Here is a 112,494-nt window from a genome sequence, read left to right as displayed (position 1 = left end):
GATAGAGGATGTCGGTGACGTTCTGCAGCGAACCCTTGCCCATGATCGGCAGGATCCGCAGGTCGTCGCCCTTGTCGAGGACCGCGGACATGTCGGCGCCGATCCGGAAGGCCGTGTCCTCGATGCTGCCGGTGACGATGCGCACCGTGTTGGCGTTGACCTTCTTTCTCAGCTGGAAGTAGCTTTCCGCCTGTGCACTTGTGGCCGCCACAACGACCGCGGCGCAGAGCAGGAACGTATTCCTAAACGATCCTCCTGGCCTCAACATGCTCAATCGCCTCCTTTTTTCAGAAGCTCGGGTCGGAGATCACCACCCCTGCGTGAAGATCCAGGGATATATCTAGTGGGGTATGGTCTTCTCCATAGACAAAAAAAGCAATGGAGTTGCCAGCTCGTGTGACCTGAGTTTCAGGATAAAGCACAGCAGCGCCTCAAGCAACAACCCCAAATTGATTTGGATCCGCCGAAGCTGCGGAAAGACTATGGCTTTTATCAATCTCTTGTGTCTTTTTTGTGGACCGGGTCTTTTGCATCGCCACCGTGCCCGGAGATCACGTATATCCTTCGGCAATCATGGAAACCGACACTTGGGACCCGAAAGGTTGGGGTCGCTCGAACGGCAAGTCGACGCAGAGCCGCCGACCTATCCGCTTGCGCGAGAAGGCTTGAGCTGCAAAATCGGATCGGTTGCAGGTGCGCGCGCCCACCGTCCCAGGATTGAGCGTCAGCCATGGCCGCTAGGGATCGGGCCAAAGTCGGTGCTGGCTTCGTCACCAGGAGGAGAAGTATGGCGAAAGCAGGGTCACGCGGAAGTCTGGTTTTGGGAATCTGCCTTGCCGCGGTCCTCGCGCTGGGCTTCGCGACAAGCGACGCGACGGCGCAGAGCTGGGAACCACGCAAGCCGGTCGAGCTGGTCATCATGGCCGGCAAGGGCGGCGGCGCCGACAAGATGGCCCGGCGCTTCAAGCGGATCATCGAGGACGAGGAGCTTTCGCCGGTGCCCTTCGTCCCGATCAACAAGCCCGAGGGTTCGGGCGCCGAGGCCTTGAGCTACATGGCCAAGAACAGGGGCAACCCGCACGTCGTCATGGTGACCCTGAACAGCTTCTATACCACGCCGCTGCGCCGGCCCGAGTTGAAGATCGACATCGACACCTTCACGCCGATCGGCCGCATGGCCGAGGACACCTTCGTGCTCTGGGTCCACGCCGACACCAACATCACCTCGCTCGACGAGTTCATCGCCGCCGCCAAGGCCAAGGGCGACAAGTGGATCATGGCCGGGACCGGCAAGTCCTCCGAGGACAACCTGCTGACCGACTCCCTCAACGCCACCTACGGCCTCAGGATGAAGTACGTGCCCTTCAAGGGCGGCGGCCGGGTCGCCAAGGAGCTGGTCGAGAAGCGCGCCGACTCGACGGTCAACAACCCGGCGGAGCAGGAGGACTACTACCTCGATGGCAAGACCCGTCCCCTGGCCGTGTTCACCCCGGAACGCCTCGACATGTTCACCGACGTCCCGACCTTCAAGGAGAAGGGACGCGAGATCGTCTACTTCATGCAGCGCAGCATCGTCGGCCCGCCGGGGATGAGCCAGGAAGCCGCCGCCTTCTACCAGGACCTCTTCCGCGAGGTCTACGAGTCCAAGGACTGGCAGGACTACATGAACCAGGCCAGCCTGCGCGGCACCTTCCTGACCGGCAAGGACCTCAAGAGCTACTGGCTCCAGGAGCGCGACATCCACCGCAGCCTCCTGGCCAAGATGGGCGAGATCAACTAACGCCCGATCCTTCGTCCAGGCCGAGGCTCAAAACGGCCCGCCGCCTCTCCGGCGGCGGGCCCTCGATCTTTCTGGGTCGCGGCGGGGTTAGCGCGAGTAGTACTCGGTCACCAGGTTCGGCTCCATCTGCACCGGGTAGGGCACGTCGGCGAGCTTGGGCCCGCGGACGAACTGGGCCTTCATCTGGTTGTAATCGACCGAGAGATAGTCCGGCACGTCGCGCTCGCTCGACTGGACGGCGTCCAGCACCAGCGGCAGCTCCCGGCTCTTGGCCTTGATCTGGACCACGTCGCCGTCGCGCAGCTGGTAGGAGGGGATGGTCACCCGCTTGCCGTTGACCTGGATGTGGCCGTGGTTGACGAACTGCCGCGCGGCGAAGACGGTCGGCACCAGCTTGGCGCGGTAGATCATCGCATCCAGGCGGCGTTCCAGGATCTCGACCAGGTTCTCGCCGGTGTCGCCGCGCCGACGAACCGCCTCGGCGTAATAGCGCCGAAATTGCTTCTCGCCGATGTTGCCGTAGTAGCCCTTGAGCTTCTGCTTGGCCATCAGCTGGGTGCCGAAGTCCGAAGGCTTGCGGCGGCGCTGGCCGTGCTGGCCGGGGCCGTACTCGCGCTTGTTGACCGGGCTCTTGGGCCGGCCCCAAAGGTTGACGCCCAGGCGGCGGTTGATCTTGTACTTGGAGGTCTCGCGTTTCGACATTTGCGGTCGGTTCCTTCTGTTTTTGTCCCGGTAGTCCCGGCCCCGCGATCGCAGAGGATCTTCTCGGGGCGGGCGGGGTCTGGGCCTCAGGCGCCCAGCCCACGTTCCCGGAAATTGGCGGCCGGACTATAGGGCCGCCGCCGGATTTGTCAAACCGTGGCGTCGGGGTGCTTTTCGGCACGGACTGCGCCACTCCCCTCACCCAGCTCCGGCTAAGGCTCCACAACCCTCTCCCACCGGGAGAGGGTGGGAGCGGCGCAAGCCGCGAGCGGGTGAGGGGAAGGCCCCGGCGCTTTAACGTCCCTCGCCCTTGCGCAGGGCGCTGAGGATGCCGTGGAGGGTCTGGACCTCCTGGGCGGTCAGCTCGGCCCGGGTGAAGAGGTTGCGAATGTTGCGGACCATCACCGGGCGCTTCTCGACCGGGTGGAGGAAGCCGGTCTCGTCCAGGGCCTGCTCCAGACGGCCGAAGAAGTTGACCAGCTCGGCCTTGCTGGCCGGCGCGGCGCCGGTCCGGGTCAGGCGCCCGGGCGGCGCCTCGGCGCTAGCCTGGAACCACTCGTAGCCGATCAGCAGGACGGACTGCGCCAGGTTGAGCGAGGAGAAGGCCGGGTTGAGCGGCACCGTGATCGCGACGTCGGCCAGGGCGACGTCGTCGTTGACCAGGCCGGCGCGCTCCGGCCCGAAGAGCAGGCCCGCCCGCGCCCCGGCGTCCGCCGCGGCCCTGAGCTCGGCCGCCGCCTCGCGCGGGGTCAGGAGGGGCTTCTCCATGTCGCGCAGCCGCGCCGTGGTGGCGAAGACCCGCTGCTGGTCGGCCACCGCCGCCGCGGTGTCGTCGAAGAGCCGGGCCTCGGCCAGGATCCGGTCGGCGCCCGAGGCGGCCGAGACCGCGGCCTCGCTGGGCCAGCCGTCGCGCGGCCGGACCAGGCGCAGCTCGGTCAGGCCGCAGTTCAGCATGGCCCGGGCGCACATGCCGATGTTCTCGCCGAGCTGCGGGTCGACCAGGATCACGACCGGGCCGCCTTCGGCCGCCGCTTTGGTCTTGTCGGTGCCGGCCAAGTCCCTAAGCCTTCCCGCCCCTCGCCTACTTGGCCGCGGCCCGGCCGTTGAGGGACCGGGCGCCGTCGCGGTAGAGCTTCCAGGTGTAGGCGTCGTGGAGGGCGTTGAAGGAGGCGTCGATGATGTCGGTCGAGACCCCGACCGTGGTCCAGCGCCGGCCCGTGGAATCGGCGCTCTCGATCATCACCCGGGTGATCGCCCGGGTGCCGTCGGAGGGGGTCAGGATGCGCACCTTGTAGTCCACCAGGTGCAGGTCCTCGAGGCCCGGGTAACTGGCGATCAGGGCCTTGCGCAGGGCGATGTCGAGAGCGTTGACCGGGCCGTTGCCGTTGGCCACCTCGTGGCGCTCCTCGCCGTCGACCACCAGGTTCACCGTGGCCTCGGACTCGGTCACCAGCTCGCCGCGGGCGCTCCAGCGCCGGTTGTCCATGATCCGGAAGCGGCTGAGGGTGAAGTAGTCGACGATCCGGCCCAGGGCGCGGCCGGCCAGGAGCTCGAAGCTGGCCTCGGCGCCGTCGTAGGCGTAGCCCTGGAACTCCCGCTCCTTGACCGTGTCGACCAGGGCCGCGACCTTGGAATCCTTGGGGTCAACCTCGAAGCCGGCCTCGCGGAAGCGGGCCAGGATGTTGGAGCGCCCGGACTGGTCCGAGACCACGATGTGCCGCTGGTTGCCGACCAGGCCGGGCTCGATGTGCTCGTAGGTCTTGGGGTCTTTCTCGACCGCCGAGACGTGCAGGCCGCCCTTGTGGGCGAAGGCGCTCTCGCCGACGTAGGCGGCGTTGCGCGCCGGCGCCCGGTTGAGCCGCTCGTCCAGCAGCCGCGAGACCGAGGTCAGCTGCCTGAGCTGCGCCTCGGACATCCCGACCTCGTAGTCGGTCTTGAGCATGAGGGAGGGAATCAGCGAGACCAGGTTGGCGTTGCCGCAGCGCTCGCCCAGGCCGTTCAGGGTGCCCTGGACCTGGCGCGCGCCGGCCTTGACCGCGGCCAGGGAGTTGGCGACCGCGTTCTCGGTGTCGTTGTGGCAATGGATGCCCAGGCGCTCGCCCGGGATCGTGCCGACCACCTCGCCGACGATGCGCTCGACCTCGGCCGGCAGGGTGCCGCCGTTGGTGTCGCAGAGCACGATCCAGCGGGCCCCGGCCTCGAGCGCCGCCTTGAGGCAGTCCAGGGCGTAGCCGGGGTTGGCCTTGTAGCCGTCGAAGAAGTGCTCGGCGTCGAACATGACCTCCTCGGCCTTGGACCCCGCGTAGGCCAGGCTGTCGGCGATCATCTCGACGTTCTCGCTCAAGGGGACTCCCAGGGCGACCTCGACGTGGAAGTCCCAGGCCTTGCCGACCAGGCAGACCGCCGGCGCGCCGGCGCGCAGGACCTGCGACAGGCCGGGATCGTTGGCGCAGGAGCGGCCGGGCCGCCGGGTCATGCCGAAGGCGACCAGGCGCGCCGAGCCCAGGGCCGGCGGCGCGCCGAAGAAGGCGTCGTCGGTCGGGTTGGCGCCGGGCCAGCCGCCCTCGACGTAGTCGATACCCAGGCCGTCCAGAGCCTCGGCGATTGCGACCTTGTCGGGCACGGTGAAGTCGACGCCCTGGGTCTGGGCGCCGTCGCGCAACGTCGAATCGAAGAGATAGACCCGCTTGTCCTCGGCCATGTCCCGCCTCCCGCCAGGCCGGCTATTCAGCCCCAGGGCGCCCGGGCGGTCAACTTGAGCGGCGTTAACCCTGGAGGCCCAGGGACCGCGGGTCCCGGCTCAGAAGATGTGCAGGCCGCCGTTGACCGAGAGCACCTGGCCGGTGACGTAGGCGGCCCGGTCCGAGGCCAGGTAGAGGCAGGCCTCGGCGATGTCCTCGGAGCGGCCGAGGCGGCCCAGCGGCACGGTCTCGGCGATCCGCGCCTTGTCCTCAGGAGTCATCCGGCCCTTGGTGAAGTCGTTGTCGATGACCCCCGGCGCGATGGCGTTTGAGCGGATGCCCTCGGGCGCAAGCTCGCGGGCCAGGGCCTTGGCCAGGCCGAAGATCCCGGACTTGGCGGCGGCGTAGTGGGAGCGGCCGAAGAGGCCGCCGCCGACCTGCCCGGCGATGGAGGAGACGAAGACCAGGCTGCCGCCGCCGCGCGCCTCCATGTGCGGGACCACGGCCTGGGCCATCTGGAAGTTGCCCCGCAGGTTGACGTCCATCACCAGGTCGTACTCGGCAGGAGCGATCTCCGCCAGCGGGGTGCCGAAGACCACGCCGGCGTTGCCGATCAGGATATCGATGCCGCCGAGGCGCGCGGCGATGGCCGCCACGGCGTCGAGGCAGGCCTCACGGTCGCGGACGTCGCAGACCGCGCCGTAGTGCGCCTCGCCCAGTTCCGCGGCCGCGGCTTCGGGTTCCTCCTCCGCCAGGTCGAGGATCGCGACCCGGGCGCCCTCGGCCGCGAAGAGCTGCGCGGTGGCCCGGCCGATCCCGGCCCGCGACGCGCCGCCGGTGATGACGGCGACCTTGTCCTTCAAGAGCATGACCTGCCTCCCGCGCATCGTGTCCCCTAGAGCGGGATGATTTGAAGTCGATTGGACTTCAAATCATCCCGCTCTATTTCAACAGTTTAGAGCACGATTCAGATATGAGGTTGGTTCAACCTCATATCATCGTGCTCTAGGGCACCTTACCGCACCACCCGCTCCTGCTGGCATCTGCTGGCCAGATCCACGGCCTTTCAGTTTCAGCTCGAACGGCGCCAACAAAGGCCTCCTCCCCCTTGATGGGGGAGGATACAGGAGGGGGTGGCGGCCGAAGGCCGCACGGATTGCCTCGATGTCGGCTTGTCGCTTCGTGATACCCCCCACCCTGGCCCTCCCCCACAAGGGGGGAGGGGATTAATTGTGGGACTACCTTCGCTTCCAGGTCGTCCCGGCGGGGCCGTCTTCCAGGAGGATACCCTGGGCCGCAAGGTCGTCGCGGATGCGGTCGGCTTCTGCGAAGTCCTTGGCCTTGCGGGCCTGCTTGCGGGCCTCGATTTGGGCCTCGATCTTCTCGGCGGAGAGCGCCCCGCTGCCGCCGTGGAACCAGACTTCCGGGTCGGCCTCCAGCAGGCCCAGGAGGGCGCCGCCGGCCAGGAGCCGGCCCTTGAGGCGGGCCTTTTCCTCGGTCTTGGCCGCCTTGTTCAGGGCGCCGGCGATCTCGTGGAGCTCGGCCAGGGCCTGGGGGGTGTTGAGGTCGTCGGCGAGAGCCGCCAGGATCGCCTCCGGGACCTCGGCAGGGCCGGCCTCCCCCGCGTGACGCAGCGCGCCGTAGAGGCGGTCGAGCTGGGCCTTGGCCTCCTCGATCTTCTCCCGCGTGACGTCGAGCGGCTGGCGGTAGTGGCCGGAGAGCAGGCTCAGGCGGATCGCCTCGCCCGGGTGGCCCTCCTCCAGCAGCGCGCGCACGGTGAAGAAGTTGCCCAGGGACTTGGACATCTTCTTGCCGCCGACCACGACGTAGCCGTTGTGCATCCAGACCTTGGCCATGAGCGCCGTGCCGTGGGCACAGCGGCTCTGGGCGAGCTCGTTCTCGTGGTGCGGAAAGACCAGGTCCTGGCCGCCGCCGTGGATGTCGAAAACCCGGCCCAGATGGGCCTCGGACATGGCCGAGCATTCGATGTGCCAGCCCGGCCGGCCGCGGCCCCAAGGGCTGTCCCAGCCCGGCTGCTCAGGCGTGCTCGGCTTCCAGAGGACGAAGTCGGCCGGGTCCTTCTTGTAGGGTGCGACCTCGACCCGGGCGCCGGCGATCATCTCCTCGCGGTCGCGGCCGGAGAGCTGGCCGTAGTCGGCCATGGAGGGCACGTTGAAGAGCACGTGGCCCTCGGCCGCGTAGGCGTGGCCCTTGGCGATCAGCACCTCGATCATGGCGATCATCTGCGGGACGTGATCGGTGGCCCGCGGCTCGACGCTGGGCGGCAGGGCACCCAGGGCCGCCATGTCCTGGTGGTAGGCCTCGGTCGTGCGCGCGGTCAGGGTGTCGATGGCCTCGCCGTTCTCCTGGGCCGCCTTGATGATCTTGTCCTCGACGTCGGTGATGTTGCGGGCATAGGTCACCCGCTCGGCGCCGTAGATCTGCTTCAGCAGCCGGAAAAGGACGTCGAAGACCACCACGGGCCGGGCGTTGCCGATGTGGGCGAAGTCGTAGACCGTCGGGCCGCAGACGTAGAGGCGCACGTTCTCGGGGTCGAGAGGCGCGAAGGCCTCCTTGCGGCGGGTCAAGGTGTTGTGAAGCTGTAGGGTCATGGGTCCGTCCCGGTCAGGGGCTGAGATGTTCTCGCGCGAAGGCGGCCGGGCGCGGGTGGGCGCCGGCAATCAGGCCTGGGAACATCGCTGCGTCGGAACGGACATGCCTGCGGTTCTAGGGCGAAGACGAAGGAGGGTCAAGTGAGGCGGTGGCCGGACTTTGCCGAGAGAAAAGCGAAAAAGGGGGTTAGCGGCCCTTGGCCTGGATCTTGCCCCAGGTGTCGCGGAGCGCGACCGTGCGGTTGAAGACCGGCCTATCCGGCTTGCCCTCGGGGTCGGCGCAGAAGTAGCCCAGGCGCTCGAACTGCACCGCCTCGCCGACCGCGGCCGCAGCCAGGGCCGGCTCCAGGTAGCAGCTCTCCAGGACCTCTAGGGACTCCGGGTTGAGGTCGTCCAGGACGTCGCCCTTGACCCCCGGCAGCTCCTCGGTGAAGAGCCGGTTGTAGAGCCGGACCTCGGCCTCCAGGGCGGTCTCGGCGGCGACCCAATGCAGGGTGCCCTTGACCTTGCGGCCGTCGGGGGCGTCGCCGCCGCGGGTCGCCGGGTCGTAGGTGCAGCGCAGCTCCGCCACCTCCCCCGCGGCGTCCTTGACCGCCTCGCGGCAGGTCACGAAGTAGGCGTAGCGCAGCCGGACCTCGCGGCCCGGGGCCAGGCGGAAGAATTTCTTCGGCGGGTCCTCCATGAAGTCGTCGCGCTCGATGTAGAGCTCGCGCGCGAAGGGCACTTTGCGGCTGCCGGCGGCCGGATCCTCCGGGTTGTTGATCGCCTCAAGCTCCTCGACCTGGCCCTCGGGGTAGTTCTCGATGACAAGCTTGAGGGGCCGCAGGACGGCCATGCGCCGGGCGGCGGTCTTGTTCAGCAACTCGCGCACGCAGTGCTCCAGCATGGCCAGCTCGACCAGGTTGGCGGCCTTGGCGACCCCGACCCGGCCAATGAAGTCGCGGATCGCCGCCGGCGGGATGCCGCGGCGGCGCAGGCCGGCCAGGGTCGGCATGCGGGGGTCGTCCCAGCCGCGCACGTAGCGCTCCTCGACCAACTGGATGAGCCGGCGCTTGGACAGCACCGTGTGGGAGAGGTTGAGCCGGGCGAACTCGTACTGGCGCGGCCGCGAGGGCACCGGCAGGTTCTCGATCAGCCAGTCGTAGAGCGGCCGGTGGTCCTCGAACTCCAGGGTGCAGATCGAATGGGTGACGCCCTCGATGGCGTCGGACTCGCCGTGGGCGAAGTCGTAGGTCGGGTAGATGCACCAGGCATCGCCGGTGCGCGGATGGGCCGCGTGCAGGATCCGGTAGAGCACCGGATCGCGCAGGTTGATGTTGCCCGAGGCCATGTCGATCTTGGCCCGCAGCACGCGGCTGCCGTCCGGGAACTCGCCGGCCCGCATGCGCCGGAAGAGGTCGAGGTTCTCCGCGACGCCGCGGTCGCGGAAGGGGCTGTTGCGGCCGGGCTCGGTCAGGGTGCCGCGGTACTCGCGGATGTCCTCGGGCGAGAGGTCGTCGACGTAGGCCTTGCCGCTCCCGATCAGATGCTCGGCCCAGTCGTAGAGCTGCTCGAAGTAGTCGGAGGCGAAGTAGAGGTGCTCGCCCCAGTCGAAGCCGAGCCAGGCGACGTCGGCCTTGATCGCCTCGATGTATTCCAGCTCCTCCTTCACCGGGTTGGTGTCGTCGAAGCGCAGGTTGCAGCGGCCGCCGAACTCCTGGGCCACGCCGAAGTTGAGGCAGATCGACTTGGCGTGGCCGATATGCAGGTAGCCGTTGGGCTCTGGCGGGAAGCGGGTGATCACGGCCTGGGTCCGGCCGGCGGCCAGGTCGTCCCGGATGATGGTCCGGATGAAATCGCTGCGCTCCGCCGTATCCACTGCGCTGTCGCTGCTGGTCATGCTGTCACGCCTGCTGTCTCTGCGGGCCGTTCGGGACCCCGCCGTTTCGGCGCCTTGTCTGCCAGAAAGCATCGGCCGCGCCAAGCCGCGCGGCGCCCCCGGGAGCCGGAGCCCGGCTAGCGCGGGCCCTTGAAGGCGTTAGTGATGGGATAGCGGCGGTCGCGGCCGAAGGAGCGGCTGGTGATCTTGACCCCGGGCGGGGCCTGGCGGCGCTTGTACTCGGCGTTCTCCAGCATTCGCCAGACCCGGTTGACCGTGGCCCGGTCGTGGCCCTTGGCGACGATCTCCTCAACCCCCAGCTCGCCCTCGATCAGGCCTTCCAGGATCTCGTCCAGGGCATCGTAGGGCGGCAGGCTGTCCTGGTCGGTCTGGTCCGGCTTGAGCTCGGCCGAGGGCGGCTTGGTGATGATCCGCTCCGGGATGACCCGTCCGGCCGGCCCGAGGGCGCCCCTGGGCAGGGCCTGGTTGCGCCAGCGAGACAGGGCGAAGACCGTGGTCTTGTAAACGTCCTTCAGGACGTTGAAGCCGCCGCACATGTCGCCGTAGAGGGTGGCGTAGCCGACCGACATCTCCGACTTGTTGCCGGTCGAGAGCACCATGTGGCCGAACTTGTTGGAGATCGCCATCAGGGTCAGGCCGCGGGAGCGGGCCTGGATGTTCTCCTCGGTGATGTCGGCCTCGCGGCCGTCGAAGAGCGGCTTCAGCATGCCCTCGAAGGCCCGCATGGCCGGCTCGATGCCGATCTCGTCCAGCCGGACGCCGAGCAGGCGGGCGGCCTCGGCGGCGTCCTCCAGGCTCTCGGCGCTGGTGTAGGGCGAGGGCATCATGACGCAGCGGACCTGCGCCGCACCCAGGGCGTCGACGGCGACCGCCGCCGAAAGCGCCGAGTCGATGCCGCCCGAAAGGCCGATCACCACGCCGGGGAAGCGGTTCTTCCCGACGTAGTCGCGCAGGCCGAGGACCAGCGCGCGGTAGGTCGCTTCCAGGCCCTCTTCGGGCGGAACGCAGTCGGCCTCGGCGCAGCTCCAGACCTCGTCGGCGCCGCGGGTCCACTCGGTCAGGACCAGGGCCTCCTCGAAGACCGGCAGCTGGGCGCGCAGCCGGCAGTCGGCGTCCAGGACGAAGGAGCCACCCTCGAAGACCAGCTCGTCCTGGCCGCCGACCTGGTTGACGTAGACCATCGGCAGGCCGGTCTCGGTCACCCGCCGGACCGCGAGCTGATGCCGGTACTCGATCTTGTCCTGCTCGAAGGGCGAGCCGTTGATCACGACCAGGATCTCGGCGCCGGACTCCGCCAGGCATTCCGGGACCTCCGGGGTCCAGATGTCCTCGCAGACCGGCAGGCCCAGGCGCAGGCCGCGGAAGTTCACCGGGCCGGGCGGCGGTCCCGGCTTGAACAAGCGCTTCTCGTCGAAGACCGAATAGTTGGGCAGGTCGGCCTTGGCGCGCAGGGTCTGGACCTTTCCGCCATCGAGCAGCGCCGCCGCGTTGTAGAGGTGGTGGCGCAGCGGCTGTCCGGGCGTCCAGCCCTCGGCGCGCCAGGGCACGCCGACGACCAGGCCGGGGCCGCCGTCGGCGGTCTCGGCGGCCAGGGCCTCCAAGGCCGCCCAGGCCTCGTCCAGGAACTGCGGCTTGAGGATCAGATCCTCGGGCGGATAGCCGACCAGGCAGAGCTCGGTCGCGACCATGAGGTCGGCGCCCAGGGCCGCGGCCCGCGCCCGGACGTCCCGCAGCTTGGCCAGATTGCCCTCGATGTCGCCGACCGTCGGGTTGATCTGCGCCAGGGCGATTTTCACGGCATCGGGCATGGGCCTTACTTACGACCCGGGCGCGGCCTCTGCAAGCCGGGCCAGGGCCGGGCTCAAGGGGGTCATGGCGCCCTGAAGCGGCCAGCCACGGGTCCGCGCGGTCTCGGCGATGGCGTCGATCCGCTCCTGGGTCAGGGGATGGGTGCTGAGCAGCTCCGGCGGCTGCGGCAGATCGCGCACCGACTCGAAGAAGGTCGCGGCCTCGGCGACGTGGCCGTAGAGCCCGGCGACGGCCGCCAGCGCCGCGGCGTCGGCCTCGCGCTCGACGTCGCGGGAGAAGCTGGTGAGCAGCAGGGCGTTGGGGCCGACCAGGAGCTCGGCGGGAAGCTCCTGCCCCGAGGAGGAAACAAGGGCGAAGAGGGCCTGGAGCAGGACCATGCCGCCGAGGGCCGCGGCCGGGTCCCGGTGGGCGATGTGGGCGGCCTCGTGGGCCACCACCATGGCCAGGGCGTTCTCGTGCGGCATGCGCTCGATCAGGCCGCGGGCGATGAAGATGTGCCCGCCGACCGTGGCGAAGGCGTTGATCTGGTCGCTGTCCAGGTAGTGGGCCTTGACCGTCAGGCCGGCGGGCAATGCGATCTGCGCCGACAGGCGGTCGGCCAGGGCCTGCAGCTCGTCGCGCAGGGGGCCGGCCTCGGCCGCCGAGCCCTTCGCTTCCTCGGCAAGGCGGCCGCCGACAACCAGCCCGGCGACGGCGTTCTCCCAGGCCACCGGGGCGTGGCGGCCGAGCAGGCTGCCCAGGAAGAGCGAGGCGAAGCCCAGCGCCGCGAAGAGCAGCAGCGCGCCAAGGCTGAGCAGGAAGAACTCGTAGAGCGGGCTGTGCCGGCTGACGTTGATCCCCTCGGGGACCTGGGGGTTCCTGAACTCCACCGCGGCCGCCCCCGGCCCGGTCAGGGCAGGATCGCGGTGCCGTAGGCCAGCACCTCGACGCAGCCCACGCTCTGGCGCCGGCCCTTTGAGATCGAGGAGGTCTCGAAGCGGGTGTTGAAGATCATGGTCGCGCCCAGCTTGCGGGCCTCGGCCTGCATGCGCAACAGGGCTTCGCGCCGGCCGCGGTCGATCAGGCTCTCGTAGGTGTGGACCCGGCCGCCGAAGATCATCCGCAGGTGGGCGACGAAGCGCTTGAAGTAGTCGACCGAGACCACGACGCTGCCGCGCACCATCTGGCTGCCGTTTGTGGGCAGGCTCTCCGGCACCGTCTTGCAGCAGACGATGATCAGGTCGTTGAACTCCTCCTCGCGCCGCAGGATCGAGCGGTAGTGCCGGGCCTCGGCCAGGCGCCCGAAGCCGTAGCCCAGGACCAGGAAGAGGACGACGAAGATCAGGCCGGAGAACTCGGCGAAGGCTTCCATGGCCCCTACTCCGCGACCACGGCGCTGCCGTAGGCCAGGATCTCCGAAGCGCCCTGGGCGACCGAGGAGGTCGTGAATCGGACGTTGAGCACCGCGTTGGCGCCCTTGGCCTCGGCCTGCCGGATCATCCGCTGGAAGGCCTCCTCGCGGGCCTCGCTCAAGAGCTCGCTGTAGCCCTTGAGCTCGCCGCCGACGATGTTCTTCAGGCTGGCGGCGATGTCCCGGCCCAGGTGCTTGGCCCGCACCGTGCTGCCCTGGACGATGCCGAGGTGGGACTTGATGTTGCGCCCGGGAAGGTATTCGAGGGTCGAGGTGATCATCTGCTGTTCCGTTCCGCTTCCGTCATCGGCCGCCATGGTCTTAGCGAAAGGTGTGCGGTCCGTTAAGGAAATATGCGGCTGCCGCGGCTTCGACCAAGCGGCCACACGGGTCCTGAAAACCGCTTGGGCTCATCGTAGCAGGACAAGCCATCGTCAGCGCGCGTCTGCTCCTCGTGCTTCTCGCATGTCACAGAGACCTCTATCCTGCTCTCGAAGCAAGGGCTTGGGCCGGGTATTCGGGAGACGGGGGATGAACGAAAGCGACGATTGGGGCGAAAAGCGAAAGGCGCTGTGCGACCTCCTCGAACCGGTCATTGCAGAGATCGCCGGCTCCGACTGGAACGAGGCCCTGGCGGTCCGGCTGAATGCGCGTTTTCACCCCGACGGCGACGTGTTCCGAGGGCTCGAGGCCTGCTGCGACGAGGGCATCGAGAGCGGTTGGATGGGCTTGCGGGGCGAGGAGGTGCGCAAAGGCGCCCGCGTGATCGAACCCTGCACCGAGACCCGCGGCATGAGCGTCGACCTAGTCCAGCTGATCGACTTCACCGGCCCGCACCACCGCCATCCGAACGGCGAGGTCTGCGCCGTGATGACGGGTTCACCCGGCGGCCGCTTCGACGGCCATCCCCGCGGCTGGGCTGTCTACGCGCCTGGTTCCGAGCACTGGCCCGCCGGCACCGGCGGCCGGGTCCGCATCCTCTTCCTTCTTCCGAACGGTGCGATCGAATACACCGACCGGGAGGCCTCGCTCGGATCAGGCGCCAAAGGCGGCCTTGGCTGACACCGGCACCGGCTGCCAGATGACTAAGCTCCACGAAGGGTCGCGCGTCTGATCGCAGTCCTCAGTACGGTCCCGGGACGATCTCGCTGCCGTCGGCGAAGCGGGTCGGGCGGAAGCGGGTCAGGTCGTGGCCGGGGGGGCGGCCCTCCATCACGTCGGCCATGATCCGGCCGACGGCGGGGCCGATGCCGAAGCCGTGGCCGCTGAGGCCGGTGGCGATGTAGAAGCCCCGGATCCCTTCGTCCTCGCCGAGGGTCGGCACCGCGTCGGGGGTGACGTCGATCATGCCGGCCCAGGCCTCGGCGAGCTTGACGCCCTTCAGCGCCGGGAAGCGGCCCGGCAAGCGCTCTTCGATCTGGCGGACCACGGCCGCGGAGGGCGCCGGGTTCAGGACCCGCCGGCGCTCGAAGGGGCTCTCCTCCTCCGCGGTCCAGCGGCGCGGCCGGCCCCAGGCGCCGGGATCGCCGGCCGGCGCTGCCGGGCGCAGGCGCAGGTCCCGGGCCGAGACCTTGAGCAGCTTGAGGAACTTGGTGAAGTAGCGGAAGGAGGCCGGCGAGAGGTAGTGCTCGGCGGTGTCGCCGGTCGCGACCGTGTAGCCGCCGTCGGCGCGCCGCCGGATCGCCAGGCCCGGGGTCGAGACGTTGCCCTCGTAGGGCGCGCCCGGCGCCGCCTCGGTGCGGGCCGCGGTCGAGCGCACCGCAAGCTGCGGCAGATCGACCCCGGCGTTGGCGGCGAAGGCGTTGGACCAGGCGCCGGCGGCCAGCAGCACCCGATCGCAGCGCACCCGGCCGCGCTCGGTCACCACCCCGGCGACCCGACCGGCCTCGAGGTCGAGGCAGCGCACGGCGCAACCCTCGATCACGCTCGCGCCCAGGGCGCGGGCGGCCCGGGCCAGCGCCGGCACCGCGACGAAGGGCTCGGCGCGGCCGTCGCTCTCGGTGACCATGCCGCCGACCCAGCGGCCCTGCAGTCCGGGCAGACGGGCCGCGACCTCGGCCGCCGTCAGCATCCGGGTGTCGAGCTGGTGACGCCCGGCCAGGTCGTGCCAGGCCTCGTACCTGGCCAGGCCGGCGGCGCTGTCGGCGAGGTAGAGGCAGCCCGAAGGCGTGAAGGCGAGGTCGGCCTCGCCGGTCTTCTCGGCCAGGCCGCGCCAGATCCGGTTGGCCTCCATCATGATCGGCAGCTCGGCCCAGTCGCGGCCCTGCTGGCGCACCCAGCCCCAGTTGCGGCTCGACTGCTCACCGGCAACCCGGCCCTTCTCGCAGAGCAGCACCTTGACGCCCCTCTCGGCGAGGAAATAGGCGCTCGCGGTCCCGGCGACGCCGGCGCCGATGACCACGACGTCGACCTGCGCGGGCAGCGGATCGTCGAAGGCGATCGGCGAGTCCTCGGTGATCATCGGCATCGGCGGGTCCGGCTCGGCTGTGCAGCGAAGATCCTGTGTCGGTCGGTGGCTGGACGTCAATCGCCGAACCGCCGTCATCACATCTCCGGGACCCGCCGACATGGCGACGGCAGCGCGCGCGAAATTCTGCTACACTAAGGAGATCGGCGGCCTGTTCTCAACGGCGCCTCCCAGAGTCATGTAGACGCGCACCATGGGCTTGCCGCCCCCTCGCGGGACGGCGAAGCGCCCGAGCGAGTCGAAGCAGGCCGCCAAGGGCCCCGGCACAGGAACGGGACCGGCAAAATGCGACAAGGGTTCGGGAAACACAGAACCCAATCGGGAGGAGAGATATGGTTTCGCTCACCGTCAACGGCGTCGAACGGCAGTTCGACGGCGATCCCCAAACGCCCTTGCTGTGGTACGTCCGCGACGAGCTTGGCCTGGCCGGCACGAAGTACGGTTGCGGCACCGGGCTCTGCGGCTCCTGCACCCTGCACGTCGACGGCCAAGCGGTGCAGGGCTGTCTGGCCACGGTCGGCGAGGCCGCAGGCAAGTCGGTGGTCACCATCGAGGGCCTGAGCCCCGACGGCAACCATCCGGTCCAGCAGGCTTGGCGCGATGCGAACGTGCCGCAATGCGGCTTCTGCCAGACCGGGCAGATCATGCAGGCGGCCGCTCTGCTGGCCGCCAAGCCGAATCCCAGCGACCAGGAGATCCTGGAGGGAATGCAAGGCAACATCTGCCGCTGCGGCTGCTACCAGCGCATCGTCGCCGCCGTCCGCAACGCCGCCACGGGAGCCTAGAGCCATGCTGCACTACATGAAGGAATACGCATCGCCGGCGCCCCTGCCCGAGGCCGGGACGGCGGTCATCCAGAACGTCAGCCGCCGTGCGCTGCTCAAGGGCGCGGCAGGCCTGGTCGTCGCCCTGCAGGTCCTGCCCCTGGGCCAGGCCAAGGCCTTCGAAGCCTATCCCCACGGCGGCCAAGGAATGCCCAACGGCGTGGTCAGCGATCCCCACGTCTTCGTCGCGATCGACCGCGACGGCTCGGTCACCATCGTCGCCCACCGCTCGGAGATGGGCACGGGCTCGCGGACCAGCCCGCCGATGATCATCGCCGACGAAATGGAGGCCGACTGGAGCCGGATCAAGATCGTCCAGGCGCCGGGCGACGAGAAGATCTACGGCAACCAGGACACCGACGGCTCGCGCAGCCTGCGCCACCACATCCAACCGGCCCGCGAGATCGGCGCCGCCGTGCGCTGGATGCTCGAGGAGGCTGCGGCCCAGCGCTGGGGCGCGGCGCACGACGACGTCGAGGCGATCGACCACCAGGTCGTGCACAAGTCGCTGGGCAGCCGCCTCGGCTATGGCGAGCTTGCCAAGGCGGCCATGGGCCTGCCCGTGCCGGCGCGCGAGCAACTGAACTTCAAGGACGAGCGCGCCTTCCGCTACATCGGCAAGGGCCGCGTGCAGATCGCCGACCTGCACGATATCACCACCGGCAAGGCGGTCTACGGCGCCGACGTCAGCCTGCCGGGCATGAAGATCGCCGTGATCGCCAGGCCGCCGGTGGTCGGCGGCAAGGTCAAGTCGGTCGATTCCTCGGCCGCCGAGGCGGTGCCCGGCGTGGAAGCGATCGAGCAGATCCCGGGCAGCATCCCACCGGCCAAGTTCGCCCCTCTGGGCGGCGTCGCGGTCATCGCGAAGAACACCTGGGCCGCGCTGAAGGGCCGGGATGCCCTGAAGATCGAGTGGGACGACGGCCCCCATGGCGGCTTCAACACGGCGGACTACCGCAAGGAGCTGAGCGCCTCGGCGCAGGCCCCGGGAAAGGTCGTGCGCAACCAGGGCGATCCGGAGGGAGCGCTCGCCGGCGCCGCCCGGGTCTTCGCCCGCGAGTACTACCAGCCGCACATGCCCCATGCGCCGATGGAGCCGCCGGTGGCCATCGCCAAGGTCGCCGACGGCAGGGCCGAGGTCTGGGCGCCGCTCCAGAGCCCCTACGGTGCGCGCCTGGACATCGCCGAAGCGCTCGGCCTCAAGGAGGAGGACGTGACCGTCCACGTCACCCTGCTGGGCGGCGGCTTCGGCCGCAAGTCCAAGTGCGACTACGCGATCGAGGCGGCGCTGCTGTCCCGGAAGATCGGCGCGCCGGTGCGGGTGCAATGGACCCGCGAGGACGACATCCGCCACAGCTTCTACCACACCACCTCGGTGGAGCGGATCGAGATCGGCCTCGACGCCGGGAACAAGCCGGTCGCCTGGCGGCACCGCAGCGCGGCGCCCTCCTTCCTGTCGACCTTCGCGCCGGACAGCGGCGAGATGCATCCGGTCGAGGTCGGGATGGGCCTGGCCGACATGCCCTTCGAGATCCCCAACGTCCGCTGCGAGGACTGCAAGGCCCTGGCCCACACCCGGGTCGGCTGGTACCGCTCGGTGTCGAACATCCCGCGGGCCTTCGCGGTGCAGTCCATCGCCGCAGAGCTGGCCCACGAGCTGGGCGTGGACCAGAAGAACTTCCTGCTTGAGCTGATCGGCGCGCCGCGGGTCATCGACCCCAAGGCGGCCGGACTGCCGGAGGACTTCTGGAACTACGGCGAGCCCTACGAGGAGTTCCCCAACGACACGGGGCGCCTGCGCCACGTCGTCGAGCTGGCGGCCGAAAAGGCCGGCTGGGGCAGGTCCCTGCCTGCGGGCGAAGGCCTGGGCATCGCCGTGCACCGCAGTTTCGTCAGCTACGTGGCGATCGCCGTCCACGCCAAAGTCGAGAGCGGCGGCAGGCTGCAGGTGCCGGAGGTGCACGTCGCGCTCGACTGCGGCTACGTGGTCAACCCGGAGCGGGTGCGCTCGCAGATGCAGGGCGCCTGCGTCTTCGGCATGTCCGCGGCGCTGCACGGCGCGGTCACCTTCGACAAGGGCCGCGTGGTGGAGAGCAACTTCCACGACTACCAGATGGTGCGCGCCAACAACTTCGCGGAGGTCGTGCACACCCACCTCGTGCCGCACAGGTTCGAGACCCATGCGACCGGCGTGGGCGAGCCGGGGGTGCCGCCCTTCCTCCCGGCCCTGACCAACGCGATCTTCAACGCGACGGGCAAGCGCATCCGCGACCTGCCCATCGGCGATCAGCTGCAGGCCTGAGGTCGCGCTGCAAGGTTCGGCGGAGAACGCCCTCCCCCTTGTGGGGGAGGGTTCGGGTGGGGGGTGAAAGCCGGCTCAAGGACTCATCTCGGGGCGTGAGTGTGCGGCCTTACGGCCGCCACCCCCTCCTCTATCCTCCCCCATCAAGGGGGAGGAAGAGCTCGGCCGACGCGGTCGCAACCTCTACCGGATAGAGCGACCGCAATCCGCTGCACGCTTGAGCGCGCTACTTCCTGAGCAGGAACTCGCGGCCGACCTTGACGCGGGGGACGCCGTCGTAGGCGACGATGTCGGCGGTGGCGTAGGTCTCGGACCAGCGCTCCGGCAGGTAGGAGCCGCTGCCGATGACGTCGATGGGCGCCTGGGCCTCGGCCATGAGGCGGCACTTTGCCGGGCCGAAGCCCGAGGAGGCGACGATCTTCACCTTGTCGAAGCCGGCCTTGTCCAGGGCCTCGCGCAGGAACCAGATCGCCGCCGCCGAGACGCCGGGGCCGATCAGGAAGCGCAGCTCGGCGTCGTTGCGATAGCCGCGGATCGCCTCCGGGGCGTGGCGCTCCAGCACGGCGTAGGACTCCGGCGGGTCCAGGCCCTCCAGGAAGCGGCCGCCGGGGGTGTCGATGCGCACCGCGAGCTGCCCGGCCGCCGCGCGCTCCGGAAAGCGCCGGCAGACCGCGAGGGAGTCGGTCACCTCCTGGGCGAAGTAGTCGACCAGGACGGTCATCGGGCCGTCGGGGAAGGTCTCGTCGAACATCTCGGCCGCGCGCAGGGTCGAGCCGGCGTAGCCGATCAGGGCGTGGGGCATGGTGCCCTTGCCGCTGTCCTGGCCGAAGAAGTGGGCGGTGGCGTCGGTGGCGTTGCCGATGAAGCCGAGGGCGCCGACCTTGCGCTTGGCCCGCGCCGAGCCGACCGAGGCGGCGTAGGCCATGAGCTCGGCCATCTCGGTGCCGGCGCAGTGCCGGGCGTCCATGGCCAGGAAGGCGACCTTCGGCAGGTCGGCGCACATGGAATAGGCGTTGTAGGCGGCGACGCAGGGCGGCCCGAGCTTCATCAGCAGCAGGGTCTCCAGATCGACCAGGTGATAGAAGGGCCCGGTCACGTAGGCCAGGGGCTCGCCGGCGCCGACCCACTTGCCCTCGGGGTAGCGCAGGTCGACCTCGACCTTGACGTTGCGCTGGGCGGTCACCGCCGTCAGCCAGTCGAGGGCGAGCCGCGGCGCCGAGACCACCGGCCGGCGCAGGAAGAGCGCGTAGGTGACCCTGGCATCGCCGAAGCGGCCGATGGTCTCCTTGCTGCGCTTGAAATAGGTGTCGGTCCAGGCCGGCACCCGCCCCTCGTCGGGCCAGGCCTGGCCGTTGGCGGGTCCGGGTTTGCTTCCGTTGCGGGCCATGGCTGACCTCCGGCCGGGACGGGGTCGGACCGCGCCCAGCGCTAAAGGGCGGCCACCGCCCGGCCGGCGGCGCCGTCGCGCTCTTCCTTCAGGCGGGTGGCGATCAGGAAGGCGAGCTCCAGCGCCTGGCTGGCGTTGAGCCGCGGGTCGCAGTGCGTGTGGTAGCGGTCGGCGAGGCGCTCGTCGTTGATCGCCTGGGCGCCGCCGGTGCACTCGGTCACCTCCTGGCCGGTCATCTCGATATGGATGCCGCCGGCGTGGGTGCCCTCGGCCCGGTGCACGGCGAAGAAGCCCTCGACCTCGGCCAGGATCCGGTCGAAGGGCCGGGTCTTGAAGCCGGTCGAGGACTTGATGGTGTTGCCGTGCATGGGATCGCAGGACCAGACCACGCTGAAGCCGGCGCGCTGCACCGCGCGGACCAGGGGCGGCAGCTTGGCCTCAACCTGATCGGCACTCATCCGCGAGATCAGGGTCAGGCGGCCCGGCTCATTGTCGGGGTTGAGAGTCTCGATCAGGCGCAGCAGGTCGTCCGGATCCAGGCTGGGCCCGCACTTCATGCCGATCGGGTTCTCGACCCCGCGCAGGAACTCGACGTGGGCGCCGTCGAGCTGGCGGGTCCGGTCGCCGATCCACAGGAAGTGCGCCGAGCAGTCGTACCATTGGCCCGTCAGGCTATCGATGCGGGTGAGGGCCTGCTCGTAGGGCAGCAGCAGCGCCTCGTGACAGGTGTAGAAGTCGGTCTCGCTGACCTGGGGCACCTTCTCGGCGTTGATGCCGCAGGCATTCATGAAGGCCAGGGCCTCGTCGATGCGGGTCGCCAGCTCCTCGTAGCGGCTGCCCAGGGGGCTGCCGGCGACGAACTCCAGGTTCCAGCGATGCACCTTGTGCAGGTCGGCGAAGCCGCCCTGGGCGAAGGCGCGCAGCAGGTTGAGGGTCGCCGCCGCCTGGTTGTAAGCGCGCAGCAGGCGCTCCGGATCGGGCATCCGCCGCTCGGCCTCGAACTCGATGCCGTTGACGATGTCGCCGCGGTAGGAGGGCAGCTCGACCCCGCCCTGGGCCTCGGTCGGCGCCGAGCGGGGCTTGGCGAACTGGCCGGCCATGCGGCCAACCTTGAGCACCGGGCAGGCGGCGCCGAAGGTCATGACCACGGCCATCTGGAGCAAGACCCGGAAGGTGTCGCGGATGTTGTCGGGATGGAACTCGGCGAAGGATTCCGCGCAGTCACCGCCCTGGAGCAGAAAAGCCTCGCCCGCCGCCACCTTGGCCAGGTGGCCGCGCAGCCGGCGCGCCTCGCCGGCGAAGACCAGCGGCGGATAGTTCTCAAGGATCGCCTCGACCCGCGCCAGACCGGCGGGATCGGGATATTCGGGTACCTGCTGGATCGGCCTGTCGCGCCAGGATCCCGGCGACCATTTGGCAGCCATGGGACTTCCCCCTCCTCCTCCACAGCGGGACCTGCCGTTGTACCGGCCTTTCCCACCCTTTGCCACCCGATTCTGCGCTGCAGCAGGAGCCGGGGACAAGGCCCGGTCCCTCGTGTAACACAGTGACGACACTAAACTCTAGGCTGTACTCTACACACAGTCTTTCCACATTTGCTACACAATCTGCTCATAGATCTTGTCTATCGGAAGCTTTCGACCCGGCTCCTTCGGCGGCACCTGGGAACCTCCGGCACGATGCAAGTCCTGCCCCTGATCGCCTGGCGTGACGTGGCTTCGGGCCTCAGGGCCACGGTCCTGCGCTTTCCGCTTCCCGTGGCGCTGGCCACGGTACAAGTGGGCCTGGCCATCGCCAGAATTCACGACTTCAACGTCTTCGAGCGGGAGGACGAGCACTTTCGGGCCTTCGCCTTCCTGCTGCTCGCCGTCTTCGCGGCGCTGGGCGCCAAGCTGCTGGCCGAAAGCCGGAAATGGTCGTGGCCCAAGGGTCTGGCCTTCTCGCTGGCCCTGGTGCTGCTCCTGGCCCTGCGGGCCTTCACCCTGCCCGCCAACTACGACGCCGTCTGGGCCGGCCTCCTGCTGCCGCTCCTGCCCGCCGGCTTGCTCTTCCTGGCCTGCGCACCCTTTGTGACCCGGCTCGACGCCGGCGACGCCTTCTGGGACTACAACCGCGGGCTATGGTTGAGCGCCGCCTTCGGCCTCCTGGTCGGGCTGATCTTCGCGGGCGGCCTGCACGCCCTTTACGCCGCACTGGAAGCGCTCTTCGAGGTGGACATCGACGACGATGTCTACAGTGACACTTGGGCCCTCGGGCTGGGGTTCGTATGGCCGCTGCAGGCGATGTCGGGCGTGCCGAAAGACTTCGCAGAGCCCGAAGCCGACTATTGCCCGACCTGGGCCCGCTACCTGACCGGCTTCTTCCTGGTGCCCTTCATCATCGCCTACTTGCTGCTGCTCTATGCCTACGCCGCCAAGACCCTGATCACCTGGGACCTGCCGCACGGCGAGCTGGGATACCTCGTCGCCGGCTACGCCGCCTTCGGCGTAGCGACCTACCTCTTCGCCCACCCCCTGAGGGAAAGCGGAAACCTGGCAGTTCGCCAGTTCTGCCGCTTCTTCCACCCGGCCCTGCTGGTTCCGGCCGGACTGCTGCTGCTCGCCATCGCGGTGCGGATCGAGGCCTATGGCGTCACCGAGCAGCGCTACGCCGTGGCGGTCTTCGGCCTCTGGCTGCTGGGCATCGCGCTGGTCTTTACGTTCCGGCGCCGGTCCGGGCCTGTGCTGCTGCCTCTGTCCTTGGCCCTCCTGCTCGCCTTGGGGAGCTTCGGCCCCTGGGGCGGCGTCGGATTGGCGACCGACAGCCAGATCACGCGCCTGAAGGAAATCCTCGCCCGCAACAGCCTGCTTGCCGAGGGCAAGGCTCTCCGCTCCGGCAGACCTATAAGCCGGGACGACGAAGCGGAAGTCTCGGCCATCGCGATCTACCTCGATCGCATGGGTAAGCAGCCGGCGCTGGCGCCTCTCTTCGACACCATGGACCTGGACCTCCAGGCCCGGCCCAGCGCGTCGGACATCGTCACAGCGCTCGGCCTGAGCCTCGTCTGGCCCGGCCAGGATCCAGGCATAGAGCATTACCAAGCCGCCAGGGTGACCCGCTTGGACGTGGCGCCCTTCCAGATCTATCAGGATCTCTCGCTCTGGACCCCGGACAACAGAGAGCTGACCGTGGATAGTAACTTCGGCCGCTATCTGGTGCAGCTGGACAGCGGGGTTGGCCACCTTCGCGTGACGGAAGAGAACGGCCCGACTCTCGATTTCGATCTCGCAACCCTTCGGAAGCGCCTCAAGCACAATGCCGAGAGCGACGGCGGCACAACACAGGGGACCGTGAGCCAGGATCAGATGACCCTGGAGAACCGCCAGGACGGGCTGCATTTGCGCCTGATCCTTCAAGGCTTCTACCTCGAACGGGGCGTCCTGGGGCCGAAGGTGGTTCGGCTTCACGGCATCCTGCTCATCGGCCAAAACCAAGACTAATCGCTAAAGGCAGTCGAGCAGGGGCCTTGAACTCGGGCCACTAAGTGCATATACACATAATCATGACCGAGAACTCCGATGACCTCCGCGAGGCGGCCCGGGCGGCGACGCGCTGTGCCAACTTCAACCTGCGCCGGGCGAGCCGGGCCCTGGGCCAGGTCTACGACGCGGCGCTGCGGCCCGTCGGCTTGAAGGGCACACAGTTCAGTCTGCTGACCGCCCTCGCCCTGCTCGGCCGGGTGCCGCTGTCGGAGCTGGCCCGGGAGCTGGGCATGGACCGGACCAGCCTGACCCGCAACCTGCGGCCGCTGCTCAGGGAGGGCTACGTCCGCGAAGACCGCGGCGAGGACCGGCGCCAGCGGCTACTCGCGCTGACCGAGGCCGGCCGGCGGACCTACCGGGAGGCCCTGCCGCTGTGGCAGGCGGTGCAGGATCGGATCGAGGACCGCCTCGGAAGCGAGCGCTTGGAGCGCCTGCTGTCGGACCTTGCCGCCGCCAGAAGGCCCTGAATCTTCATTTCTGAAATTAAGTGTAAATACACTTACTTGAAGGAGAAGACCATGACCCAGACCCCCGCCTCCGGCCTGAAGCTGCCGCCGCTCGCGGCCCTGGTCCTGATCGCCTGGTTCGCCGTCGTCGCCTGGCTGGCCGCCGGCGACGCCTTCGTCGCGGGGCCCGGCGAGCTGCCCTGGAAGCTGACCCTGGCTCTGCTGCTGCCCCAGGTCCTTTTCGCCCTTGCCTACCGGGCCTTTGCGGGGCTGCGGGACTTCGTCCTTTCCCTCAGCCTGCCGCTGATCACCGGGCTGCAGTCCTGGCGGATGCTGGGGATGGGCTTCCTGATGCTCTATTTCTGGGACGTGCTGCCGCCGCTCTTCGCCTATCCGGCCGGGCTCGGCGACGCCGCGGTGGCACTGGCGGCGCCCTTCCTGGTCGCCGCCATGTTCACCGCGCGGGGCGTCTCGCGGCGCGGGCTGATCTTCTGGAACTGGCTGGGGGTCGCCGATTTCCTGATGGCCTTTTCGGTCGGCTTCCTGGCCTCGGGCTCGGCCGCCGGCCTGCTCGCCGGCAGCGTGACCAGCGACCCGATGCTGCGCCTGCCCATGGTCCTGGTGCCGGCCTTCGGGGTGCCCTTCTTCACCCTCTTGCACGTCATCTCCTTCCTGCAGCTCTACCGCGCGCGGCAGGAGACCATTGCGCTGACCGCGGCCGCCGCCTGACGGCAGGCACGCCAGCAGGGGCCGGGACCGGCCGGCCCCTCAGCCCTGCTCGGCCTTGGGCAGACGGAGGATCGCCCGCAGCCCGCCCTCGGCGCGGTTCTCCAGGGTCACGTCGCCGCCGTGGCCGCGGGCGATGGAGCGGGCGATGGCCAGGCCCAGGCCGACGCCGCCGGTCTCCCGGCTGCGCGACTCCTCGAGACGGACGAAGGGCTCGAAGACCGCCGCCATCCGCTCGGGCGGAATGCCCGGGCCGTCGTCGTCGATGACGATGGCGAGCTCCGTCGCGCCGTCCTGCAGCGCGACCCGCGCCCGCTCGCCATAGGTGGTTGCGTTCTCGATCAGGTTGGCGAGGGCCCGCTTTAGCGCCACCGGGCGGCAGATTAGCGGGGTCCGGCCGGCGCCGGCGAAGGCGACGTCACGGCCGGCATCGGTGAGGTCGTCGCAGAGGCTCTGGACCAAGGCGGCGAGGTCGACCTGGCGGCTGTCCTCGCGCGCCGCGTCCTCGCGCAGGAAGGCCAGGGTCGCCTCGGTCATCTGCTGCATCTCGTCGAGGGTCTCAAGGATCTTGTCTCGGGTCTCCGGATCCTCGATGAACTCGGCGCGCAGGCGCAGGGTGGTGATCGGCGTGCGCAGGTCGTGGCTGATGGCGGCCAGCATACCCGTCCGGTCGGCGACGAAGCGGCGCAGCCGGTCCTGCATCTCGTTGAAGGCGTGGATCGTGCGGCGGACCTCCTCGGGTCCGGCCTCGGCCAGGGGCGTGCCTTCCTGGCCGCGGCCGAAGCTGTCCGCCGCCGCCGCCAGGGTCCGCAGCGGCCGGGTGATGCGCCGCACCGAGAGCACCACGATCACCAGGATCGCCAGCGCCATGAGCCCCATGGAGAGCAGCGAGGGCCAGGCCCAGGCCGGGGCGTTGAAGGGCACCAGGGTCGCCGCGTTGAGCCAGCGCCCGTCGGCGAGGCGAACCGAGATGGTCAGGCTGAGCGGCAGGCGGTGCCGGCGCTTCTCCCAGTAGTCGCGCTTGCGCCACTCGGCCCGGTGATAGTCGCCGTGATCGTCCTCGTCGTCGTCCTCCAGGCGGGCCTGCCGCCGCGCCTTGCGCCAGGCGAGGAAGCGCTCGGAGTCCTCCAGGCGGACCAGGACACGGCCGCTGCTCGTGCCCTCGAGCAGGCCGCGGAGGCGGCGCTGCAGGGGACGGTCGAGGGCCTCGGGGTCGCCGGGGTCGACCGCGCTCTCCGCGGCCAGCCAGAAGCCCAGGCGCGGGCCGCTGGCGGTCCGAGTGATGCGCTCGCTCAGCTCCGGCGGCGTATCGTCGAGGAGACGCACGACCGAGACCAGGCGCGAGGCGACCTGCGCCCGCTCGGCCGCACGCACCGCGTGGCGCCGCTCGTCCAGGTAGATCGCCAGGGTGACGCCCTGGGCGGCGACCAGGGCCAGCAGGAGCAGGGCGACCATCTGCCCCGCCAGGCTCTGCGGCAGCAGGGCCTTGAGCCGCTGCCGGATCATGACGGCTCGACCTCGGCGGCAAGTGTGTAGCCGCCGCCCCAGACCGTCTTGATCAGGGCCGGGTTCTTGGGATCGGCCTCGATCTTTCGGCGCAGGCGGCTGACCTGGTTGTCGATGCTGCGGTCGAAGACCTTCGCCGCCCGGCCCTGGGTCAGGTCGAGCAGCTGGTCGCGCGACAGCACCCGCTTGGGATGCGCCAGAAAAGCGCCGAGCAGCTGGAACTCGGCGGTCGAGAGCGGCACCGCGGTGCCCTCGGCGTCGAGCAGCTCGCGCCGGGCCGGGTCGAAGGTCCAGGGCCCGAAGCGCAGGCGGCCGGAGGGCGCCGCGCCGCGCTGCGGCGGCAGGCTCCGGGCCCGGCGCAGCACCGCCTTGATCCGGGCCAGCAGCTCGCGCGGGTTGAAGGGCTTGGTCACGTAGTCGTCGGCGCCGATCTCCAGGCCGATCACCCGGTCGGTCTCCTCGGCCAGGGCGGTCAGGAGGATCACCGGCAGGTCTGTGGTCTCGCGCAGGTGGCGGCAGAGGCTGAGCCCGTCCTCCCCCGGCATCATGACGTCGAGCACCACCAGGTCGACCGCGCTGTCCTTGAGCCGCCGCCTCATGGCCGCGCCGCCCTCGGCGGTGCTGACCCGCAGGCCGTGCTTGGTCAGGTACCTGGCGACCAGGTCGCGGATATCGTGGTGATCGTCGACGACCAGGATGTGCGGGCTGGAGTCCATGCCGGGGCGGCCTCGCTTCTGCTTGACTGGAATATGAGCCCGGCGGCCCCGCGCGGCGCCAGGAAAATTGTATCGAGATGTGTCAGCCGCCGGACCTGCCAGAACCTGCGACAAATCGGGGGCTCCGGCGACAAACATTTGCGACAGGGCGGCCCCATCTTCCAGGCATCGAGGACAGCGATCCCTGAAAGGAACCCCCATGAAGACCAGCACCAAGACCCTCATCGCGGCCGGCGTGGCCGTCGCCGTCGGCGCCATCGCCCTGACCGGCGTCACCCAGGCCAGCGGCTCGAAGGAAGGCCGGGGCTACGGCGGCCACCACTACGCCATGCACGGCGGGCATGGCCACAAGGGCGGCCATCACGGCCGCCACAGCGAGCGGCGTTTCGAGCGCCTGCTCGAGAGCTACGACAGCAACGAGGACGGCAAGCTGACCCAGGCCGAGATCGACGCCGTGCGCGCCGAGCGCCTGGCCAAGTTCGACAGCGACGGCGACGGCAGCCTGACCCTGCAGGAGTACGAGGCGCTCTGGCTGGACGCCATGCGCGAGCGCATGGTCGACCGTTTCCAGAGCCACGACGACGACGGCGACGGCCGGGTCACCGCCGAGGAGTTCGGCGAGCGCTTCTCCAAGCTGGTCGCCCGCCGCGACCGGGACGGCGACGGCGAGATCACCCGGGAGGACTTCCGCCACGGCAAGCGGGGGCGCGACGACGACGATTGACCGGGCCTCCCCTCTCGGTCTTGGATCCCGTCCCGCCGCGTCAGCCGCCTTCCCCCGGCCCGCGGCGGGCGCGCCCCAGCTAGGAGGCTTTGACTCTCGACGACACCGGGGCTATCCAGGGCTCATGAGAAGGCGCTTCGCAGCTTTGCAGACCACGACCACGACGACCCGCGACGGCGGGCCGCCGTGTTTCCTGCTGCGCTGAGCATAGCCGCAGCGCGCGAAGCAAGGGCCCCGCCGGAAACGGACGGGGCCTTTTCGATTCCGCGCCTCCGTCCGCCGGCCAAGAGCGAACGGAGACGAAAGATGGACGCCGACGACCACCGCGCGATCGCCAACCGCCTGGACCTCTTCCACCAGCAGGAGGAAGGCCCCGGCATGGTGTTCTGGCACCCGCGCGGCTTCACCCTCTACCGCATCGTCGAGGACTACATCCGCCGCGAGATGCGCCGCGGCGGCTTCCGCGAGGTGCGCACCCCGCAGCTGCTGTCGCGCGCGCTTTGGGAGCGCAGCGGTCACTGGGAGAAGTTCCGCGACAACATGTTCACCCTGGAGGCCGAGGACCAGGCCCTGGCGCTCAAGCCCATGAGCTGTCCGGGCCACGTCCAGATCTTCAAGAAGCGGCTGCGCTCCTTCCGCGACCTGCCCTTACGCTTCTGCGAGTTCGGCGCCTGCCACCGCGACGAGCCCTCGGGCGCGGTCAAGGGCCTGGTGCGCACCCGCGCCTTCGTCCAGGACGACGCCCACGTATTCTGCCGCGACGACCAGATCGAGGCCGAGGTGGCGCGCTTCTCCCGCCGGCTCCACGCCGTCTACGCCGACTTCGGCTTCCAGGACGTGCGGGTCGCCTTCTCGACCCGGCCGGCGCAGAGGGCCGGCAGCGACGCGCTCTGGGACCGCGCCGAGGCGGCGCTGGAGGCCGCCGCCCGGGCGACCGGGCTCGACCACCGCGTCGACCCCGGCGAGGGCGCCTTCTACGGCCCCAAGCTCGACTTCTTCCTGCGCGACCGCGGCGGCCGGGAGATCCAGTGCGGGACCGTGCAGCTCGACTATGTCCTGCCCGAGCGCCTCGACGCCCACTACGTCGACGCCGAGAACCGCAAGGTCCGGCCAGTGATGATCCACCACGCCATCCTCGGCAGCCTGGAGCGCTTCATCGGCATCCTGCTTGAGCACCACCGGGGCAACCTGCCGCTCTGGCTGGCCCCGGAGCAGATCGTCGTTGCCAGCATCGGCGCCGCGCAGGCGGACTATGCCGAACGCGTCGCCGCCGCCCTGGAGGCCGAGGGCTTCCGCGCCCTCGCCGACACCCGGCCCGAACGGCTGTCGCGCAAGATCGTCGACGCCCGCGAAGCCGGCATCCCGCTGCTGATGGCCGTCGGCCGGCGGGAGGAAGCGGACGGCACGGTCGCCCTGCGCCAGCGCGACGGCAGGCAAGACGTATTGGCGATCGAAGCGGCGGTGCGGAACCTGCAGGGGGAGGCCTTCCGGTGAGGTTTGGGAATCGGGCTTTGGCTCCTTGAAAAGCCCCCTCACCCTCCTGTCGCTGACGCGCCGGGCCCCTCCCTCTCCCCGCGGGAGAGGGATGTGGAGGATTGGCGCGGCCGAAGGCCGAGCCTTAGCCGGAGCTGGGTGAGGGGATGACCCTATTCCGCCGCCTGCTTCTCCGGCTCCGGGACCGGCTCGCGCATGGTGACGAACTCCTCGGCGGCGGTGGGGTGGATGCCGACCGTGGCGTCGAAGTCCTCCTTGGTCGCCCCCATCTTCACCGCGATGGCGACGCCCTGGATGATCTCGGCGGCATCGGGGCCGACCATGTGGGCGCCCAGGATCCGCCGGGTCCGGGCGTCGACCACCAGCTTCATCATGGCTTTCTCGTCCCGGCCGGAGAGGGTGTGCTTCAGCGGCCTGAAGCTCGAGCGGTAGATCTCGATCCGATCGAGCCGGGCGCGGGCCTCGTCCTCGGTCAGGCCGACCGTCGCCACCGGCGGCTGGCTGAACACGGCCGAGGCGACGGTCTCGTGGTTCATGGCCCGCGGCACGCCCTTGAAGACCGTGTCGACGAAGGCCATGGCCTCGGCCAACGCGACCGGGGTCAGGTTGATCCGGTCGGTGACGTCGCCGACCGCGTAGATGTTCTCCCGGCTGGTCCTGGAATAGGCATCGACCGCGACGGCGCCCTTCTCGCCGAGCGCGACGCCCGCCTCCTCCAGGCCCAGGCCCGCGGTGTTGGGCCGCCGGCCGATGGCCAGCATCAGGCAGTCGACCTCCAGGGTCGCGCCGTCGGTCAGGGCCACCTCGAGCACCCCGTCGGCGCGCCTGGCCACGTGGTCGATGACCGTGTTGTACTTGAAGGCGACGCCCTTCTTGGCCATCTCGGCGTCGACCCTGGCGCGGATGTCCTCGTCGAAGCCGCGCAGCACCCGGGGGCCGCGGTAGACCTGCGTCACCTCGGCGCCCAGGCCGTTGAAGATCCCGGCGAACTCGACCGCGATGTAGCCGCCGCCGGCGACCATCACCCGGCGCGGCAGCTCGGAGAGGTGGAAGGCCTCGTTGGAGGTGATGGCGTGCTCGATGCCGGGGTGGTCGGGGATGAAGGGATGGCCGCCGGTCGCGATCAGGATGATCCCCGCGGTCATGCGCCGGCCGCCGACCTCCACCGTGTGGGGGTCGACCATGACCGCCCGGCCGTCGTGCATCTCGACCCCGGCGTTGTCGAGCAGCCGGCGGTAGACGCCCTCCAGGCGGGCGATCTCCCGGTCCTTGCTGGCGATCAGGCGGGCCCAGTCGAAACCGGCCTCTGGCACCTCCCAGCCGAAGCCCGCAGCGTCCTCGAAGTCCTCGTGGAAGTGCGAGGCGTAGACCAGGAGCTTCTTGGGGATGCAGCCGCGGATGACGCAGGTCCCGCCGTAGCGGTACTCCTCGGCGATGCCGACCCGGGCGCCGGTCGCCGCGGCCATGCGCGCGCCGCGCACGCCGCCGGAGCCGGCGCCGATGACGAAGAGGTCGTAGTCGTACTTGGCCATGGCCTGTCCCCTCGCTGTTTTGACATCCGCTATCTGGGCGCGGCGGCCCCTGTTTTGTAGCGCCCGGGGCGCCGGGCAGCTACACGGCTTCGTGAGCCAGCGACCTGTCGATATCGGACTGGAAGCGCCGCCAGCGGCCGGCGAGCAGGACGGCCAGCAACGCTACCTGTGGCAAGGGTCCCAGGGCGATGAGCCAGGGCACCTGCGCGAGATCGGTGAACATGAAGCCGGGCGGCTGTACCGGTGCCGCGCCAAGGAAGAAGACCTGGAGCGGCAGGGCCGGGATCTGGGCGAAGGGCGACACCAGGCCGACCAGACCCCCAATACCCAAGGCGATCATGAGAGCCGGTACCAGAAGGTGAAGGACCAAAAGGTAGACCAGGGCCGCAGCGTGCGGTCGGCCGCCGCGCAGGTTGAGCAACAGGATGATCACCAGATCGCGCAGCAAAAAGCCCAACAGGCCGACGGTCATCAGAATGCTGGCCTGTTGGAAGCCCATGCCCAGCAGGACCTCGTCCAGGCCCCGAAGATCGTCCAGCAGGAGAACGCAGACGAGATAGGCCAGCGCGGCCAGCGCCGTGATGACGGTAACGATCAGCCACTGCGGGAGCAGGCGCAGCGTCCGCCGGGTGTCGCCACCCTTGAGCGCCAAGAGCAAGCCGCGCCAGGAAATGGGATCCTTCTCGAAGAGAAAACAGGTGGCGTAGGCCAGCGCCAGCGCGACCCCGAGGGCCAGCAGGAGACGTGCCGTCAGCAGCCCGGTCGTGCCCAGCTGCTCCAGGCGCAGGGTCGGCAGGCCGCTAAGATAGACCATCAGGAAGATCACGAAGGTTGCCCAGGCCCAGGGCCGCTGCCGGACCTGCAGCTCGGCCTGCATCAGGCGGTAGACGGCGAGCAGGGACCAGGCGAGGAAGACCGCGAGGCTGACCAGGACGAAGCGGTCGAGATCGAAGGTCATGCCGTGCCAGGCCAGGGCGGCGAAGCCGTCGGCACCGGCGTCGAGGGCGGCCGAAGCCTCGTAGTAGGTGTATCCGCCCGCCACGAAGCCGAGCACCTGGGGCAGGGGCACCACCGAGCGCCGATCGAGGTCACGCCGGCGCAGCCACAGCAGGCTGGTCGCCAGGCTGACCGCATGGGCCAGGACCGCGACGGCCAGGACGAGAAAGACCCTCCGCGGAAGCTCTGCGCCCTGTCCGCTCAGGAGCAGCTCGAGGGCGAAGACGCCGAGGCAGATCAAGGCACCGAACCAAACGAAAACCGTGGAGCCGAAGAGCTTGCCCCAGGTCATCTGCCAGGGCCGCACGGCCGACATGCGCTGCCAATCCCAGGTCCTGGCGCGGACCTCGGAGACCACGGCGGAGGCGGCCAGGCGCGTGCCCCAGAGCAGGACCAGCAGCAGGTAGATGCCGAGGCTCCAGTCGCCGAAGGCCGCCGTATCGCGACCGCTGAGCCAGAGAAGCAGGAAAATCGCCCCCAGGATCGCCGGCATCGCGATCAGTCGCTGCGGACTCATTTCGAGCCAGAGGTAGCGGCGAAACTCGGGGTTAAGCTGCACCGCCGGCCTCCTTGACCTGCGCCATGTAGGCATCCTGCAGGTCGCTCCGCTCGACCTTGAAGCCGCAGACCGGCAGACCGGCCTCGACCAGGTGCCGCAGCAGAGCTTCGCGCGTGGCCGGCGCTTCCGCCAGCAGGACTCGGGCGCTGGTCTCGCTGCAGCTCAGAACCGTCACCCCCGCGCCGGCGGCCAGCAGCTCCGCGAAGCGTGGCGCGGGCGCCGAGAGATCGATCACCACCGCCACACGAGCGTCCGCCTCGGCCTCGCCGGCGACCGGGCCGTGATGCACCAGGCGGCCGTCGCGCAGGATCAGCATGTGGCTGGAGTAGTCTCGCAGCTCGGCCAGGATGTGCGAGGAGACGATCAGGGTCATGCCCTCGTCGCGCAGCTTGAGCAGCAGCTCCGAGAGCCGCTGCCGCGCCTCGGGATCCAGCCCCGAGGCCGGCTCGTCGAGCAGGAGGAATCGCGGTTCGTGGAGGATCGCCTGGGCGATCGCCAGGCGCTGGCGCAGGCCGCGCGACAGGGCGCCGGCCGGCTGCCTCAGACGGTCGTCGAGGTCCGTGCGCTGTGCCGCCCGCGCGACCAGTTCGGCCCGGCGCCCGGACGCGACGCCCTGGGCGGCCGCCCGATGGCGCAGGCACTGCTGCACGGTCAGGTGGTCGTAGAGGCCGAAGAAGTCCGAGAGGTAGCCCATGGCCTTGTGGCTCTCGCGCGGCTCCTCGTGAACGTCCTGCCCTTCCAGGAGCACGCGGCCGGCGATCGGCTCGGCCAGGGCCGCCATGCAGCGCAAGAGGGTGGTCTTGCCGGCGCCGTTGGGGCCGACCAGGGCGGTGATGCTCTGCGGCGTCAGACCGAAGGACACGTCCTGCAGCGCGCGGGTGCCGGGGTAGTCGTAGGAGAGGTGCTCGACCGAAAGCATGCGCGCGAAGGGCTAACCCTCGGAAAGTGTCGGGTCGGCGGCGACCTGGACGATCATCTTGCCGAGGTTTTGGCCGGAAAGAAGGCGCAGAAGCGCCGAAGCCGCGTTCTCCAGGCCCTGCACCCTGTCCTCCCGATAACCGAGCTTTCCGTCCCGGACCCAGGCGACCAGCTCGGCCGGCAGGCGGTCCAGGCTGGCCAGGTGGTCGAGCACCAGGAAGCCCTCCATCCGCGCCCGCCTGATCAGCAGCTGGCGGTTGGGCCGCGGGCCCAGGGGCGGCGGATCGTCCGGCCCGCCGTCCGGGATGCCCATGGTGCCGCAGACGATGATGCGGGCGCCGACGTTGATCCGCTCCAGCACGGCGTCGGAGATCGGGCCGCCGACGTTGTCGAAATAGACGTCGATGCCGTCGGGACAGGCCGCAGCGATCGCGGCCTCGAGGTCGGCCGCCGTCTTGTAGTTGATCGCCGCGTCGTAGCCGAAGTCGGTGCGGCAGCGCGCCACCTTCTCGTCCGATCCGGTCAGGCCCACGCTGCGACAGCCCTTGAGCTTCGCGATCTGCCCGACCATGGAGCCGACCGCGCCGGCCGCGGTCGAGACCATAACCGTTTCCCCGGCCGCCGGCCGGCCGACCTCGGTCAGCCCGAGATAGGCGGTGAGACCAGTGTGCCCCAGAACGTGAAGCGCGGTCGAGATCGGCGCCTCGGCCGGATCGAGCTTGCGGTGGACGTCGCTGCCGTCCGAGACCGCCCATTCCCGCCAGCCCTGGCGGCCCAGGACGACATCGCCCACGGCGTAGTCGGGATGCCGGGAGGCCGCCACCTCGCCCACGGTGAAGCCGGTCATGACCGAGCCCAAGGGCAGCGCCTCACGGTAGTTCGGCGCCTCGGAGATCCAGCCCCGCATGGCCGGGTCGAGCGAGAGGTAAATCACCCGGACCAGCAGCTGCCCCGGCCCGGGCTCGGGCCGTGGCGCAGCCTCCAGTCGGAAGCAGTCCTCCCGCACCCCGCCCTCCGGGCGTGCGACCAGCAGGACCTGATGGTTGGTGTTCTCCGACATGCCTACGGACCGGTTTGTACCAGGAATGACGACACCGCGATTCTCCAATCTAGACACCCGGAAGCGACATGTCGCTAGCCTCTGCTCGAAGCAAGAACGGCGGAACGACTAGAAGACCCGGGCCCGCTCCAGTTCGCCGGAGGGATAGCAGACCACCTCGCCCGGCACGCCCAGGTCCGGCCGCGCATACAACTGCCGAACGGCATCGAAGTCGATCGGGTCCGCCGCCAGCGCCGCGGCGATCTCGTCGAGGAGCGGCTCCAGGCCCTCAGGCACCTCATGGCGTTCCGAGATCGCGAGCGTATGCGACCAGTAGTCCCAGGGCTCCAGCTCCACTTTGTTGAGGGCCGCCAGGTCGCGGAACAGGCTGCTCGCCACGAACCAGGCCCCCTCGATCCCGACGAAGGAGACGCCGAAGCGCTTTGCCTCCCTGTCTCCCGTGCGCAGAGACTGCCACGCCGCCCCCGCGGTGAGGAAGGCATCGCGAGGCACGTCCAAAGGATCGAAAGCCACCTGGAAACGCCGCCGGTCTTCCGGGCCAAGCTGAGCGTCAAGAAGCCGCCAGCGCCCTTGATTCGAGTCCCAGGCCTCACAGAGCCAGTGGTCCTCGAAACGCGGCGCATTGAAGTAGCCGGCGAAGCCGACCCGGAGCCGGGCCGGAACCGCCTGATGCCGAAGCAGGCTGCAGGTCAGCAGGGCAAAGTCTCGGCAGGTCCCGGAGAAGCGCTGCTGCGGCGCCCGCGGCCTTCCGAGGTCTCCAGGGCCTGCGTCGCCGATTCGCTCCAGGATCTCCGAGACGCGGCGGGCCCGGCGATCCTGCTGCCGTTCGGCCGGCAGGGGCGGATCCAGCTCGCTGGCATCGTAGATGTGGAAGACGAGGTTTTGCACCCATCGGCAGAGACCGGCCCAATCGGCGGGCGCGGCGGCGATGAGCCGGGCAAAGTCTTGCGGGTCGGAGTGAGCGGACTGAGTGGCGTAGAAAGCTAGGGTCGGGTCGGTCATGGCAGGCTCCCGGGTGGTGCAGGGAGCAGGACTATGACCGCAAATTTTTATCCATTGTCAAGTGCTTGCGCCGGACCTCCCACTCAAGACAGGCAGGAGACCCGGCGCATTGCTCGGCAGAAGCTTCAGCAGGCGTCAGACGTCCAGGGCGTTCAGCCAGGCGTCGTGCTTGTTGCAAAAGCTGAGCGCATAGACGCGGCCGCCGTGGCCCGAGATGTCGTGGCGCGAGACCGGCGCGTCGGTGGCCGGATTGAACATCTTCTCGGCGATCAGCTTGAAGTCCCGGTCGAAGACCTGATGCTTGACGATGTAGTGCTCGAAGCCGTTCATCTCGTGACCGGTAGCGACTTCGATGATGTTCCCCTCGCGCTCGAAGCGCGGCAGGTGACCGTTCACCTTCTTGCTCCAGCGGCCTGGCGCGTCCTCGGTGTAGTAGAGAGCGCCGGCTATGGGCGCGCGCAGGGGATTGAAAGCGGTGGAACCGGCCAAGACGCCACGCGGCGCGATGATGCCGACGGCGGCCCCGGCAACGGTGAAGCGCAGAAGGCTGCGACGATCCATAATCTGCTCCTGAAGGCTTGTTCGCTGGCTTTAAGACGGGTCCCGAAAATAACCGACAAATATTAATGAGCCGTAGAGACCGCAACTTCCAAAATTCACCTTAAGGTATCAGGACTTTATCGTCGTAACTCCTTTTGGTTTGTTTCACCGCGGGTTGGTTTATGGAATCTTGATCACGATCTTGCCGAAGTGGCCGCCGCTCCGCATGTGGTGGTAGGCGGCGCGGGCCTCCTCGAAGCCGAAGCCGCGGTCGATGACCGGCCTCAGGCCGCCGGCGGCGATCGCCCGGTTCATGGCCTCGAACATCTCCCGGCTGCCGACGTAGATGCCCTGCAGGCGGATCGACTTGCGCATCACGCTGGTCGGGTCGATCCGGCCGCCGGTCAAGACCCCGACCAGGCCGATGCGGCCGCCAACCCGGACCGCCTGGATCGACTTCTCCAGGGTGCCGGCGCCGCCGACCTCGACCACGACGTCGGCGCCGCGGCCCCTGGTCAGCTCCAGGACCGCCCGCTCCCAGTCCGGAGTGCTCCGGTAATTGACGGTCTGCCAGGCGCCCAGCTCGCGCGCGCGGGCCAGCTTGTCGTCGCTGCTGGAGGTCACGATGACCCGGGCGCCCTGCTGGACGGCGAACTGAAGGGCGAAGATCGAGACCCCGCCGGTGCCCAGGGTCAGCACCGTGTCGCCGGCCTTGATCCGGCCCATCTCGACCAGGATGTGCCAGGCGGTCAGGGCGGCGCAGGGCAGGGTCGCGGCCTCCTCGAAGGACAGGTGCTCGGGGATGGCGACCGCCCCGTCCTCTTCCAGGACCGCGGTTTCCGCCAGCAGGCCGTCGACCGGCCCGCCCAGGGCGCTGGCCATGGCCTCCGGCGTGATGCCGCCGGCCGGCCAGCGCTGGAAGAAGCAGCCGGCGACCCGGTCGCCGGTCCGGAAGCGGGTCACCCCCGGCCCGACCTCGAGCACCTCGCCGGCGCCGTCGGAGTTGGGGATTCGGGGGTAGTCGATGCCCCGCGCCGGCGGATCGAGGACGTTGAGCAGGTCGCGATAGTTGATCGAGGAGGCGCGCAGCCGGACCAGGATCTGCCCGGGACCGGGCTCGGACTGCGGACGCTCCTGCAGGGCCAGGGCATCGATGCCTTCCGGCGAGACGATCTCGTAGGCCTTCATTCCTCTTGCTCCCTAAAGCCCTGCGGCGCCACAAGCCGAGGCGTTTGCCACCGACCCGGCCCGGATGATAGGACAGGGACGGCGCGGCGGTAAGGGCCGCGCCTCCAAGATCCCAGCTGCGTACAGGGACCCTCCGCCATGAGTCCGGCCGAAGCGGCAAAGCATCGGCGCCGCAACGTCTTTCTGCTGGCCCTGTGCCAGGCGGCCGGCATGAGCAGCGCCACCCTGATGCTGAGCTTCACCGCGCTGGTCGGGGCCAAGCTGGCCCCGGACGTCCGCCTGGCGACGCTGCCTCTGGCGTTGCAGTGGGTGTCGGTCATGCTGCTGGCGATGCCGGCCGCCTACCTGATGAAGCAGCGCGGCCGGCGCCTGGGCCTGAGCCTCAGCGCCGGCCTCGGGATCCTCGCCGGACTGCTCGGCGCCTGGGCGATCTCGGCCGAAAGCTTCCTGCTCTTCTGTCTGACCTCGCTCCCCTTCGGCGCGTCGGCCGTGGGAGTCATGTTCTATCGCTTCGCGGCCGCCGACGTCGCCGACGAGGCCTTCAGGAGCCGGGCGATTTCCCTGGTCCTGGCCGGCGGCGTGATCGCCGCGATCCTCGGGCCGGAGCTCGCCAAGCGCTCCAAGGACCTTCTGGAGGCGCCTTTCGCCGGGGGCTACCTGATGATCGCCCTGCTGTCCCTGGTGATCCTGCTGCTTCTGCAATTCACGACCATCCCGAAGCCGGGTGACACGGAACGCAGCCGGGGCGGACGGCCGATCCTGGAGCTGGCACGCCAGCCGGTCTTCATCGTCGCCGTGCTTTGCGCCCTGATCGGCTACGGCACCATGAACCTGGTGATGACGGTGACGCCGCCGGCCATGATCGGCCAGGGCCATCCCTTCGACAGCGCGGCCCTGGTGATCCAATGGCACGTGCTCGGCATGTACGCCCCCTCCTTCTTCACCGGCCACGTGATCGCGCGCTTCGGCGTGCTGCGGGTGCTGATCACCGGCGCCGTCCTGATGCTCGGCTGCACGGCGGTGAACCTCCTGGGCGCCGGCGACGTCTGGACCTTCGCCGCAGCTCTGGTCCTGCTCGGGGTCGGCTGGAACTTCCTCTTCGTCGGCGGCACGACCTTGCTGACCGAGAGCTATCGGCCCGAGGAGAAGGCCAAGGTCCAGGCGATGAACGAGTTCCTGGTCTGGGGCACCGTGGCCTGCACCGCGCTTTCCGCCGGCGCGCTGCACAACACCGCGGGCTGGGGCGCGATCAATCTCGCCGCGACCCTGCCCCTGGCGGCCGTGCTCCTGGCCCTCGCCCTCTTCGCTCGTCACCGGCGGCGGGCGGCGGCGCGGGCCTCGACGGCCGGCGCCTGAGCCGAGCGGAAGACCGCCGCTTCAAAGCGCCTTGTACATGATCGTGGTCGGATCGAGCCGGTCTTCGATGGTGTCGCGGCAGAAATCCGGGATGATCCCCGCCGTCTTGTAGTCCAGCGAGGCGTAGAGCGGCTCGGCCGCATCGCCGGTGCGGGTGTCCAGGGTGATCAGGCGCCGCCCCATCCGGAACGCAAGACGCTCGAGCTCGACCATCAAGGCCCTGGCCAGGCCCTGGCGGCGGAAGCCGGGATGGACCATGAGCTTGCGGACCTCGGCCCGATGGGGCTGGTTGGGCGGCGTATCGTGGTCCAGCTGGACGGAGCCCGCGATGACGCCGTCCTGGCGCGCGACCAGGAGCAGGAGACCGCCGCCGCGGACCGCCGGCAGCACCTTCCGTCGCCAGAAGGCCTCGGCCTCCTCCGTCGTGAAGGGCAGCACGAAGCTGATGCTGGCCCCGTCCTGCACACAGTCCTGGAGGAGCGCGCCGAGCTCGCGGACGTGGCGCACGATGTCGTCGGCCGTGAAGGTCGAGATTTCGGGTTCCGGATGTCTGGCCATAGCGCCTCACACGATGAAGAGGGTGTACCTGGCGCCGCTCTCCGCGGGGGTGGCGAAAGCGCTGGGGCCGAAGAGCTGGTAGCGCAGGCAGTCGCCGGGCCGCAGGTCGTGGCGCCGCCCGTCGACGGTCACCTCCAGCCGGCCCTCGACCAGGTGCAGGTGGTGCTCCAGCCCCGGCCGCGGCGGGCGCTCGTAGGCGATGTGGCGGCCCGCCTCGAGTTCGCACGCCAGGGCCTCGCCGGCCAGGCTCTGCGCGGGCGGGGAGAGCGATCGCCGCCGAAAGCCGCTCTCCCGGTCCGTCCAGACCGGCTGCGCCTCCCGACGGACCAGCGGCGCGAAGCCGTCCTCGACCAAGTACATCAGCCGCGAGAGGCTCAGACCGTAGGCGGCGCAAAGCCTGCCCAGCACGCTTGCGGTCGGGCTCACCTCCCCGTTCTCGAGCCGCGACAGGCTGGCCCGGCTGACCGCGCTGCGCCGCGCCAGCTCGTCCAGGGACCAGCCGCGTTCGGCCCGCAGGCCCTTCAGCCGTTGGGCGATTCGCCGGTCGACGGAGGCGTCATCTGCGGACAGGACTTCCATATAAGAGAAAATATCTCGAATATGGAATCTCGGCAAGGCCCCAGAGCGCCCTTCCGCTCAAGGCCGATCTTTTGTCGAGGGCATCGGTCCACCGGACCGAGTGCATTCCGGCAGGAACCACCATGGAAGCAGACTTGAACTCAGAGCGTCCGATGCCGGTGCCAGACCGGACGAGCGTGCGAGGCCGCTGGGTGGTCCGCTTTAGGCACAAGCTGCCGTTTGCACGCCGCGCCGGCAGACCAATGCGTGAAGTGCGTCGGCGTGCTAAGCCTGCCTCACCGACACTGATTGCGCGGAGCACGACATGACAACGGATGGGCCGCTGTTGCGGGTTTTTGAGGTTCGAACCAAACAGGGATGTGCCGATAGGCTATTGGAGAATTTTGCTACGACATCGGCAGATGTCGTCCGAGACAAGCCTGGCAACTTAGGGCATTTTTTCGGTCGATGCGTCCAGGGCGGTGAAAATGTTGTCGTATTCGTGTCGATGTGGACGAATCTGGACGCTGTAAGGGCCCGATTTGGGCAGGATTGGCAAAGCTCATTCCTACCCGCGGGTTATGAGGACCTGATCGACGAATGCTCGGTTCGCCATTTTGATGTGAGTTCGGGCTGGCACGTGCAGGATTTGTCACGCAGTAGAACCGAATAGTTCGGTCTACGGAATGGCATCTTGGGATCGAACCGAGAAATCCGGGTTGCGCGGCGCGGCGGCCGCATTTGGGAGACTCTCGGACAGGCTGGTACCCGAAAGCGTGCACGCGCGGTTGTACGGTCGAGACTCCAATGGAGAGCCTCGAGCACGCAGTCAGGCTACGGTCAGTACTGAGGAGCCGAGCTCCTAAACCCCGCCCATGCAGAGGTATTTGACCTCCAGGAACTCGTCCATGCCGTAGTGGGAGCCCTCGCGGCCGACGCCGGATTCCTTGACCCCGCCGAAGGGCGCGACCTCGGTCGAGATGATGCCGGTGTTGATGCCGACGATGCCGCTCTCCAGGGCCTCGCCGACCCGCCAGACCCGGCCCAGGTCGCGGGCGTAGAAGTAGGCGGCCAGGCCGAACTCGGTGTCGTTGGCCATGGCGACTGCCTCCTCCTCGGTCTTGAAGCGGAACAGCGGCGCCACCGGGCCGAAGGTCTCCTCTTTGGTGACCTTCATCTCGGTCGTAACCTCGGCCAGGATGGTCGGCTCGTAGAAGGTGCCGCCCAGGGCGTGGCGCTGTCCGCCCGAGACCACCCGGGCGCCCTTCTCCGTGGCATCGGCGACGTGCTCCTCAACCTTCTCGAGCGCCGCCAGGTCGATCAGCGGGCCCTGGCTGATGCCGGCCTCCAGGCCGTTGCCGACCTTGAGCTTGGCGACCGCCGCCGCCAGCTTCTCGGCGAAGGCGTCGTAAACGGACTCCTGGACCAGGATACGGTTGGCGCAGACGCAGGTCTGGCCGGTGTTGCGGAACTTGCAGAGGATGGCGCCCTCGACCGCGGCGTCCAGGTCGGCGTCGTCGAAGACGATGAAGGGCGCGTTGCCGCCCAGCTCCATCGAGACCTTCTTCACCGTGGCCGCGCTCTGCTGCATCAGGAGCTTGCCGATCTCGGTGGAGCCGGTGAAGGAGAGCTTGCGCACGATCGGGTTCGAGGTCATCTCCTCGCCGATCGCCGAGGCCGAGCCGGTGACGACGTTGAGGACGCCCTTGGGCAGGCCCGCCCGCTCGGCCAGCTCCGCCAGGGCCAGCGCCGAATAGGGCGTCTGGCTGGCCGGCTTGACCACCACCGGGCAGCCGGCCGCCAGGGCCGGGCCGCACTTGCGGGTGATCATGGCGTTGGGGAAGTTCCACGGCGTAATGGTGGCGACCACGCCGACCGGCTGCTTGATCACCACGATGCGCTTGTCGGGCTGGTGCTGGGGGATGGTGTCGCCGTAGATCCGCTTGCCTTCCTCGGCGAACCATTCGATGAAGCTGGCGCCGTAGGCGATCTCGCCCTTGGCCTCGGCGAGCGGCTTGCCCTGCTCCATGGTCATCAGGACCGCCAGGTCGTCCTGGTTCTCCGTCATCAGCTCGTACCAGCGGCGCAGCACCGCGGCGCGCTCCTTGGCGGTCTTGGCCCGCCAGGCCGGCCAGGCGCGCTCGGCCGCCTCGATGGCGCGCCGGGTCTCCTCGGCGCCCATCTTGGGCACCGTCCCCATGACGTCGCCGCTGGCCGGGTTGTTGACCTCCTGGGTCTCGCCGGACTCGGCGCCGACCCACTGGCCGTCGATGTAGCAGAGCTCCCGGAAGAGATCCGGGTCCGTCAGGGCCGGCGCCCCGCTTTCGATTCTGGCATGGGCTTCTGACGGCATGGTCCACCTCCCCAGGGGTCGCGCATTGGCATGTCGGGCTCGGGCGGCAGTATACCGCCGCCGCGCGGGACTTTGAAAGCGGCGCGGCGCCCGAATCCCGCCATGAAAGCGGCCTGCCTTCACCGCCGTCCCGCCCGCTTGTGTCGGCAGGCTGTGGTCTGCAAGGCCGGGGCAAGGAGCGAGAGGGACCATGCGGCGCTACGACCTGACCATCGTGGGCGGCGGCTTCGCCGGGCTGGTCTGCGCCCGGGTCGCCGCCCAGCGCGGCCTCCGGGTCGCGGTCCTGGAGGCCAAGCCGGACGCCGGGGCGCGGCCCCACACGACCGGGATCATGGTCAAGGAGGCCGCCGACGAGGTCGACATCCCGGCGCGCCTGACCCGCCGGATCCGGGGCGTGCGCCTCTACGCGCCCTCGGGCCGCCACCTCGACCTCTTCGCGCCCGGCTACTACTTCCTGGCCAGCGACACCCCCGGCCTGCTGCGCTGGCTGGCCGCGGAGGCCCAGCGTGCCGGGGCCGAGGTCTTCTACGACCTGCGCTTCGAGGGCGCCGCGCCCTGCGGCGCCGGCTGGCGCCTGGCCGCGCCGCCGATCGAGACCCGCTTCCTGATCGGCGCCGACGGCGCCCGCTCCCGGGTGGCGGAGACGCTCGGGCTCGGCCGCAACCGGCACTTCCTCACGGGTCTCGAGGCCGAGCTCCCCGAGGCGCCGGCGGTCGCCCCGGCGTTCCTGCATTGCTTCCTCGACAGCCGCCTGGCGCCGGGCTATCTCGCCTGGATCGTCGCCGGGGTCGGCATCACCCAGGTCGGCCTGGCGGCGACCGCCGGCCGCAAGCCGGACCTCGGCGGCTTCCTCGCCCGCCACGGCCCGCGCTTCGGCCTGGAGGGCCGGACGCCCCTGGCCCGCCGGGCCGGGGTGATCCCGGCCGGCGGCCCGGTCCGACCCCTCTGGCGTCCCGGCGCGCTGCTGGTCGGCGACGCCGCCGGGCTGGCCTCGCCCATGACCGGCGGCGGCATCCAGCTCGCCTACCGCTTCGGCCGGCGCGCGGCGCAGGTCGTCTCGGACCACCTGCTGGACGGCGGTGGCGAGCCCGGCCGCGTGCTGGCCGCCGAACTGCCCCGCTTCCGGCTCAAACGCCGGCTACGGCGCGCCCTGGACCTGGCGCCGCCGAACCTCCTGGTCGAGGCCGCGCTGCGCCTCGGCGTCACCCGCCGGCTCGCCCAGCAGATCTTCTTCCACCGCCGCGGCAGCAGCGATCCCGAAGCCTATCGGCGCTTTCTGGAGAGCCAGGCCCATGACCCGGTGCTGCAGGAGGCCGGCGCCCGGCCGGCCACCGACGGCTAGCGGCAGCGCAGCACCCCGCTATATCGGTCTTGCAAAAGCCCCAAGGAAAGCCAGCGGGGCCAAACCCGCCCCGGCGCGGCGGCTCAGGTCGCGATGCCGGGCGGCGGCGGCGGGCCGTAGCGGTTGGGTTCCGGATCGCCGGGCATAACGAAGAAGTAGAGCAACACGAAGGCTCCGACGACCGGCACCAGTTGGATCAGGATCCATGCGCCGGATCGGCCGGTGTCGTGGAGGCGGCGGACCGAGAGGGCGAGCGACGGCAGGAAGGTGACCGCCGAAAAGGCGAGCAGAAAGATCTTTAAGGGCGTCTCGAGGCCGCCGGTCTTTTCGGTGAAGGCGCGCCCGAAAGCCGCCGCCGACATGTCGAGGGCCCCGAAGCCCTCGACCAGGGCGACGCTGAAGCTCATCGTCCAGAGCAGGCAGAAACCGAAGAGCATCCAGAGCCAGAACTCGGCACGCCCGGAGCGTCCCCAGAAATTGCCGAAGTTCCTGAACGCCGAGTCGAGCGAAAAGAAGAAGATCATCCGCCGCTATCCCTCCCAAGTCACAACGGGGACGGCGGGAATCTACTCCACGGTCACCGACTTGGCGAGGTTGCGGGGCTGGTCGACGTCGGTGCCCTTGACCACGGCGGTGTGGTAGGCCAGCAGCTGGACCGGCACGGCGTAGAGGATGGGCGCGACGAAGGGATCGACCCTGGGCAGGGCGATCGTGTGCCTGGCGCCGTCGCCGAAGCGCGCGATGCCCTCGGCGTCGGAGATGAAGATCACCCGGCCGCCGCGGGCGATGACTTCCTGGGCGTTGGAGGCGGTCTTGTCGAAGAGCGGGCCCGAGGGCGCGCAGACGATCACCGGCACGCCGTCGTCGATCAGCGCGATGGGGCCGTGCTTCATCTCGCCGGCGGCGTAGCCCTCGGCGTGGATGTAGCTGATCTCCTTCAGCTTGAGCGCGCCTTCCAGGGCCAGGGGATAGAGGCTGCCGCGGCCGAGGAAGAGCACGTCGCGGGCTTCGGCCAGCTCCTGCGCCAGGCGGCGGATCGCCCGGTCGTGGTTGAGGATCTCGGCGGCCCGGGCCGGGACCTCGGTCAGGGCGCTCGAGAGCTCGGCCTCGCGCGTCGCATCGATGGCGCCGCGGGCCCGTGCCGTGACCAGCACCAGGCAGGCCAAGGCCGTGAGCTGGGTCGTGAAGGCCTTGGTCGAGGCGACGCCGATCTCCGGCCCGGCCAGGGTCATCAGGGTTGCGTCCGAGGCCCGCTCGATGGCGCTCTCCGGCACGTTGACGATGGATAGGATCTGCTGCCCCTGGGACTTGGCGTAGTGCAGGGCGGCCAGGGTGTCGATGGTCTCGCCGGACTGGGAGATGAAGAGGCTGAGCCCGCCCTCGGGCATCGGCGCCTCGCGGTAGCGGAACTCCGAGGCGATGTCGATCTCGACCGGCTGGCGGGCGATCTGCTCGAACCAGTACTTGGCGACCATGCCGGCCAGGAAGGCGGTGCCGCAGGCCGAGATGGTGATCCGCGGCAACGCCGCCAGGTCGAAGGGCAGCGCCGGCAGGCCGACCTCGCGGAACAGCGGGTTGACGAAGGTCTGCAGGGTGTCGCCGATCACCGCCGGCTGCTCGAAGATCTCCTTCTGCATGAAGTGGCGGTACTGGCCCTTGCCGATGGCGGCCCCGGAGAGTGCGGTCTGGACCACCTTGCGCTCGACCACCGCGCCGCTCTCGTCGTGCACCACGGCGCCGTCGGGGCCGACCTCGACCCAGTCGCCCTCCTCGAGATAGCAGATCCGGTCGGTCAGCGGCGCCAGCCCCAGGGCATCGGAGCCGAGGAACATCTCGCCCTCGCCGTAACCGACCGCCAGCGGGCTGCCGCGCCGCGCGCCGATCATCAGATCGTGGCGCCCGGCAAAAACGATGGCCAGGGCGAAGGCGCCATCCAGGCGTTTGAGGGCGCCGGCGACCGCTTCCTGCGGGGTCTTCTGCTGGTTGAGGCCCTCGGTGATCAAGTGGACCATGACCTCGGTGTCGGTCTCGGTCTCGAAGGCGTGGCCCTGGCCTTCCAGCTCGGCCCGCAGCTCGCGGAAGTTCTCGATGATGCCGTTGTGGACCACCGCGACGCGCTCGTTGGCGTGGGGGTGGGCGTTGGTCTCGTTGGGCACGCCGTGGGTCGCCCAGCGGGTGTGGCCGATGCCGGTGGTTCCGTCCAGGGGCTCGGCCTCCAGGCGCTGCGCCAGGTTGACCAGCTTGCCCTCGGCCCGCCGGCGCTCGATCTTGCCGTTGACCAGGGTCGCCACGCCAGCCGAGTCGTAGCCGCGGTACTCCAGGCGCTTGAGCGCGTCGAGCAGAAGCGCCGCTGCCGGCGCCTTGCCAAGGATTCCGATGATGCCGCACATGAGGTCAGCCGCCCTCGCTCTTAGGTGCCCTCGCCGCCTTCCCCGTCTTCTGCTTGAGCTCCCGGTAGCGCTTGGCCCGACCCTGCCGGTTCCGCTGTTCGTTGCGCTCGACCGCCAGGGCGTCCTCCGGCACGTCGCGGGTGATCGTGCTGCCGGCGCCGACGATCGCCCCGGCGCCGACCGTGACCGGGGCGATCAGCGCCGTGTTGGAGCCGATGAAGGCGCCGGCGCCGATCTCGGTGCGCGACTTGGCGAAGCCGTCGTAGTTGCAGGTGATGGTGCCGGCGCCGACGTTGGCCCCCGCACCGACCTCGGCGTCGCCCAGGTAGGACAGGTGGTTGGCCTTGGCGCCCTCGCCGAGCCGGGCGTTCTTGACCTCGACGAAGTTGCCGACCTTTGCCCCTTCGGCCAGTTCGGTGCCGGCCCGCAGGCGCGCATAGGGCCCGACCGTGGCGCCGGCGGCGACGCGGGCGCCCTCCAGGTGGCTGAAGGCGCGGACCCGTGCGCCTTCGCCGACCGTGACGCCGGGTCCAAAGACCACGTTGGGCTCGACCAGGACGCCCGGCGCCAGGGCAGTGTCGTGGCTGAACCAGACCGCGGCCGGATCGACCAGGGTCACCCCGGCGGCCATGGCGGCGGCGCGCAGGCGGGTCTGCATCTCGGCCTCAACCACCGCGAGCTCGGCCTGGGTGTTGACGCCCTGGACCTCGGCCTCGCCCGCCTCGACCACGACGCCGTGCAGGCCGGCCTGATAGGCCAGGCGGTAGACGTCGGGCAGGTAGTACTCGCCCTTGGCGTTGTCTTTGCCGACCTTGGCCAGCAGATCGAAGAGGCAATTGCGCTCGGCCAGCATGACCCCGGCGTTGCAGAGGTCGATGCGGCGCTGGGCGGCGTCGGCGTCGACCGCCTCGACGACCCCGGTCAGGCGGCCGGAGCCGTCCAGCAGCATGCGGCCGTAGGGGGCCGGGTCGGCGGCCCGGAAGGCGAGCGCCACCAGCGCCGGGGCCGGCTGGGCGGCCCGCGCCGCGACCAGGCGCCTGAGGGTCGCGACCGTGATCAGGGGCGTGTCGCCGAAGACCACCAGGACGTTGCCGTCCGCGCCGATGTCCGCGAGCGCCTCGGCCGCGGTCAGCACGGCGTGCCCGGTGCCGAGCTGCTCGCCCTGCACGACGCAGGGGTGCGGCCTGGCCGCCGCGGCCGTCTCCGGCATGTCCGGCCCGACGACCACGACGATGCGGGCCGGGTCCAGGGCCTCGAGGCTTTCCAGGACGTGGCCCAGCATGGCGCGGCCGGCGACCTCGTGCAGCACCTTGGGGCGCCGGGACTTCATCCGGGTGCCCTTTCCGGCGGCTAGCACGACGCAGACGAGGTTCTGGGAGGCCATGTGAGTGTTGCGGGCGGATGCTTGCGGGCGTTCGAGGAACCGCGCCTTGCCAGCGGGACTCGGCGCTGGCAAAAGACCCGGGCCTGCCGAGCACTTGCCACAAGGGGCAGGCGGACCGCAAGTCATCATTGCTTTGGGGCGGATTTATGACCGCAGCGCGACCCGGGCGCCGATCGGCCCTGCTCTTCGACCTGGACGGCACCCTGGTCCACAGCCTGCCGGACATGGCCGGCGCCCTGAACAGCCTGCTCGAAGAGCTGGCCCTGCCCGCCCTGAAGATCGAGGAGGTCCGGCAGATGATCGGCGACGGCATCCCGGCCCTGGTCCACCGCGCCCTGGAGGCCGAGGGCCGGGCCGCCGCGCAGCTGGCGCTGGAGGAAGCCGAGATCGTCCGGCGCTTCCGGGCCCACTACCGCGCCCGCCTGACCCGCGAGACCCGGCCCTACCCCGGCGTGGTCGAGACCCTGAGCCGGCTCCGCGACGGCGGCTGGTCCATGGCGGTCTGCACCAACAAGGCCGAGACCCCGGCGCGGGAGATCCTGGACGACCTGGGCCTCGCCCGCTTTTTCGACGGCCTCGCCGGCGGCGACACCTACGCCGCGGCCAAGCCCGCGGCCGACCCCTTGCTGGGCCTGGCCGAGGTCCTGGGCCGTCCGCGCCGGGAGACGGTCATGGTCGGCGACAGCCCGGCCGACGTCGGCGCGGCCCGCAACGCCGGCATGGCGGTGGTCGCGGTGTCCTACGGCTATCGCAAGGTCCCGGCCGAGGCCCTGGGCGCCGACGTCCTGATCGACCGCTTCGACGACCTGCCCGCCGCGCTCGACGGACTGATGGAAAGTGTCTGGTGACTTAAGCGCCCTGTGACCCGAGCCCGGACGGACCTCAGAAGTCCACGCCAGCGGGCTGCACGCCGTCGCTGAGCCTGGCGTCGACCATGTGAATGATGATCGAGAAGTAGTCGTTCTTGGCGACCAAACGCACCGGCAGCGGCGGAACGTTATCGAGGATCGGCGCCAGGAAGATCCGCAGCTCGTCGTAGTTGTGCTCCTTGGCCTTCCTGGTGTTCCAGAAGCCGCTGATCCGCTTCATGCCGGCACGGCACTCGACCGCCGGGCCGGCGTAGGGCGAATAGCTGGACTCCGCAACCTCGGCCGGGCCGACATGGCGAACCACCATGTCGTAGCGGCGGCGGCCGTCGAAGACCTGGACCTCGCCCTGGCAGCGGCCCTCGGCCGCGGTCTGCTCGAGCAGGACCAGGACCGCGCTCATCGGATCGATGGTACCGGCGATCTGCTCCTGCGGCACGGGATCGCGGTTGTCGTCTTCGGCGGGCGGCTCGACCTTGACCACGGGCCTGGTCCCGTCCTCGTAGCGGATGGCCACGACACGGTCCTGGTCGCGCCATGTGGAGCGGACGTCGTAGACATCGGGCCGCAGGCCCTCGCCGCCTCCGGCCTTGGTCTTGCCCTGGCTGCGCGCGCTCAGCTTGAAGGGAAACATTCGGCCGATCATGCCGGCGGACTCGAGCTTGATATCGACCTGGTAGCGATCCTGGCCGCGAAGCATCCGGGTCTCCAGGCTCATGGCCTGAAGGCCACCGGTCCAGATCTGATAGTCCAGCTCGACCGCTTTCGGTTCCGCCGCCCCGGCATAAGGCGCCAGCAGCAACGCAACCACACCGGCAGAAAAGCCCGCCAGGGACAACCGTGTTTGGATCATGGCCAAAAGGTAGCAGGCTTTGTGCCGCACGTCTCCAACTAGATTGCCTTTATGCGGCATTTTTCGCAGCCGGCGCGCGCGACCGCCCCTTGCTTGACAGGGTCATAGCGCTCGCCTACATCGGGAAGTCCATCCGAGCGGCGGCAAGGGCGCATAGCTCAGCGGGAGAGCGCCTCGTTCACACCGAGGAGGTCCCTGGTTCAATCCCAGGTGCGCCCACCATTCTTCCCGATCGGCGACGATTTCTGACCCTCTGAAAACAAAAATGGCGAGGCCGACCGAGCCAGGCCAGGTCTCTGCAAGGGGCCGCCGACGTGTCAGCGGTGGTAGCTGTGCGAGCACAACACGTCGGCGGCCGTGGGCAGACGTCCTGTCGCTCACGGCCCTAAAACGGGCGAGCGCGACACCTATTCCATCATCCGGGTCCCGGGCCCCAGGCCGTGATCCGAACCGTCCCCCGACAGCGGCGCGGATTTCAGGGCACCAGCCCCTGCGCCCGCAGCCAGGCGTGGCTGTCTTCGATCATGGTGCGGAGCGGGACGGTCTCGTAGCCCAGCTCCTCCTCCGCCCGGGTCGAGACCACCCGGGCGTCCAGGCTCACCATCTCGACGCCCTCCGGGGTGATCTCCGGCTCGTAGCCCAGGACCGCGGCCAGGGCCACGTTGATCCGGGCGACCGCCTTGAAGGCGAAGGCGGGAACGCTGCGGATCGGGACCCGGCAGCTGGCGACCTCGCCGATGATCCGGAAGACCTCGAGCAGCGTGGCGTGCTCGCCGCCTAGCAGGTAGTTCCGGCCGGTTCGGCCGCGCTCGGCAGCGGCGATCTGGGCCCGGGCGACCGCCACGCCGTGGCAGAAGCAGCCGGCCCCGGGCGGCGCGGCCGGGATCCAGCGGTTGCAGAGGTCGATGATGATCCGCGCCCAACTGTGCCGGTCGTAGCGGCCCATGATATGGCAGGGGTTGAGGATCACCGCGTCCAGGCCGCGCGCCACGGCGGCGCGCACCGCCTCCTCGGCCTGAAACTTGGTCCGGTTGTAGTTGATCCAGGAGGCGCCGCCGAGCTGCGGCAGATCCTCGTGGAGCGCGCCCTGCTCCAGTCCGTAGGTGTTCCAGGTCGAGGTGTGGATGAAGCGCCGCGCCTTGGCCGCGAGGGCAGCGTCCAGCATGTTCCGCGTGCCCTCGACGTTGACCCGGGTCTGGCGCGCGTCGTTGCGCGACCAGACCGAGGTGTCGGCGGCGACGTGAAAGACCGCATCGAGGCCCTGCGGCAGCGCCCGCGTCAGGGCGGCCGGGTCGAGCAGGTCGCCTTCGACCGTCTCGACCGCGAAGGCGCGCAGCGGCGCCAGCTCCGAGGTCGGCCGGTGCAGCGCGACCACGGACCATCCGGCCGCCGAGAGCTGCTCGACCAGGTTCAGCCCCAGGAATCCGGTCGCACCGGTGACGAAAGCTGTCCTCGCGGCCATGGCCCTTCTCTCCCGCGCGCGCGACTCCGGTCTGCGACGCCCTCCCCTGAAGGACACCGTCGCCCGCGGAGTCTTCCCTGGGCGCGGTCCTGCCCCGAACTAAGGCTTGCGCGCGGTGGCCAGCACCGCCGGCATGGCGAGCTCGATCAGGTCGCCCTCGCGGTGGCTTTCGGCAGCCTCGAGGATCGCTGCCTCGATCCGCGCCCGCGCGTCAGCGGTCTGGGCCCGCAGGACCATCGCCGTGCGCACGCCACCCTTGTAGACCGCCTCGAGGACCGCCCGTGCCGAGCGGTCGCGCCAGACCAGGGGCAGGTCCTGGAAATCCGGCTCGACGAAGCCGGCCGCGGTCAGGATCGCCGATGCCACCGCCGGATCGGCCAGGCGGTCGGCCGGAGGGCCCGACGGCAGGCCGACGTCGCTGCAGCCCTGCGCCTCGATCGCGCCGCGGGTCAGGGCGAAGAACTCGCAGCCGTCCTCAGGGCCGCGCCAGACCGTGAAGGCGTAGCGGCCGCCCGGGCGCAGCACCCGAAGGGCCTCCGCGACCGCGGCCTCAGGATCGCTGAGATGCAGGAGGGCGAAGGAACAGGCGACCGCATCGAAGCCGGCATCGCCGAAATCCAGGGCCTCGGCGTCGCCCTGGCGGAAGGCGACGCCGGGATAGTTGGACCGCGCCCGCGCGACCATGGTCTCCGCGAAGTCGACGCCGAGCACCTCGGCGCCGCGCCGACCCGCCGCCGCAGCCAGGTGGCCGGTGCCGCAGCCGACGTCGAGCAAGCGCCGGCCGTCGAGCGGGCCGAGGCCGTCGAGAATCGGGTCGATGGCCGCGCCGGTGATCTCCGCGAAGTGATCGTCGAAGGTCGTCGCCCGCGCCGTCCAGCCCTCGTACTCGAGCTGCTTGAAGCTCTTGTCCACCTTGTCGCCTCCCAACCGCCTCGCGATCGAGCATAGCATGCCGTGGGTGGTGTCCCGGCGAAGCGCCTCGCTACGCCGGCGCAGTCCGCCGGCCGAAAAAGGCCGGCCGGCCCTCGCCTGGACAGCGAAGGCCGGCCGCAACGGGTCGGAGTCGGCTTCTCGGTGTTCAGTCCTCGCCGAAGCCGTCACTCTCCGCGAACTCCCGGAAGCCGCCGAAGAGCCGGAAGCTGGCGACGACGGGGTCGTGATCGCTCGCCTGGTCCGAGAACTCGCTGTTCACGTGGACCACGTCGACCTGGCCCAGGAAGCCGAGCAGCCGGCTGACCAGGATGTTGTCGAGGGCCTGCGAGTTGCCGTCGAAGATGAAGGTATAGCGGTCGGTCGCCGGCAGGCGGCTGACCAGGTCCTTCAGCACCGGCCGCTTGCGCGGGAACTTGCGCCCCTTTTCGTCGTCGCCGTCGACCGTCGCGGTGCCCCGCAGCACGTCGAGCGGCGGCGAGAAGGGGAAGTCGTTGACGTCGCCCAGGACGATCACCTTGGCCCAGCGGTCCTCGGCCAGGATCGCGTCGACGAAGTCGTTGACCACCTGCGCCTGCTGCTTGCGTTGGGCCTCCGAGATCAGTGTCGGCCGCTGCGAGGGCCCGAAGAGAGGCTGGTCGCCGCCCTTGGAGTTGAAGTGGTTGGCGACGATGAAGAGTCGGTTGCGGCCGAAGCGGAACTCGGCGGCCAGCGGCTTGCGGCTGGACGCGAAGGCGTCGCCGTCGCCGAGATCCGGGTCCAGGACCCGTCCGGGGTTGAAGGACAGGCTCGGTCCGGGCAGCACCGCGGTGTTACTGGTCGCGTCGCCGGGATCCCCAGGCGCCAGACTGGTGCGGTCCTGGCGGAACAGGAAGCCGACCCGGATGTTGCCGCCGGGCTGGCCGCCGTCCCGGCCGTCCTCGGGATCGATCTGGGCGAAGCCGTAGACGCCGGCCAGGGCGGGGTCGGCGGTCTCGATCGCCGCGATCAGCTGGCCGAAGGTCTGGTCCGCCGAGACGGTGCCGTCATCGGTCGGCCCGCTGTCGTCCTGGACCTCCTGCAGCGCCAGGATGTCCGGCGCCTTGAGGTTCTCGACGATGATCGCGGCCAGCTCGTCGAAGCGCGCGCCGTCGCCGGGATCCAGGTTCTCGACGTTCAGGGTGGCGACGGTGAGCCGGGTCCGCGCCCCTTTCAGTTCGGTGATCTCCCGGGTCAGGTCGTCGGAGAGCACCGCCAGCGGCGCCAGGGTGTCGATCTCGAAGTTCTCGAAGTCGTAGCGCAGCACCCCGACCACCGGCTCGAGCCGGGCGCCGACGTCGAGGTCCACCGGCACGGCGCCGCCGACGATGCCGTCGTCGATCTGGATCCGCTCGGGATTGAAGTCCTTTTCGCGAAGGGTGATGCCGCCGCGCGGGTTGATGCCGCTGGCCCCCGCGCCGCCGTCGGCGACCACCCAGACTTCGCCGAAGCGGCTGGGCGGCGAGATCACCTGGGGCGCGGAGACCTCGAGCAGCATGCCTTCGAGGCTCTCGTAGAAGTCGAGCCCATCGGAAAGCTCCAGAGCGGCGGCGTCCTCGATGAAGCCCTCGAAGCTGGAGATCGTCCTGTCCGGCGGCAGCAGGCCGGCCTGGCCAAGAATTGTCGGCGGAATGACGGCCGCGCCGCCGAGCAGCCTGACCTGGGTCGCGGGGTCGGCGTTGGCCCGGATCCGTGTCGTCGTGAGGTTCTCGACATTGGCCGCCGGACGCTCTTCCTCGACGACGCCGTCGACCTCGACCAGGCTGTCGACCGCGACCCCGAGCGCGCCCGGATCGGTGCTCCCGGTCAGCACGAAGACGCCTTCGGAGCTGCGCGGGTCGTCGTCAGGATCGGCCTCCTGCAGGTAGAAGCCGCGGGCGAAGCTCGGGCTGGTGTCGATTGCCGTGACCACGCCGTCGAGGCCGGCGACCGCCTGGCCTTCGAAGGCCGAGCGATGGGCGATGCCCTGGACGTCGTGGATGCGCAGGCCGGCCGGCGCCTCCCCGCCGCCGCTGGCGTAGTTGCGGGCGTTGGGATCGGCCGGGGTGTTGAGCGCCTCGACCGCCGGATCCAGCTCGCCGTTGAAGCCGGGGATGCCCTCGGCGAAGAAGTCGTTGCGCACCCAAAGGCCGGCCAGGAGGGAGGCGCCGCCGACGGTGAACTGGCCGCCGTCGAAGTCCGGCGCCAGGACCAGGTCCGCGTAGGTCACATCATCGGCGCCGCCGTCGCTGACCGCGATGGAATCGAGGAGCTCGTCCCAGAAGGTCGCGGTGATCTTCCCGCTGCCGCCGGGATCGACGTTGTCGCCGACCGCGCCGGAGAAGTTGCTGACCAGCAGCAGAGTGTTGGTCCCGTTCTCGAAGCGGTTGGTCTGGTAGCGGGTGGTGACCAGGCCCCTGGCATCCGAGGTTCCGAAGCGCTGGGCGGCATCGATGCGGCCCTGCGGCGCGTTGCTGTCGCCCTCGATGGAGAGCACCCAGACGTCGAAGTAGTCGCTGTTCGGCAGACCCAGGATCTCGACGTACTCGTTGAAGTCGGTCCCGGTGTGGTTGAGCACGAACTCGTTGAGGCGCGGCGCCGTCTCCCCGGCGGCGCCAAGGGCACCGCTCGAAGCGAGGGCCAGCGCACCGGCGACGGCCAGCAGGCCGCGGCGCCATGGCTGCGCAGGTTTCATTTTCGAACTCCTTTTCATTTCGAGGGACAGGCGGAGGAAACAGCGAAGGCAGGAAGGAAGATGCGCCACCGCGAATCGACCCGTGGTTGAACGTTAACCCGGGCGCTCTAGCCTCGCTATGTGACTTGGCGATAACGGTTGCTTGAGACTTGGATGACAGCGTCCTTACCTTCGGACCGGCCGCACCACGCCGGGCTGGCGGTCCGGACGATGTCAGGCTATGAGCTTCTGACCTCGATCCGGCTGGGCGCGGCGCCCGGGCCGCCGGAATGCCTCGAACAAGGGACCGACGCCTTGAGCTCCTTGGACCTCTCGATCATCGGCAACGGCAACTTCAGCGCCCTCATCGGCCCGCGAGGCAAGATAGTCTGGAGCTGTCTGCCGCGCTTCGACAGCGACCCGCGCTTCTGTGCCCTCCTGAACGATCATCAGAACGGCGACAAGGGCTTCTACGAGGTCGAGTTGCTGGACATCGTCGAGGCCGAGCAGGCCTATCGCGGCAATTCGGCCGTGGTCGAAACCCGCCTCAAGGACCGCAACGGCGGCCTGATCCAGATCACCGACTTCGCGCCGCGCTTCAATCAGTTCGGGCGCATGTTCCGGCCGAACATGCTGATCCGGCAGGTGAAGCCGCTGGCCGGCACCCCGAGGATCCGGATCCGGGTCCGGCCGGCCTTCGGCTATGGCCAGGGGACGCCGGAGCGGACCAGAGGATCGAACCACATCCGCTACGTCATGCCGGACCTGATCCTGCGGCTGACGACCGATGCCTCGGTGACCTACATCTGGGACGAGGTGCCCTTCGTCCTCGAGCGGCCGATCTCGCTCCTGCTAGGACCCGACGAGAGCTTCACCCAGCCGGTCGCGGAGACCTCCCGCGAGTTCCTCGAGAAGACCGACGATTATTGGCGGAGCTGGTCGCGCAGCCTGTCCCTGCCTTTCGAATGGCAGGATGCGGTGATCCGTGCCGCGATCACGCTCAAGCTCTGCAGCTTCGAAGAGACCGGCGCCATCGTGGCGGCACCGACGACGTCGATTCCCGAGGCGCCGGACAGTAGACGCAACTGGGACTACCGATTCTGCTGGCTGCGCGACTCCTACTTCGTGGTGCACGCCCTGAACGCCCTCGGCGCGACCCGGACCATGGAGGAGTACCTGAGCTACATCACCAACATCGTCGCCGCCTCGGAGGACGGTTATCTGCAGCCGGTCTTCGGGATCATCCTGGAACGGCAGCTGGACGAGACCGAGGTCGACAGCCTGACCGGATACCGCGGCATGGCGCCGGTTCGGATCGGCAACGACGCCTACAAGCAGGTCCAGAACGACGGCTACGGCGCCGTGGTCCTGTCCTCCGCGCAGGCCTTCTTCGACCGCCGGCTCGAGCACCCCGGCGACATCACGCTGTTCCACCGGCTGGAGCGGCTCGGGGAGCAAGCGGCGAAGCGATGGAACCAGCCCGATGCCGGGATCTGGGAGTACCGGGGCCGGGAGTCGGTGCATACCTATTCGAGCGTGATGTGCTGGGCCGCCTGCGACCGCCTGAACAAGATCGCCCAGCACCTGGGCGTCGAGGACCGGGCCGCCTATTGGGAGACGAAGGCCAAGGCGATCCGCACGGCGATCCTGAAGCGGGCCTGGAACCCGAAGCTGAAGACCTTCGTATCGACCTTCGACGGCGAGGCCGTGGACGCCGTGCTCCTGCTCCTGCCGCAGCTCGGCTTCCTGGCCGTCGACGACGAGCGCTACGTCAGGACGGTCGAGAGGATCGAAAAGGACCTGCGACGCGGCGACCATATCTTCCGCTACGCCGAAGCCGACGACTTCGGGGTCCCCGCGACCGCCTTCAACGTCTGCAGCTTCTGGTTCATCGAGGCGCTGGCCTCGCTGGGCCGCGAGGCGGAGGCGCGCGCGCTTTTCGAGAAGATGCTGGAGGCCCGCAATCCGGTCGGCCTGCTGTCGGAAGACCTCGATCCGGCGAGCGGCGAACTTTGGGGCAATTTCCCACAGACCTATTCGATGGTCGGTCTGATACACTGTGCCATGAGACTGTCCAAGCCCTGGGAGGAAGCCTTTTGAGCCGACTGGTCGTGGTCTCCAACAGAGTGGCCCCGGTCCGCCGCGGCGGCACCGGCGCAGAGGGCGGCCTGGCGGTGGCCATGCAGGGCGCGATGAAGGACCGGGGCGGCGTCTGGTTCGGCTGGAGCGGCAACACCGTGCCGCACGATGCCAATGAGGCAAAGGTGATCGAGACCGGCCGGATCTCCTACGCCACCCTCGACCTGACCCAGCGGGACTACGACGAGTACTACACCGGCTTCGCCAACTCGGTGCTCTGGCCGCTGTTCCACTACCGACTCGACCTGACCGACTTCAGCCGCCGCGACATGGCGGGCTACCACCGGGTCAATGCGATGTTCGCCAGCCGCCTGCTGCCGCTACTGAAGGACGGCGACGTGATCTGGGCGCACGACTACCATTTCATTCCCCTCGGCGCCTACCTGCGGCAGGCGGGCAGCCGGCAGAAGCTGGGATTCTTCCTGCACATCCCCTGGCCGCCGATGGAGCTGCTGCTGACTCTGCCGAACCACGAGGCCCTGGTCCGCGACCTCTGCGCCTACGACCTGATCGGCTTCCAGACCCAGACCGACCTCTACGCCTTCGAGCAGTACATCCGCGAAGAGGCTGGCGGGGAGGTCCTCTCCGGCGGCCGGATCAGGGCCTTCGGGCGCAGCACCGTGGCGAAGGCCTTTCCGATCAGCATCGACGCCGCCGAGGTCGCGGAGCTGTCCCGCAAGGCCGAACCCAGCCAGCAGACCCGACGGCTCAAGGAGAGCCTGGGCGGCCGACAGCTGATCACCGGGGTCGACCGGCTCGACTACACCAAGGGCCTGCCCGAGCGGCTGGAGGCCTACCAGTATCTCCTGGCCAGCTATCCGGCCTACCGCGGCCAGGTCACCCTGCTTCAGATCGCGCCGCCGTCGCGCAGCGACCTCGCCGATTACCGGCAGATGCGCCAGCGGGTGGAGTCGATCGCCGGGCGCATCAACGGCGGCTTCGCCGAATTCGACTGGTCGCCGGTCCGCTACCTCAATCGGGGCTTCAAGCGCCAGACGCTGATGGGCTTCCTGAGGATCAGCGACGTCGGCCTCGTAACCCCCTTGCGCGACGGCATGAACCTCGTCGCCAAGGAGTTCGTCGCGGCGCAGGCCCCAGAGGACCCCGGCGTCCTGGTACTTTCCCGCTTCGCCGGCGCGGCGCGTGAGCTCGACGGCGCGATCATCGTGAACCCCTACGACATCGAAGGGGTCGGCGATTCCCTGGCCCGCGCCCTGTCGATGACCCTGACCGAGCGGCACGAGCGCTGGGAGGCGATGTTCAAACGGCTGAACCGCCATGACCTGGCGGCTTGGCGGGATGCCTTCATGACGAGCCTGGACGCAGCCCCCTGCGCCGCCGCCGCTGCCTGACGCGATGCACCAAGACCCCGTCCTCCTGGGCGACATCGGCGGCACCAACGCCCGCTTCGCATTGGCCCATGACGGCACGATCGAGATGCTCGAGAGCCTGCGGGTTGCGGAGCATCCGACGGCGGGGGCGGCGCTGGCCGAGGTGCTGCGGAGGCTGCCGGGCATCCAACCGCGCCGTGCAGTCTTCGCCTGCGCCGGCCCGGTCGAGGCCGGTGCCATCGCCCTGACCAACTGCGCCTGGCGCCTCGAGGAGCGCGAGCTCGAAGCCCGCTTCGCCTTCGAGCGGGTCCTTCTGGTCAACGATTTCGCCGCCGTCGCCTGGGCGTTGCCACATCTGGAAGCCGGGCAACTTCTGCAGATCGGCCCCGGCGAGGACAGGCCCGGGCGGCCGCGCGTCGTGCTCGGCCCCGGCACCGGCCTCGGCGTCGCCGCCTTCCTGCCGGCCCCGCTGGGCCCGCAGGTGATCACCGGCGAGGGCGGCCACGTCACCCTGCCCGCCGCCGACGACCGCGAGGCCGAGGTCCTGCGGCGCCTGCGCGCCAAGCTGGGCCACGTCTCGGCGGAGCGCCTGCTGTCCGGCAGCGGCCTGGTCCGGCTCTACGAGACTCTTGCCGGCATCGACGGCCTGAGCGCGCCGCCGCGCAGCGCGCCGGAGATCACCGCCGCCGCGGCCGCCGGCGACTGCGCCGCAAGCCGGACGGCTCTCGAGATGTTCTGCGCCATGCTGGGTGGCTTCGCCGGCAACCTGGCGCTGACCTGGGGCGCCCAGGGCGGCATCTACGTCGCCGGCGGCATCGCGCCGCGGATCGCCGAAGACCTGGCGGCCTCCGCGTTCCGCCAGCGCTTCGAGGCCAAGGGCCGCTTCCAGCCCTATCTGGAGGAAATCCCGACCCGGATCGTCCTGCATCCCGAGCCCGCCTTCCTCGGCCTGTCGCGGATTCCGAGCGTCCCGGCCTGATACGCCGAGGCAGATCGCGCCCGCCCGGCCGATTGTGCTAGTCTCCGCGCGATAGGCCGAGAAGCGCAGGTGAAACCTGCCAGACAGGGACGGTGGAGGCCCCTTGTTCAAGCTGAAGAAGCACACCGCGGTGCTGGCGGTCGCGGCCGTGGTTCTCTTGCCGCTGCTGCTCTGGCAGACCGCAGTCTGGACCGAGCGCATGGGCCTGCGCCGGGTGGCCGACCAGGCCGCCTCGACCCTCGCGCTCTACGCCACGGGCTTGCAGGAGTCGGTCGGCAAATACGAGGCCCTGCCCCGCCTGCTGGCCCGCGACCCGAAGCTTGCCAACCTGCTGCGCGATCCCGAGAACCCGGCCCTCCGCGACCAGCTCAACCGCGCCCTGGAGGAGGTCAACGCGATCGCCGGCACGGCCGACACCTACCTGCTGGACCGTGACGGCCTGACCCTGGCCGCCAGCAACTGGAACGGCCCGACGCCCTTCGTCGGCCGCAACTACAGCTATCGCCCCTACTTCCAACAGGCGATAGAGGGCCGCCTCGGCCGCTACGTCGCCCTGGGCACGGCCTCCGGCAAGCGGGGCTACTACTTCGCCTATCCGGTTCGCGAAGCCGGCGGCGGGATCCTGGGCGCGATCACGGTCAAGGTCCTGCTCGAGCCCCTCGAGGCCGCCTGGCCCGGCACCTTGGACCGGGTGATCGTCACCGATTCGGTCGGGGTGATCCTGATGAGCAGCCGGGACGACTGGCGCTACCGGACCCTGGCACCGCTGAGCGCGGCCGAGCTGAGCCGGATCCAGGCCCAGCAGCAGTACACCGGCGCCTCCCTCGCGCCGCTGCCGATCGCCGCCCGAGAGCCTTTCGGCGCCGCGGCGGAGCGGGTCGAGCTGAGCGAGGAGGCCGAAGCCGGCGGCGAGGCCTTCCTGCTCCAGTCCTTTCCGCTGCAGGGGATCGGCCTCACGGTGTGGTCCCTGTCCCCGGTCGGCCAGGTCCGCGGCGCGGTCACGCAAGCCATGGTCCTGGCCGCCTTCGGTGTCCTGATCGTCATCGGCCTCACCTGGATCTGGCTGCAGCGCCGCCAGGCGATCCGCGAGCGCTTCGAGACCGACCGCAAGCACAAGGCGGAGCTGGAGGGCAAGGTCGCGACGCGCACCCGGGCGCTCGAGACGGTCAACGCCGAGTTGCGCGCCGAGGTCGCGGAGCGCCAGAGAACCGAGCGCGAGCTGCGCGACACCCAGGCCGAGCTGGTGCAGGCGGCCAAGATGGCGGCCCTGGGGCAGCTCTCGGCCGGCATCGGCCACGAGTTGAATCAACCCCTTGGCGCAATCCGTTCCTACGCCGACAACGCCAAGATCCTGCTCGAGCGCGACCGCCTGCCCGAGGTCGAGGCCAACCTGACCCAGATTTCCGGGATCACCGGACGCATGGCCGAGATCGTGCGCCGCCTCAAGACCTTCGCCCGCAAGCCCGGCCACAAGGCCGAGGCGGTCTGCCTGCGCGGCGCCCTGGACGACGCCCTGGCGCTGATGGAGTCCCGGATCGACGGCGAGCGCATCGAGATCGAGGTGCCGGCCGAGGACACGGGGGTGCTGGCCGACCCGGTGCGCCTGCAGCAGACCCTGGTCAACCTGATCGGCAACGCGCTCGACGCCATGGCCGGATCCGAAGCGCCCTGTCTGCGCTTCGTCGCCGAGCCGCGGGGCGCCCAGGTGGCGCTGCAGGTCATCGACAGCGGCCCCGGGATCGCGGAGGAGGCCCTGGACCACGTCTTCGATCCCTTCTACACGACCAAGGAGCCCGGCCAGGGCCTGGGACTTGGCCTGTCGATCTCCTACAACATCCTGCGCGACCTCGGCGGCTCGCTGACCGCGCGCAACCGGCCCGAAGGCGGCGCCTGCTTTACGCTGACGCTGCCGCGAGCCCAGCCCGAGCGGGCCGCGACAGCCCTGAGCGAGCCTGCGGACTTGGCGCTCCCCAGGGAGGCGGCCCGGTGAACGCAGAGCACACGGCGGGCCGCGTTCTGCTGGTCGACGACGACGGCCACCTGCGCAGCGCCTGCAAGCAGTCGCTGGAGCTCGCAGGCTACGAGGTGCGCTGCTTTGCCCGGGCCGAAGGCGTGATCGCGCAACTGGCCCGCGACCAGGCCCTGGTCCTGGTCACCGACATCAAGATGCCGGGGCCGGACGGCCTGGACCTGCTGCGCCAGGCGACCGAGATCGATCCCGAGCTTTCGGTGGTGCTGATCACCGGCCACGGCGACATCCCGATGGCGGTCGAGGCCATGCGCGCCGGCGCCTACGACTTCATCGAGAAGCCCTTCGCTCCGGACCTGCTGATCGGAGTCGTCGGCCGGGCCATGGAGCGCCGCCGGCTGCTGCTGCAGAACCGGGCCCTGCAGCGCGCCCTGGACGACGCCGGCCCCCTGGAAGCGCACCTGCTGGGCCGCAGTCCCGAAGTCGAGCGCCTGCGTGGCCGTATCGAGGCCCTGGCCGCCGCCGAGGTCGATGTCCTGGTGGAAGGCGAGACCGGCAGCGGCAAGGGCCTCTGCGCGCGGCTGATCCATCAGCTCAGCGAGCGGGCCAAGGCGCCCTTCGTCACCATCAACTGCGGCGCCCTGCCGGAATCGATCATTGAGAGCGAGCTCTTCGGCCACGAGGCCGGTGCCTTCACCGGCGCGACCAAGCCGCGGATCGGCAAGTTCGAGCATGCCAGCGGCGGCACGCTGTTCCTCGACGAGATCGAGAGCATGCCGCTGGACTCCCAGGTCCGGCTGCTGCGGGTGCTGGAAGAGCGGGTCGTCGAGCGGCTCGGCTCCAACGAGTCGCGGCCGCTCGACCTGCGCGTGATCGCCGCGACCAAGGTCGACCTCAAGGCCGCGGTCGAGGCGCGGCGCTTCCGTTCGGACCTCTATTTCCGGCTCAACGTCGTGACCCAGCGGATCCCGAACCTGCGCGAGCGGGCGGGCGACATCCCGCTGCTCTTCGAGCATTTCCGGCAGCGGGCGGCGCGGCGCCTCGGACGCACGGCCCCGGCCAGCGAGCCGGACCTGCTGCACGAGCTCCTGGCCCACGACTGGCCGGGCAACGTGCGCGAGCTGCAGAACGCGGCGGAGCGCCACCTGCTCGGCTTCGGCCTCGGTCTGGCCGAACCCGCCGCGGCGCCGCCGCCCGGCGCGGCGAGCCTGCGCAGCCGGGTCGACGACTTCGAGAAGTCGCTGATCCTCGCCGAGCTGGAGCGCCGGGGCGGTAACGTCACGGCGGCCTGCCAGAGCCTCAAGGTGCCGCGCAAGACGCTTTATGAGAAATTGCACAAGCACGGTATCATCCGTGACGCCGGGGCCTGACCATGCCCGGCCGAACGCGGGAGCCGTGTGGCGAGGGTGACAGTCGAAGCCGCCGGACCGTGTGGAATCCCGCACGCTTCGGGCGCCGCCAACGCCCCGAGGGCTGTGTCAAGGACGGGGGCCATCCGCGCCAGGCGGCGTTTTCCGCAGAATTTGGCCGGGGAACGACTCACACCCTTGTTCTTGGCACATCTTTTGCTCACAAGATCGAGGATAGAAAAGGTATTAGATGTACTACTCCGGCGAGTAGCCGGGGCCGTGCCAACACTTCACCAGCCGTCTTAAGGGAGGCAGAGCGAATGCAGAAGCTACTCCGCACCACCAGGGTCCTGACCTGCGCCTCGGTGCTCGCCCTGGGCGCTACCCTGGCCCTCGGTGCCGGGCCCGCCCAAGCCAAGTGCGATTCCGGCGAGATCGTCATCAAGTTCAGCCACGTCACCAACACCGACAAGCATCCCAAGGGCCTCGCGGCCTCGCTCCTCGAGAAGCGGGTCAACGAGGAGATGAACGGCAAGGCCTGCATGGAGGTCTTCCCGAACTCCCAGCTCTACGACGACAACAAGGTGCTGGAGGCCATGCTGCTGGGCGACGTCCAGATGGCCGCGCCCTCGTTGTCCAAGTTCGAGAAGTACACCAAGAAGTTCCGCATCTTCGACCTGCCCTTCATGTTCAAGGACATCGAGGCGGTCGAGCGCTTCCAGGCCTCCGAGGCCGGGCAGGAGCTGCTCAGGTCGATGCGCAAGAAGGGCCTGCTGGGCCTGGCCTACTGGCACAACGGCATGAAGCAGCTTTCGGCCAACAAGCCGCTGCTCGAGCCGGCCGACGCCGAGGGCCTGAAGTTCCGCATCCAGGCCTCCGACGTGCTCCAGGCGCAGTTCGAGGCGATCGGCGGCAACCCGCAGAAGATGGCCTTTTCCGAGGTCTACGGCGGCTTGCAGACCGGGGTCATCGACGGCCAGGAGAACACCTGGTCCAACATCTACGGCAAGAAGTTCTTCGAGGTCCAGGACGGCATCACCGAGTCCAACCACGGCATCATCGACTACCTTGTGGTCACATCCCGGGAGTGGTGGGACGGCCTTGACGACGGCGTCCGCGATCAGCTGGCGACCATCCTTGCCGAGGTCACGGCCGAGCGGAACGCCAAGTCGACCGCCATCAACGAAGAGAACAAGCAGCTGATCATCAAGGCCGGATCCGAGGTGCGCCAGCTCACGCCCGAGCAGCGCGCCAAGTGGGTCGAGGCCATGAGGCCGGTTTGGAAGAAGTTCGAAGACGACGTCGGCGCCGATCTCATCGAGGCCGCCCAAGCCATCAACTAAGACCCTTACGACAAGACCATAACGAGGCGGCGGCTCGCGATTGCGGGCCGCCGCGCCTGGAAACTGTGTATAAGATTCCGGGGGCAGGCCGCGGCGGCAAGGCTTCGGCCTGAGCGGCGGCAGCGCCGAAGCGCTAGAACAAGGCGCGCGAGCAGGGGGAGAACAAGATGCAGGGTCTCGGCAGGGCCGTGAACCAGATCGAGGAGACGCTGATCGCCGCGATCCTCGGCCTGATGACGGTCATCACCTTCGCGAACGTGGTCGCGCGCCAGGTCTTCGCGGACAACATCCTCTGGGCCCTCGAGGCAACGGTCTTCCTCTTCGCCTGGCTGGTCCTGCTGGGGGTGTCCTACTGCGTCAAGATCACGGCGCACCTCGGCGTCGACGTCGTCGTCAGCGCGGTCAACCCGAAGACCCGCAAGGTCCTGACCCTGATCTCCGTGGTCTGCTGCCTGGCCTTCAGCCTGCTGCTGCTGCTCGGCGGCTGGAACTATTGGTGGAAGTTCGCCACCTCGGCCTCCTTCCTGGAGGTCAATGACATTCCCATGCCCGATTTCCTCCAGTTCCTGGCGGACTCGATGAACGAGGGCGAGCCCTACGAGAAGATCCCCCGCTTCATTCCCTACTTCGTCCTACCGCTCAGCATGGTGCTCCTGACCTTCCGCTTCCTCCAGGCCGGCTGGCGGGTGCTGCTCGGCCGCCAGGAGATGCTGATCGCCAGCCACGAGGCCGAGGAGCTGATCGACGAGGCGGGCGCCGAGCGCGCCGTGGGACGGAAGGGCTGATCCCATGGAAGCCTTCCTGCTGTTCCTGCTGGTCATCGGCCTGCTGCTGATCGGCGTGCCCATCGCGGTGGCCCTGGGGCTGTCCAGCGTGATCTTCCTGCTCGCCTATTCCGACGCTTCCCTGGCCTCGATCGCCCAGACCCTGTTTTCGGCCTTCGATGGCCACTACACCCTGCTGGCCATCCCCTTCTTCATCCTGGCCTCGGCCTTCATGTCGACCGGCGGCGTCGCCCAGCGGATCATCCGCTTTGCCATCGCCTGCGTCGGCCACTTCCAGGGCGGCCTGGCCATCGCCGGCGTCTTCGCCTGCATGCTCTTCGCCGCACTCAGCGGTTCCTCGCCGGCGACGGTGGTCGCCATCGGCACCATCGTCATCGCCGGCATGCGCCAGGTCGGCTACACCAAGGAGTTCGCCGCCGGCGTGATCTGCAACGCCGGCACCCTGGGCATCCTGATCCCGCCGTCGATCGTCATGGTGGTCTACGCCGCCGCGGTCGACGTCTCGGTCGGCCGCATGTTCCTGGCCGGGGTCATCCCCGGCCTGCTGGCCGGGCTGATGCTGATGATCGGCATCTACGTCGCGGCCAAGATCAAGGACCTGCCGGCGCAGCCCTGGGCGGGGCTGAAGGAGATCTTCGAGTCCGCCCGCGACGCGGCCTGGGGCCTGTTCCTGATCGTGATCATCCTCGGCGGCATCTACGGCGGCATCTTCACGCCGACCGAGGCGGCCGCGGTGGCCGCGATCTACGCCTTCTTCATCGCCAACTTCATCTACCGCGACATGGGCCCCTTCAGCCGCGAGGGCGGCGGCAGAAGCCTGGCGATGATCCCCTGGCTGGCGCTGACCACCCTCTGGCATCCGGACACCAAGAAGACCCTGCTGGAAGCCGGCAAGCTGACCATCATGCTGATGTTCATCATCGCCAATGCGCTGATCCTGAAGCATGTCCTGACCGAGGAGCAGATCCCGCAGTCAATCGCCGCGGCCATGCTGGACGCCGGCTTCGGGCCGGTGATGTTCCTGGTGATCGTCAACGTGATCCTCCTGATCGGCGGCCAGTTCATGGAGCCGTCGGGGCTGATCGTGATCGTCGCGCCTCTGGTCTTTCCGATCGCGATCGAGCTGGGCATCGACCCGATCCACCTGGGCATCATCATGGTGGTCAACATGGAGATCGGCATGATCACGCCGCCGGTCGGCCTGAACCTCTTCGTCACCTCGGGCGTGGCGCAGATGCCGATGATGAGCGTGGTCAAGGCGGCCTCGCCCTGGCTGGCAATCCTCTTCGTCTTTCTGATCATGGTGACCTACATACCAGGGCTCTCGACACTGATCCCCAATGCCCTGATGGGGCCGGAGATCATCACGCGCTGAGCTGGCGGTGGCGGCGCTCACCCGATCGTGCGCGTCGCACGACGTCGAGGGCGTTGATGGTGGCCCCTGCCTGTTCTAATCCTGGGGTGGGCACGGTCGATCATGGCCGCGGCCGACACAGCAAGGGCCTGGGAGCGTGACGTGAAGAGACTCCTGACGGCTGCCGCCGTCCTCGGCGCAGGCTTCCTCAGCCTGCCGGTCTCCGCGGAGACCGACGACCATCCCTGTTCGGTCATCGCCAAGCAGCGCCTGGCCGAACTTGGCATCGACACGGGCGACGTCAAGAACATCCGTGTCGACGGCCGCTTCCAATCCAGAGGCCAGGGCAGCCGCCTGGTCGGCTTCGATGCCTGGGTCGCGCTCGGATCCTGCTCCCAAGGGCAGCTGGTGATCGTCATGAGCGCGCGCTGCCGCCAGATGACGGAGTTCACCACGGGAAGCTGCAAGGTGCCTGGCGTCGAGGGGCAATGCTAAGGCGTTGTCCGATCGAACGCGAACGCGTCTGATCGGGAAGTGCGCTAAGCCACCTCCCAATCGGACGCGGCCGGCCGGGAGCCCTGCGATAACGCTCCGGGCCACAACCCGCCGGCTCATCGCCAGGCGCCCGCTTCGTCCGCCCTCGCGGCCGCGCCACAGAAATGTCACGACAGTCGGGTCCGCGGCCGCTCGGATCCTAAACGGCCAAGTCTCCGGGCCGCAGCCTCGGATGGCAGAGAGCGTTCCCCGCGCCCGCCCCGTCACTGCCCGCGATGCGCGGTTCGGCCTGGTCCCGCGCCCGGAGCGCCGGTCCGAAAGATCAAGCAATTATTCAAGTATTAATCAATAAATACTATGTAAACCATAATCATTTCTGCCTAAATACTGACACAGGCCATTTAAATGACACTGTCAATTCTATGATTGATCTCGTTCAATAGGCGCTCCTTGAGGCCGCAGAACGCAGCCGTCAAGCCCCGCTTCGGAACGCAGCTCCGCGGGAAGCGGTGAGTCTGTGGAAAAGGACAAGGAGTAGCCGCCATGAGGCCCAAGCCCGTCTCTCGCCGACTCAAGCAGCTTCGCAGCTATGCCGCCGACGAAGGTGGATCTGCGGTCGTGATCCTCGCGACCGCCATGTTGGTCCTCGTCGGCGCGGCCGGGCTCGCCTTCGATGCCGGCCGCGGCTACATGGTCAACGCCCGCCTCAGCCAAGCCGTCGACGCGGCGGCGCTGGCCGGCGGCCGCTCGCTGACGATCGGCGGCGGCGGCGACTATGCGGCGCAGATTACCAAGTACTTCGACGCCAATTTCCCGCAAGGCTACATGGGCGCCGATGTCTCCGAGCCCAACATCACGGTGAACACCGAAGGCGACGAGATCACGGTGGTGGCCTCGGCGAGCATTCCGACGACCCTGATGCGGGTCCTGAGCATCCAGAACGTCGAGGTTTCGGCCCGCGCCACCGTCAACCGCACGATCAAGGGCCTGGAAGTTGCGATGGTGCTAGACAACTCCGGCTCCATGAAGGGCAGCAAGCTGGGCGACCTGAAGGAGTCCTCCAAGCTGCTGCTGGACATCCTCTATGGCGACAACGATACGGTCGAAGACCTCTACGTCGCGCTGGTGCCCTTCACGGCCCGTTCCAACGTCACCGGCTTCCCGAGCGTGCACCCGGTCTCGCCGCTCGACCCGGACTACGTCTGCCTGAACCCGCGCCCGGCGCCCCATAACACCGGCGACAGCTCCCCGATCGAGGCGCCCTTCAGCCACTACTCCGGCGCCCATGCGCCGCCGGCCTCGGAGTACAGGAGCAAGATCTGTCCGAAGGCGCCCGTGCTGCCGCTGGTCGAGAGCAAGTCCGCGGTCAAGTCGGCGATCGACGCCATGGCCGCCAAGGGCTGCACGCGCTACGACGTCGGCTCGGTCTGGGGCTGGCGCACGCTCTCGCCCAACTGGCGAACCTTCTGGGAGAACAACACCCTGCCGCTGGACTACGGCGAGGCGCTGATGGACAAGGCGATCATCATCATGACCGACGGCGCCAACACGCCGAACTGCGCCGACGACCCGCTGAGCGTGGCGGCGACCGAGGCCATGTTCGCCCAGCAGTGCCAGGCGATGAAGACTCAGGGCGTGATCATCTACACCATCACCTTCCAGCTGAACGATCCCGACACCAACGCGCTCTTCGAGAGCTGCGCCTCCGGCGCCGAGCGCTACTTCAAGTCCCCAAGCGGTGAGCAGCTGGAGCTTGCCTTCACCACGATCGCCAACGACCTGAGCACCTTGAGACTGACCCAGTAAGCGGAAGGAAAGAGGGGCGACTCCGGCGACGGCGCGGCAGGTAGCCGCGCCGTCGTTCCTTTGCCCGCGGCCAGCTTCGGCGGGGCCCTGCGCCGGCGTCACAGCGGCAAGAAGCGGGCCGCCTCCCTGGTCCGTCGGCCGAAGTCGGATTCGGGAAAACCCTCCAGGGTCTCCGGCAGCGGGGCCGAGACCGTGACCGAGTCCGCCTCCGAGGCTTCGATGCGGCCATCCAGTTGCGCCAGGATCGCCAGCGCCGGCGCGTTACCGGCGTGAACCTGGCCGGAAAAGCGCTGCAGGCCCTGGGCCCGCGCCAGACGCCACAGCAGGGCGACGAAGAGGATCCCGAGGCCCCGCCGCTGATGGGCGTCGACCACGGCGAGGGCGATCTCCGCGGTGCCCGGCCGGTCCTCAAGGTGGACGTAGCGGGCCACCCCGATCCCCTGGCGCTGGGGCACGCTCAGATCGGTCGCGCCCCAGGCGACGTGTCGGCAATGGTCGACATCGGTGAGGTAGCGCAGTTCCTGGGTGGAAAACCGCGAAACCGGCCGTCCGAAGCGCCGGTATTGAGAAAGGGGGGAGAGGCGCTGCAGCCCGGCCTGCAATGCGGGGGCATCTTCCGAAGAAAGCGGATGCAGACGGACCTCTCCCCCGTCGGCCAGCGTGGCGTGAAAGGCGGCCCTGGCTGTGATCATGGGGCCGCCCCGGCGCCGGCCGCTCCGGAACCCTCGACCTCGAGGCTCATCGCCTTGCCGATCCAGGCCTCGAAGCCGCGGCAAAGGCACGCAAGGTCAAAATGGATGACGGCGGGCATCTGTCGAGAATCCCTCTGCGGCCTTACCATCAAACGGAACGTCGGCTCGGTGGAAAATTCGTTTCTAAATGAAACTTATCCGTTTGGAGATTGCAAGACGAAAGTTGCAAGACAAAACTTTCTTTCCTAGACTCTAGATCGATGCGAAAGCGCTTCGACCATATGAACTGCTCGGTTGCCCGCGCCCTCGATCTCCTGGGTGAGTGGTGGACGATCCTGATCGTCCGCGAGGCCTTCGCGGGGACACGTCGCTTCGAGGACTTCCAGCAGCGCCTGGGAATTGCCCGGAACATCCTGACTTCGCGTCTTCGCAAGCTCACCGACCACGGAATCCTGGAGCGGGTGGCTGCCCAGGCGGGCGGCCGCCGCAAGGTCTATCGCCTGACACGCAAGGGACGGGAACTGCTGCCGGTCCTGGTCGCGCTGATGCAATGGGGCGATCGCTGGATCAGCGGGCCGGGCCGGGAGCCCCTGCGGCTGGTCGAGCGTGTCAGCGGCCTGGGCATCGCCCGCATGACGGTGCAGAACCTGCACGGCCGGACGCTCGACCTCGGCGACCTGAAGGCGCTGCCAGGGCCCGGCTTCAGCGGCGGCGAGGCAGAGCCTGGGGTCCGGACCGAAGCCGGGGATGAGGAGGGCGCCGCGGACTTAGGCCTTCGGCCGGCGCCGATTACCGAGAGTTAACGCTACCTGTGGACTATGACCTCCGGCCGGACGCCCGGCGGCTTTCGCCGGAACGTCCGAGCGTCTCCGAGAAACCCTCATCGGCGCGGGCGAGCGAATGACAGCAGACAAGGCCAGAGACGGGGCCCGGGCGGAGTCCGTCGGCTTCGAGCACAAGCTCTTCTCCTCTATGGAAAACCCGCATTTCCGCCTTTCCGCGCAGAACCCCGGCCAGCCGGTGATGATGGTTAGCTTCGGCGAGAACGAGATCGCCTTGCCCTTCGACGGCATTCGCAAGGAGTTCGGCATCGACGCGGGGTCCGCCGACGACCACATGCTGAAGCTGGTCGCCGAGGGCCTCAACTTCGTCGTGCTGCTGCGCCCCGGCGATCCGATACCGGCCGAGCTCCTGACCGGCGCGCCCTCGGCGGAGATCTCCCCGGACCATCGCCAGATCGCCTTCCAGCGCCTGACGATGCAGCTGGCGACCTGGGTCGCCGGGGACGAATCCGTGGTCACGGATCGCGCGCAGCTGGCGCAGATCGCCGAGGACCCGGCAACCAAATCCCGGATCAACGACGCCCTGGGCGAAGCGGCGGCGCGGCTCGGGCTCGAGCGGCGCGACAAGGACAAGGTGCTGCAGCTGATCGAGCGCCTGGCCGACGACCTCGCCGCCATCGAGGCGCTGCGCGACCGTTTCGGCGGCATCACGGCCATGGCGGAGAAGCTCCAGGCGCTGCGCGCGGTGGTGAAAAGCCAGCAGATCGCCCTGGAGTTGATCGACCCGGTCGCCCGCCTCATGACCGCCGCCGTCAGGAAGCTCGCCGGGGACTTCGAGGAGATCGATGCCCAGACCGGCGAGATCATCGCGCTGCTCAGGAACATCGAGCCCCAGGTCCGCTACATCCGCGAGCGGCGCAACGAGCTGCACCAGCGCCTGCTGGCCTGGACCGAGATGCTCGAAGCCTGGAACCGGACCAGGGTCGAGGACAATGAGGCCAACGTCCGCTTGCTGCGTGAGACCTACCGCTTCCTGGCACCGCGCTTCATGCCGGTCGACGAATGGGCGCTGCGCAGCAAGCTGTTGGCGCCCGAGGGCTCAGAGGTCGACCCGCGCCGCAGCGAGACCAACCACGGCCTCGCCAAGACCGAGGTCATCTGGTAGCGGGGATCACGCCCGGCAGGGCGCGCTGCGCTCGACCGCCAGGCCGAAGGCCGGCCGCAGCCGGGTCCCAAGATAGCTGCCGACCAGGGCGGCCAGGAACCAGAGCCAGCCGTGCAGGCTGCCCGAGGCGATGCCGCTGAAGTAGGCCCCGACGTTGCAGCCGAAGGCGAGGCGCGCGCCGTAGCCCATCAGCAGGCCGCCGACGGCCGCAGCCAGCAGCGAGCGCCAGGGGATCCGCCGCTCGGGCGCGAAGCGCCCGGCCAGGCCCGCCGCCAGGAAGGCGCCGACGATGATCCCGAAGTTCATCACCGAGGTCGTGTTGGCGAAGACCGAGGCCTCCAGCAACCTTTGCCGGCCGGGCGTCGACCAGTAGGTCCAGCTGCCGAGATCAAGGCCCAGGGCCGAGGCCGCCTTGGCGCCCCAGATCGTGTAGCCGAAGCTGACCCCCCAGGGATGGCCGGCCAGGGCCAGAGTCGCCAGGTTGAGCGCGGCAAGCAGGACCGCGCCGGCGAGCAGCGGCCAGGGCCCCTGCAGCAGGCGGCTCCGGCCCTTGGTCGTGCGGAGAATCGGCTCCAGGCGGCCGTGGCGCCGCCGCTCGACCACGACGGTGGCGAGCAGGATGGCGCCGAAGACCGCCCACTGCAGGGCGATGGCCCCGAAGGCGCCGAACTCGCGGCCGAGCGAGATGCTGCCCAGACTGTACTGATTCAGCCACCAGGGCAGATGGGCCGTGCCGACGACCGAGCCGACGCAGAAGAACACCAGGGTGACCAGCATCCGGCTCCGCCCGCCGCCCACGGTGAAGAGCGTGCCCGAGGCGCAGCCGCCGCCCAACTGCATGCCCAGGCCGAAGAGGAAGGCGCCGACCGTCACCGAAACCCCGACCGGGGCGATGAAGCCGCCGGCCGGCCGACCGAAGAGGCTGCCGGCGGCGATGATCGGCAGGAAGAAGGCGGTGGTCAGGGCCAGCATGACCATCTGGGCGCGCAGCCCGGCCCCGCGGCCGTCGGCGATGAAGACCCGCCAGGCGCCGGTGAAGCCGAAGCTGGCGTGGTAGAGCACCAGGCCGAAGGCGCCGCCGAGCAGGTAGAGCCAGGGCTGCCGGCCGTCGAAGCCCTGGCCCAGTGCCAGGGCGCCGCCGAGCAACAGGACCAGCCCCAGGCCGGTCACCCAGGGATCGGGGCTGCGCGGCTTGCGCTCCGGCGCGCCCAGCGCGGCGTCGGCGGCCGTCATCGCTGCTCCGGCATCGCTGTCATGGACTGACTATGGACAGCCTCCGGCCGGCCTGTCGAGCCGGCCCACGCAGATGTGAAGCGCCCGGTACCGGCCACGAATTAAGGAGCCACCCCCTCCCCCATCGAGGGGGAGGGAGAAGGCTGCGGTCGCCGTTCGGCTAAGCCCTCCCCCTTGATGGGGGAGGGATGGGTGGGGGTGACTCTCCGAGCTGCGCAGGTGATTGCTACAGCAGCCTAAGCTGGGCGGCCGGTTTGGGGTCCGCGGCAGGCTCCTCCTGGGACGCGGCCGGCACGATCAGCGAGGGATCGTCGTTGCGGACCGCGTTGACCCGGGTCGAGACCGGCGTGGCGGCGAAGGCCTCTTCCGGCGCCGGGCTCAGCAGCGACTGCAGCGCATCGATCCCCGAATCGGGATCGAGCCAGACCGCGTAGCCGGCCGGCGCCAGGATCACCGGCATGCGCGGGTGGATGGCCGCAAGCCGCCGGTTGGCCTCGGTGGTGACGATGGTGAAGCTTTCGACGACCTGGCCGCCGGCCTTGTCCTCCCAACGCTCCCAGAGGCCGGCGAAGGCGAAGGGCCCGCCCGTCACAGGGGCGATGTGGTAGGGCTGCTTGGGCCCGGGGGGCCGGGCCTGCCATTCGTAGAAGCCGTCGGCGGGGATCAGGCAGCGGCGCCGGCGGAAGGCGGTCCGGTATGCCGGCTTCTCGGCGACGCTCTCGGCTCGGGCGTTGATCATGCGGCTGCCGATCGAGGCCTCCTTGGCCCAGGACGGGATCAGGCCCCAGCGCAGCAGGGCCAGATGCCGCTTGCCGTCCTCCGGCCCGAGCCGGACGGCGGGCACCTCCTGGGTCGGCGCGATGTTGTAGCGCGCCGCGAGATTAAGGGATTCCTCGAAGAGGAAGACCGCCCGCAGGCCCTCGAGCGGCGTGGTCAGGGTGTAGCGCCCGCACATGCATCCCATGCTGGCCCGAAGCCGGCGGCAAGGCAAAGCAGAACCTGATGGCAAGGAGCCTTTCGTGCGAATCCCCACTGACGGCGCCTCGGCGTGCCACGACTCTCGCCGTCATCGGGAAGACTCTGAGGGTCTCTTTCTGCTAAGGCGAGAGGGCGCCTTGCGATCACGCGACGACCGGGGGAGGACGCATGGCTTTGACCCGAACCCTGAAGCTGACGCGTCCCTTCCTGCGCGGCGAGGACGTCGAGCGGGTCCAGGAACGGCTCCTGGAACTGGGCTTCGAGGAGGTCGGCCGCGCCGACGGGGTTTTCGGCCCTGATACCGACAGCGCCCTGCGCCTGTTCCAGCGCGCGCGCGGGCTCGGGGTCGACGGGATCTTCGGCGAGATCACCCGGGCGGCACTCTTCGACGCCCGGCCTCCCGAAACGCCGAGCGGCACGCCGGGCCCCTGGATCGACCTGCTGCCGCCGCTGACCGTGAACCACGGCATCTTCGGCAGCGTCGAATGGCGGCTGGCGGCCGACGGCCTGCGAATCGAGGACGCCGCACCCGAGGTCACCCCAGGGCGGCCGCTGACCGTGCGGCGGGTCTGGGACGCCCTCGGCCGATCGATCTCGCAGTGGTGCGACGTCTTCGACGTTCCGGTCGAGCTGGTCCTGGCGACCATCTGCACGGAATCCCGGGGCAATCCCGAGGCCTTGCGCATCGAGCCGGGCTACGTCAGCGACGAGGCGACGCCGCACCGGATCTCGGCGGGACTCATGCAGACTTTGATCTCGACCGCGCGCGAGGCCCTGGACGACCCGAGCATCGACCGGGACTGGCTCCTCATCGCCGACAACTCGATCCAGGCCGGGACCGCCTACATCGGCCGGCAGAGGCGCAAGACCGACCTCGACCCGCCCAAGGTCGCCTGCGCCTACAACGCCGGCAGCGTGATCCGCAACGACAGCCCCGGGAACCGCTGGAAAATGCGCCAGTTCCCGATCGGAACCGGCCACCACGCCGACCGCTTCGTCGCCTGGTTCAACGACGCCTTCCGGGTCTTCGAGACCCTGGACGTCCCGCCGGATAACGCCTTCTGGCGCGCCCTGCGCTAGGCGAAACCGCTCGACGGATTCTCGACCAGCGGTCGCTTGCGATCGGCGGCGCTCTTCGTTAACCTGAATGTTCCTGTTTTGTTCCCGATGACAGGACGGTGACGGTCTTCTAGATTTGGGGGTCTGGGGCTAGCGACACCCTATATCTTGTAGATTTGCACAATTCATCCCATCCACAGCTGTGGAAAACGACGCCCAGCGCGGTGGATCGAACGAGGGGGAGACACCATGGACCGAGCGGCCAGCCTGGAGGAGCGAAGGGACAACGGAGCCACGGTGCTTGTGGAAAACACAAATAGCGCTGTGGACGAGTCCCTCGAAGCCTCCCCGGGCGACTCGGCCGCCGACGATGCCCTTCTCGGCGAGGAGATCCTGGGCAACGGCCAGATCCGCGACGTCTTCCAGAACGGCCGCGGGATCACGGTGCGAATCGCGCGCGAGCGCGACGCCCTGCTGACCGAGTTCGGCAAGGCGACCCTGACCGACCGCTACCTCATGCCCGGCGAGAGCTACCAGGACCTCTTCGCCCGGGTCGCCGCCCACTTCGCCGACGACTCGGCCCACGCCCAGCGGATCTACGACTACATCTCGCGGCTCTGGTTCATGCCGGCAACCCCGGTCCTGTCCAACGGCGGCACCGGCCGCGGCCTGCCGATCTCCTGTTTCCTGAACGAGTCCCAGGACAGCCTGGACGGCATCGTCGGCCTGTGGAACGAGAACGTCTGGCTGGCGGCGCGCGGCGGCGGCATCGGCAGCTACTGGGGCAACCTGCGCTCGATCGGCGAGAGGGTCGGCCACAACGGCAAGACCTCCGGCGTGGTGCCCTTCATCCGGGTCATGGATTCCCTGACCCTGGCGATCAGCCAGGGCTCGCTGCGCCGCGGCTCGGCCGCCGTCTACCTGCCGGTCAGCCATCCCGAGATCGAGGAGTTCATCGAGCTGCGCCGGCCGACCGGCGGCGACCCCAACCGCAAGGCGCTGAACCTGCACCACGGCGTGGTCATCCCCGACGCCTTCATGCGCGCGGTCGAGAACGACGAGGACTGGGCCCTGACCAGCCCCAAGGACCACGCGGTGATCAAGAAGATCAAGGCGCGCAGCCTGTGGATCCGGATCCTGACCGCGCGGATCGAGACCGGCGAGCCCTACCTGATCTACGTCGACCACGTGAACCGCGCGGTGCCCGAGCACCACAAGCTGGCCGGCCTCAACGTCAAGATGTCGAACCTCTGCAGCGAGATCACCCTGCCGACCGGGATCGACCACCTGGGCGAGGACCGCACCGCGGTCTGCTGTCTCTCTTCGCTCAACCTCGAGACCTACTTCGAGTGGCAGGACGAGGCCGGCTTCATCGAGGACGTCCTGCGCTTCCTCGACAACGTGCTGACCGACTTCATCGAGAACGCCCCGGATTCCATGTCCCGGGCGCGCTATTCGGCGCTGCGCGAGCGCTCGGTCGGCCTGGGGGTCATGGGCTTCCATTCCTTCCTGCAGCAGAACGGGATTCCCCTAGAAGGGGTCATGGCCAAGGTCTGGAACCGGCGCATCTTCCAGCAGATCCGGGAGGCCGCCGACGCCGCCTCGGCGGTGCTGGCCGAAGAGCGCGGTGCCTGCCTCGACGCCGAGGAGTTCGGCATCGCCGAGCGCTTCTCCAACAAGATGGCGATCGCGCCCACGGCCTCGATTTCGATCATCTGCGGCGGCGCCTCGCCCGGGATCGAGCCCGCCGCGGCCAACAGCTTCACCCACAAGACGCTGTCCGGCTCCTTCAACGTGCGCAACAAGTATCTGACCCGCCTGCTCGAGGAGAAAGGGCGGAACAGCGAGGAGGTCTGGAGCTCGATCACGGTCCACGAGGGCTCTGTCCAGCACCTGGACTTCCTGAGCGACGAGGAGAAGGACGTCTTCAAGACCGCCTTCGAGCTCGACCAGCGCTGGCTGATCGAGCACGCCGCCGACCGCGCGCCCCACGTCTGCCAGGCCCAGTCCCTGAACGTCTTCCTGCCGGCCGACGTCCACAAGCGCGACCTGCACCAGATCCACTTCCAGGCCTGGAAGAAGGGCGTGAAGAGCCTCTACTACTGCCGCTCCAAGTCGATCCAGCGCGCCGAATCGGTGCTCGGCGACACGGCGGCCGGCAAGGCCGTGCCGCACCTGGGCAAGGTCAACGGCCGCGAGCAGCCCCAGGTCAACGGCACCGACTACGAGGAGTGCCTGGCCTGCCAGTAGGGCCGGCCGACACCGGAGCCAAATCGCGACGCAAAGCCATAAGAGAAGGTCAGATGTCCCTGCTGGAAGCCAACCCCGTCTACAAGCCGTTCAAGTACCCCTGGGCCTACGAGGCCTGGCTGACCCAGCAGCGCATCCACTGGCTGCCGGAAGAGGTGCCGCTGGCCGACGACGTCAAGGACTGGCAGCGCAATCTGAGCGAGGCCGAGCGCAACCTGCTGACCCAGATCTTCCGCTTCTTCACGCAGTCGGACGTCGAGGTCAACAACTGCTACATGAAGCACTACGCCCGGGTCTTCGGGCCGACCGAGATCCAGATGATGCTGGCCGCCTTCGCCAACATGGAGACGGTGCACATCGCCGCCTACTCACATCTGCTGGACACCATCGGCATGCCGGAGTCCGAGTACTCGGCCTTCCTCCGCTACAAGGAGATGAAGGACAAGTACGACTACATGCAGCAGTTCGGCACCGAGACCAAGGAGGAGATCGCGCTCACCCTCGCGGTCTTCGGCGCCTTCACCGAGGGCCTGCAGCTCTTCGCCTCCTTCGCGATCCTGCTCAACTTCCCGCGCATCAACAAGATGAAGGGCATGGGCCAGATCGTCTCCTGGTCGGTGCGCGACGAGACCCTGCACACGCATTCGATCATCCGCCTGTTCCGCAGCTTCATCTCGGAGAACAAGGAGATCTGGACCGAGGCCCTGCAGCATGAGATCTACAAGGCCTGCGAGACCGTGGTCACCCACGAGGACGCCTTCATCGACCTGGCCTTCGAGCTGGGCGGGGTCGAGGGCCTGGAGGCGGCCGAGGTCAAGCGCTACATCCGCTACATCGCCGACCGGCGCCTGGCGCAGCTCGACCTGCAGCCGATCTACCGGGTCGAGGCCAACCCCCTGCCCTGGCTCGACGCCATGCTGAACGGGGTCGAGCACACCAACTTCTTCGAGAACCGCGCGACCGAGTATTCCCGGGCCGCGACCCGGGGCTCCTGGGAAGAGGCCTTCGACTGACCCTATTCCTCCCTGTGGGATCCTTCCCAGGCCGCCCGACCTCTCCCCCGGAACGGCGGCCCTTTTTTGTCCGCCCGCTCCTCGGTATCAGGTGTCGGCCTGGTCCTCGTCGGCCGCGTCGGGCCCGCAGATCGCCCGTAGGGCGGTCCAGTCGGCCGGGCTCATGCTCGCCGCGCCTTCGTCCTCGACGTCCTTGAGGCGATCGAGGCGGGCGGCGAAGCTGGGGTGGGTCGAGAGGATCTGGAAGGGTCCGGTGACGTCGCCCGACTCGGCCTGCAGGCGCTTGAAGAAGGCCGCGAGCCCGACCGGCCGCAGCCCGGCGCTCTGCAGGATCTCGATCCCGGTGCCGTCCGCCTGAAGCTCGGCCTCCCGGCTGTAGGACAGTGCGAGCACCATGCCGCCCAGCTCGGCGCCGATCGAGCCACCGCCGCCCATCAGGAACTCGAAGATCACCGAGAGACCCATCTGGCGCAGCATCGCCTGGGTGCCGTGGCGATGGATCACGTGTCCCATCTCGTGCGCCAGGACGCCGGCGACCTCCTCGGGCGCCTTCGCGAAGTCGAGCAGGCCGTCGAAGAGCACGATGTAGCCGCCGGGCAGCGCGAAGGCGTTGGTGATATCGAGGTCGACGACGACGACCTTGTAGTCGTAGGGCGAGTCCACGGCGCTGCCGAGGCGCGCCACCAGGCGGTCGAGTGCCGCCCGCCCTGCCGCCACCTCGCAGGTCCGGGCTTCCTCCTCGTCCGCCATCGCCGCAAAAAACGCCAGAAGGTCGTCCAGCACCGCGCGGCCAAGCGCCTCCTCCCAGGACACCGGAATCGTCTCCGCGAGATAGGGAACGCCCCGGGGCAGCACGACCCAGAATACGGCGACAACGGCGGCGAGGCCGGTCACGGCCCAAAGGCCGCGCCGCGCCAGCCGTCTGACGGCCCGCCTGCGACGGTTGAACTGCGGGGCCTCCTCTGCCAGCTCTTCCAGGAAGCCCTCGCCTTCGACGACCAGCCTGGCCCGGGGCGACTCGGCGCAGGTCAGGCGCGCGGTCTTGGCGGTCGTCAGCTCGTCGACGGCGCGCAGCTTCTCATATGGCCAGGTGGCCAGCAGCTTGCCGCCCGCGTCCTCGATCCAAAGCTCGCGCATCCGCAGTCGGACCACCACCGGGTGGCTGGCGGCCCGCTTACCGTCGTTGAAGCTGCCGCGGTACTCGGTCATTTGGCGCCGCCCTCGGCCTCAGATCGGACTAAGATCGAAGGCATCGGCCAGACCCTCGCCGTGCCTCGGCCCCTGCCCGGCGCGCTGGCTCAGGGCCGCGAAATCGACCTCGCCGTCCAGCTTCAGGCTCTCGGCGATTGCCTCCGTCAGCGGATGCAGCAGCAGGACCGTCTGGATGAAGCCCAGGCCGATGATGATGAAGATCAGCCAAACGACGTAGGCGGCAATAAACGCCGGAGTCAGGATCGCCGCGGCCTCGGCGGGGTTCGTCACGCCTCCGGGCTCCAAAAATCCGGGTCCGACGGCTTTCATGACGATGATGTAGATCCCCGACATGACGCCGATGAAGAGCATCGAAGAGATGGCCGAGAGCAGGATGATGCCGATCACCCGGCCGGCCTCCAGGTTCGAGCTGAGCGACAGCCCGGAGTAGCGGGTCTCGCTCGCGTAGTAGCGGAACTCGACCGTCCGGTACCAGAAGTACGCGAAGCCCAGGGTGGGGATGTAGAGCAGGAGGGTGAGCAGCCACCGGCCGAACATCGGCCCGGCGCGGCCGCCGAACTCCAGGCGCTGATCGCCGAACCAGGTGTTGGTCGTGCGATACCGCTGCAGCACGGTGCGATAGAAGGGATAGGCCAGGCTCAGGGTGATCAGCACCAGCAGTTGCAGGCCCAGGGTCATGAGCGCGTACTTGACCGCCGAGCCGGTCTGGCCGGCCCTGATCCCGCGCCACTGGGTCCGGGACAGGCGATAGCGCCGGGCGCGGTAGAGCGCAAAGGGGATCAGGAAGAGGATGATCAGGAGGTAGACGATCTCCAGCGGATTGATTTCCTGCGGGCCGTAGTCGAGCAGCAGGCTGCTGGCCATGAGCGCCCCGAAGAGCAGGGCCAGAAAGACGGCGGCGATCAGGAAGCCGATGAAGAGCTCGATCGCACGGCCCGTGTACTCGAGGCGGTCGCCCGCCATCGAGACATGGCTCCAGAGGTAGCGGCGCAGCCGGGTCTTGGCCCAGAACCGGTAGATGCCGAGGGTCACCAGCCCCAGGACGCTGTTGACCAGGGCGATCTTGGCGACCTCGCCGGCTTGGCCGTCGTAGCTGAGGTCGATCGACCGGCTCCCGCCGGTGGTGCCGACAGCCGCCGTCACCTGATCGTTCATGCGCGCTTCCTTCCTGAAAGAGCCCTTCCCGAGCGGCGCCCGCCTCGCGACCGCGCGGTGCCGGCGGCACTCTAGCGCAGTTGTGGCGCCGAATTCCAAATCAATCCTCTCTTGCGTGGCATTCCCCGCCCGCAGCCGCAGAAATCCGCGGGATTTCGGCTCTGGCCCTTCCACGACGGCTTCGCTAGGATCGCGCCGTCTCGTTGTTTGCGGGTCTGCGAACCCACGATATCCAAAGGAGCGGTCATGGGACAATTCGGGGTCGGCCAGGGCCTACGGCGGCTCGAGGACGCAAGGCTGCTGACCGGCCAGGGCAGCTACAGCGACGATGTCTCCGCGCCCGGCCAGGTCTATGGCGCGGTGGTGCGCAGCCCCCACGCTCATGCCGAGATCCTCTCCATCGATACTGCCGCAGCCGGGGCCGGGCCCGGCGTGCTGGCCGTCTACACGGCTGACGACCTCAGCGCCGACGGGATCGGCGACATCCCGCTGATGACGCCGCTGCCCGGGCGCGACGGCAAGGTCGGGCCGACGCCGCCGAACCCCGCCCTAGCCCGCGGCCGGGTGCGCCACGTCGGCGACCCGGTGGCCTTCGTCGTCGCCGAGACCCCGCACCAGGCCCGCGACGCGGCCGAGCAGGTCCTGGTCGACTACCGCGAGCTACCCGCCGTGATCGATACCGCCGAGGCGCGGAGCCCGGGCGCGCCCCAGGTCTGGGACGAGGCGCCGGGCAACCTCTGCCTCGACTGGGAGATGGGCGACGCCGAGGCGACCGAGGCGGTCTTCCGCGAGGCCGCCCACGTCACCCGCCTGCGCCTGGTCAACAACCGGGTGGTCGTCAACGCCATGGAGCCGCGGGTCGCCCTGGCCGAGTACGACGCCGAGGCCGAGCGCTTCACCCTGACCACCCCCAGCCAGGGCTGGGCCCGCCTGCGCGGCCAGCTCGCCGAGCAGGTATTCAAGGTCGCGCCGGAGCATATCCGGATCCTCACGCCCGAGGTCGGCGGCGGCTTCGGCATGAAGATCTTCCTCTACACCGAGCAGGTCATGGTGATGTACGCCGCCCGCAAGCTCGGCCGGCCGGTCAAGTGGACCTCGGAGCGCAGCGAGGCCTTCCTCAGCGACACCCAGGGCCGGGACCACGTGACCGAAGCCGAGCTTGCGCTCGACGCCGAGGGCAAAATGCTGGCGGTCCGGGTCCTGACCACGGCCAACCTGGGCGCCTACCTGTCCAACTTCTCGACCTTCATCCCGACCGCCGCCGGCGCCTCCATGCTCTGCGGGCTCTACACCCTGAAGCAGGTCTACAACCGGGTCGCCTGCGTCTTCACCAACACCGTGCCGGTCGACGCCTACCGCGGGGCCGGGCGGCCTGAAGCGGCCTACGTCGTCGAGCGCCTGGTCGACGCCGCGGCCCAGGAGCTCAAGATCGCGCCGGACGAGCTGCGACGGCGCAACTTCATCCCGACCTCGTCCCTGCCTTACGAGACCGTGACCGGCTTCGTCTACGATTCCGGCGAGTTCGAGCGGCTGATGGACGAGGCGCTGCGCCTGGCCGATCAGCCGGGCTTCGCGGCGCGCCAGGCCGAGGCCCACGCCAGCGGCCGCCTGCGCGGCCTGGGCATCGCCAGCTACGCCGAGTGCTGCGGCGGGATCGGCATGGAGGACGCCCGGGTGCGCCTCGACGCCGACGGCGGCCTGACCCTGATCGTCGGCACCCAGACCAACGGCCAGGGGCATGCCACGGCCTATGCCCAGCTGCTGGCCGAGCGCTTCGGCCTCGAGCCGGAGATGATCCGCACCAGCCAGGGCGACAGCGAGGACCTGCGAGAGGCCGGCGGCACCGGCGGCTCGCGCTCCCTGCTGATGGGCGGCATGGCGATCCAGGGCGCCGCCGAGAAGGCGGTGGAGCGGATGAAGGCGGTGGCCGGCCACCTGCTCGAGGCCGCGCCCGCGGACATCGAGTTCGATGCCGGCGTGTTCCGCATCGTCGGCACCGACCGCCGGATCTCGCTCAAGGACGTCGCCGGCGCGACCCACAGCGGCGCGCTGCCGCCGGAGGTCGCCGGCCCGGTCGACGAGCACCACCACGTCGACACACCGCCCATGACCTATCCCAACGGCTGCCACGTCTGCGAACTGGAGGTCGATCCCGACACCGGGGCGGTCCGGATCGTGCGCTACGTCGTCGCCGACGACTTCGGCAAGCTGGTCAACCCGCTGCTGGTCGCCGGCCAGGTCCACGGCGGCACCGCCCAGGGTCTCGGACAGGCCTTGCTGGAGCACACGGTCTACGACGCGGCGAGCGGCCAGCTCTTGAGCGGTTCCCTGATGGACTACTGCCTGCCGCGCGCCGACGACCTGCCGGAGATCGAGCTGCACCTCTTCGAGGTGCCCTGCACGACCAATCCCCTGGGGGTCAAGGGCGCCGGCGAGGCGGGGGCCATCGGCGCGCCGCCGGCGATCATCAACGCCCTGGTCGACGCGCTGCGCCCGCTCGGGGTCACCCACATCGACATGCCGGCCACACCCGAGCGGGTTTGGCAGGCGATTCGCAACGCCGGCGGGAACGGAAGGGCTGCGGCATGATCGCCATCGACGACACCCTGCTGAGCCAACTGCGCAGCATCGCCGAACGCGCCGGCGCGGTAATTCTCGAGATCTACGCCCGAAGCGAGGCGCTCGAGGTCCGCGAGAAGGCGGACTCCTCGCCGGTCACCGCCGCCGACGAGGCGGCCGAGGCGGTGATCCTGGACGCCCTGGCGGCGCTGACGCCGGAGATCCCGGTCGTCTCGGAAGAAGCCTTCGAGGCCGGCAAGATCCCGGAGGTCGGCGATCAGCCCTTCTGGCTGGTCGACCCCCTGGACGGGACCAAGGAATTCCTGTCGCGCAACGGCGAGTTCACGGTCAACATCGCCCTGGTCTCCGGCGGCATGCCGGTCGCCGGGGTGGTCCACGCCCCGGCCCTGAGCCGGACCTGGCTCGGCGCGATGGCCCGGGACGGCGAGGCCAAGGCGCTGGAGATCGACGGCAAGGAAGCACCCAAGGCCATCTCGGTGCGCGCGACCCCGGCCGAGGGCGTGACCGTGGTCGCCAGCCGGCGCCATGGCAGCGCCGAGGATCTCGGCCCCTTCCTCGGCGGCCGCGAGGTCGCGTCCCAGGCTTCCGCCGGCAGCTCGATCAAGTTCTGCCTGGTCGCCAGCGGCGAGGCCGACCTCTACCCGCGCTTCGGCCGCACCATGGAGTGGGACACCGCGGCCGGCCAGGCGGTGCTGATGGCCGCCGGCGGCGAGGTGATCGAGCTCGACGGCCGGCCCTTCACCTACGGCAAGGCGGGCTTCGAGAACCCGCACTTCGTCGCCCGCGGCTGGAAGAGCGCGGCCTAGCGGCGCGGCGCCGGGGATGACCGAAACCGCATTCCAGCGCGCCACGCCGGTCCTGAAGTCGGGCGACTATCCCGCGTCCCGCGCCTTCTACGTCGATGTCCTGGGCTACAGCGTGGTCGAGGAGGGCGGCGATCCGCCGCGCTTCGGAATCTTCGAGCGCGGTGGGAGCGTCCTCTTCGTCGACGCCTGGCACGGCCCATCGCAACCCGTCGCCGGCGCCTGGGACGCCTATATCCACGTCTCCGGCCTGGCGGCGATCTGCGCCGAGCTCGAGGCCCGCGGCGCCCCGATCACCCGGCCGATCGAGGACACCGTCTACGGCATGCGCGAGTTCGAGGTCACCGACCCCGACGGCAATGTCCTCTGCTTCGGCGAGGACGCCGACTCGGTGGCGACGGCGTGACCGCCGGCGCCGGACCGCGGCAAATCTACGCACTGCCGTCCCCATCACTCCCCTGTCATCACCGGGCTTGACCCGGTGATCCATGGCGGCCGCAGGCGCCGGCCTTGAGATGGATGCCCGGATCAAGTCCGGGCATGACAAAGAGGTTTGTGGGCCTTCTTCTCCCCCTCACCCCGTCTTGCGCAGGATCTCCTTGGAGAGGCGCTTAACCTCCTGGGTGGCGATGGAGAGCGGCTTGGCCTCGGCCGCGCCTCGGCCCTCGGCGAGGGCCGAGGCGAAGAGGATCCGGTTGCCCAGGCGCGCCCGTGCGATGCTGGCGCCCAGGCGCTTGACCTCGGCCAGCATCTGATCGGTCAGGTTGGCCCGCGCCGGCACCCGGTTGAGCACCATCAGCGCCGGCGTGCCCTCCTTCTGCGCCAGCTCCAGCACGGGGTAGGTCGCCCAGACGTCCATCGGCGAGGGCTGGCAGGGCACCACGGCGATGCTGGCACCGCGCACCGCCACCCGGGTCTCGGTCTCGGCGTGGGGCGGGGTGTCGACCATCACGATGTCGAAGCCCCGGGCCAGCTTGTCGACCTCGCTGCGGCTGCGCCAGCCCTCGGTGCGGCTCAGGACCATGCCGTCTTCCGCGTCCTCGTAGAGCTCCTGGCGCAGGCGGAACCAATTGGAGAGCGACTGCTGCGGGTCGATGTCGACCAGGGCCACGCTCTTGCCGGCGTCCTTGAAGGCCACCGCGAGGTGCGCGGTCAAGGTCGTCTTGCCGGCACCGCCCTTCTGCTGTGCCACGGTGATGATGGTTCCTGCCACGGCGAACTGCCCCCCTGGTTCCACGAATCGGTCGCCCTGCGCCGCTCAACCATAGAACGCGCGGGAGAGAGCCGGCAAGACGGCGCCGGAGGGAACGGCGTCGGGCGCATCACGTCGGGCAGATCAGCACCTTCTGCCGCGCACAGGCGGCGACGCGATGGTGGAAGACGGCGCGGTAATCCGGATCCTCGTAGAGCGCCAGCATGGACTCCGTGGTCGGATAGGCGCCGATCGCGACCAGGTCCCAGTCTTCCTCCTCGCCCAGGAAGCTGGCCTCGAAGGGCGCCAGAAGCAGGAACTTGCCGCCGACCTTGTCGAGTGTCGGCACGCTGACCTCGGCGTAGCGCGCGAAAGCCTCCTTGCCGCTTCCCGGCGCAGCGGGGGCATCGCTGCCCGCCGGATAGTCGGCCTGCCCGCGCATCTTGAAGAAGTTGATCAGGGTGATCGGCCTTTCCGCAGGCCGCTCGACCACATGGCGCCACTGCGCCGCCGTAGGGGCGGATCCGTCTGCGCCATCGCCGTACCACGCCAGAAGCTGACGGACTCGATCCTCGGTTTCCTTCTTGGCCTTCATCGTTTCTCCGGTCATAGTTTACATGTGTAAACTACGGACTTTTTTACATATGTCAAATTTGAACCGGCCTGAGCGGACCCGCCGGGACATTCTCGACGCGGCCTGGGATCTCGTCGCCGAGCGCGGCGCCGAGGTCTCCCTGGCCGAGATCGCCAAGGCCGCCGGCATCACGCGGCAGTCCATCTACCTGCACTTCGGATCGCGCGGCGGCCTGCTGTTCGAGCTGGTCCGCAGGACCGACGAGAGAGAGCGCATTTTCCAACGGTTCGACGAAGCGATGAAGACGCCGGAGCCTGCCGAGCGACTCGATCGCTGCCTCTGCGTCTGGTTCGACTTCGTGTCCAAGATCCAGCCGGTAGCGCTGGACTTGATCCGCCTGCGCAGCCGGGACGAGGACGCGGCCCGCGCCTGGAACGACCGCATGCAGGACCTGCGCCGGGTCCTCCGGCATCTCGTCCGCGGACTGCGGCAGGAAGGGGCGCTGGCCGACTTCTGGACCGTGCCGCGCGCCACCGACTACCTCTGGGCCGGCTGCTCGGTTCAGGCCTGGGCGCTTCTGGTCAAGGACCGCGGCTGGAGCGAAGCCGCGGCCTCCAAGGCTCTGCGTCACGGCCTTGCCCGCGCGTTGCTCGCGTAGCCCGGCCAAGGCCCCGGAACCCCCGGTTCATCCAAAGCGCCGGCACCGCCGTACATTTTTGCATGCGGGGGTTTGTTTCAAAGTTAGGGCTCTGTCTGCTCTGCCTCGGGCTGGCCGCCTCTCCGGCCGCGGCGATCATGAGCGGGGACGAGAGCACCCGCGCGCGCTCGGGCGACAGCGACTACGCCGACGGCAAGGAAGCCTTCGAGGCCGAGGACTGGCCGGCGGCCATCGCGGCGCTCGACAAAGTCGTGGCGCGGCGGCCCTGGCACGACAACGCGCACAACATGCTGGGATTCTCCTGGCGCAAGCTCGGCGACTATGACCGCGCTTTCGTCCACTACGACAAGGCGCTTTCCCTGAACCCGCGCCATCGCGGCGCGTTGGAATATCTCGGCGAGGCCTATCTCGAGCTCGGACGCACCGAGGAGGCGACGGCCATCCTGTTGCGCCTAGCCAGGGTCTGCGACTACGTGGTCATGGCCTTCGACAACCAGGGCTGGAAGTCGGGCTGCGAGGAGCTGCGGGACCTGAAGGAGGCCTTCGCCGAGCACGGCGTGCCACTGCCGAAGAAGTGATGCGCAAACGGCATCGGGGGACTGCCGACCATGTATGAGCTGATCCTTATCGTCTGCCTGCTCAAGGAGCCGGAGCGCTGCGAGGAGATCTACCTGCGCAGCGGGCCCGTCGGCAGCATGGTGCAGTGCCTGATGCACGGGCCCCTGCAGGCGGCCAAGTGGGCCGAGACCCACGAGGGCTGGGTGGTCAAGCGCTGGACCTGCGGGCCGCCGCAGGCCTGAGACCGAGGCAGGTTAGGCCTCCCGCAGGACCTTCCAGATCGCATCGAGGTTGCGTTGCGTCTCGAGGCTCGCCCGCGCATGGGACTCGCGCAGGGACGAGGGCCCGGCCGCGGCCGCCTCGGCAAAGCGCTCGATCATGAGCACGTCTTGGGGAACCTCGCTCGGCGTCTCGATAAAGCTGAAGGCTTCGCGCGTTGCCATGCCGCTGCGGTGGGTGAAGCCCGCCCTGATCCCGGGATTGTCGAAGGCAAAGCTGTTGGTCCAGTCGAGGACGAAGTCGTCCATCGTGATCATCCCCTTAGTGCCGATCAGCTGCAGATCCATGATCGCGGTCCCCGCGGTGTAGCCGACATCGAAGGTCGAGGTCGTACCGTCCTCGAAGCCGATCAACCCGTTCGCGCGGACGATGGCGCCGGTTTCGGAGTCGCGCTCGGCGAGCGCCGAGACCCGGGCGATCCCGCCGCTGGGTCGCAGGTATTCGACGACCGCCCGCATCGAGTACCAGGCCATGTCCCCCAGGGCGCCCATCGGCTCCAGTTCCGGGTCGAAGCGGATGTTCTGACGGTCCGAGAAGGGGAAGTAGAAGGCCGTGTGAAGGGACCTCGGCGTCCCCAGGAGATCGGCCGTCGCCTCGCGGATCGCGGCGGTGCGCGGATGATGCACGAAGTGCGTCGCGTCCATGAACACCACCCCCTTCTCCGCCGCCGCCTGGGTCATCCTTTTCACCGAATCCAGGCCGGGCAGCGGCTTGTCGACCAGGACGTGCTTGCCGGCCGCGATCGCGGCCAAGGCGATCTCCTCCTTCGCCGCGGTCGGCACCGCGATGTAGACGGCGTCGACTTCGGGCATCCGGATCATCCTGTCCCAGCCCTCGATCGGTCGCACGCCCTCGAAGTCGGCAACGAAGGCCTCGGCCTTGGCCAACCGCCGGCTCGACACCGCGGCCAGCTTGGCCTTGTCGGACCTCTCGATGGACTTGGCCACCACGCCGGCGATGAATCCGGGTCCGACGATTCCGAAGTTCACATGGGTCATGTCAGCGGCGCCTCCTTCCGCGCGGTATCGGGGACTTCGGGACGAGAACGACGCTCGGGTGCGTCGACCGAACTTCATATGGGCGGAAGGAAATCAGTTCGGAAATCGATTGCCGATGTTTTAGATATCACTGAAAATGATATCTGTGAAGTACGACCTCAACCTGCTGCGGATCTTCGATCTACTGATGGCGGAGCGCAACGTCACCGGCGCCGCCAGACGGATCGGCGTGACCCAGTCGGCGGTCAGCGGAGCGCTCTCGCGTCTGCGCGATCTCTTCGGCGACGAGCTCTTCGTTCGGGCGCGCTATGGCGTTGTGCCGACCGAAAAGGCCTTGTCCCTGGCGCCGGCGGTGGAGCAAGCCCTTCAGCTGCTCGACCAGGCCGTCCTCGAGACCAGGGATTTCGATCCCGCCCGGGCCAGGCGGAGCTTCACCATCGCGGCCAGCGCCTACTTCGAATGCCTGCTGGTGCCGCAGCTGATGGCGCGCGCGTGTCGCGAAGCGCCGCAGGTTCGCCTGACGGTCACGCCGCTCGCCGCCGATCTGGACCCCGGGGACCTCGCGAGCGGCCGCGTGGATCTCGCGCTGGGCCGCTTCACCGAGCCCTCGGAGAATTTGGTGGTCAGCGAGGTGATCGACGACGGCTTCGTCTGTCTGATCCGGCGCCGGGATAGCCCCGACACGACGCGGCTGTCGAAGGCCGGCTTCACGCGGATGCGGCATGTCGTGGTCTCGCCGCCGGGTGTCTGGCGCACCGGCCTGTTCAAGCTGCTCGACGACAAGGGTCTGAGCCGGGAGGTCGCCCTGCGGGTCTCGCACTTCCTGGCGGCGCCGCTGGTCGTGGCGCAGACCGGCTACTGCGCCACCCTGCCGCGCCGCATCGGCCTGCTCTTCAAGGCAGACAGACGGTTTCGGATCCTCGAGCCGCCGGTCAACCTGGGCCGCTTCCCGATGCAGATCGCCTGGCACCCGCGCCGCCGCCGCGACCGGGGCCACGCCTGGCTGCGCAATCTCGTCCGGGAGATCTGCGCAGCGCTGTGAGAGGCGCAGACGGTCGCAAGCCTCGAAGAGCCCTAGCTCGGCGCGGCAGCTCCGGCTAACCTGCAATCATGGTTCTACTTTTCCGATCGGCTGCTCAATCTGAGCGCGAGGCGGTCAAGCGAGTCCTGCGCAGCGCCTTCACCGCCTATGTGCGCAGGCTCGGGCGGGAGCTGTCGGACAGCTACGACTGGCTCGAAGCGGCGATCCTGGACGGGCGCGTGCATGCCGGGGTCGAGGACGGCCGGATCGTCGGCGCCGTCGTCACCGAGCGCGGCGACGACGGGCTCTACATACGCTTGATTGCCGTCGACCCGGAACGTCAGGGGAACGGCATCGGCAGCCGGCTCCTGGAGCGAGTCGAGGAGGCCGCACGCGCGGAGGGCCTGGCCGCCCTCTCCCTCCATACCGCCGAGATCATGGACGACCTCCTGCGCCTCTACCGCCGCCACGGATTCCGGGAGGTTGGGCGCGAACCACCGGATCACGGGAAGGACGCAATCCTGCGAGTCCGCCTGCAAAAGAAGCTCTAGGAGTGCGTAAGCGTCCGTCCGGCGACGGGACGGCCGCCCCAGAGCTTTGCTTCCGGTGGCGCCTCGACCGTCTCGAAGCGAAGACCCCGCAGGTCGATCAGCTCTTCCGGCTCAACTGGCCCGCGCCGCGAGTCGAGCGCGGCGCGATAGAGTCGGCCGGTCTTGGCGTAGAGCAACTCACCGGTCTGCGACCAGTCGGCCCAGTTGCTGCGGCCAAGGTCCAGAACGACCTCGCCGCTCGGCCCGACAACGGCATGCTCGATCAAATACCACGGGCCGTCGCGTTCCCTTATGCCAAGGAGGCGCATCTCCAGGGTCAGGCGGCCCTGGGCCTTCGCCCAGATTATCGGCTCTGGATAGGTGATCCATCGGCTCGCCGTTCCCTTATTTTCCTGCCATCTCCCTTTCTGCCGAAGGACCCAGCCGTCACGCGCAAGCCGAGTCGAGACTATGGGATCGTCCTCGCCCCAGCCGGGGCATGCGCCGAAAGGCTCGACCTTGACCTTGCCTGGGAGCCGGAAGCCCTCTGCAAGCCTCATCTCATCGGCCCGATGGTTCAGGAGGAGCGTGCGTTCGTTGCGGAACAGGCCACCGCCGCCCCAGCAGTCGCCTTTTGGCCACATGGCCAGCGCCGTCAGGAAAGGCGGCCGGCTCACCGCTGTCCAGGAATGGTGCGGACTCCGATGCTTGGCCGCGAAGTAGACCAGCTTTTCGCCCGAGGGCGTCAGGTCGCAGCGCTGCTCATAGATTCGGCCCTTGAACCACTGCCCGGCCTGAAACCTGTGGGTCTTCGTATCCCAGCGGACAAGCAGCACCTGCTTCGAGGGACCGCGTCGGAAGACCACCGCCACCGGCGCCTTGCGCGCGACGATAGCGTAGAGACGGGTGCTCGGGGATGATGGGTTCACCTGCGGCTCCTCGAAGGGCTTTCGATCTGGACGGACTGCCAGCATCTAATGAACCACAGTGCCAGCTGTGGAACGACTAACGCCGGAGGGACAGACGGACTCCATGCGGACATAGCGCCCTACAGGGGCCGGCCCCCTGGAGTTATCCACCATTGCCAGATCGCGTGCCCTTGATTTCTGCAACCGGGAAGCGCAGAATCGCAGGACGTGGCCGGTCGAACCGGTGACGCTTTAGCCGCCGCAATACCCGTGCGGTGACTCCGGAGCGCCTCACAACCGCGGGTGGGGAACATCCGGGTAGAGAAAAGAGTAATGCGGGAGCCGCAGACAGGGTCGGTCGGCTCCCGCTTTCCGTTTGCACCTCTTCTCTCCGAAAGCCGCGCTTTTCCGAAGCGGCGCCTTCGGTAAACTCGCCGCCATGTCTGGGGCCAGCCAATGACCGGCGAGAGGCGGATCCGTCGCGCCGACGAGGCCGCGATCGCGGAGGCGGCCGGGATCCTGCGCGCCGGCGGCCTGGTCGCCTTTCCCACCGAGACGGTCTACGGCCTCGGCGCCGACGCGACCGACGACGCGGCGGTCGCCGGCATCTTCGCCGCCAAGGACCGGCCCAGCTTCAACCCGCTGATCGTCCACGTCGCCGATGCCACCGCCGCCGCCGGCCTTGTCGTCTTCACGCCCGAAGCAGAGGCCCTGGCCGCGGCCTTCTGGCCGGGCGCCCTGACCCTGGTCCTGCCGCGCCGCGCGGATTGCAAGATCTCCCTGCTCTGCAGCGCCGGGCTCGACAGCCTGGGCGTGCGGGCGCCGGCGCATCCCGTGGCGCAGCGCCTGCTCGCCGCCTGCGGCCGGCCCCTGGCCGCGCCCAGCGCCAACCGCGCTGGCCGGATCAGCCCGACCACAGCCGCCCACGTCGCGGAGTCGCTGGGCGCGCGGGTCCCCCTGATCCTCGACGGCGGGCCCTGCGCGCTCGGCCTGGAGTCCACGGTCCTGGACCTGACCGGTCCGCGGCCCGCGCTGCTGCGGCCCGGCGGGATCACCGAGGCGGTGATCGAGGCCGTCGTCGGCCCCCTGGGGCAGGCCAATGCGCGGGGAGCCGAGACGCCCCGCTCGCCCGGGCAGCTGGAAAGCCACTACGCGCCGGGCCGCCCGCTGCGCCTGGAGGCCACGAGCGCCGGACCGCACGAGGCCCTGCTCGCCTTCGGCCCGAAGGCCCCGGAGGGGGCGGCGGTGACGGTCAACCTCAGCCCGAGCGGCGATCTCACCGAAGCCGCCGCTCGGCTCTTCGCCGCTCTGCACGAGCTCGACCGCCCGGAGCTGGAGGCCATCGCGGTAATGCCGGTTCCCGAGCAAGGTCTGGGCCGGGCGATCAACGACCGCCTGCGCCGCGCCGCCGCGCCGCGTCCCTAGCTTTGCGCGCTGGCACCGCGCCTTGCTTGCCCCTAGACTCCTGTCCATGGACGACGTCACGCCGAAGCCTCGGGACTACGCGGAATTGCGCGAAGGCATCGCCGCCGTGGTCGGTGACAAGGGCTTGGTCCAGGGCGAGGAGGCCTTGGCCCCCTTCGTCGCGGACCAGCGCGGCCGCTACCGGAGCCGCACGCCCTTCGTGGTGCGCCCGGCCGACACCGCAGAGGTCGCCGAAGTGGTCCGGCTCTGCGCCGCGGCGCGGGTGCCCATGGTCCCGCAAGGCGGCAACACCGGCCTGGTCGGCGGCGGCATCCCCTTCGAGGCCGGCGAGGAGGTGGTGATCAGCCTCGGCCGGATGAACAGGGTCCGCGATCTCGACGCCGCCAACTTCACCATCACGGTCGAGGCCGGCTGCATCCTGCAGCAGGTCCAGGCCGCGGCCGAGGCCGCCGGTCGGCTCTTCCCGCTCAGCCTCGGCGCCGAAGGGACCTGCCAGATCGGCGGCAACCTCTCGACCAACGCCGGCGGAGTCCACGTGCTGCGCTACGGCAACACCCGGGACCTGACCCTGGGCCTGGAGGTCGTGCTGCCCGACGGCCAGGTCTGGGACGGCCTGAGAGGCCTCAGGAAGGACAACACCGGCTACGACCTGAAGCAGCTCTTCGTCGGCGGCGAGGGCACCCTGGGGATCATCACCGCCGCCGTCCTCAAGCTCTTCCCGCGGCCGCGCCGGACCGCCGTCGCCTTCGTCGGGCTGGCCGAGGTCGAGGCCGCCCTGGCCCTGCTCGGGCGCTGCCGCGCGGCCAGCGGCGACGCCCTGACCGCCTTCGAGCTGATCCCGCGGCTGGGACTGGACTTCGCCCTGAGGCACGTCGCCCGCACCGTCGACCCCCTGGCCGAACGGCATCCCTGGTACCTCCTGATCGAGGCCGCCAGCGGCCGCGACGACGACGACCTGCAGGCGGCGATGGAAGACGTCCTGATGACGGCGATCGAGGACGGCCTGGCCCGGGACGCGACCGTCGCCCATAACGAGGCGCAGGCGCGGAACTTCTGGCACATCCGCGAGGCCATCGTCGAGGCGCAGAAGCACGAGGGCGGCTCGATCAAGCACGACGTCTCGGTGCCGGTCTCGGCCGTGCCGGCCCTGCTCGCCCGGGCCCTGCCCCTGGTCGAGAGGATGCTGCCCGGGGTCCGGCCGATCCCCTTCGGCCATGTTGGCGACGGCAACATCCACCTCAACCTGAGCCAGCCCGAGGGCGGCGATCGCGAGGCCTTCCTGGCCCGCTGGGACGAGGTCAACCACGCGGTCCACGACCTGGTCCAGGCCCTGGGCGGCTCGATCAGCGCCGAGCACGGCCTGGGCCGCATGAAGCGGGACGAGGCCGCCGAACGCAAGCCGGCGGTGGAGGTCGCCATGATGCGCGCGGTCAAGCGCGCCCTCGATCCCCACAACCTGATGAACCCGGGCAAGGTGGTGGACATCTGAGCGCTGCCAGCCCGGGCGCCGCTTCCTTTCTTGACACCGATTCTCCGCTTAACTCCGAGATGGTCGCAGGCTAGCTTGGCGCCCGTCGCTGCGAGGTTCAGCGTTCGGCCGCACCGCCGGTGCCGCCCGTCAGCCGAAGTGGGGAGGTTCCGGTATGCGGTCGATCCAGGGAACGCTGGCGCTGCTCGCGGTCTTGGCGCTCTTGGCGGCCCCGGCCTGGGCGGAGAATCTCGCCCAGTCGGGCGGCACCAGCGCGACCGACGCGGACATCGACCGGCGGCTGCGGTTCCTGGAACAGCGCCTCGACGACAGCAAGCTGCACGGCCAGATCTGGTGGTACGGCTGGCTGGGCATCAACAGCGGCGCCATGGTCGCGGGCGGCTTGACGGCAGGCCTGTCCGACGACAACGACGACACCGTGAAGAACGCGACCAACGCGGCCAAGGCCGCGATCGGCTTGACGCGCATGGCGATCAATCCCCTGGAGGCCCGCTTCGGCGCGGACAAGGTCCGCGACCTGCCCGAGGCGACTCGCGAAGAGAAGCTCACGAAGCTCCGCGCCGCCGAGGACCAGCTGAAGCGCAACGCGGAGCGCGCCGACCGGCGCTGGTCGCTCGCCCGCCATGCCGGCAACGTCGCGATCAACGTGGCGGCCGGGACCTTCGTCGCGCTCCGCGGCGAGACCGGCCATGCCTTCGAGGTCGGGGTCGGCGGCTTCATCGGCGGGCTGGCCTTCATTCTCACCGAGCCCTGGGGCCCCGCCTCGGACTGGGAGGACTACCAGGCGCTGACCGGCGGCGATAGGAGCAGCATCGACGTCTTCGTCTCGACCCTGCCCGAAGGCGGCGGCACCCTGAACCTGCGATACCAGTGGTGATCCGGGGCCAAGCCTCCCGGAATGGGAACGGGCACCTAAGCCGAGTGCCCCTGCCGGCCCCGAAGGGCCAGATCTTCGAATCGACCCGCCTTTAGGCCGCGCCTTCGATTGCAGGGACCCGGGCCGGGGTCTATCTTCCGCCTGAGTTCCCGTTTTTCCGAAGGAAGGCCATGAGCGACTACGCCGCCCCCATCGCCGATATGCGTTTCGTCCTCAACGAGATCGTCGGTCTCGGCGAGATCGCCGAACTGCCCGGCTACGAGGAGGCAACGCCGGACCTGGTCGACGCCGTGCTGGAGGAGGCCGGCAAGCTGGCCGCCGAGCAACTGGCGCCGCTGAACCACAGCGGCGACCGCGAGGGCGCGGTCTACGAGAACGGCGTGGTGCGCGCGCCCGGCGGCTTCAAGGCGGCCTACCGCCACTACGTCGAGGGCGGCTGGAACGCCGTGCCCTTCGAGCCGGACTACGGCGGCCAGGGCCTGCCCTGGGCCCTGACCTCGGCCCTGCAGGAAATGTGGAACGCCTCGAACATGAGCTTCGCGCTCAACCCTCTGCTGACCCAGGGCGCGGTGGAGCTGCTGCAGTCCCACGGCTCGGAGGCGCAGAAGGCCGCCTATCTGCCGAAGCTGATCTCGGGCGCGTGGACCGGGACCATGAACCTGACCGAGTCGCAGGCCGGCTCGGACGTCGGCGCGCTCAAGACCCGGGCGGTGGCCCAGGGCGACCACTACCTGATCTCGGGCCAGAAGATCTACATCACCTGGGGCGAGCACGATCTGACCGACAACATCATCCACATGGTCCTGGCCCGCACCCCCGAGGCGCCGGCCGGCACCCGCGGTATCTCGCTCTTCATCGTCCCGAAGTTCCTGCTCAAGGAGGACGGCACGCCGGGCCAGAGAAACGACCTGCGCTGCGTCTCGATCGAGCACAAGCTGGGCATCCACGGCTCGCCGACCTGCGTCATGGCCTACGGCGACGGCGGGGCCTGCGTCGGCTACCTGGTCGGCGAGGAAAACCGCGGCATGGAGTACATGTTCACCATGATGAACAACGCCCGCCTGGCGGTGGGCGTTCAGGGCCTGGCGATCGCCGACCGCGCCTACCAGCACGCCCGGGCCTATGCCCGCGATCGGGTGCAGAGCAAGGACATCGCCGGCAGCGACGGCCCGGTGCCGATCATCAAGCACCCGGACGTGCGCCGCAGCCTGATGACCATGAAGGCGCTGAACGAGGCCATGCGGATGCTGGCCTACGCGGCGGCCGGCGCGCTGGACCGGGGCAAGCGGCACGGCGACGAAGCTCAGCGACGGCGGAATCAGGCCGTGGTCGACCTCTTGACGCCGGTGTCCAAGGCCTGGTGCACCGATCTCGGGGTCGAGATCGCCTCGCTGGGCGTGCAGGTCCACGGCGGCATGGGCTTCATCGAGGAGACCGGCGCGGCCCAGCACTACCGCGACGCCCGCATCGCGCCGATCTACGAAGGCACCAACGGTATCCAGGCCCTCGACCTGCTGGGGCGCAAGCTGCTGCGCGACAAGGGCGCGGCCGCGCGCGGCCTGATCGAGCAGATGCGCGACAGCCTCAACGCCCTCACGGCCGCGCCCGGCGAGGACCTTCGGGCGGTCCGGGTCGCGCTCGAGCGCGGGCTGGACACCCTGTCCTCGGCGACCGGATGGATCGTCGAGGCGGGGGGCCGCGACATCCGCTTGGCCGCGGCCGGTGCCAGCCCCTACCTGCGGCTCTTCGGCACGGTCGCGGGCGGCTGGCTGATGGGCCGGGCCGCGGTGGCCGCGGCGGGCAAGCTCGGCCAGGCCAACGGCGACGGCGCCTTCCTGGCCACCAAGATCAAGACCGCGCGCTTCTACGCCGACAACGTCCTGCCCCAGGCCCAGGCCCTGGCCGCCATGGTCACCGAGGGCGGCGCCTCGACCCTGGCGGTCGACGAGGACCAGCTCTGAGAATGCAGGCCGGGATCAGGCGTACTCCTCGTCCAGGTCCTGGAGCCTCAGATTGCGGCGCAACCCCCGAATGCCGAAGACGATCAGGAAGCCGTAGGCGGCGACGCGGGTGAGGAAGGCGGTCCAGGACTCCACGACCGGGATCAAGGTCCGGGAGGGATCCTCGCGCGCGTAGACGATCTCGATGGTGCTGCCCGCTTCGTAGTCGCGAAGGATGGAGTGCGGCACGCTCTTCTCGGCGACGACGATTTCGCCCCGCTCGGTCTGGAAGCGGTAGGAAACGAACTGGCCGCGGTCGTCCTTGCTCTCCGTGTCGCGCGCGGTCCACTCCTTCTCGATGACGGCCATGGCCCGGACGCCGCCGGTCCGCAGCGCCAGATAGTCGGCAGCCGAGATGAGCAGCATGACCATCGCATAGCTGCCATAGGCGGCGCCCAGTGCGAAAACCAGGATCGACCCGAGCTGCCCGAGCGGGGTCTCGGCGTCTCCCTCGCCCTCCTCCGGGATTCCGGCCAAGAGCCTGCGGTACAGGCCCCGGAGTCCGAGGAAGACCAGCACCAGGCCGCCGAGAAACAGGCCGACCGTCATGAGCCATGCGGAGGGATCTGCGAAGAAGTCGAGCCTCCCGCTGTGGGTTTCGGCGAAGACATCGTTCAGGCTGGTCCCCGACGCGCCGATTTCTTGGTCGAGCACGAACTGGAAGGTAAGCATGGTCAGGATCGAGAACCCGCCGGAAAAGGCGAGAAAGCCGCCGACGACGGTCAGGATCAAAGCGACGGCGATACTGATCAGGTAGCGAAGGACGGGCACGGCGGCAGGCTCCTCTATCGAGGGTTGCAAGCTAGCCATCCGCTTCCTGAAGATTTGGTTGCGCCGAGGGCACGCGCGGGTGAAGGCGCCGGAAAGCGAAAAGAGACCGCAGCGCCTCAGCCGCAGGTGCCGCTTCGCCGACCGGGATAGGCGAGCTTCTTGGCGAGCTGCCGGATCATGACTTCGGCCTCTGCGTCCTCGAGTTCGGAGAGCAGCCCGGGCCCGACGTGCCCGGTTTCCAGGCGGATGAACAGGCTCCGCAGGGCATGGGACATCGCCAGGGTCCCCGCCCCGAGCAAGGCGAAGCCGAGCAGCCAGGAAAGAAGGATGACGATAGGGTCGTGCTCGACGATGGGAACGCTGCCGCCGAAGGAGATCTTGGCGCCGAAGAGCTCGCCGTACAGCCCCATGACCGCCAGAATGCCGCCCCCGGCCAGGGCCAGGCCGTAGCCGGCCAGGGTCAGGCAAAGGCTTGCAAAGATTCCAAAGGCATAGCGCAGACGGCCCATGGGCCGGAATCCCCCCGTTGGACGGGGTCCAGACTAGAGCGAGAGGCTTAACGTTCCGATTACGACCCGGCGGCCGCGCCGGCGGGTGGCGCCCGCCACCCGCTTGATCTTTGCCGGTACCGCTTCCAACATGCCTCGCAGCCAGAAAAACAAGACCCTTCCGGGGAGGCCCGCTTTACCATGACCAGCATCCTTGCGCTCGACCAGGGAACGACCTCGACCCGCAGCATCCTCTTCGATTCCAACGGCCGGGCCCTGGGCCAGGCCCAGATCGAGCTGCCGCAGCATTTCCCCCAGTCCGGCTGGGTCGAGCATCAGCCCGAGGACATCTGGCGGGACAGCGTGGCCAGCCTGAAGGGCGCCCTGGACCATGCGGGCCGCAGCGTCGACGAGGTCGCGGCCATCGGCATCACCAACCAGCGCGAGACGACGGTGCTCTGGGACCGCGAGACCGGGGAGACCCTTCACCGGGCGATCGTCTGGCAGGACCGGCGCGGCGCCGCCATCTGCGACCGTCTCAAGGCCGAGGGCCTGGAGGACCTGATCCGCGAGCGCAGCGGCCTGCTCGCCGATCCCTATTTCTCCGGCAGCAAGATCGCCTGGCTGCTCGACAACGTCCACGGCGCAAGAAAGCGGGCCGAGGCCGGTAGGCTCGCTTTCGGCACCATCGACTGCTTCCTGCTCTGGCGCCTGACCGGCGGCAAGGTGCACGCCACCGACGCGACCAACGCCGCCCGCACCATGATCTACAACATCCATCGCCAGGATTGGGACGACGACCTCCTCAAGGCGCTGAACATCCCGCGCCAGATCCTGCCAGAGGTCCTCGACAACGACGCCGAGTTCGGAATCGCCGAGGCCGGGCTGCTGGGCCGGGCGATTCCGATCACCGGTATGGCCGGCGACCAGCAGGCCGCGACCATCGGCCAGGCCTGCCTGAAGCCGGGGATGATGAAATCGACCTACGGCACCGGCTGCTTCGCCCTGATGAACACCGGACCGGAGGCCGTGGCCTCGAAGCATCGCCTGCTGACCACCATCGCCTACCGCCTGAACGGCGTGACCACCTATGCGCTGGAGGGCAGCATCTTCGTGGCCGGCGCCGCGGTCCAGTGGCTGCGGGACGAGCTGAAGCTGTTCCAGTCGGCGGGCGAGACCGAGGCCCTGGCCCAGGCCGCCGATCCGGGCCAAAGGGTGATCCTGGTGCCCGCCTTCGTCGGCCTGGGCGCGCCCTATTGGGACGCCCACGCCCGGGGCGCGATCTTCGGGCTGACCCGGGCGAGCGGTCCCGCCGAGCTGACCCGCGCCGCGCTGGAGGCGGTCTGCTTCCAAACCCGCGACCTGCTGGAGGCCATGGAAGCGGACGGCGCCGAGGCGCCGGTCGCCCTGCGCGTCGACGGCGGCATGGTGGTCAACAACTGGCTGCTGCAGTTCCTGGCCGATATCCTGGGGGTTCAGGTCGAGCGGCCGGTGGTCACAGAGACCACGGCCCTCGGGGCCGCCTACCTTGCCGGCATCAAGGTCGGAATCTGCGGCGATGCCGAGGAAATCGCCGCCCTTTGGAAATCCGAGGCCCGCTTCGAGCCACGGATGGAGGCGGCCGAGCGCGACGCGCTCTACCGGGGCTGGACCGAGGCCGTCGCCCGGGTGCGCAGCGAGGATTGAAGCCCGGAGCGCCGACAGCGGCCGGGAGCGCCCCAAGGTGAACGAAGCCGTCAAGGCAATGCAAAGGCAGGTCTGCGCGCGCTACGGCGCGGTCTATTTCCCCAGCCCCGCCAGCCTGAAGATCGGGATCGCCGAGAGCGTGCGCAGCGGCGAGCTTCCGCTTCACGGCCTGCGCCGGCCGCCGGAGGCGGACAGCGCGGGCTGGTACATCTGGGCTGGCGAGTACTCCGAGGCCGAGGACTTCTTCAAGCCCCTGCACATCAGCCACATCGAGACCTGGACGCCCCTCGCCCTCAAGTTCCTGGGACTGCCGCCGGGCTGGCGCTTCCTGGTCACTCCCGACTACGAGAACGTCTGGTACGACGAGGCCCTCTGGGAGGCAGAGTAGGTCACCGTGGCCGCCGGCTTCCGCAAAGCTGCTGTCACGCTGATCTGCTAGACTCTCTCCAGATCGTCAACCTTGGCAGCCGAGGACCCAGGCATGACGGACCGGCCGCGACGCAACGTGCTCTTCATCACAGCCGACCAATGGCGCGGCGACAGCCTCTCGGCTCTGGGCCATCCCTGCGCCGCGACCCCTCACCTCGACGCCCTGGCGGCCGACGGCCTGCTGTTCCGCAACCACTTCACCCAGGCCAGTCCCTGCGGGCCGGCGCGGACCTCGCTGCTGACGGGGCTCTATCAGATGAACCACCGCTCGGTGCAGAACGGAACCCCGCTCGACGCCCGCCATTCGACCCTGGCGCTGGAGGCCCGCAAGGGCGGCTACGATCCGATCCTCTTCGGCTATACCGATACCAGCCCGGACCCGCGCCTGCGGCCGCCGGGCGACCCGGCGCTGCTCAGCTACTCCGGGATCCTGCCGGGCATGTCGGCCGGCTGCGCCATGGGCGAGGATCTCCTGCCCTGGCGGCGCCACCTCAAGGCGCGGGGCTTCGACATCCCCGAAAGCCCGCTCGACATCTTCAAGGCCGCGGGCCATTCGGCGGCGGCGGACGGCAGCTTCACGGCGCCGCACACCGTCTTCTCGGCCGAGGAAAGCGACACCGCCTTCATCGCAGACCAGGCGCTGCACCATCTCAGCCTGCCGGCGCGGGACCCCTGGTTCCTCCACCTGGTGTTCCTGCGCCCGCATCCGCCCTTGATCGCGCCGCAGCCCTACAACACCCTCTGCAACCCGAAGGACGTCGCGGCGCCGCGCCGGGCCGAGAGTGTGAAGCGGGAAGCCGAGCAGCACCCCTATTTGGCCCATCTGCTCGCCCAACAGAAGACAATCGGCTACTACGCGGGCCACGAGACTTCGATCCAGACGCTGGGCGAAGACCGGGCCCGGGAGCTGGCGGCCACCTACTACGGCCTGATCGCCGAGGTCGACCATCAGGTCGGCCGGATCCTCCGCTTCCTCGAGGACAGCGGCCAGTCCGACGACACCCTGATCATCTTCACCAGCGATCACGGCGAGATGCTGGGCAACCACTGGCTCTGGGGCAAGGAGGGCTACTTCGACGACGCCTTCCGCATCCCTCTCATCCTGCGCGACCCCCGTCCCGAGGCCACAGCGGGCCGTGGCCGGATCCTCGACGCCTTCACCGAGGCGGTCGACATCGCGCCGACGGTCCTCGACTGGCTCGGGCTCGAGGTGCCGCCGGCCTACGACGGCCGCTCGCTGCTGCCCTTCCTGGAAGGCGAAGCGCCGGCGGCCTGGCGGGAAGAGGCCCATTGGGAGTTCGATTTCCGCGACCTTCTCGACGGCCGGGCGGAGGCGGCGCTCGGCCTGACCAGCGACGAGTGCAACCTCAACGTCATCCGCGGCCGGCGCTACAAGTACGTCCACTTCGCCGCCCTGCCGCCGCTGCTCTTCGACCTCGAGGCGGATCCCGGCGAGACCCGCAACTTGGCGCAGGACCCGGCCTACCAGCCGATCCTGCTGGAGATGGCGCAAAGGATGCTGAGCTGGCGGATGGTTCATGACGAACGGGTCTTGACCAACACCCTCCTGACCGCCGAGGGCATCGTCGAGCATCGCGGCCCGCGGCAGCGCCGGGTGTAACGATCCCGCCACGCCGCGGCGCGCGGACCAGCCCTCCGAAAGGCCTCAACCCGGCGGTAAGGTTTTGGCGCGCCGGTGCGAAGCCTGCGCCGAATCAAGTGCGCACGACTATTAGGCTTGATGAATCCTTTCCGCCTGTAAAGAAATTCTTCTTTTATACTGCACGCCGACATGTAACGCCCCGAAGACCAACTGCGATCTATCGTTAACCCATATTTCACGACCTTTGTGTTCAAATTTGCCGACCGCTCAGAGACTTCGCCTTTCCTTAACTTAACGGCGATTGTTTTTGGGCCCGGGCCGGGTCCGCAAGGGACTCGGCACGAGCGCAAGATCGATCACAGCGATTGCTGATGATGACCAGGAGATACAGGTAAATGCTAGTTCTGGCATTCGCTTCGCAGAAGGGCGGTTGTGGCAAGACCACGCTGGCCGCACACGTCGCGGTTCAAGCCGAGCGAAGGGGCGCGGGTCCGGTCGCGGTGATCGACACCGACCCGCAGGGCAGCCTCGCCGACTGGTGGAACGAGCGCGTCGACGACTATCCGGCTTTCGCCCACACCTACGTTTCCCGGCTGGTCCAGGACCTCCACCGGATGCGCAGCGCCGGCGTCAAGCTTCTGGTCATCGACACGCCGCCCGCGATCACCAGCACCATCGAGCAGGTGATCCAGGTCGCCGACCTGGTCGCCATCCCGACCCGGCCCAGCCCGCACGACCTGCGCGCCGCCGGTGCGACGGTCGATCTGGTCGAGTACTGCAACAAGCCGCTGGTCTTCGTGATCAACGGCGCCACGCCGCGGGCGCGGATCACGGCTGAAGCCGCGATCGCGCTGTCCCAGCACGGCACGGTGGCGCCGGTGACCCTGCACCAGCGCACGGATTTTGCGGCCTCCATGATCGACGGCCGCACGGTGATGGAACTCGACGAGAACTGTCCCTCCGCCGTCGAGATCGCGCAGCTCTGGGACTACCTGGCCGACCGCCTGGACAAGCTCTCGGCCAGCGCCGGCCAGGAGCATGGCCTGCGCCAGGGCGGCCTCCATCCCGGCATGCGCGCCGGGACCGTGAGGTAGCCATGAAAGCCGCCCGTCTCAGCAGCGACCACGTCGTCCGAAAGGGCGCTTCGGCACGCCGCCAAGCGGCGGCGCCCAAGGTGGTGCGTCTGGAGGACAGCGAGCTCTGGGCCCGTAAGGTGGCTGCTCTCCGGCAGGCCGAGACCTCGCGCCGGAAGGCACCGGACCGAGAAGCCGCGGCAGCGCGGGCGGACGCCCGGCCCGACGGCGACGTCCGGCTCTCCCTGCGGGTGGATGGCGCGGCGCATCGCCGCCTCAAGCTGATCGCCGCCTGCCGGCAGCAGAGCCTGCAGGAGATCCTGGCCAGTGCTGTGGAGACCTACCTCCGCGATGCCGGACCCGAGACGCTGAGCGAGCTGACGGCCCTTCTGTCCGGCGATCACGGGGAGGAGTCCTGACGCCATGCCCGGATCGCGCCCAAAGGCCGCCCGCAGGGCGGTGCAAACCCAAAGCTCTGGCACGTAGAGATCCAGTGATGGACGAGAAGCACCTCCACCAGCACGGCACGGAGCCGGTGTCGGAAGAACATCAGGACGAGTTCGAGGACGACGCCGCAGAAGGCGCGGCTTCGCTGATCGGCATGCGAATCCGTCGGCGCTCCCGGCGCGGCGGCCAGCAGGGTTTCGCCAACCCGGCCCCGCCGCGGGCGCCCGCCGCCCCGCAGGCCGGCGCTCCGGCGGCCCGCGGAGCCCAGCCGCAGCCGGCCACTCAGCCGGCACCGGCGGCCCCGCGTCCGCAGACCCAGGGTCCGATGGTTCAGGCCCCCGCAGCGACGCCCGGCGCCCAGATGCGCCCGCAGGACATCGTCCGCTATTGGGATCAACTTCGGCAGGGACGCCGCTTTCCGTCTCGGGGCGATCTCGACGCCGCCGAGATCGGCCGGCACTGGCCAAACTCGATGCTGGTCCGCCGCAATCGGGACAACAAGGGCTGGCAGCTGGAAACCCAGTTCTCAGGGGGACTTCAGGGTGGATCCAACGGCTCTGCCATGAGCAAGGGCTCAGGGGCGGAGTGTGCATCCATGGTCACCGAGTGGATCCTTTCCTTGGGTCGCGAGGTGGCGACCCTAGGCAAGCCGCTACAGGATACCGAGGTCTTTCCGACCTCCGTCGGCGAGGTCCGCTACAACGTGATCGCTCTTCCTTTGAGCGAGAACCAGAGCGAGATCGACCACGTCCTCTATCACCTCGTACCGGCCAACGACGACCAGTAGACGCGTAGAGGACGACGCCATGCACGCTTCAGCGCCCTGGGAGACGCGCAGACCGGCAACTCGGCCGCACGCCAGCCGAGCCGCCGGACAGAACGCCAGATTTGCCCAGAACCAGGACCAAGACAGATGAAAAAGCCGACGCATCAGCGCATTTCCAAGATAGCGTTGCTCACCTGCCTGCTGACGCTGGCCGGCTGCGCAACCGGAGAAAACTCTCGCCAGGCAAATGCCCCGGTCAAGGCCGAGGACAAGGCGGCGCAGCTCGTGGGCTATTGCCAGCGGCTCCAAAAGGAAGGTGACCTGGCCAACGCGGCCGGCTTCTGCGATCGGGCCTTGGAATACGATCCGACCAACAAGGTCGCGCTTCTGAGCCTCGCCCGGATCCTCGAGCAGCGGCGGGCGCCGCGCGAGGCGGCCCAGGCCTACCGCGCCATGCTCGTGCTGGAGCCGGAGAACGCGGAAGCCCGCTATGGCCTGGGCAAGACCTACGTGGCCCTGGAACAGTACAACCTGGCGCGCGAGCAGCTCGAGTTGGCCTTGCAGATCCAGAAGGACCCTCGGATCTACAACACCCTCGGCGTAGTCCACGACCAGCTCGGCGACCATGTCGCGGCCCAGGAAGTCTATCGCCGCGGGCTGGGCAGCGACTCCAGCAACATCCCGCTGCGCACCAACCTGGGACTGTCCATGGTGCTCAGCGGCCAGCACGCCTCCGGCCTGCAGATGCTGCGCGAGGTCTCGGCCTTGCCGGCCGCCGGCCCCGACACCCGCCAAGCCCTGGCCTTCGCCTATGCCATCGCCGGGGACATGGCGGCCGCCGAGGAGACCGCGCTGATCGACCTGCCGCAGGATGTCGCCCGCGCCAACCTGGCCTATTACGAGGGCCTGCGGGAAGCCGGCGTCGGGGACCCGCCGCCGCCGCCGCCGACTCTGGCCGAGGCGATGCCGAGCGACGAGATGCCGATGCCCGACCTCGACCTGGAGGACCCGACGTCGGTGCCGCTCTTCGATCCGGAGGTGGCGACGGCCATTGCCCTGGCCGACGCCGAGGCCGCCCAGCGGCCCTGGACCGAATGGGGCCAGTTGCCCGACTACGGCGCGACGGTCGCCCAGCTTCAGACGCTGCACGGCAACCAAAAGGACGAGCCCGAGCAGCCCTGGGCCCTGGCCGAACAGAGCCCGGCCGAGGGGCAGCAGTTGGCCATGGCCGACTCTGGCGTCAGCGACGCCACCGCCGCGCCGGTCGATTCGGCCGCCCTGCCCGAAGCCGGCGTCGACGACCCCTATCTCTCCAGCCTGGAGAAATTGCTCGCCGAGCTGCCGCCGGAGAACGACGGCATGGAGGGCGGCATGATGGAGTCCATGGAAGCCGAGGCCATGCCGGGCATGCAGGAGCCGCCCGCCCCCTCGCCCGCGCCCATGATGGCGGCGGAGCCGAAGATGGCGGCGGAGCCAAAGATGGCGGCGGCCCCCGAGACGAGCCCCGGGATGGCCCAGCCGGCTCCGGCCACGGCGTCCGACGAAGCCAAGAAGCCCGAGATGCAGATGGCCGAGACCAAGCCGATGGCCAGCACCCCGGCCAAGGGCAGCAGCTTCTACGCCGTGCAGCTCGGCTCCTACCGCAGCCCCGAGCAGGCGGCCAAGGGCTGGATGCAGCTCCAGTCCAACGCCGGCGACCTGCTGGGCAGCATGGACCCGGTTTTCACCAAGGCTGACCTGGGCGCCGAGAAGGGGATCTTCTACCGCCTCCGGACCCAGCCCAACGCCCGGGCCTCCGCCAAGGAGCTTTGCGGCGAGCTCTCCAAGCGCGGCATCGACTGCCTGGTGGTCAAGTCGGAAGCACCGAAGCCGGACGTCACCTCCGGCTGAGCCAAGCGAGACAAAGCCAAGATCACGGAGACGGCCGTCCGGTTTCCGGGCGGCCGTTCGCTTTTCCGCCGCCTCCGGCGCGGGGCCTCCGCCGGGCATCGCGGCCCGGCAATGGCGCGCAAACGCCACAATTTCGCGAATATTGCCCGAGTTTTACTTTGTCTTAACAGATATCCATTTGAAATAGCAAAATACTTTCCCATATAAGCTGATGCTTATTGAAAAAGACAAGAAAATAGATTGAGGCGCGCAAAGACATGACCAAGTGGAGAGAGGAAGACCAAGGCGAGTTGAGCGGGCCGGGACGGGCCTCGGTGCTCTGGGATGCGACCTGGCGCGTGCGCCGCAACCTCGCGGCAGCCCTGGCCGAGCTGCGCAGCAGCCAACAGGACCGGGCCTTCTTGGCCACCCATCACGGGCTGGAGGCCGCACCGGCCGAGGACAGGGTGACCGCCACGGCGGTCTGCCGGGCCGAGCCCTGCAGCCCCCGCCGCCACGGCCCGCCGCCGGTTCCCGGCCTCTAGACCGCGACAAAGATCCCGTCGAAACGGAGGGCGGTCCGCAAAGGGCCGTCCTTCTGCTTTCCAGCGCCAGCGCCCTTCCCGATCAGACGCCTTCGCGTCTGGCCGGATGTCGTGCCCTGGAGCAGCCGGCGTTCATTCGAACGCAGACAAGCTGCTCTATCTATATGAAATAGGTCAAATTATCTGCACTCAACTGAGTCCAATTGAGCGCAGTTTGATCTAGCCCGCCTCGAGCAGTGCCGGCAGCTCGGCGAAGCTGGCGACCCGCCGGTCGGGCCGGATCCGCGGGTGGTCGCGGTCGGCCGCGGTGAACTTGCCGGTCTCGACCTGGATCGCGACCAGACCGGCTTCCTGGGCGCCGCCGATATCGGCTTCGAGGTCGTCGCCGACCATGGCCACCGCGGCGGCCTCGAGCCCCAGGTCGGCCAGGGCCAGCTCGAAGAAGGCCCGCGCCGGCTTGCCGACGACCAGGGCCTCCCGGCCGCTGGCGTATTCCAACGCCGCCACGAAGGGCCCGAGGTCGAGCGCGATCTCGGCGCCGCGCCGCGAGACACGGTTCTTGTGTAGGGCGATCAGCCGGGCGCCGTCGCGCAGGTAGCCGAAGAGGCGGTTCAGCCGCTCCCAGGTGAAGTCCCGGTAGAGGTCGCCCAGGACCACGGCCTCGGGCGCTTCGTCGACCAGCTCGAAGCCGGCGAAGTCCTCGGCCAGCGCCGGCGTCGCCGCCAGGTGCAGGCGCCGCAGCCCCTCGGTCGCCAGCGCCCGGGCCGCGGCGACCGGCGGCGTGAAAATGGTCTCGACCCCGAGCGGGATGCCCAGACCGGCCAGACGCCCCGCGATCTCGCGCCGCGGCCGGGTCGTGGTGTTGGTCAGCCCGCGCAGCGCCAGCCCGCGCCCCTGCAAGGCCCGCACCGCCTCGGCCGCGCCCGGAATCGCCGCGTCCTCCTGGTAGAGCACGCCCTCCAGATCGAGCAGCAGTCCCTCAAGCACCATCCGCCTCTCCACGGGCAAGAAAGCGATCGCCGAAGATTCTAGCGCATCGACGCGGAGTCGGTCGTCCTTGCCTCGACCGTATCGCGCCGTAATCTGACGTCCGGCAGCGAGGGAGACGGGGCTTGGCGTTCGAGGACATGGAGATCGAGGCGTTCCGGCGGCAGGCCCATGCCTTCGCCGACTGGATGGCCGACTACCTGGCCGGGGTCGAGGCCTATCCGGTGCGGGCCCAGGTCGCACCGGGGGAGATCGCGGCCAGGCTGCCGGTCGGCGCGCCCGAGCGGGGCGAGCCGATCGAGGCGATCTTCCAGGACTTCCAGGACCTGGTCCTGCCCGGCATGACCCACTGGCAGCACCCAGGCTTCTTCGCCTACTTCCCGGCCAATTCCAGCCCGCCCTCGGTCCTGGCCGAGATGCTGACCGCGACCCTGGCGGCCCAGTGCATGCTCTGGCAGACCTCGCCGGCGGCGACCGAGATGGAGACCCGGGTCCTGGACTGGCTGCGCCAGCTTCTGGGCCTGCCCGAGGGCCTGCAGGGGGTGATCCAGCATACCGCCTCGGACGCGACCCTGGCCGCCCTGCTGGTCGCGCGGGAGAAGGCGAGCGGCTGGCGGACTAACGAGGCCGGCCTGGCCGAGCTCGGCGCCGAGGGCCTGCGGCTCGCGGTCTACGTCTCCGAGGAGGCGCATTCCTCGATCGAGAAGGGCGCCAAGATCGCCGGCTACGGCCGCGCCGCGGTGCGCAAGATCGCCTGCGACGAGGCCTTCGCGATGCGGCCCGAGGCCCTGGCCGCCGCCGTCGCCGCCGACCGGGCGGCCGGCGTCACCCCGGCCTGCGTGGTGGCGACGCTGGGCAGCACCGGCACCGGCGGCGTTGATCCGCTGGCGCCGATCGGTGCGCTCTGCCGGCGCGAGGGGATCTACCTCCACGTCGACGCCGCCTGGGCAGGCTCGGCTTTGATCCTGCCGGAGCAGCGCTGGATGATCGAGGGCATCGAGGCCGCCGACTCCGTCACCATGAACCCGCACAAGTGGCTGCTGACCAACTTCGACTGCACCGCCCACTGGGTGCGCGACGCCGAGGCCCTGAAGCGGACCTTCGCCATCAACCCGGCCTACCTGACCTCGGCCGAGACCGGCGCGGTGATCGACTACCGCGACTGGGGCGTGCCCCTGGGCCGGCGCTTCCGGGCGCTCAAGCTCTGGTTCGTGCTGCGCGCCTACGGCGCCGAGGGCCTGCGGGCGATGATCGCCGACCACATCGCCTGGGCCGAAGAGCTGGCCGAGGAGGTCGCGGCCCATCCGGACTTCGAAATCACCTCGCCACCGGCCCTCGCCCTCTTCTCCTTCCGCTACCGGCCGCGGGGCCTGGACGAAGAGGGCCGGCTCGACGCCCTCAACGAGGCGCTGCTGACCCGCCTCAACGACTCCGGCAAGCTCTACCTGACCCAAAACCGGGTCCGCGGCCGCTATGCGATCCGCTTCTCCGTCGGCGCCCGCACCACGACGCGGGACCATGTCACGGCGGCGTGGCAGGTGATCCGGGAGACGGCGGCGGCGCTTGCCGGGGCTTGAGACCCGAGCCGCCGGCGGTCCCAAGAAGATTCCGCGGGACTTTCCGCACCGCCCGCGCCGGCACATCGAGGGCCAGACGACCCGACGTGATCGACTTCACAGAGTCCGGCATGACTTTCTGCGCCACCGCTGTTTCAAGTAAAGTTTGACATTCACTCGATGTCGATTAGTGGATAATCGCCGATTTAACCGGCGGTTAGCTCGGATCTCTATACTTCCATCCATCGGTTGCAGGAACCGATCGACGCCGGGCCCGCGCGGGCCTTGGCGGGTCACCGGACCCGGGGCATCGCGCCTTTGGCCAAGAAGATGGAGTGGAAAGGCATGATCCGACGCAGCTTGCTGGCCCTTGCGGCCGCCGTCATGGTCCTCGGCAACGGCGTGCAGCCGGGCCAGGCGGAGGAGCTCTCGGTCGCCAGCTCCACCACCGTCGCCAACGCCGTCCTGCTGCCCTACAAGTCGCAGATCGAGAAGCGGACCCGGCTCCGGCTCGCGGTCGACGCGGTCGGCAGCGGCAACGGCGTGCTGGCGCTGATGCAGGGCCGCGCCCAGATCGCGGCGATCTCCGCGCCCCTGGCCGACGTGGTCCAGCGGCTCAACTCCAAGAGGCCCGGCTCGGTCGACGGCCGCAGCCTGCAGCAGCACGACATCGGCAGCACCAAGGTGGCCTTCGTGGTCCATCCCTCGAACCCGGTCAAGGACCTGAGCTTCGAGCAGATCGCCGACATCCTGGCCGGGCGGATCACCCTGTGGAGCGAGCTCGGCGGGATCAACATGCCGATCCGGGTGATCTCGGAGCCGCGCGGCGGCGGCATCCGCACCATGGTCGAGAAGACCATCGGCGAATGGGGCGACGTCCTGACCAAGACGCACACCATGCAGAGCGCCTCGCTGGTCGCCTTCGCCGTCTCGCGCATGCCCAACGCCATCGGCATCGCGAGCCACACCACGATCGACAACAACGTCTTCGTCCTGAACTCCGACCGCGTAATCGAGCAGCCCCTGTTCCTGGTCACCCGCGGCGACCCCGACGCCCGCATGAAGAAACTCATCGAGGTCGTGCGCGCCATGTCGCTCGGCAAGAAGGCCGGCGCCTGACCGAGCACCAAAACCGAAAGCCCAAGAAAGCGAAGACGAGGGAGAAGCAAGACCAAGGAGGAACGAAGCCAAGGAGGAGGGGCCGCGGCGGAAGAGCTTGCCGTCGCGGCCTTGTCCTTGCCGTGATCGTAGCGCAAGCACTTTCCATCAACCCCTGTGTCTTCAAAGATGGGGAAGAGAGCCTCCGGGCGGCCAGCGCCGAAGTGGGATCACCTCTATCTGGGGCGGTACGGCGACTCCAGCCGTAACCCTGGATCAACGAACTTGCATAAGTTCCTCAATGGATTAACTGGCCACATCTTGAGGCGAAGCTTGAAGAAGCTGACTATCGCCAAACCATAACGTGTAGTGTTTCCGAAACATTTTAACGGCATCTTCAGTGCTGATCGGCGATCCTCTGATCACCGGCGGTTCCAGGGCGAACGGCTTCAACACCAAACCCATTCCGAAACGGGACGGCACCAAAGTCCTTCAGAGCTGGAGGTAAAGATCATGATCTGGCGAGGGCTGATCACGGCGGTGGCCGCATTTCTGGTTCTCCTTGGCGCGACCGAGCGCGGCGATGCCGCGGAGACATCGATCGCCAGCTCAACCACGGTCGCGAACGCGGTTCTGCTGCCCTACAAATCGCGGATCGAGACGCTTGCCGGCATCACGCTGAACGTGCGCTCCATCGGAAGCGGCAACAGCGTCCTATCCCTGCACCGGGGAGAAGCGGATGTCGCGGCTGTCTCGGCACCCTTGGCGGAGGTTGTCCGGAAGCTCAACACCAAGAACCCGGGAGCGGTGGACGGGCGAAAGCTGCAGGCGCACGACATCGGCAAGACCAGCGTGGCCTTCATCGTTCATCCCTCCAACCCGGTCAAGGAGCTGACCTTCGAGCAGATCACCGACATTCTGGCCGGGCGAATCAAGTTCTGGAGCCAACTGGGCGGCCCGAACATGGAGATCGAGATCATCGCCGAGCCGCAGGGCGGTGGAATCCGGACCATGGTCGAAAAGACGATCGGCGAATGGGGTGACGTCTTGGCCGTTTCGAAGTTCGTGCAGTCCGGCAACCAAGTCGTATTCGCCGTCTCGCAGTTGCCCAATGCCATCGGCATCGCGGCAAGCGCAGCCGTCAACAACAGCGTCTTCCCACTGAGATCCGACCGGATCATCGAGCAGCCGATGTTCTTGGTGACACGGGGCAAACCCACTGCCGTCCAAGAAAAGCTGATCGAAGCCGTGCGCTCGATCCTCACCCGCGACAACGCTGGTTCCTGAGTCCCCGGCTCCCTGGACTGCAAGACGAAAGAAGACGCCATCACCAAGCCCCTACAGACTGAGTGGAGGGCAGCAAGTCTAGGCCTGTCGTTCCTTCCTTCCACTCGGCCAACCGGCGGCTGTCGATACGGTCTTGCGTGACCGATCGGAAGACGCTGAAGCCCGGTGTCACAGCATGCTAGAACAGCCTGCGTTGATTCGAACGCAGATAAGCTGCTCTATTTATATGGAATAGATCAAATCAGCTGCGCTCAATTGATTTCAATTGAGCGCAGTTTGATCTAGGCGCTGACGCCGGCCCAGCGCCGGAAGAAGGCGTCCACCGCTTCGAGGTCCGGCGGCCTGGGCGGCAGCGACTGGCAGAAGCCCTCGGCGGCCTCGAGCGCCGCCAGGATCCAGGCGTCGAGGGCCGGAATCGGCGGCGCCTCGCCCAGCTCCGGCGTGGCGGCCTTTTCGGCGATCAGCGACTCGGCCGCGGCGACGAAGTCGGCGGATAGCGACTGCCCGGCCATCAGCTCCTGGAAGTTCATCGGCGGCAGGCTTTCGTGCCGGCGCAGCCAGCCGATCGCCAGCAGGGCGCGGAGGATGTAGAGGTACTTCTTCCGCTTCACGCGGTCGCGGCCCTGGAAGCCGCGGCGCCAGTGGCCGCCGGCGATGTTCCGGTAGTGATGGGCCAGGGCCCGCCGCGCGTAGTGCGCCTCGGCCAGGCCGGCCAGGGCCGCTCGGAAGCCGTCGCGGTCGCGATAGACGACGGGCGAGCGCAGCCATTCGTAGAGCGGCGGGTTGGACTTCATCAAGAGGCGCAGCGCCTTCCTCAGGTCCCAGCCGTTGACGTCGTAGTCGTCCAGGATCGGCCGGTCTATCACGTCCCGCGCCTCGCGGACCGAGAGGTACCAGGCCGGCGGATGGCGGTAGACGAAGCGGGCGTCGTAGTCGCTGTCGGGCGAGGCGAAGCCCCAGGCCCGGGAGCCCGACTCGACGGCGAAGAGGATTTCCACCCCCTCCTCCGCCTCGATCGCGGCCAGTCGGCGCTCGATCTCGGCGCGGGCCTCGGTGTCGACGCCGATGGCGGCGGTGTCATCTGAAGCGATCATGGCTTGGTCTGCGCTCCGGTCGGCGGCGTCGGGCTGAAGCGCACCTCTGCAAAGCCTGCCTGGAGTCCGGAAGAGCCCGGAGTGGCCTAGGCCGCGGCCTCGGAGTTGGAACGCAGGGGACAGGCGGCCAGGCAGGCGCCGCAGCCGTCGCAGATCGTCGGGTCATGCTCCGGGTGGGCGTAGCCGCCGGCGAAGCTGCGGAAACGGATCGCCCCGGCGCTGCAGGCCTCGGCGCAGGCCCGGCAGCGCAGGCCCTGCATGCCCAGGCAATCGTCCTTGAGCCCGAGGAAGGCCCCTGCGACCTCGCTGACGCCCTTTACCGACATCTCAAATCGAACCCGCTGCAAATGAAATCCAGTCTCAATAAGACCCGAGTAGGATGGCGGCGTCCTTGAGCTGAGTCAAATCGCGCGAGAAGGACTCCGGCGTCATTCCGGCGCCTCTGCGCCGGGCCGGAGGTCTCGGAAGGCCTCAGGCCGCGGAGGCGGAGAGCCGATCGGCAGCCTCGGCCTGTCGCAGGAGGGGTGCCAGATCGTCGATCGGGGCCTCGCAGAGCACCGGGCCGCTGAGGCTCATGGTGATCTCGAGCAGGGCCTCGCCGAAGACGAAGCCGTCGGTCATGATCTCGCGGACGCGCTCCGCGACCAGCACCGCGTCGTCATAGCCGTTGCGGACTTCCATCAGGATCGCGAAGTCCGTGCCGCCGAAGTGGGCGACGACGTCGCTGCTCCGGAGCGAGCCGGTCAGCCGCCCGAGAAGGGCCTTGTAAATCTTCTCGACCTTGGCGAGATCGAAGCGGTCCTCGCAGTCCTCCAGCCCGTGCAGGGAGAAGGGAACCAGGGCCACGAAGAGGCCGCTGCGCTGGGCCCGCGCCACCGCCTGGTTGACCAGGTCGATCAGCAGCGCCTGGGTCGGCAGGCCCGTGAAGTCGTCGTAGAGCGCCCGGCGGATGCTCTGGGCGTCGAGCGGCCGGCGCGCCAGGGCGGCGCCGACCGCCTGCCGCAGGCCAGAAAGGTCCCCGACGCCCCGGAAGGCAACCAGGGGCGCCCGGTGATCGAGCAGCAGCGCGTCAGGCGCCGCGCCGCGGCCCAGGGCTTCGAGATCGAGCAGCAGCAGGTCCCAGGCCTGGGCCTCGCAGGCGGCCGCGGCTTCGGCAAGGCTCGAGCGGCTGCGGATCTCGAGCGCCGGCAAGGGAGCCTGAGATGGCCGGTCCGCGCACAGGCTCTCGGTGACCCGCCGGACCAGGTCCGCTTCGCTCGCGACCAAGAGGATCTGCCTGGAACTCTGCACGCGCAGAGGCTCCCATTTGGTATTACTCCAAAGGATAGAATTGCAGAGACTCCCTACCAGCCCCTTAACGCTGACGGGTGGAGGCCCAGGGCCGGCGCGCGGACCCGCGCCTCGAGCCGGGCGCCCGCCGGACGCCGCGGTTCCGGCCGTGCTCGGCGCCGCGTCCCAAAAGCGAAAGCCCCGCCGGGGAGGGGGGCGGGGCTTTCATCTTGGTCTTAGGGAGGGAGGGAGGGGAGCGCGTTGCGCTCCGTGGATCAAACTAAGCCTCCATGGTTAAGAAAGAGTAAAGGGACGCCGCCCGTTTTGCAGGTTTTTCACCCAGCGCCGAAGCCGGCCAAGCGGCCTCGAAACCCTTGGAAAAGCGATCCTTTATGGCGGGCTTCGGCCCGACGCGATGGGAATGCAGAAGGACGTTCCCATAGAATAAGGTAAACTTTCTGCCATGGCCGACGACTTTCCGAAGGTCGAGAGCAGAAGCCGCGCGGCGTGGCGGGCTTGGCTCGTCGAGCACCACGGGCAAGCCGACAGCATCTGGCTGGTCAGCTTCAGGAAGGGCTCGCCCCACCACGTTCCCTACGATGACATCGTCGAGGAGGCGCTCTGCTTCGGCCGGGTGGACAGCCTGCCCCGCGCCCTCAACGGGGACCGGACCATGCTGCGGCTCTCGCCACGAAAGCCGAAGAGCGCCTGGTCGAAGGCCAACTAGGAACGGGCGCTCAAGATGATCGCTGCGGGCCAGATCACCCCTGTGGGGCTCGCCGCGATCAAGGCGGCCAAGGCGAACGGCGGCTGGACCAGGCTCGACGCCGTCGAAGCCTTGGCGGTCCCCGCCGACCTGGCCGCGGCCCTTGCCGGCCGCCCGCCGGCCGCGTCCAACTTCGAGGCCTTTCCGCGCTCGGTGAAGCGGGGCATCCTGGAGTGGATCGCCCAGGCAAAGCGACCGGAGACGCGGGCCAGACGCGTCGAAGAGACTGCGCGCCGAGCCGCGCGGAACGAGCGGGCCAATCAGTGGAAGCCCCGGCGATGAGGGCGCCGCCGCC

101 protein-coding genes and 1 tRNA gene (1 of these 102 only partly in view) are annotated in these 112,494 nt (G+C 69.0%); 53 read left to right on the top strand and 49 right to left on the bottom strand.

Annotated features, from left to right (window positions below):
- Positions 1 to 268, bottom strand: partial view of a TAXI family TRAP transporter solute-binding subunit gene (locus tag QNJ30_24820; GenBank protein ID MDJ0946684.1) — the start only. The gene continues 863 nt to the left of window position 1, outside the view; 268 of the gene's 1,131 nt are visible here — the first part of the coding sequence; its start codon is at positions 266 to 268; its stop codon lies off the left edge, out of view.
- A gap of 519 nt (positions 269 to 787) precedes the next feature.
- Here QNJ30_24820 and QNJ30_24815 point away from each other — a divergent pair.
- Complete coding sequence (locus QNJ30_24815; protein MDJ0946683.1) at positions 788 to 1,780, top strand: tripartite tricarboxylate transporter substrate-binding protein; 993 nt, start codon at positions 788 to 790, stop codon at positions 1,778 to 1,780.
- Positions 1,781 to 1,867: 87 nt separating this feature from the next.
- Here the strand turns inward: QNJ30_24815 and rpsD are convergent, their stop codons facing one another.
- From rpsD to QNJ30_24765, 10 genes are all read right to left on the bottom strand, one after another.
- Positions 1,868 to 2,482 carry a 30S ribosomal protein S4 gene (gene rpsD, locus QNJ30_24810; protein ID MDJ0946682.1) on the bottom strand — a complete coding sequence of 205 codons (615 nt, stop codon included), beginning with the start codon at positions 2,480 to 2,482 and terminating at the stop codon, positions 1,868 to 1,870.
- Positions 2,483 to 2,776: 294 nt separating this feature from the next.
- Positions 2,777 to 3,538 carry an RNA methyltransferase gene (locus QNJ30_24805; protein ID MDJ0946681.1) on the bottom strand — a complete coding sequence of 254 codons (762 nt, stop codon included), beginning with the start codon at positions 3,536 to 3,538 and terminating at the stop codon, positions 2,777 to 2,779.
- Between the two features lie 25 nt (positions 3,539 to 3,563).
- A complete protein-coding gene (cimA, locus tag QNJ30_24800) occupies positions 3,564 to 5,183 on the bottom strand; it encodes a citramalate synthase (protein ID MDJ0946680.1) in 1,620 nt (539 codons plus the stop codon).
- A gap of 99 nt (positions 5,184 to 5,282) precedes the next feature.
- Positions 5,283 to 6,032 carry an SDR family NAD(P)-dependent oxidoreductase gene (locus QNJ30_24795; GenBank protein MDJ0946679.1) on the bottom strand — a complete coding sequence of 250 codons (750 nt, stop codon included), beginning with the start codon at positions 6,030 to 6,032 and terminating at the stop codon, positions 5,283 to 5,285.
- Positions 6,033 to 6,401: 369 nt separating this feature from the next.
- Positions 6,402 to 7,775 (bottom strand): cysteine--tRNA ligase, encoded by a 1,374-nt coding sequence (gene cysS, locus QNJ30_24790; protein MDJ0946678.1) that lies wholly within the window; start codon positions 7,773 to 7,775, stop codon positions 6,402 to 6,404.
- A 187-nt stretch (positions 7,776 to 7,962) separates the two neighbouring features.
- Complete coding sequence (locus tag QNJ30_24785) at positions 7,963 to 9,654, bottom strand: glutamine--tRNA ligase/YqeY domain fusion protein (GenBank protein ID MDJ0946677.1); 1,692 nt, start codon at positions 9,652 to 9,654, stop codon at positions 7,963 to 7,965.
- Between the two features lie 116 nt (positions 9,655 to 9,770).
- Entirely contained in the window at positions 9,771 to 11,462 is a 1,692-nt protein-coding gene (locus QNJ30_24780) for an NAD+ synthase (GenBank protein ID MDJ0946676.1), read from the bottom strand.
- Between the two features lie 9 nt (positions 11,463 to 11,471).
- Positions 11,472 to 12,332: a M48 family metalloprotease gene (locus QNJ30_24775; GenBank protein ID MDJ0946675.1), complete on the bottom strand. Its 861-nt coding sequence runs from the start codon at positions 12,330 to 12,332 to the stop codon at positions 11,472 to 11,474.
- A gap of 20 nt (positions 12,333 to 12,352) precedes the next feature.
- Positions 12,353 to 12,814, bottom strand: a complete 462-nt coding sequence (locus QNJ30_24770) for a heavy metal-binding domain-containing protein (protein MDJ0946674.1) — start codon at positions 12,812 to 12,814, stop codon at positions 12,353 to 12,355.
- A 5-nt stretch (positions 12,815 to 12,819) separates the two neighbouring features.
- Positions 12,820 to 13,134 (bottom strand): YbjQ family protein, encoded by a 315-nt coding sequence (locus QNJ30_24765; protein ID MDJ0946673.1) that lies wholly within the window; start codon positions 13,132 to 13,134, stop codon positions 12,820 to 12,822.
- Between the two features lie 250 nt (positions 13,135 to 13,384).
- Between QNJ30_24765 and QNJ30_24760 the strand changes: the two genes are divergently transcribed.
- A complete protein-coding gene (locus QNJ30_24760) occupies positions 13,385 to 13,915 on the top strand; it encodes a DUF4863 family protein (GenBank protein ID MDJ0946672.1) in 531 nt (176 codons plus the stop codon).
- Positions 13,916 to 13,976: 61 nt separating this feature from the next.
- Here the strand turns inward: QNJ30_24760 and QNJ30_24755 are convergent, their stop codons facing one another.
- Positions 13,977 to 15,320: an FAD-binding oxidoreductase gene (locus QNJ30_24755; GenBank protein ID MDJ0946671.1), complete on the bottom strand. Its 1,344-nt coding sequence runs from the start codon at positions 15,318 to 15,320 to the stop codon at positions 13,977 to 13,979.
- Between the two features lie 332 nt (positions 15,321 to 15,652).
- Here QNJ30_24755 and QNJ30_24750 point away from each other — a divergent pair, with 332 nt between their 5' ends.
- Both QNJ30_24750 and QNJ30_24745 read left to right on the top strand, forming a co-directional pair.
- Positions 15,653 to 16,105: a (2Fe-2S)-binding protein gene (locus QNJ30_24750; GenBank protein MDJ0946670.1), complete on the top strand. Its 453-nt coding sequence runs from the start codon at positions 15,653 to 15,655 to the stop codon at positions 16,103 to 16,105.
- A gap of 4 nt (positions 16,106 to 16,109) precedes the next feature.
- Positions 16,110 to 18,446: a molybdopterin-dependent oxidoreductase gene (locus tag QNJ30_24745; GenBank protein MDJ0946669.1), complete on the top strand. Its 2,337-nt coding sequence runs from the start codon at positions 16,110 to 16,112 to the stop codon at positions 18,444 to 18,446.
- A gap of 226 nt (positions 18,447 to 18,672) precedes the next feature.
- Here the strand turns inward: QNJ30_24745 and QNJ30_24740 are convergent, their stop codons facing one another.
- Both QNJ30_24740 and QNJ30_24735 read right to left on the bottom strand, forming a co-directional pair.
- Positions 18,673 to 19,833 carry a nicotinate phosphoribosyltransferase gene (locus QNJ30_24740; GenBank protein MDJ0946668.1) on the bottom strand — a complete coding sequence of 387 codons (1,161 nt, stop codon included), beginning with the start codon at positions 19,831 to 19,833 and terminating at the stop codon, positions 18,673 to 18,675.
- A gap of 41 nt (positions 19,834 to 19,874) precedes the next feature.
- Positions 19,875 to 21,257, bottom strand: coding sequence for a 3-deoxy-7-phosphoheptulonate synthase class II (locus tag QNJ30_24735; protein ID MDJ0946667.1), 1,383 nt, complete (start codon positions 21,255 to 21,257; stop codon positions 19,875 to 19,877).
- Positions 21,258 to 21,512: 255 nt separating this feature from the next.
- On the opposite strand from QNJ30_24735, the gene QNJ30_24730 reads away from it, so the two are divergent.
- The 3 genes from QNJ30_24730 to QNJ30_24720 all read left to right on the top strand — a co-directional run bounded on the left by QNJ30_24730 (position 21,513) and on the right by QNJ30_24720 (position 24,529).
- Complete coding sequence (locus tag QNJ30_24730; GenBank protein MDJ0946666.1) at positions 21,513 to 23,312, top strand: DUF4153 domain-containing protein; 1,800 nt, start codon at positions 21,513 to 21,515, stop codon at positions 23,310 to 23,312.
- 62 nt (positions 23,313 to 23,374) lie between these two features.
- A complete protein-coding gene (locus QNJ30_24725; protein ID MDJ0946665.1) occupies positions 23,375 to 23,821 on the top strand; it encodes a MarR family winged helix-turn-helix transcriptional regulator in 447 nt (148 codons plus the stop codon).
- 51 nt (positions 23,822 to 23,872) lie between these two features.
- The gene (locus QNJ30_24720; protein ID MDJ0946664.1) at positions 23,873 to 24,529 is read left to right on the top strand and encodes a hypothetical protein; all 657 of its coding nucleotides are present in this window, start codon (positions 23,873 to 23,875) and stop codon (positions 24,527 to 24,529) included.
- A 39-nt stretch (positions 24,530 to 24,568) separates the two neighbouring features.
- On the opposite strand, the gene QNJ30_24715 is transcribed toward QNJ30_24720, so the two are convergent.
- Positions 24,569 to 26,032 carry an ATP-binding protein gene (locus tag QNJ30_24715; GenBank protein MDJ0946663.1) on the bottom strand — a complete coding sequence of 488 codons (1,464 nt, stop codon included), beginning with the start codon at positions 26,030 to 26,032 and terminating at the stop codon, positions 24,569 to 24,571.
- Positions 26,029 to 26,748 (bottom strand): response regulator, encoded by a 720-nt coding sequence (locus QNJ30_24710; GenBank protein ID MDJ0946662.1) that lies wholly within the window; start codon positions 26,746 to 26,748, stop codon positions 26,029 to 26,031. The genes QNJ30_24715 and QNJ30_24710 overlap by 4 nt, the downstream gene beginning before the upstream one ends.
- Before the next feature lie 199 nt (positions 26,749 to 26,947).
- Between QNJ30_24710 and QNJ30_24705 the strand changes: the two genes are divergently transcribed.
- A complete protein-coding gene (locus QNJ30_24705) occupies positions 26,948 to 27,472 on the top strand; it encodes a caleosin family protein (protein ID MDJ0946661.1) in 525 nt (174 codons plus the stop codon).
- Positions 27,473 to 27,778: 306 nt separating this feature from the next.
- A complete protein-coding gene (thrS, locus tag QNJ30_24700) occupies positions 27,779 to 28,966 on the top strand; it encodes a threonine--tRNA ligase (GenBank protein ID MDJ0946660.1) in 1,188 nt (395 codons plus the stop codon).
- A 152-nt stretch (positions 28,967 to 29,118) separates the two neighbouring features.
- Here the strand turns inward: thrS and gor are convergent, their stop codons facing one another.
- From gor to QNJ30_24665, 7 genes are all read right to left on the bottom strand, one after another.
- Complete coding sequence (gene gor / locus QNJ30_24695) at positions 29,119 to 30,498, bottom strand: glutathione-disulfide reductase (GenBank protein MDJ0946659.1); 1,380 nt, start codon at positions 30,496 to 30,498, stop codon at positions 29,119 to 29,121.
- A 79-nt stretch (positions 30,499 to 30,577) separates the two neighbouring features.
- Entirely contained in the window at positions 30,578 to 32,053 is a 1,476-nt protein-coding gene (locus QNJ30_24690) for a hypothetical protein (protein MDJ0946658.1), read from the bottom strand.
- Complete coding sequence (locus tag QNJ30_24685; GenBank protein MDJ0946657.1) at positions 32,043 to 32,972, bottom strand: ABC transporter ATP-binding protein; 930 nt, start codon at positions 32,970 to 32,972, stop codon at positions 32,043 to 32,045. The genes QNJ30_24690 and QNJ30_24685 overlap by 11 nt, the downstream gene beginning before the upstream one ends.
- Before the next feature lie 12 nt (positions 32,973 to 32,984).
- Positions 32,985 to 34,031 (bottom strand): NADP-dependent oxidoreductase, encoded by a 1,047-nt coding sequence (locus tag QNJ30_24680; GenBank protein ID MDJ0946656.1) that lies wholly within the window; start codon positions 34,029 to 34,031, stop codon positions 32,985 to 32,987.
- Positions 34,032 to 34,139: 108 nt separating this feature from the next.
- Positions 34,140 to 35,033 carry a transglutaminase-like domain-containing protein gene (locus QNJ30_24675; protein MDJ0946655.1) on the bottom strand — a complete coding sequence of 298 codons (894 nt, stop codon included), beginning with the start codon at positions 35,031 to 35,033 and terminating at the stop codon, positions 34,140 to 34,142.
- 135 nt (positions 35,034 to 35,168) lie between these two features.
- Entirely contained in the window at positions 35,169 to 35,594 is a 426-nt protein-coding gene (locus QNJ30_24670) for a hypothetical protein (GenBank protein MDJ0946654.1), read from the bottom strand.
- Positions 35,595 to 35,753: 159 nt separating this feature from the next.
- Positions 35,754 to 36,761, bottom strand: a complete 1,008-nt coding sequence (locus QNJ30_24665) for an NAD(P)-dependent alcohol dehydrogenase (GenBank protein MDJ0946653.1) — start codon at positions 36,759 to 36,761, stop codon at positions 35,754 to 35,756.
- A 138-nt stretch (positions 36,762 to 36,899) separates the two neighbouring features.
- Between QNJ30_24665 and QNJ30_24660 the strand changes: the two genes are divergently transcribed.
- Positions 36,900 to 38,117, top strand: coding sequence for an MFS transporter (locus tag QNJ30_24660; protein MDJ0946652.1), 1,218 nt, complete (start codon positions 36,900 to 36,902; stop codon positions 38,115 to 38,117).
- Positions 38,118 to 38,138: 21 nt separating this feature from the next.
- Here QNJ30_24660 and QNJ30_24655 read toward each other — a convergent pair whose 3' ends face one another.
- The 3 genes from QNJ30_24655 to gabD all read right to left on the bottom strand — a co-directional run bounded on the left by QNJ30_24655 (position 38,139) and on the right by gabD (position 41,586).
- Positions 38,139 to 38,675, bottom strand: a complete 537-nt coding sequence (locus QNJ30_24655; GenBank protein ID MDJ0946651.1) for a GNAT family N-acetyltransferase — start codon at positions 38,673 to 38,675, stop codon at positions 38,139 to 38,141.
- Between the two features lie 6 nt (positions 38,676 to 38,681).
- Complete coding sequence (locus tag QNJ30_24650; GenBank protein MDJ0946650.1) at positions 38,682 to 39,254, bottom strand: XRE family transcriptional regulator; 573 nt, start codon at positions 39,252 to 39,254, stop codon at positions 38,682 to 38,684.
- Between the two features lie 841 nt (positions 39,255 to 40,095).
- Positions 40,096 to 41,586, bottom strand: coding sequence for an NADP-dependent succinate-semialdehyde dehydrogenase (gene gabD / locus QNJ30_24645; protein MDJ0946649.1), 1,491 nt, complete (start codon positions 41,584 to 41,586; stop codon positions 40,096 to 40,098).
- A gap of 190 nt (positions 41,587 to 41,776) precedes the next feature.
- Here gabD and QNJ30_24640 point away from each other — a divergent pair, with 190 nt between their 5' ends.
- Positions 41,777 to 42,928 carry an NAD(P)/FAD-dependent oxidoreductase gene (locus QNJ30_24640; GenBank protein ID MDJ0946648.1) on the top strand — a complete coding sequence of 384 codons (1,152 nt, stop codon included), beginning with the start codon at positions 41,777 to 41,779 and terminating at the stop codon, positions 42,926 to 42,928.
- Between the two features lie 83 nt (positions 42,929 to 43,011).
- Here the strand turns inward: QNJ30_24640 and QNJ30_24635 are convergent, their stop codons facing one another.
- Genes QNJ30_24635 through glmU form a run of 3 tightly spaced genes read right to left on the bottom strand, consistent with a single transcriptional unit; the run spans position 43,012 to position 46,702 of the window.
- Positions 43,012 to 43,452 carry a DUF805 domain-containing protein gene (locus QNJ30_24635; protein ID MDJ0946647.1) on the bottom strand — a complete coding sequence of 147 codons (441 nt, stop codon included), beginning with the start codon at positions 43,450 to 43,452 and terminating at the stop codon, positions 43,012 to 43,014.
- A gap of 42 nt (positions 43,453 to 43,494) precedes the next feature.
- A complete protein-coding gene (gene glmS / locus QNJ30_24630; GenBank protein ID MDJ0946646.1) occupies positions 43,495 to 45,318 on the bottom strand; it encodes a glutamine--fructose-6-phosphate transaminase (isomerizing) in 1,824 nt (607 codons plus the stop codon).
- 4 nt (positions 45,319 to 45,322) lie between these two features.
- Positions 45,323 to 46,702 (bottom strand): bifunctional UDP-N-acetylglucosamine diphosphorylase/glucosamine-1-phosphate N-acetyltransferase GlmU, encoded by a 1,380-nt coding sequence (gene glmU / locus QNJ30_24625; protein ID MDJ0946645.1) that lies wholly within the window; start codon positions 46,700 to 46,702, stop codon positions 45,323 to 45,325.
- Between the two features lie 146 nt (positions 46,703 to 46,848).
- Here glmU and gph point away from each other — a divergent pair, with 146 nt between their 5' ends.
- Positions 46,849 to 47,550 carry a phosphoglycolate phosphatase gene (gene gph, locus QNJ30_24620; protein ID MDJ0946644.1) on the top strand — a complete coding sequence of 234 codons (702 nt, stop codon included), beginning with the start codon at positions 46,849 to 46,851 and terminating at the stop codon, positions 47,548 to 47,550.
- A 34-nt stretch (positions 47,551 to 47,584) separates the two neighbouring features.
- Here the strand turns inward: gph and QNJ30_24615 are convergent, their stop codons facing one another.
- Complete coding sequence (locus QNJ30_24615) at positions 47,585 to 48,451, bottom strand: DUF3108 domain-containing protein (GenBank protein MDJ0946643.1); 867 nt, start codon at positions 48,449 to 48,451, stop codon at positions 47,585 to 47,587.
- Between the two features lie 117 nt (positions 48,452 to 48,568).
- Between QNJ30_24615 and QNJ30_24610 the strand changes: the two genes are divergently transcribed.
- Positions 48,569 to 48,643, top strand: a tRNA-Val gene (locus QNJ30_24610).
- Between the two features lie 253 nt (positions 48,644 to 48,896).
- Here the strand turns inward: QNJ30_24610 and QNJ30_24605 are convergent.
- The 3 genes from QNJ30_24605 to QNJ30_24595 form a co-directional block, all read right to left on the bottom strand.
- Positions 48,897 to 49,883, bottom strand: a complete 987-nt coding sequence (locus QNJ30_24605; protein MDJ0946642.1) for an NAD-dependent epimerase/dehydratase family protein — start codon at positions 49,881 to 49,883, stop codon at positions 48,897 to 48,899.
- 99 nt (positions 49,884 to 49,982) lie between these two features.
- The gene (locus QNJ30_24600) at positions 49,983 to 50,795 is read right to left on the bottom strand and encodes a class I SAM-dependent methyltransferase (protein ID MDJ0946641.1); all 813 of its coding nucleotides are present in this window, start codon (positions 50,793 to 50,795) and stop codon (positions 49,983 to 49,985) included.
- A 166-nt stretch (positions 50,796 to 50,961) separates the two neighbouring features.
- Positions 50,962 to 53,505: an endonuclease/exonuclease/phosphatase family protein gene (locus tag QNJ30_24595; protein MDJ0946640.1), complete on the bottom strand. Its 2,544-nt coding sequence runs from the start codon at positions 53,503 to 53,505 to the stop codon at positions 50,962 to 50,964.
- A 153-nt stretch (positions 53,506 to 53,658) separates the two neighbouring features.
- Between QNJ30_24595 and QNJ30_24590 the strand changes: the two genes are divergently transcribed.
- From QNJ30_24590 to QNJ30_24545, 10 genes are all read left to right on the top strand, one after another.
- Entirely contained in the window at positions 53,659 to 55,584 is a 1,926-nt protein-coding gene (locus QNJ30_24590; GenBank protein MDJ0946639.1) for a glycoside hydrolase family 15 protein, read from the top strand.
- Entirely contained in the window at positions 55,581 to 56,975 is a 1,395-nt protein-coding gene (gene otsA / locus QNJ30_24585; GenBank protein ID MDJ0946638.1) for an alpha,alpha-trehalose-phosphate synthase (UDP-forming), read from the top strand. The genes QNJ30_24590 and otsA overlap by 4 nt, the downstream gene beginning before the upstream one ends.
- Before the next feature lie 4 nt (positions 56,976 to 56,979).
- Positions 56,980 to 57,933 carry a glucokinase gene (glk, locus tag QNJ30_24580; protein MDJ0946637.1) on the top strand — a complete coding sequence of 318 codons (954 nt, stop codon included), beginning with the start codon at positions 56,980 to 56,982 and terminating at the stop codon, positions 57,931 to 57,933.
- 103 nt (positions 57,934 to 58,036) lie between these two features.
- Complete coding sequence (locus tag QNJ30_24575) at positions 58,037 to 59,923, top strand: ATP-binding protein (GenBank protein ID MDJ0946636.1); 1,887 nt, start codon at positions 58,037 to 58,039, stop codon at positions 59,921 to 59,923.
- Positions 59,920 to 61,272, top strand: a complete 1,353-nt coding sequence (locus QNJ30_24570) for a sigma-54 dependent transcriptional regulator (GenBank protein ID MDJ0946635.1) — start codon at positions 59,920 to 59,922, stop codon at positions 61,270 to 61,272. Before QNJ30_24575 ends, QNJ30_24570 begins: the two co-directional genes overlap by 4 nt.
- Positions 61,273 to 61,571: 299 nt before the next feature.
- The gene (locus tag QNJ30_24565) at positions 61,572 to 62,594 is read left to right on the top strand and encodes a TRAP transporter substrate-binding protein (protein ID MDJ0946634.1); all 1,023 of its coding nucleotides are present in this window, start codon (positions 61,572 to 61,574) and stop codon (positions 62,592 to 62,594) included.
- A 167-nt stretch (positions 62,595 to 62,761) separates the two neighbouring features.
- On the top strand, positions 62,762 to 63,379 hold the full coding sequence (locus QNJ30_24560; protein MDJ0946633.1) for a TRAP transporter small permease: 618 nt from the start codon (positions 62,762 to 62,764) through the stop codon (positions 63,377 to 63,379).
- A gap of 4 nt (positions 63,380 to 63,383) precedes the next feature.
- The gene (locus QNJ30_24555; protein MDJ0946632.1) at positions 63,384 to 64,754 is read left to right on the top strand and encodes a TRAP transporter large permease; all 1,371 of its coding nucleotides are present in this window, start codon (positions 63,384 to 63,386) and stop codon (positions 64,752 to 64,754) included.
- A gap of 141 nt (positions 64,755 to 64,895) precedes the next feature.
- Entirely contained in the window at positions 64,896 to 65,228 is a 333-nt protein-coding gene (locus tag QNJ30_24550; protein MDJ0946631.1) for a hypothetical protein, read from the top strand.
- 543 nt (positions 65,229 to 65,771) lie between these two features.
- Positions 65,772 to 67,034: a pilus assembly protein gene (locus QNJ30_24545; protein MDJ0946630.1), complete on the top strand. Its 1,263-nt coding sequence runs from the start codon at positions 65,772 to 65,774 to the stop codon at positions 67,032 to 67,034.
- A gap of 98 nt (positions 67,035 to 67,132) precedes the next feature.
- Here QNJ30_24545 and QNJ30_24540 read toward each other — a convergent pair whose 3' ends face one another.
- Positions 67,133 to 67,726, bottom strand: coding sequence for a GNAT family N-acetyltransferase (locus QNJ30_24540; GenBank protein MDJ0946629.1), 594 nt, complete (start codon positions 67,724 to 67,726; stop codon positions 67,133 to 67,135).
- Positions 67,723 to 67,845: a hypothetical protein gene (locus QNJ30_24535; GenBank protein MDJ0946628.1), complete on the bottom strand. Its 123-nt coding sequence runs from the start codon at positions 67,843 to 67,845 to the stop codon at positions 67,723 to 67,725. The genes QNJ30_24540 and QNJ30_24535 overlap by 4 nt, the downstream gene beginning before the upstream one ends.
- A gap of 141 nt (positions 67,846 to 67,986) precedes the next feature.
- Between QNJ30_24535 and QNJ30_24530 the strand changes: the two genes are divergently transcribed.
- Both QNJ30_24530 and QNJ30_24525 read left to right on the top strand, forming a co-directional pair.
- Positions 67,987 to 68,529: a helix-turn-helix domain-containing protein gene (locus tag QNJ30_24530; GenBank protein ID MDJ0946627.1), complete on the top strand. Its 543-nt coding sequence runs from the start codon at positions 67,987 to 67,989 to the stop codon at positions 68,527 to 68,529.
- A gap of 97 nt (positions 68,530 to 68,626) precedes the next feature.
- Positions 68,627 to 69,673, top strand: coding sequence for a hypothetical protein (locus QNJ30_24525; GenBank protein ID MDJ0946626.1), 1,047 nt, complete (start codon positions 68,627 to 68,629; stop codon positions 69,671 to 69,673).
- A 6-nt stretch (positions 69,674 to 69,679) separates the two neighbouring features.
- On the opposite strand, the gene QNJ30_24520 is transcribed toward QNJ30_24525, so the two are convergent.
- Both QNJ30_24520 and QNJ30_24515 read right to left on the bottom strand, forming a co-directional pair.
- Complete coding sequence (locus tag QNJ30_24520) at positions 69,680 to 70,906, bottom strand: YeeE/YedE family protein (protein MDJ0946625.1); 1,227 nt, start codon at positions 70,904 to 70,906, stop codon at positions 69,680 to 69,682.
- Between the two features lie 226 nt (positions 70,907 to 71,132).
- A complete protein-coding gene (locus QNJ30_24515) occupies positions 71,133 to 71,861 on the bottom strand; it encodes an SOS response-associated peptidase (GenBank protein ID MDJ0946624.1) in 729 nt (242 codons plus the stop codon).
- A 191-nt stretch (positions 71,862 to 72,052) separates the two neighbouring features.
- Here QNJ30_24515 and QNJ30_24510 point away from each other — a divergent pair, with 191 nt between their 5' ends.
- From QNJ30_24510 to QNJ30_24500, 3 genes are all read left to right on the top strand, one after another.
- A complete protein-coding gene (locus tag QNJ30_24510) occupies positions 72,053 to 72,964 on the top strand; it encodes a peptidoglycan-binding protein (GenBank protein ID MDJ0946623.1) in 912 nt (303 codons plus the stop codon).
- A 228-nt stretch (positions 72,965 to 73,192) separates the two neighbouring features.
- Positions 73,193 to 75,193: a ribonucleoside-diphosphate reductase subunit alpha gene (locus tag QNJ30_24505; protein ID MDJ0946622.1), complete on the top strand. Its 2,001-nt coding sequence runs from the start codon at positions 73,193 to 73,195 to the stop codon at positions 75,191 to 75,193.
- 53 nt (positions 75,194 to 75,246) lie between these two features.
- Positions 75,247 to 76,206 carry a ribonucleotide-diphosphate reductase subunit beta gene (locus QNJ30_24500; protein ID MDJ0946621.1) on the top strand — a complete coding sequence of 320 codons (960 nt, stop codon included), beginning with the start codon at positions 75,247 to 75,249 and terminating at the stop codon, positions 76,204 to 76,206.
- A gap of 87 nt (positions 76,207 to 76,293) precedes the next feature.
- Here the strand turns inward: QNJ30_24500 and QNJ30_24495 are convergent, their stop codons facing one another.
- Positions 76,294 to 77,415 carry a M48 family metallopeptidase gene (locus QNJ30_24495; protein MDJ0946620.1) on the bottom strand — a complete coding sequence of 374 codons (1,122 nt, stop codon included), beginning with the start codon at positions 77,413 to 77,415 and terminating at the stop codon, positions 76,294 to 76,296.
- 18 nt (positions 77,416 to 77,433) lie between these two features.
- A complete protein-coding gene (locus tag QNJ30_24490; protein ID MDJ0946619.1) occupies positions 77,434 to 78,573 on the bottom strand; it encodes a DUF898 family protein in 1,140 nt (379 codons plus the stop codon).
- 246 nt (positions 78,574 to 78,819) lie between these two features.
- Here QNJ30_24490 and QNJ30_24485 point away from each other — a divergent pair, with 246 nt between their 5' ends.
- Genes QNJ30_24485 through QNJ30_24475 form a run of 3 tightly spaced genes read left to right on the top strand, consistent with a single transcriptional unit; the run spans position 78,820 to position 82,362 of the window.
- Positions 78,820 to 81,162, top strand: coding sequence for a xanthine dehydrogenase family protein molybdopterin-binding subunit (locus QNJ30_24485; GenBank protein ID MDJ0946618.1), 2,343 nt, complete (start codon positions 78,820 to 78,822; stop codon positions 81,160 to 81,162).
- Positions 81,159 to 81,959 (top strand): 3'(2'),5'-bisphosphate nucleotidase CysQ, encoded by an 801-nt coding sequence (gene cysQ, locus QNJ30_24480; GenBank protein MDJ0946617.1) that lies wholly within the window; start codon positions 81,159 to 81,161, stop codon positions 81,957 to 81,959. The genes QNJ30_24485 and cysQ overlap by 4 nt, the downstream gene beginning before the upstream one ends.
- A gap of 16 nt (positions 81,960 to 81,975) precedes the next feature.
- Positions 81,976 to 82,362, top strand: a complete 387-nt coding sequence (locus QNJ30_24475; GenBank protein ID MDJ0946616.1) for a VOC family protein — start codon at positions 81,976 to 81,978, stop codon at positions 82,360 to 82,362.
- Between the two features lie 168 nt (positions 82,363 to 82,530).
- Here the strand turns inward: QNJ30_24475 and parA are convergent, their stop codons facing one another.
- Together parA and QNJ30_24465 are read right to left on the bottom strand one after the other, a co-directional pair.
- Complete coding sequence (gene parA / locus QNJ30_24470; protein MDJ0946615.1) at positions 82,531 to 83,169, bottom strand: ParA family partition ATPase; 639 nt, start codon at positions 83,167 to 83,169, stop codon at positions 82,531 to 82,533.
- Positions 83,170 to 83,278: 109 nt separating this feature from the next.
- The gene (locus QNJ30_24465; protein ID MDJ0946614.1) at positions 83,279 to 83,743 is read right to left on the bottom strand and encodes a DUF1330 domain-containing protein; all 465 of its coding nucleotides are present in this window, start codon (positions 83,741 to 83,743) and stop codon (positions 83,279 to 83,281) included.
- A gap of 49 nt (positions 83,744 to 83,792) precedes the next feature.
- On the opposite strand from QNJ30_24465, the gene QNJ30_24460 reads away from it, so the two are divergent.
- The 3 genes from QNJ30_24460 (at position 83,793) to QNJ30_24450 (ending at position 85,180) form a co-directional block, all read left to right on the top strand.
- Positions 83,793 to 84,380 (top strand): TetR/AcrR family transcriptional regulator, encoded by a 588-nt coding sequence (locus QNJ30_24460; protein ID MDJ0946613.1) that lies wholly within the window; start codon positions 83,793 to 83,795, stop codon positions 84,378 to 84,380.
- A 137-nt stretch (positions 84,381 to 84,517) separates the two neighbouring features.
- Positions 84,518 to 84,958: a tetratricopeptide repeat protein gene (locus QNJ30_24455; protein MDJ0946612.1), complete on the top strand. Its 441-nt coding sequence runs from the start codon at positions 84,518 to 84,520 to the stop codon at positions 84,956 to 84,958.
- A 30-nt stretch (positions 84,959 to 84,988) separates the two neighbouring features.
- Positions 84,989 to 85,180, top strand: a complete 192-nt coding sequence (locus QNJ30_24450) for a hypothetical protein (protein MDJ0946611.1) — start codon at positions 84,989 to 84,991, stop codon at positions 85,178 to 85,180.
- 12 nt (positions 85,181 to 85,192) lie between these two features.
- Here the strand turns inward: QNJ30_24450 and QNJ30_24445 are convergent, their stop codons facing one another.
- Positions 85,193 to 86,215, bottom strand: coding sequence for a Gfo/Idh/MocA family oxidoreductase (locus QNJ30_24445; protein MDJ0946610.1), 1,023 nt, complete (start codon positions 86,213 to 86,215; stop codon positions 85,193 to 85,195).
- 136 nt (positions 86,216 to 86,351) lie between these two features.
- Between QNJ30_24445 and QNJ30_24440 the strand changes: the two genes are divergently transcribed.
- Both QNJ30_24440 and QNJ30_24435 read left to right on the top strand, forming a co-directional pair.
- Positions 86,352 to 87,257, top strand: coding sequence for a LysR family transcriptional regulator (locus QNJ30_24440; protein MDJ0946609.1), 906 nt, complete (start codon positions 86,352 to 86,354; stop codon positions 87,255 to 87,257).
- Between the two features lie 68 nt (positions 87,258 to 87,325).
- On the top strand, positions 87,326 to 87,787 hold the full coding sequence (locus QNJ30_24435; protein MDJ0946608.1) for a GNAT family N-acetyltransferase: 462 nt from the start codon (positions 87,326 to 87,328) through the stop codon (positions 87,785 to 87,787).
- Here QNJ30_24435 and QNJ30_24430 read toward each other — a convergent pair.
- The gene (locus tag QNJ30_24430; GenBank protein ID MDJ0946607.1) at positions 87,784 to 88,695 is read right to left on the bottom strand and encodes a hypothetical protein; all 912 of its coding nucleotides are present in this window, start codon (positions 88,693 to 88,695) and stop codon (positions 87,784 to 87,786) included. The two genes, QNJ30_24435 and QNJ30_24430, sit on opposite strands and share 4 nt — an antisense overlap.
- 435 nt (positions 88,696 to 89,130) lie before the next feature.
- Between QNJ30_24430 and QNJ30_24425 the strand changes: the two genes are divergently transcribed.
- The 4 genes from QNJ30_24425 (at position 89,131) to QNJ30_24410 (ending at position 94,426) form a co-directional block, all read left to right on the top strand.
- Positions 89,131 to 90,099: an L-threonylcarbamoyladenylate synthase gene (locus tag QNJ30_24425; protein MDJ0946606.1), complete on the top strand. Its 969-nt coding sequence runs from the start codon at positions 89,131 to 89,133 to the stop codon at positions 90,097 to 90,099.
- A gap of 46 nt (positions 90,100 to 90,145) precedes the next feature.
- A complete protein-coding gene (locus QNJ30_24420; protein ID MDJ0946605.1) occupies positions 90,146 to 91,588 on the top strand; it encodes an FAD-binding oxidoreductase in 1,443 nt (480 codons plus the stop codon).
- Positions 91,589 to 91,742: 154 nt separating this feature from the next.
- Positions 91,743 to 92,465 (top strand): hypothetical protein, encoded by a 723-nt coding sequence (locus QNJ30_24415; GenBank protein ID MDJ0946604.1) that lies wholly within the window; start codon positions 91,743 to 91,745, stop codon positions 92,463 to 92,465.
- A 170-nt stretch (positions 92,466 to 92,635) separates the two neighbouring features.
- Complete coding sequence (locus tag QNJ30_24410; GenBank protein MDJ0946603.1) at positions 92,636 to 94,426, top strand: acyl-CoA dehydrogenase; 1,791 nt, start codon at positions 92,636 to 92,638, stop codon at positions 94,424 to 94,426.
- A 15-nt stretch (positions 94,427 to 94,441) separates the two neighbouring features.
- Here QNJ30_24410 and QNJ30_24405 read toward each other — a convergent pair whose 3' ends face one another.
- Positions 94,442 to 95,236, bottom strand: coding sequence for a hypothetical protein (locus QNJ30_24405; protein ID MDJ0946602.1), 795 nt, complete (start codon positions 95,234 to 95,236; stop codon positions 94,442 to 94,444).
- A gap of 116 nt (positions 95,237 to 95,352) precedes the next feature.
- The gene (locus tag QNJ30_24400) at positions 95,353 to 95,745 is read right to left on the bottom strand and encodes a hypothetical protein (protein MDJ0946601.1); all 393 of its coding nucleotides are present in this window, start codon (positions 95,743 to 95,745) and stop codon (positions 95,353 to 95,355) included.
- 180 nt (positions 95,746 to 95,925) lie between these two features.
- Between QNJ30_24400 and glpK the strand changes: the two genes are divergently transcribed.
- The 8 genes from glpK to QNJ30_24360 all read left to right on the top strand — a co-directional run bounded on the left by glpK (position 95,926) and on the right by QNJ30_24360 (position 104,142).
- Entirely contained in the window at positions 95,926 to 97,410 is a 1,485-nt protein-coding gene (glpK, locus tag QNJ30_24395) for a glycerol kinase GlpK (protein MDJ0946600.1), read from the top strand.
- A gap of 37 nt (positions 97,411 to 97,447) precedes the next feature.
- Positions 97,448 to 97,798 carry a hypothetical protein gene (locus tag QNJ30_24390; protein MDJ0946599.1) on the top strand — a complete coding sequence of 117 codons (351 nt, stop codon included), beginning with the start codon at positions 97,448 to 97,450 and terminating at the stop codon, positions 97,796 to 97,798.
- 93 nt (positions 97,799 to 97,891) lie between these two features.
- On the top strand, positions 97,892 to 99,460 hold the full coding sequence (locus QNJ30_24385) for an alkaline phosphatase family protein (protein ID MDJ0946598.1): 1,569 nt from the start codon (positions 97,892 to 97,894) through the stop codon (positions 99,458 to 99,460).
- 377 nt (positions 99,461 to 99,837) lie between these two features.
- A complete protein-coding gene (locus QNJ30_24380; GenBank protein ID MDJ0946597.1) occupies positions 99,838 to 100,536 on the top strand; it encodes a ParA family protein in 699 nt (232 codons plus the stop codon).
- Between the two features lie 2 nt (positions 100,537 to 100,538).
- The gene (locus QNJ30_24375) at positions 100,539 to 100,934 is read left to right on the top strand and encodes a hypothetical protein (GenBank protein MDJ0946596.1); all 396 of its coding nucleotides are present in this window, start codon (positions 100,539 to 100,541) and stop codon (positions 100,932 to 100,934) included.
- Between the two features lie 77 nt (positions 100,935 to 101,011).
- Positions 101,012 to 101,749, top strand: coding sequence for a PAS domain-containing protein (locus QNJ30_24370; protein ID MDJ0946595.1), 738 nt, complete (start codon positions 101,012 to 101,014; stop codon positions 101,747 to 101,749).
- Positions 101,750 to 101,875: 126 nt separating this feature from the next.
- Complete coding sequence (locus QNJ30_24365; GenBank protein ID MDJ0946594.1) at positions 101,876 to 103,618, top strand: tetratricopeptide repeat protein; 1,743 nt, start codon at positions 101,876 to 101,878, stop codon at positions 103,616 to 103,618.
- A gap of 257 nt (positions 103,619 to 103,875) precedes the next feature.
- The gene (locus tag QNJ30_24360; protein MDJ0946593.1) at positions 103,876 to 104,142 is read left to right on the top strand and encodes a hypothetical protein; all 267 of its coding nucleotides are present in this window, start codon (positions 103,876 to 103,878) and stop codon (positions 104,140 to 104,142) included.
- A 219-nt stretch (positions 104,143 to 104,361) separates the two neighbouring features.
- Here QNJ30_24360 and QNJ30_24355 read toward each other — a convergent pair whose 3' ends face one another.
- Positions 104,362 to 105,132: a TIGR01458 family HAD-type hydrolase gene (locus QNJ30_24355; protein ID MDJ0946592.1), complete on the bottom strand. Its 771-nt coding sequence runs from the start codon at positions 105,130 to 105,132 to the stop codon at positions 104,362 to 104,364.
- 122 nt (positions 105,133 to 105,254) lie between these two features.
- On the opposite strand from QNJ30_24355, the gene QNJ30_24350 reads away from it, so the two are divergent.
- From QNJ30_24350 to QNJ30_24340, 3 genes are all read left to right on the top strand, one after another.
- A complete protein-coding gene (locus QNJ30_24350; protein MDJ0946591.1) occupies positions 105,255 to 106,706 on the top strand; it encodes a pyridoxal-dependent decarboxylase in 1,452 nt (483 codons plus the stop codon).
- Positions 106,707 to 107,030: 324 nt separating this feature from the next.
- Positions 107,031 to 107,804 carry a substrate-binding domain-containing protein gene (locus QNJ30_24345; protein ID MDJ0946590.1) on the top strand — a complete coding sequence of 258 codons (774 nt, stop codon included), beginning with the start codon at positions 107,031 to 107,033 and terminating at the stop codon, positions 107,802 to 107,804.
- Between the two features lie 492 nt (positions 107,805 to 108,296).
- A complete protein-coding gene (locus QNJ30_24340) occupies positions 108,297 to 109,070 on the top strand; it encodes a substrate-binding domain-containing protein (GenBank protein ID MDJ0946589.1) in 774 nt (257 codons plus the stop codon).
- Between the two features lie 281 nt (positions 109,071 to 109,351).
- Here the strand turns inward: QNJ30_24340 and QNJ30_24335 are convergent, their stop codons facing one another.
- The 3 genes from QNJ30_24335 to QNJ30_24325 form a co-directional block, all read right to left on the bottom strand.
- Positions 109,352 to 110,164: a nucleotidyltransferase domain-containing protein gene (locus QNJ30_24335; GenBank protein MDJ0946588.1), complete on the bottom strand. Its 813-nt coding sequence runs from the start codon at positions 110,162 to 110,164 to the stop codon at positions 109,352 to 109,354.
- An 86-nt stretch (positions 110,165 to 110,250) separates the two neighbouring features.
- The gene (locus QNJ30_24330; protein ID MDJ0946587.1) at positions 110,251 to 110,490 is read right to left on the bottom strand and encodes a 4Fe-4S dicluster domain-containing protein; all 240 of its coding nucleotides are present in this window, start codon (positions 110,488 to 110,490) and stop codon (positions 110,251 to 110,253) included.
- 145 nt (positions 110,491 to 110,635) lie between these two features.
- A complete protein-coding gene (locus QNJ30_24325) occupies positions 110,636 to 111,454 on the bottom strand; it encodes a GGDEF domain-containing protein (protein ID MDJ0946586.1) in 819 nt (272 codons plus the stop codon).
- A 442-nt stretch (positions 111,455 to 111,896) separates the two neighbouring features.
- On the opposite strand from QNJ30_24325, the gene QNJ30_24320 reads away from it, so the two are divergent.
- Both QNJ30_24320 and QNJ30_24315 read left to right on the top strand, forming a co-directional pair.
- A complete protein-coding gene (locus QNJ30_24320) occupies positions 111,897 to 112,160 on the top strand; it encodes a hypothetical protein (protein MDJ0946585.1) in 264 nt (87 codons plus the stop codon).
- Positions 112,161 to 112,175: 15 nt separating this feature from the next.
- Positions 112,176 to 112,481 carry a YdeI/OmpD-associated family protein gene (locus QNJ30_24315; GenBank protein ID MDJ0946584.1) on the top strand — a complete coding sequence of 102 codons (306 nt, stop codon included), beginning with the start codon at positions 112,176 to 112,178 and terminating at the stop codon, positions 112,479 to 112,481.
- Positions 112,482 to 112,494 lie beyond the last annotated feature (13 nt).

It is taken from the genome of Kiloniellales bacterium, assembly GCA_030066685.1.
Classification (GTDB): domain Bacteria; phylum Pseudomonadota; class Alphaproteobacteria; order Kiloniellales; family JAKSBE01; genus JAKSBE01.
The sequence above is the reverse complement of the archived record's forward strand: the minus strand, read 5'-3'. Positions and strand labels throughout refer to the sequence as shown.

Bases quoted from the DNA above. Each gene is read 5' to 3' on its own strand.
- QNJ30_24735 (MDJ0946667.1), bottom strand. From the start codon at position 21,257: ATGGCTGCCAAATGGTCGCCGGGATCCTGGCGCGACAGGCCGATCCAG.
- QNJ30_24360 (MDJ0946593.1), top strand. From the start codon at position 103,876: ATGACCAAGTGGAGAGAGGAAGACCAAGGCGAGTTGAGCGGGCCGGGA.
- QNJ30_24710 (MDJ0946662.1), bottom strand. From the start codon at position 26,748: ATGGACTCCAGCCCGCACATCCTGGTCGTCGACGATCACCACGATATC.
- QNJ30_24410 (MDJ0946603.1), top strand. From the start codon at position 92,636: ATGAGCGACTACGCCGCCCCCATCGCCGATATGCGTTTCGTCCTCAAC.
- QNJ30_24335 (MDJ0946588.1), bottom strand. From the start codon at position 110,164: ATGATCGCTTCAGATGACACCGCCGCCATCGGCGTCGACACCGAGGCC.
- QNJ30_24460 (MDJ0946613.1), top strand. From the start codon at position 83,793: ATGTCAAATTTGAACCGGCCTGAGCGGACCCGCCGGGACATTCTCGAC.
- QNJ30_24770 (MDJ0946674.1), bottom strand. From the start codon at position 12,814: ATGGAAGCCTTCGCCGAGTTCTCCGGCCTGATCTTCGTCGTCCTCTTC.
- QNJ30_24650 (MDJ0946650.1), bottom strand. From the start codon at position 39,254: ATGGAAGTCCTGTCCGCAGATGACGCCTCCGTCGACCGGCGAATCGCC.
- QNJ30_24355 (MDJ0946592.1), bottom strand. From the start codon at position 105,132: ATGGTGCTTGAGGGACTGCTGCTCGATCTGGAGGGCGTGCTCTACCAG.
- QNJ30_24565 (MDJ0946634.1), top strand. From the start codon at position 61,572: ATGCAGAAGCTACTCCGCACCACCAGGGTCCTGACCTGCGCCTCGGTG.
- QNJ30_24515 (MDJ0946624.1), bottom strand. From the start codon at position 71,861: ATGTGCGGGCGCTACACCCTGACCACGCCGCTCGAGGGCCTGCGGGCG.
- QNJ30_24485 (MDJ0946618.1), top strand. From the start codon at position 78,820: ATGGGACAATTCGGGGTCGGCCAGGGCCTACGGCGGCTCGAGGACGCA.
- QNJ30_24640 (MDJ0946648.1), top strand. From the start codon at position 41,777: ATGCGGCGCTACGACCTGACCATCGTGGGCGGCGGCTTCGCCGGGCTG.
- QNJ30_24530 (MDJ0946627.1), top strand. From the start codon at position 67,987: ATGCGAAAGCGCTTCGACCATATGAACTGCTCGGTTGCCCGCGCCCTC.
- QNJ30_24340 (MDJ0946589.1), top strand. From the start codon at position 108,297: ATGATCTGGCGAGGGCTGATCACGGCGGTGGCCGCATTTCTGGTTCTC.
- QNJ30_24345 (MDJ0946590.1), top strand. From the start codon at position 107,031: ATGATCCGACGCAGCTTGCTGGCCCTTGCGGCCGCCGTCATGGTCCTC.
- QNJ30_24525 (MDJ0946626.1), top strand. From the start codon at position 68,627: ATGACAGCAGACAAGGCCAGAGACGGGGCCCGGGCGGAGTCCGTCGGC.
- QNJ30_24795 (MDJ0946679.1), bottom strand. From the start codon at position 6,032: ATGCTCTTGAAGGACAAGGTCGCCGTCATCACCGGCGGCGCGTCGCGG.
- QNJ30_24425 (MDJ0946606.1), top strand. From the start codon at position 89,131: ATGACCGGCGAGAGGCGGATCCGTCGCGCCGACGAGGCCGCGATCGCG.
- QNJ30_24745 (MDJ0946669.1), top strand. From the start codon at position 16,110: ATGCTGCACTACATGAAGGAATACGCATCGCCGGCGCCCCTGCCCGAG.
- QNJ30_24505 (MDJ0946622.1), top strand. From the start codon at position 73,193: ATGGACCGAGCGGCCAGCCTGGAGGAGCGAAGGGACAACGGAGCCACG.
- glmS (MDJ0946646.1), bottom strand. From the start codon at position 45,318: ATGTGCGGCATCATCGGAATCCTTGGCAAGGCGCCGGCAGCGGCGCTT.
- QNJ30_24475 (MDJ0946616.1), top strand. From the start codon at position 81,976: ATGACCGAAACCGCATTCCAGCGCGCCACGCCGGTCCTGAAGTCGGGC.
- QNJ30_24320 (MDJ0946585.1), top strand. From the start codon at position 111,897: ATGGCCGACGACTTTCCGAAGGTCGAGAGCAGAAGCCGCGCGGCGTGG.
- QNJ30_24815 (MDJ0946683.1), top strand. From the start codon at position 788: ATGGCGAAAGCAGGGTCACGCGGAAGTCTGGTTTTGGGAATCTGCCTT.
- QNJ30_24535 (MDJ0946628.1), bottom strand. From the start codon at position 67,845: ATGCCCGCCGTCATCCATTTTGACCTTGCGTGCCTTTGCCGCGGCTTC.
- QNJ30_24705 (MDJ0946661.1), top strand. From the start codon at position 26,948: ATGAAGACCAGCACCAAGACCCTCATCGCGGCCGGCGTGGCCGTCGCC.
- QNJ30_24685 (MDJ0946657.1), bottom strand. From the start codon at position 32,972: ATGCTTTCGGTCGAGCACCTCTCCTACGACTACCCCGGCACCCGCGCG.
- QNJ30_24665 (MDJ0946653.1), bottom strand. From the start codon at position 36,761: ATGAAGGCCTACGAGATCGTCTCGCCGGAAGGCATCGATGCCCTGGCC.
- QNJ30_24675 (MDJ0946655.1), bottom strand. From the start codon at position 35,033: ATGACCGACCCGACCCTAGCTTTCTACGCCACTCAGTCCGCTCACTCC.
- QNJ30_24670 (MDJ0946654.1), bottom strand. From the start codon at position 35,594: ATGGATCGTCGCAGCCTTCTGCGCTTCACCGTTGCCGGGGCCGCCGTC.
- QNJ30_24740 (MDJ0946668.1), bottom strand. From the start codon at position 19,833: ATGGCCCGCAACGGAAGCAAACCCGGACCCGCCAACGGCCAGGCCTGG.
- glk (MDJ0946637.1), top strand. From the start codon at position 56,980: ATGCACCAAGACCCCGTCCTCCTGGGCGACATCGGCGGCACCAACGCC.
- glmU (MDJ0946645.1), bottom strand. From the start codon at position 46,702: ATGGCCTCCCAGAACCTCGTCTGCGTCGTGCTAGCCGCCGGAAAGGGC.
- QNJ30_24555 (MDJ0946632.1), top strand. From the start codon at position 63,384: ATGGAAGCCTTCCTGCTGTTCCTGCTGGTCATCGGCCTGCTGCTGATC.
- QNJ30_24715 (MDJ0946663.1), bottom strand. From the start codon at position 26,032: ATGATCCGGCAGCGGCTCAAGGCCCTGCTGCCGCAGAGCCTGGCGGGG.
- QNJ30_24365 (MDJ0946594.1), top strand. From the start codon at position 101,876: ATGAAAAAGCCGACGCATCAGCGCATTTCCAAGATAGCGTTGCTCACC.
- QNJ30_24540 (MDJ0946629.1), bottom strand. From the start codon at position 67,726: ATGATCACAGCCAGGGCCGCCTTTCACGCCACGCTGGCCGACGGGGGA.
- QNJ30_24730 (MDJ0946666.1), top strand. From the start codon at position 21,513: ATGCAAGTCCTGCCCCTGATCGCCTGGCGTGACGTGGCTTCGGGCCTC.
- QNJ30_24760 (MDJ0946672.1), top strand. From the start codon at position 13,385: ATGAACGAAAGCGACGATTGGGGCGAAAAGCGAAAGGCGCTGTGCGAC.
- thrS (MDJ0946660.1), top strand. From the start codon at position 27,779: ATGGACGCCGACGACCACCGCGCGATCGCCAACCGCCTGGACCTCTTC.
- QNJ30_24680 (MDJ0946656.1), bottom strand. From the start codon at position 34,031: ATGTCGGAGAACACCAACCATCAGGTCCTGCTGGTCGCACGCCCGGAG.
- gabD (MDJ0946649.1), bottom strand. From the start codon at position 41,586: ATGCCGTCAGAAGCCCATGCCAGAATCGAAAGCGGGGCGCCGGCCCTG.
- QNJ30_24560 (MDJ0946633.1), top strand. From the start codon at position 62,762: ATGCAGGGTCTCGGCAGGGCCGTGAACCAGATCGAGGAGACGCTGATC.
- QNJ30_24415 (MDJ0946604.1), top strand. From the start codon at position 91,743: ATGCGGTCGATCCAGGGAACGCTGGCGCTGCTCGCGGTCTTGGCGCTC.
- QNJ30_24725 (MDJ0946665.1), top strand. From the start codon at position 23,375: ATGACCGAGAACTCCGATGACCTCCGCGAGGCGGCCCGGGCGGCGACG.
- QNJ30_24445 (MDJ0946610.1), bottom strand. From the start codon at position 86,215: ATGACCCATGTGAACTTCGGAATCGTCGGACCCGGATTCATCGCCGGC.
- QNJ30_24765 (MDJ0946673.1), bottom strand. From the start codon at position 13,134: ATGATCACCTCGACCCTCGAATACCTTCCCGGGCGCAACATCAAGTCC.
- QNJ30_24500 (MDJ0946621.1), top strand. From the start codon at position 75,247: ATGTCCCTGCTGGAAGCCAACCCCGTCTACAAGCCGTTCAAGTACCCC.
- QNJ30_24400 (MDJ0946601.1), bottom strand. From the start codon at position 95,745: ATGGGCCGTCTGCGCTATGCCTTTGGAATCTTTGCAAGCCTTTGCCTG.
- QNJ30_24510 (MDJ0946623.1), top strand. From the start codon at position 72,053: ATGGCTTTGACCCGAACCCTGAAGCTGACGCGTCCCTTCCTGCGCGGC.
- gor (MDJ0946659.1), bottom strand. From the start codon at position 30,498: ATGGCCAAGTACGACTACGACCTCTTCGTCATCGGCGCCGGCTCCGGC.
- QNJ30_24755 (MDJ0946671.1), bottom strand. From the start codon at position 15,320: ATGCCGATGATCACCGAGGACTCGCCGATCGCCTTCGACGATCCGCTG.
- QNJ30_24385 (MDJ0946598.1), top strand. From the start codon at position 97,892: ATGACGGACCGGCCGCGACGCAACGTGCTCTTCATCACAGCCGACCAA.
- QNJ30_24720 (MDJ0946664.1), top strand. From the start codon at position 23,873: ATGACCCAGACCCCCGCCTCCGGCCTGAAGCTGCCGCCGCTCGCGGCC.
- cysS (MDJ0946678.1), bottom strand. From the start codon at position 7,775: ATGACCCTACAGCTTCACAACACCTTGACCCGCCGCAAGGAGGCCTTC.
- rpsD (MDJ0946682.1), bottom strand. From the start codon at position 2,482: ATGTCGAAACGCGAGACCTCCAAGTACAAGATCAACCGCCGCCTGGGC.
- cysQ (MDJ0946617.1), top strand. From the start codon at position 81,159: ATGATCGCCATCGACGACACCCTGCTGAGCCAACTGCGCAGCATCGCC.
- QNJ30_24450 (MDJ0946611.1), top strand. From the start codon at position 84,989: ATGTATGAGCTGATCCTTATCGTCTGCCTGCTCAAGGAGCCGGAGCGC.
- cimA (MDJ0946680.1), bottom strand. From the start codon at position 5,183: ATGGCCGAGGACAAGCGGGTCTATCTCTTCGATTCGACGTTGCGCGAC.
- QNJ30_24490 (MDJ0946619.1), bottom strand. From the start codon at position 78,573: ATGAACGATCAGGTGACGGCGGCTGTCGGCACCACCGGCGGGAGCCGG.
- QNJ30_24605 (MDJ0946642.1), bottom strand. From the start codon at position 49,883: ATGGCCGCGAGGACAGCTTTCGTCACCGGTGCGACCGGATTCCTGGGG.
- QNJ30_24545 (MDJ0946630.1), top strand. From the start codon at position 65,772: ATGAGGCCCAAGCCCGTCTCTCGCCGACTCAAGCAGCTTCGCAGCTAT.
- gph (MDJ0946644.1), top strand. From the start codon at position 46,849: ATGACCGCAGCGCGACCCGGGCGCCGATCGGCCCTGCTCTTCGACCTG.
- glpK (MDJ0946600.1), top strand. From the start codon at position 95,926: ATGACCAGCATCCTTGCGCTCGACCAGGGAACGACCTCGACCCGCAGC.
- QNJ30_24315 (MDJ0946584.1), top strand. From the start codon at position 112,176: ATGATCGCTGCGGGCCAGATCACCCCTGTGGGGCTCGCCGCGATCAAG.
- QNJ30_24655 (MDJ0946651.1), bottom strand. From the start codon at position 38,675: ATGGCCAGACATCCGGAACCCGAAATCTCGACCTTCACGGCCGACGAC.
- QNJ30_24420 (MDJ0946605.1), top strand. From the start codon at position 90,146: ATGGACGACGTCACGCCGAAGCCTCGGGACTACGCGGAATTGCGCGAA.
- QNJ30_24780 (MDJ0946676.1), bottom strand. From the start codon at position 11,462: ATGCCCGATGCCGTGAAAATCGCCCTGGCGCAGATCAACCCGACGGTC.
- QNJ30_24330 (MDJ0946587.1), bottom strand. From the start codon at position 110,490: ATGTCGGTAAAGGGCGTCAGCGAGGTCGCAGGGGCCTTCCTCGGGCTC.
- QNJ30_24375 (MDJ0946596.1), top strand. From the start codon at position 100,539: ATGAAAGCCGCCCGTCTCAGCAGCGACCACGTCGTCCGAAAGGGCGCT.
- QNJ30_24520 (MDJ0946625.1), bottom strand. From the start codon at position 70,906: ATGACGGCCGCCGACGCCGCGCTGGGCGCGCCGGAGCGCAAGCCGCGC.
- QNJ30_24495 (MDJ0946620.1), bottom strand. From the start codon at position 77,415: ATGACCGAGTACCGCGGCAGCTTCAACGACGGTAAGCGGGCCGCCAGC.
- QNJ30_24465 (MDJ0946614.1), bottom strand. From the start codon at position 83,743: ATGAAGGCCAAGAAGGAAACCGAGGATCGAGTCCGTCAGCTTCTGGCG.
- QNJ30_24595 (MDJ0946640.1), bottom strand. From the start codon at position 53,505: ATGAAACCTGCGCAGCCATGGCGCCGCGGCCTGCTGGCCGTCGCCGGT.
- QNJ30_24590 (MDJ0946639.1), top strand. From the start codon at position 53,659: ATGACAGCGTCCTTACCTTCGGACCGGCCGCACCACGCCGGGCTGGCG.
- QNJ30_24455 (MDJ0946612.1), top strand. From the start codon at position 84,518: ATGAGCGGGGACGAGAGCACCCGCGCGCGCTCGGGCGACAGCGACTAC.
- QNJ30_24785 (MDJ0946677.1), bottom strand. From the start codon at position 9,654: ATGACCAGCAGCGACAGCGCAGTGGATACGGCGGAGCGCAGCGATTTC.
- QNJ30_24440 (MDJ0946609.1), top strand. From the start codon at position 86,352: ATGATATCTGTGAAGTACGACCTCAACCTGCTGCGGATCTTCGATCTA.
- QNJ30_24370 (MDJ0946595.1), top strand. From the start codon at position 101,012: ATGGACGAGAAGCACCTCCACCAGCACGGCACGGAGCCGGTGTCGGAA.
- QNJ30_24660 (MDJ0946652.1), top strand. From the start codon at position 36,900: ATGAGTCCGGCCGAAGCGGCAAAGCATCGGCGCCGCAACGTCTTTCTG.
- QNJ30_24380 (MDJ0946597.1), top strand. From the start codon at position 99,838: ATGCTAGTTCTGGCATTCGCTTCGCAGAAGGGCGGTTGTGGCAAGACC.
- QNJ30_24750 (MDJ0946670.1), top strand. From the start codon at position 15,653: ATGGTTTCGCTCACCGTCAACGGCGTCGAACGGCAGTTCGACGGCGAT.
- QNJ30_24635 (MDJ0946647.1), bottom strand. From the start codon at position 43,452: ATGATCTTCTTCTTTTCGCTCGACTCGGCGTTCAGGAACTTCGGCAAT.
- QNJ30_24435 (MDJ0946608.1), top strand. From the start codon at position 87,326: ATGGTTCTACTTTTCCGATCGGCTGCTCAATCTGAGCGCGAGGCGGTC.